This is a genomic window from Micromonospora sp. NPDC003197 (genome assembly GCF_053590565.1).
This window is the reverse complement of record NZ_JBSFTE010000006.1, coordinates 229,589-321,827: the sequence shown is the minus strand read 5'-3', so window position 1 is coordinate 321,827 and position 92,239 is coordinate 229,589. Positions and strand designations below refer to the sequence as shown.

At 67.4% G+C, this 92,239-nt stretch carries 86 protein-coding genes, 1 tRNA gene and 2 pseudogenes (1 of these 89 only partly in view); 27 read left to right on the top strand and 62 right to left on the bottom strand.

Going from position 1 to position 92,239, the window contains the following annotated elements:
- From ACWDV4_RS09815 to ACWDV4_RS09805, 3 genes are all read left to right on the top strand, one after another.
- Positions 1-323 (top strand): transposase (locus tag ACWDV4_RS09815; RefSeq protein ID WP_449976264.1); only part of this gene is annotated, 323 nt, incomplete at its 5' end.
- Positions 324-355: 32 nt separating this feature from the next.
- Positions 356-517 (top strand): hypothetical protein, encoded by a 162-nt coding sequence (locus ACWDV4_RS09810; protein ID WP_449976262.1) that lies wholly within the window; start codon positions 356-358, stop codon positions 515-517.
- Between the two features lie 393 nt (positions 518-910).
- A complete protein-coding gene (locus ACWDV4_RS09805) occupies positions 911-1,240 on the top strand; it encodes a nucleoside triphosphate pyrophosphohydrolase family protein (protein ID WP_449976260.1) in 330 nt (109 codons plus the stop codon).
- A gap of 29 nt (positions 1,241-1,269) precedes the next feature.
- On the opposite strand, the pseudogene ACWDV4_RS09800 reads toward ACWDV4_RS09805, so the two are convergent.
- Together ACWDV4_RS09800 and ACWDV4_RS09795 are read right to left on the bottom strand one after the other, a co-directional pair.
- Positions 1,270-1,452 (bottom strand): annotated as a pseudogene (locus ACWDV4_RS09800) (hypothetical protein); the annotation flags it as partial.
- Positions 1,434-3,530, bottom strand: a complete 2,097-nt coding sequence (locus ACWDV4_RS09795; RefSeq protein WP_449976259.1) for a hypothetical protein — start codon at positions 3,528-3,530, stop codon at positions 1,434-1,436. The pseudogene ACWDV4_RS09800 and the gene ACWDV4_RS09795, both read right to left, overlap by 19 nt.
- A gap of 294 nt (positions 3,531-3,824) precedes the next feature.
- Here ACWDV4_RS09795 and ACWDV4_RS09790 point away from each other — a divergent pair, with 294 nt between their 5' ends.
- Positions 3,825-5,027 (top strand): erythromycin esterase family protein, encoded by a 1,203-nt coding sequence (locus tag ACWDV4_RS09790; protein WP_449976258.1) that lies wholly within the window; start codon positions 3,825-3,827, stop codon positions 5,025-5,027.
- A 50-nt stretch (positions 5,028-5,077) separates the two neighbouring features.
- Here the strand turns inward: ACWDV4_RS09790 and ACWDV4_RS09785 are convergent, their stop codons facing one another.
- On the bottom strand, positions 5,078-5,950 hold the full coding sequence (locus tag ACWDV4_RS09785; protein WP_449976256.1) for a hypothetical protein: 873 nt from the start codon (positions 5,948-5,950) through the stop codon (positions 5,078-5,080).
- A gap of 142 nt (positions 5,951-6,092) precedes the next feature.
- On the opposite strand from ACWDV4_RS09785, the gene ACWDV4_RS09780 reads away from it, so the two are divergent.
- Positions 6,093-6,680 (top strand): helix-turn-helix domain-containing protein, encoded by a 588-nt coding sequence (locus tag ACWDV4_RS09780; RefSeq protein WP_449976255.1) that lies wholly within the window; start codon positions 6,093-6,095, stop codon positions 6,678-6,680.
- Between the two features lie 55 nt (positions 6,681-6,735).
- Here the strand turns inward: ACWDV4_RS09780 and ACWDV4_RS09775 are convergent, their stop codons facing one another.
- From ACWDV4_RS09775 to ACWDV4_RS09755, 5 genes are all read right to left on the bottom strand, one after another.
- Positions 6,736-7,950 (bottom strand): hypothetical protein, encoded by a 1,215-nt coding sequence (locus tag ACWDV4_RS09775; RefSeq protein ID WP_449976253.1) that lies wholly within the window; start codon positions 7,948-7,950, stop codon positions 6,736-6,738.
- A gap of 176 nt (positions 7,951-8,126) precedes the next feature.
- On the bottom strand, positions 8,127-9,035 hold the full coding sequence (locus ACWDV4_RS09770) for a hypothetical protein (protein ID WP_449976251.1): 909 nt from the start codon (positions 9,033-9,035) through the stop codon (positions 8,127-8,129).
- 155 nt (positions 9,036-9,190) lie between these two features.
- Entirely contained in the window at positions 9,191-10,117 is a 927-nt protein-coding gene (locus ACWDV4_RS09765) for a pentapeptide repeat-containing protein (RefSeq protein ID WP_449976249.1), read from the bottom strand.
- Between the two features lie 87 nt (positions 10,118-10,204).
- Complete coding sequence (locus ACWDV4_RS09760; RefSeq protein WP_449976247.1) at positions 10,205-10,972, bottom strand: SDR family oxidoreductase; 768 nt, start codon at positions 10,970-10,972, stop codon at positions 10,205-10,207.
- Positions 10,973-10,977: 5 nt separating this feature from the next.
- Positions 10,978-11,817 (bottom strand): alpha/beta fold hydrolase, encoded by an 840-nt coding sequence (locus tag ACWDV4_RS09755; RefSeq protein WP_449976245.1) that lies wholly within the window; start codon positions 11,815-11,817, stop codon positions 10,978-10,980.
- 138 nt (positions 11,818-11,955) lie between these two features.
- Between ACWDV4_RS09755 and ACWDV4_RS09750 the strand changes: the two genes are divergently transcribed.
- Positions 11,956-13,287, top strand: coding sequence for an aminotransferase-like domain-containing protein (locus tag ACWDV4_RS09750; protein ID WP_449976244.1), 1,332 nt, complete (start codon positions 11,956-11,958; stop codon positions 13,285-13,287).
- A 61-nt stretch (positions 13,288-13,348) separates the two neighbouring features.
- Positions 13,349-13,834: an HIT family protein gene (locus ACWDV4_RS09745; protein WP_449976243.1), complete on the top strand. Its 486-nt coding sequence runs from the start codon at positions 13,349-13,351 to the stop codon at positions 13,832-13,834.
- A gap of 43 nt (positions 13,835-13,877) precedes the next feature.
- On the opposite strand, the gene ACWDV4_RS09740 is transcribed toward ACWDV4_RS09745, so the two are convergent.
- Positions 13,878-14,771, bottom strand: a complete 894-nt coding sequence (locus ACWDV4_RS09740) for a Vgb family protein (protein WP_449976241.1) — start codon at positions 14,769-14,771, stop codon at positions 13,878-13,880.
- Between the two features lie 113 nt (positions 14,772-14,884).
- The gene (locus tag ACWDV4_RS09735; protein ID WP_449976240.1) at positions 14,885-15,832 is read right to left on the bottom strand and encodes a helix-turn-helix domain-containing protein; all 948 of its coding nucleotides are present in this window, start codon (positions 15,830-15,832) and stop codon (positions 14,885-14,887) included.
- Between the two features lie 101 nt (positions 15,833-15,933).
- Here ACWDV4_RS09735 and ACWDV4_RS09730 point away from each other — a divergent pair, with 101 nt between their 5' ends.
- Positions 15,934-16,974, top strand: coding sequence for a saccharopine dehydrogenase family protein (locus tag ACWDV4_RS09730; protein ID WP_449976238.1), 1,041 nt, complete (start codon positions 15,934-15,936; stop codon positions 16,972-16,974).
- Between the two features lie 66 nt (positions 16,975-17,040).
- Here the strand turns inward: ACWDV4_RS09730 and ACWDV4_RS09725 are convergent, their stop codons facing one another.
- On the bottom strand, positions 17,041-17,982 hold the full coding sequence (locus ACWDV4_RS09725) for an AraC family transcriptional regulator (RefSeq protein WP_449976237.1): 942 nt from the start codon (positions 17,980-17,982) through the stop codon (positions 17,041-17,043).
- Positions 17,983-18,064: 82 nt separating this feature from the next.
- On the opposite strand from ACWDV4_RS09725, the gene ACWDV4_RS09720 reads away from it, so the two are divergent.
- The gene (locus ACWDV4_RS09720; RefSeq protein WP_449976236.1) at positions 18,065-18,895 is read left to right on the top strand and encodes an NmrA family transcriptional regulator; all 831 of its coding nucleotides are present in this window, start codon (positions 18,065-18,067) and stop codon (positions 18,893-18,895) included.
- Between the two features lie 18 nt (positions 18,896-18,913).
- The gene (locus ACWDV4_RS09715; protein WP_449976234.1) at positions 18,914-19,411 is read left to right on the top strand and encodes an anthrone oxygenase family protein; all 498 of its coding nucleotides are present in this window, start codon (positions 18,914-18,916) and stop codon (positions 19,409-19,411) included.
- Positions 19,412-19,439: 28 nt separating this feature from the next.
- Here the strand turns inward: ACWDV4_RS09715 and ACWDV4_RS09710 are convergent, their stop codons facing one another.
- From ACWDV4_RS09710 to ACWDV4_RS09665, 10 genes are all read right to left on the bottom strand, one after another.
- Positions 19,440-20,039, bottom strand: coding sequence for a MerR family transcriptional regulator (locus tag ACWDV4_RS09710; protein ID WP_449976233.1), 600 nt, complete (start codon positions 20,037-20,039; stop codon positions 19,440-19,442).
- A gap of 236 nt (positions 20,040-20,275) precedes the next feature.
- Positions 20,276-20,740, bottom strand: coding sequence for a bifunctional nuclease family protein (locus tag ACWDV4_RS09705; RefSeq protein ID WP_449976232.1), 465 nt, complete (start codon positions 20,738-20,740; stop codon positions 20,276-20,278).
- 179 nt (positions 20,741-20,919) lie between these two features.
- Positions 20,920-21,627, bottom strand: coding sequence for a transcriptional regulator FtsR (ftsR, locus tag ACWDV4_RS09700; RefSeq protein WP_449976287.1), 708 nt, complete (start codon positions 21,625-21,627; stop codon positions 20,920-20,922).
- A gap of 50 nt (positions 21,628-21,677) precedes the next feature.
- Positions 21,678-22,130, bottom strand: a complete 453-nt coding sequence (gene odhI, locus ACWDV4_RS09695; RefSeq protein ID WP_449976230.1) for an oxoglutarate dehydrogenase inhibitor Odhl — start codon at positions 22,128-22,130, stop codon at positions 21,678-21,680.
- Positions 22,131-22,347: 217 nt separating this feature from the next.
- Entirely contained in the window at positions 22,348-22,728 is a 381-nt protein-coding gene (gcvH, locus tag ACWDV4_RS09690) for a glycine cleavage system protein GcvH (protein WP_449976229.1), read from the bottom strand.
- 63 nt (positions 22,729-22,791) lie between these two features.
- Positions 22,792-23,649: a DUF881 domain-containing protein gene (locus tag ACWDV4_RS09685; RefSeq protein WP_449976228.1), complete on the bottom strand. Its 858-nt coding sequence runs from the start codon at positions 23,647-23,649 to the stop codon at positions 22,792-22,794.
- Between the two features lie 10 nt (positions 23,650-23,659).
- A complete protein-coding gene (locus ACWDV4_RS09680; RefSeq protein WP_449976226.1) occupies positions 23,660-23,992 on the bottom strand; it encodes a small basic family protein in 333 nt (110 codons plus the stop codon).
- Positions 23,989-24,885 carry a DUF881 domain-containing protein gene (locus tag ACWDV4_RS09675; protein ID WP_449976225.1) on the bottom strand — a complete coding sequence of 299 codons (897 nt, stop codon included), beginning with the start codon at positions 24,883-24,885 and terminating at the stop codon, positions 23,989-23,991. The genes ACWDV4_RS09680 and ACWDV4_RS09675 overlap by 4 nt, the downstream gene beginning before the upstream one ends.
- Positions 24,885-25,535 carry a CDP-alcohol phosphatidyltransferase family protein gene (locus ACWDV4_RS09670; protein ID WP_449976224.1) on the bottom strand — a complete coding sequence of 217 codons (651 nt, stop codon included), beginning with the start codon at positions 25,533-25,535 and terminating at the stop codon, positions 24,885-24,887. Before ACWDV4_RS09670 ends, ACWDV4_RS09675 begins: the two co-directional genes overlap by 1 nt.
- Positions 25,536-25,831: 296 nt before the next feature.
- Positions 25,832-26,221 (bottom strand): DUF2267 domain-containing protein, encoded by a 390-nt coding sequence (locus tag ACWDV4_RS09665; RefSeq protein ID WP_449976223.1) that lies wholly within the window; start codon positions 26,219-26,221, stop codon positions 25,832-25,834.
- A gap of 147 nt (positions 26,222-26,368) precedes the next feature.
- On the opposite strand from ACWDV4_RS09665, the gene ACWDV4_RS09660 reads away from it, so the two are divergent.
- From ACWDV4_RS09660 to ACWDV4_RS09650, 3 genes are all read left to right on the top strand, one after another.
- A complete protein-coding gene (locus tag ACWDV4_RS09660; RefSeq protein ID WP_449976222.1) occupies positions 26,369-27,250 on the top strand; it encodes a universal stress protein in 882 nt (293 codons plus the stop codon).
- A gap of 144 nt (positions 27,251-27,394) precedes the next feature.
- On the top strand, positions 27,395-27,604 hold the full coding sequence (locus tag ACWDV4_RS09655; RefSeq protein ID WP_449976220.1) for a phosphatidylethanolamine-binding protein: 210 nt from the start codon (positions 27,395-27,397) through the stop codon (positions 27,602-27,604).
- Between the two features lie 4 nt (positions 27,605-27,608).
- Complete coding sequence (locus ACWDV4_RS09650; protein WP_449976218.1) at positions 27,609-28,100, top strand: hypothetical protein; 492 nt, start codon at positions 27,609-27,611, stop codon at positions 28,098-28,100.
- Here ACWDV4_RS09650 and ACWDV4_RS09645 read toward each other — a convergent pair.
- Positions 28,097-28,303 (bottom strand): hypothetical protein, encoded by a 207-nt coding sequence (locus ACWDV4_RS09645; protein ID WP_449976217.1) that lies wholly within the window; start codon positions 28,301-28,303, stop codon positions 28,097-28,099. The two genes, ACWDV4_RS09650 and ACWDV4_RS09645, sit on opposite strands and share 4 nt — an antisense overlap.
- A gap of 242 nt (positions 28,304-28,545) precedes the next feature.
- Between ACWDV4_RS09645 and ACWDV4_RS09640 the strand changes: the two genes are divergently transcribed.
- Entirely contained in the window at positions 28,546-29,199 is a 654-nt protein-coding gene (locus tag ACWDV4_RS09640; protein WP_449976215.1) for a hypothetical protein, read from the top strand.
- Positions 29,200-29,207: 8 nt separating this feature from the next.
- Here the strand turns inward: ACWDV4_RS09640 and ACWDV4_RS09635 are convergent, their stop codons facing one another.
- On the bottom strand, positions 29,208-29,360 hold the full coding sequence (locus tag ACWDV4_RS09635; RefSeq protein ID WP_449976286.1) for an amidophosphoribosyltransferase: 153 nt from the start codon (positions 29,358-29,360) through the stop codon (positions 29,208-29,210).
- Positions 29,361-29,562: 202 nt separating this feature from the next.
- On the opposite strand from ACWDV4_RS09635, the gene ACWDV4_RS09630 reads away from it, so the two are divergent.
- Positions 29,563-30,144 carry a type 1 glutamine amidotransferase domain-containing protein gene (locus ACWDV4_RS09630; protein WP_449976213.1) on the top strand — a complete coding sequence of 194 codons (582 nt, stop codon included), beginning with the start codon at positions 29,563-29,565 and terminating at the stop codon, positions 30,142-30,144.
- Positions 30,145-30,221: 77 nt separating this feature from the next.
- Here ACWDV4_RS09630 and ACWDV4_RS09625 read toward each other — a convergent pair whose 3' ends face one another.
- From ACWDV4_RS09625 to fdh, 9 genes are all read right to left on the bottom strand, one after another.
- Positions 30,222-31,517 (bottom strand): exo-beta-N-acetylmuramidase NamZ family protein, encoded by a 1,296-nt coding sequence (locus ACWDV4_RS09625; RefSeq protein ID WP_449976212.1) that lies wholly within the window; start codon positions 31,515-31,517, stop codon positions 30,222-30,224.
- A 182-nt stretch (positions 31,518-31,699) separates the two neighbouring features.
- Positions 31,700-32,842: a hypothetical protein gene (locus ACWDV4_RS09620; protein ID WP_449976211.1), complete on the bottom strand. Its 1,143-nt coding sequence runs from the start codon at positions 32,840-32,842 to the stop codon at positions 31,700-31,702.
- Positions 32,835-33,065 (bottom strand): RNA polymerase sigma factor, encoded by a 231-nt coding sequence (locus ACWDV4_RS09615; RefSeq protein ID WP_449976209.1) that lies wholly within the window; start codon positions 33,063-33,065, stop codon positions 32,835-32,837. Before ACWDV4_RS09615 ends, ACWDV4_RS09620 begins: the two co-directional genes overlap by 8 nt.
- A gap of 77 nt (positions 33,066-33,142) precedes the next feature.
- Positions 33,143-34,912, bottom strand: a complete 1,770-nt coding sequence (gene selB, locus ACWDV4_RS09610; protein ID WP_449976208.1) for a selenocysteine-specific translation elongation factor — start codon at positions 34,910-34,912, stop codon at positions 33,143-33,145.
- Positions 34,913-34,918: 6 nt separating this feature from the next.
- Complete coding sequence (gene selA / locus ACWDV4_RS09605) at positions 34,919-36,250, bottom strand: L-seryl-tRNA(Sec) selenium transferase (RefSeq protein WP_449976206.1); 1,332 nt, start codon at positions 36,248-36,250, stop codon at positions 34,919-34,921.
- Positions 36,251-36,337: 87 nt separating this feature from the next.
- Positions 36,338-36,433: transfer RNA gene (locus ACWDV4_RS09600), tRNA-Sec, on the bottom strand.
- Positions 36,434-36,531: 98 nt separating this feature from the next.
- On the bottom strand, positions 36,532-37,491 hold the full coding sequence (gene nrfD, locus ACWDV4_RS09595; RefSeq protein ID WP_449976204.1) for an NrfD/PsrC family molybdoenzyme membrane anchor subunit: 960 nt from the start codon (positions 37,489-37,491) through the stop codon (positions 36,532-36,534).
- A complete protein-coding gene (locus ACWDV4_RS09590) occupies positions 37,488-38,300 on the bottom strand; it encodes a 4Fe-4S dicluster domain-containing protein (protein WP_449976203.1) in 813 nt (270 codons plus the stop codon). The genes nrfD and ACWDV4_RS09590 overlap by 4 nt, the downstream gene beginning before the upstream one ends.
- On the bottom strand, positions 38,293-41,559 hold the full coding sequence (gene fdh / locus ACWDV4_RS09585) for a formate dehydrogenase (RefSeq protein WP_449976202.1): 3,267 nt from the start codon (positions 41,557-41,559) through the stop codon (positions 38,293-38,295). The genes ACWDV4_RS09590 and fdh overlap by 8 nt, the downstream gene beginning before the upstream one ends.
- A 191-nt stretch (positions 41,560-41,750) precedes the next feature.
- On the opposite strand from fdh, the gene ACWDV4_RS09580 reads away from it, so the two are divergent.
- Positions 41,751-41,921, top strand: coding sequence for a hypothetical protein (locus tag ACWDV4_RS09580; RefSeq protein ID WP_449976201.1), 171 nt, complete (start codon positions 41,751-41,753; stop codon positions 41,919-41,921).
- Here ACWDV4_RS09580 and ACWDV4_RS09575 read toward each other — a convergent pair.
- A complete protein-coding gene (locus ACWDV4_RS09575) occupies positions 41,890-42,672 on the bottom strand; it encodes an SIR2 family NAD-dependent protein deacylase (RefSeq protein WP_449976200.1) in 783 nt (260 codons plus the stop codon). The genes ACWDV4_RS09580 and ACWDV4_RS09575 overlap by 32 nt on opposite strands.
- Before the next feature lie 154 nt (positions 42,673-42,826).
- The gene (locus tag ACWDV4_RS09570) at positions 42,827-43,480 is read right to left on the bottom strand and encodes an NADPH-dependent F420 reductase (RefSeq protein ID WP_449976199.1); all 654 of its coding nucleotides are present in this window, start codon (positions 43,478-43,480) and stop codon (positions 42,827-42,829) included.
- Between the two features lie 122 nt (positions 43,481-43,602).
- Between ACWDV4_RS09570 and ACWDV4_RS09565 the strand changes: the two genes are divergently transcribed.
- The gene (locus ACWDV4_RS09565; protein WP_449976198.1) at positions 43,603-44,016 is read left to right on the top strand and encodes a winged helix-turn-helix transcriptional regulator; all 414 of its coding nucleotides are present in this window, start codon (positions 43,603-43,605) and stop codon (positions 44,014-44,016) included.
- Here the strand turns inward: ACWDV4_RS09565 and ACWDV4_RS09560 are convergent.
- The 4 genes from ACWDV4_RS09560 to ACWDV4_RS09545 form a co-directional block, all read right to left on the bottom strand.
- Positions 44,013-44,657 (bottom strand): phosphatase PAP2 family protein, encoded by a 645-nt coding sequence (locus ACWDV4_RS09560; protein WP_449976197.1) that lies wholly within the window; start codon positions 44,655-44,657, stop codon positions 44,013-44,015. The genes ACWDV4_RS09565 and ACWDV4_RS09560 overlap by 4 nt on opposite strands.
- A 201-nt stretch (positions 44,658-44,858) precedes the next feature.
- The gene (locus tag ACWDV4_RS09555; protein ID WP_449976285.1) at positions 44,859-45,449 is read right to left on the bottom strand and encodes a hypothetical protein; all 591 of its coding nucleotides are present in this window, start codon (positions 45,447-45,449) and stop codon (positions 44,859-44,861) included.
- A 479-nt stretch (positions 45,450-45,928) separates the two neighbouring features.
- Positions 45,929-46,600: a response regulator gene (locus ACWDV4_RS09550; RefSeq protein WP_449976196.1), complete on the bottom strand. Its 672-nt coding sequence runs from the start codon at positions 46,598-46,600 to the stop codon at positions 45,929-45,931.
- Positions 46,593-47,744 carry a sensor histidine kinase gene (locus ACWDV4_RS09545; protein ID WP_449976195.1) on the bottom strand — a complete coding sequence of 384 codons (1,152 nt, stop codon included), beginning with the start codon at positions 47,742-47,744 and terminating at the stop codon, positions 46,593-46,595. The genes ACWDV4_RS09550 and ACWDV4_RS09545 overlap by 8 nt, the downstream gene beginning before the upstream one ends.
- Positions 47,745-47,852: 108 nt before the next feature.
- Here ACWDV4_RS09545 and ACWDV4_RS09540 point away from each other — a divergent pair, with 108 nt between their 5' ends.
- The 3 genes from ACWDV4_RS09540 to ACWDV4_RS09530 are packed head-to-tail and all read left to right on the top strand — an operon-like array spanning position 47,853 to position 50,431.
- On the top strand, positions 47,853-49,382 hold the full coding sequence (locus tag ACWDV4_RS09540; protein WP_449976194.1) for a serine hydrolase domain-containing protein: 1,530 nt from the start codon (positions 47,853-47,855) through the stop codon (positions 49,380-49,382).
- A gap of 48 nt (positions 49,383-49,430) precedes the next feature.
- Positions 49,431-49,775: a hypothetical protein gene (locus tag ACWDV4_RS09535; RefSeq protein ID WP_449976193.1), complete on the top strand. Its 345-nt coding sequence runs from the start codon at positions 49,431-49,433 to the stop codon at positions 49,773-49,775.
- Positions 49,772-50,431 (top strand): nucleotidyl transferase AbiEii/AbiGii toxin family protein, encoded by a 660-nt coding sequence (locus ACWDV4_RS09530; RefSeq protein ID WP_449976192.1) that lies wholly within the window; start codon positions 49,772-49,774, stop codon positions 50,429-50,431. The genes ACWDV4_RS09535 and ACWDV4_RS09530 overlap by 4 nt, the downstream gene beginning before the upstream one ends.
- A gap of 13 nt (positions 50,432-50,444) precedes the next feature.
- Here ACWDV4_RS09530 and ACWDV4_RS09525 read toward each other — a convergent pair whose 3' ends face one another.
- The 8 genes from ACWDV4_RS09525 to rsgA all read right to left on the bottom strand — a co-directional run bounded on the left by ACWDV4_RS09525 (position 50,445) and on the right by rsgA (position 61,317).
- Positions 50,445-50,990: a hypothetical protein gene (locus ACWDV4_RS09525; RefSeq protein ID WP_449976284.1), complete on the bottom strand. Its 546-nt coding sequence runs from the start codon at positions 50,988-50,990 to the stop codon at positions 50,445-50,447.
- Between the two features lie 310 nt (positions 50,991-51,300).
- Positions 51,301-51,930 (bottom strand): hypothetical protein, encoded by a 630-nt coding sequence (locus ACWDV4_RS09520; RefSeq protein ID WP_449976191.1) that lies wholly within the window; start codon positions 51,928-51,930, stop codon positions 51,301-51,303.
- A gap of 333 nt (positions 51,931-52,263) precedes the next feature.
- Positions 52,264-53,565, bottom strand: coding sequence for an FAD-dependent oxidoreductase (locus ACWDV4_RS09515; protein WP_449976283.1), 1,302 nt, complete (start codon positions 53,563-53,565; stop codon positions 52,264-52,266).
- A gap of 53 nt (positions 53,566-53,618) precedes the next feature.
- Positions 53,619-53,960, bottom strand: coding sequence for a TcmI family type II polyketide cyclase (locus ACWDV4_RS09510; protein WP_449976190.1), 342 nt, complete (start codon positions 53,958-53,960; stop codon positions 53,619-53,621).
- Positions 53,961-54,129: 169 nt separating this feature from the next.
- A complete protein-coding gene (gene uvrC, locus ACWDV4_RS09505; protein WP_449976189.1) occupies positions 54,130-56,235 on the bottom strand; it encodes an excinuclease ABC subunit UvrC in 2,106 nt (701 codons plus the stop codon).
- A 144-nt stretch (positions 56,236-56,379) separates the two neighbouring features.
- The gene (locus ACWDV4_RS09500; RefSeq protein WP_449976188.1) at positions 56,380-56,880 is read right to left on the bottom strand and encodes a Rieske (2Fe-2S) protein; all 501 of its coding nucleotides are present in this window, start codon (positions 56,878-56,880) and stop codon (positions 56,380-56,382) included.
- A gap of 227 nt (positions 56,881-57,107) precedes the next feature.
- Complete coding sequence (uvrA, locus tag ACWDV4_RS09495) at positions 57,108-60,071, bottom strand: excinuclease ABC subunit UvrA (protein ID WP_449976187.1); 2,964 nt, start codon at positions 60,069-60,071, stop codon at positions 57,108-57,110.
- A 181-nt stretch (positions 60,072-60,252) separates the two neighbouring features.
- Positions 60,253-61,317, bottom strand: coding sequence for a ribosome small subunit-dependent GTPase A (gene rsgA / locus ACWDV4_RS09490; RefSeq protein ID WP_449976186.1), 1,065 nt, complete (start codon positions 61,315-61,317; stop codon positions 60,253-60,255).
- Positions 61,318-61,492: 175 nt separating this feature from the next.
- Between rsgA and ACWDV4_RS09485 the strand changes: the two genes are divergently transcribed.
- The 3 genes from ACWDV4_RS09485 (at position 61,493) to ACWDV4_RS09475 (ending at position 63,419) form a co-directional block, all read left to right on the top strand.
- The gene (locus ACWDV4_RS09485) at positions 61,493-62,209 is read left to right on the top strand and encodes a maleylpyruvate isomerase family mycothiol-dependent enzyme (protein WP_449976185.1); all 717 of its coding nucleotides are present in this window, start codon (positions 61,493-61,495) and stop codon (positions 62,207-62,209) included.
- Between the two features lie 9 nt (positions 62,210-62,218).
- Positions 62,219-62,872, top strand: a complete 654-nt coding sequence (locus ACWDV4_RS09480) for an MBL fold metallo-hydrolase (RefSeq protein ID WP_449976184.1) — start codon at positions 62,219-62,221, stop codon at positions 62,870-62,872.
- A 97-nt stretch (positions 62,873-62,969) separates the two neighbouring features.
- Complete coding sequence (locus tag ACWDV4_RS09475) at positions 62,970-63,419, top strand: hypothetical protein (protein WP_449976183.1); 450 nt, start codon at positions 62,970-62,972, stop codon at positions 63,417-63,419.
- Positions 63,420-63,604: 185 nt separating this feature from the next.
- On the opposite strand, the gene ACWDV4_RS09470 is transcribed toward ACWDV4_RS09475, so the two are convergent.
- Positions 63,605-66,589: a S8 family serine peptidase gene (locus tag ACWDV4_RS09470; RefSeq protein ID WP_449976182.1), complete on the bottom strand. Its 2,985-nt coding sequence runs from the start codon at positions 66,587-66,589 to the stop codon at positions 63,605-63,607.
- A gap of 178 nt (positions 66,590-66,767) precedes the next feature.
- On the opposite strand from ACWDV4_RS09470, the gene ACWDV4_RS09465 reads away from it, so the two are divergent.
- Both ACWDV4_RS09465 and ACWDV4_RS09460 read left to right on the top strand, forming a co-directional pair.
- Positions 66,768-67,763, top strand: a complete 996-nt coding sequence (locus ACWDV4_RS09465) for a LuxR C-terminal-related transcriptional regulator (RefSeq protein ID WP_449976181.1) — start codon at positions 66,768-66,770, stop codon at positions 67,761-67,763.
- 154 nt (positions 67,764-67,917) lie between these two features.
- The gene (locus tag ACWDV4_RS09460; protein ID WP_449976179.1) at positions 67,918-69,204 is read left to right on the top strand and encodes a hypothetical protein; all 1,287 of its coding nucleotides are present in this window, start codon (positions 67,918-67,920) and stop codon (positions 69,202-69,204) included.
- Between the two features lie 81 nt (positions 69,205-69,285).
- Here the strand turns inward: ACWDV4_RS09460 and ACWDV4_RS09455 are convergent, their stop codons facing one another.
- A complete protein-coding gene (locus ACWDV4_RS09455; RefSeq protein WP_449976177.1) occupies positions 69,286-69,543 on the bottom strand; it encodes an SCO4848 family membrane protein in 258 nt (85 codons plus the stop codon).
- A 241-nt stretch (positions 69,544-69,784) separates the two neighbouring features.
- On the opposite strand from ACWDV4_RS09455, the gene ACWDV4_RS09450 reads away from it, so the two are divergent.
- Positions 69,785-70,474 carry an FKBP-type peptidyl-prolyl cis-trans isomerase gene (locus ACWDV4_RS09450; RefSeq protein WP_449976176.1) on the top strand — a complete coding sequence of 230 codons (690 nt, stop codon included), beginning with the start codon at positions 69,785-69,787 and terminating at the stop codon, positions 70,472-70,474.
- Positions 70,475-70,516: 42 nt separating this feature from the next.
- On the opposite strand, the gene ACWDV4_RS09445 is transcribed toward ACWDV4_RS09450, so the two are convergent.
- A complete protein-coding gene (locus tag ACWDV4_RS09445) occupies positions 70,517-71,221 on the bottom strand; it encodes a class I SAM-dependent methyltransferase (protein ID WP_449976174.1) in 705 nt (234 codons plus the stop codon).
- 173 nt (positions 71,222-71,394) lie between these two features.
- Here ACWDV4_RS09445 and ACWDV4_RS09440 point away from each other — a divergent pair, with 173 nt between their 5' ends.
- Positions 71,395-71,598 (top strand): cold-shock protein, encoded by a 204-nt coding sequence (locus ACWDV4_RS09440; RefSeq protein WP_449976172.1) that lies wholly within the window; start codon positions 71,395-71,397, stop codon positions 71,596-71,598.
- Between the two features lie 7 nt (positions 71,599-71,605).
- On the opposite strand, the gene ACWDV4_RS09435 is transcribed toward ACWDV4_RS09440, so the two are convergent.
- The 13 genes and pseudogenes from ACWDV4_RS09435 to ACWDV4_RS09375 all read right to left on the bottom strand — a co-directional run.
- On the bottom strand, positions 71,606-72,904 hold the full coding sequence (locus ACWDV4_RS09435) for an MFS transporter (protein WP_449976171.1): 1,299 nt from the start codon (positions 72,902-72,904) through the stop codon (positions 71,606-71,608).
- The gene (locus tag ACWDV4_RS09430; protein WP_449976169.1) at positions 72,901-73,476 is read right to left on the bottom strand and encodes an ArsR/SmtB family transcription factor; all 576 of its coding nucleotides are present in this window, start codon (positions 73,474-73,476) and stop codon (positions 72,901-72,903) included. The genes ACWDV4_RS09435 and ACWDV4_RS09430 overlap by 4 nt, the downstream gene beginning before the upstream one ends.
- Positions 73,477-73,592: 116 nt before the next feature.
- Positions 73,593-74,495 (bottom strand): IS982 family transposase, encoded by a 903-nt coding sequence (locus tag ACWDV4_RS09425; protein WP_449976168.1) that lies wholly within the window; start codon positions 74,493-74,495, stop codon positions 73,593-73,595.
- 132 nt (positions 74,496-74,627) lie between these two features.
- Positions 74,628-75,124, bottom strand: a pseudogene (locus tag ACWDV4_RS09420) (nucleotidyl transferase AbiEii/AbiGii toxin family protein); the annotation flags it as partial.
- A 3-nt stretch (positions 75,125-75,127) separates the two neighbouring features.
- A complete protein-coding gene (locus ACWDV4_RS09415) occupies positions 75,128-75,694 on the bottom strand; it encodes a hypothetical protein (protein ID WP_449976167.1) in 567 nt (188 codons plus the stop codon).
- A gap of 182 nt (positions 75,695-75,876) precedes the next feature.
- Positions 75,877-77,277, bottom strand: coding sequence for an IS1380 family transposase (locus ACWDV4_RS09410; RefSeq protein WP_449976165.1), 1,401 nt, complete (start codon positions 77,275-77,277; stop codon positions 75,877-75,879).
- A gap of 730 nt (positions 77,278-78,007) precedes the next feature.
- Positions 78,008-84,640: a polymorphic toxin-type HINT domain-containing protein gene (locus ACWDV4_RS09405; RefSeq protein WP_449976164.1), complete on the bottom strand. Its 6,633-nt coding sequence runs from the start codon at positions 84,638-84,640 to the stop codon at positions 78,008-78,010.
- 231 nt (positions 84,641-84,871) lie between these two features.
- Positions 84,872-86,257, bottom strand: a complete 1,386-nt coding sequence (locus ACWDV4_RS09400) for a LamG-like jellyroll fold domain-containing protein (RefSeq protein WP_449976163.1) — start codon at positions 86,255-86,257, stop codon at positions 84,872-84,874.
- Positions 86,187-87,710, bottom strand: coding sequence for a DNRLRE domain-containing protein (locus tag ACWDV4_RS09395; protein ID WP_449976161.1), 1,524 nt, complete (start codon positions 87,708-87,710; stop codon positions 86,187-86,189). Before ACWDV4_RS09395 ends, ACWDV4_RS09400 begins: the two co-directional genes overlap by 71 nt.
- 623 nt (positions 87,711-88,333) lie before the next feature.
- Entirely contained in the window at positions 88,334-89,542 is a 1,209-nt protein-coding gene (locus tag ACWDV4_RS09390; RefSeq protein WP_449976160.1) for an ABC transporter ATP-binding protein, read from the bottom strand.
- Between the two features lie 9 nt (positions 89,543-89,551).
- Entirely contained in the window at positions 89,552-90,391 is an 840-nt protein-coding gene (locus ACWDV4_RS09385) for a carbohydrate ABC transporter permease (RefSeq protein WP_449976159.1), read from the bottom strand.
- Positions 90,391-91,374: a carbohydrate ABC transporter permease gene (locus tag ACWDV4_RS09380; RefSeq protein WP_449976158.1), complete on the bottom strand. Its 984-nt coding sequence runs from the start codon at positions 91,372-91,374 to the stop codon at positions 90,391-90,393. The genes ACWDV4_RS09385 and ACWDV4_RS09380 overlap by 1 nt, the downstream gene beginning before the upstream one ends.
- Positions 91,371-92,239 carry the 3' portion of an ABC transporter substrate-binding protein gene (locus ACWDV4_RS09375; protein WP_449976157.1) on the bottom strand. 406 nt of this gene lie beyond the right edge of the window, so 869 of the gene's 1,275 nt are visible here — the last part of the coding sequence; its start codon lies off the right edge, out of view — the gene reads right to left on this strand; its stop codon occupies positions 91,371-91,373. The genes ACWDV4_RS09380 and ACWDV4_RS09375 overlap by 4 nt, the downstream gene beginning before the upstream one ends.

The window sequence follows — 92,239 nt, the reverse complement described above, 5'->3', positions numbered from 1 at the left end:
CCGAACACGTGACAGTGCACCTTGACCGCGGCTATGACAACAAACCCAGCCGCCAGGTACTGGCCGACCTCGGCTTCAACGCCAAGATCGCGAAAAGAGGCATACCGGCCCCGGTACAGGCCAGCCACCGCTGGCCAGTCGAACGCACCCACGCATGGATGAACGGCTACGGCAAACTACGCCGCTGCACCGACCGGCAAGCCACCATCATCGACTTCTACCTGTACCTCGCCGCCACGCTCGTCACCGTGCGTGCCCTCATCCGGCAAGCCCGTACCCACTACCGCTGGAACACCCGCCCCACCACCCGCCGCCTCAAATAACACCTACTGACGGTCCCTCTTAGTACGACCAGATGTCCAAAGTACGCGGGGTGTTGCAACTCGGCACCGCCGAGGCCGAACAGATCCTGTGCCGGTTCACCACCGGTGGACCGAAGCACCCTACCTTCGCGACCATCGACGAACTCGACTGCGCCGTACACCGTCCTTATCGCCGACTACCTAGCAACTACTGAAGCCCCTGACAGTCTGGTCGATCGCGCCGGCGTCGCCCAGAACCACTGGGTATTACTTTCGGCAGCATGGCTGGTGGCCGCATTCGGTGCGCTGAGCCAGGACGGGCGACGAAGCTCTCGATCTACACCATCCTAAATCCTTGCGCACAATAACTGTCATTATGGTGCAGTACCAATATGCCCTGTTTGTACACGTGGATTATTGGATTTCCATTACCGACAATCCAATAATCGGTCAACGAGGGGCAACGACACCGAACGCGGGCCGGGCCGGGCCGTCGCCTCTCAGGCGACGCCGAGTCTTGCGCCTGGGTGGCGAGTGCGATGAGCCCCGGCGCGGAGGGCTCGTGGCGGGGGTGTCGTGGTCGAGAGGGTGCGACATACTGGTCCGCCATGGACCTGCACGAGTATCAGCGCGGCGCCCTCCGTACTGCCGCTCCGCGTGACAAGAAGAACGAGCTACTCCACCTGGTGCTCGGGCTAGCCGGCGAGTCGGGAGAGATCGCCGAGAAGTTCAAGAAGTGGATCCGAGACCTCGACAGCGACGAGACGCGGATCGACCGGGCAGACATCGCCAAGGAACTCGGTGACGTGCTCTGGTATTTGGCGGTGCTCGCCGATTACCTCGATCTGTCGCTGGACGACATCGCGACGGCGAACCTGGCCAAGCTGGCCAGCCGTCAGGGCCGTGGCATGCTGGGTGGCAGCGGCGACAACCGCTGAGCTGGGGCTCTCATCGAAGTGGTGAGAAGTGATGCTTGTTCGACGAGGAAGGTGGCGAGTCGACCGCGAGCTGCGGTATCGGCGGTGACCTGCTGCCAGTACGCGGTGATCGCCTCGCCCGCCGCCGCAGGCTCCAAGCCACACACAGTGCGGTTTGTCGCGAGTGGCATGCCGATGCGACGTAGCGGAGTGATCAGCCGGGCCATCGGCAGCTGGTCCGGGTCGTAGAGCCGTCCTCAAGCATGGCGCGATGCTCCTCGATGGCCTCTTCCCGCATCAGCCCCCATGCCGCAGCGGCTTGAACCTCTATCTCGGGACAGCGTGTCGCCCGGACGAGCGCGTCCACGGAGTTGGTCCGCGGAGCCTCGTGCAGCAGTTCCAGTGCCCTGACGCGGTCATTCAACGGCACGTTCTCGTCGCAGGCGACATTCCCAAGCGCTACGACGAGCAGCAAGTCAGCCTCCTCCGTGTCCTTGAACACCGCTTCCACCGCATCGAAAGCCCGCGAGCGAACGTGATCGCTCGCGGCGGCCTCCACTACCTCGGCCAGCAGGGACGGCTCGTCTGCTGCCACGACGTCCAAGGCTGACAGTGCGGTGAGGTGCTTGGCCTCGGGCCCGTACCTGCGGCTGAGCTCGGCCGGCGCGGGAGGCTGCCGCAGCATCTGCCGGATGCGGTCCAGAACGAGTGCCCTCTCCGGTTCACGTGCTTCTTCGCCGCCCCTCTGCACGGCACCGTCGGGACTCCACCAATGGTCGAGGGCGATGCCCACGGCCGCCTGGTCGTCGCTTTCGAGCAGCGTACGAAGCGCCTGGTGATACGACTCGTCCACCGTGGGAGCCCTCAGCCTCTTGTGGGCGCGATGCAGGTTCGGGTCCGCCAGCCGGTGTCCTTCCCAGTGGACGCTGTGCGGCGTACCGAAGATCATTTCAATGGGGTTTTGGCCCCAGGGCCGCTGGGGAGGCCGCTCGCCCCAGCTCTCGGCGACTTCCTCCATAATGGCGCGGTGCCGCTCCAGGGCTCCCGTCCTGACCAGGTAATAGGACGCGTGGGCCTGCACCCTCGGCGCAGCCTCGCGGAGCGCCCGCAGGAGGATGTCGTCCGCGTCCGCGCCGAGGCTGTCGGCCAGGATGCGGATCGCCGTCTCCTTCGTGCTGACGGACGACGGGTCGAAGATCAGGTCGCCCAGGGCGGCGACGAGCCTCTCGTCCTTCACCTCGGCCTTGTCGAGCACGCCTCTGGCCATCCAGATGGCCTCGTGACGCACCGTGTCCGAGTCCGTGCGGGTGAGGACATCTAGCAGCAGGTCGGCGTCGCCGGGCTCGATGTGTCGCTTCCTGATCATGTTCAGGGCGCTCACCTCGGCGGGAGACATCGGCCGCCGGAGCACCTCACGAGCGCGGGCCAGCACCTCGGGCAGGTAGACCTCGGCACGTTTCTCGTCCTCCAGGACATGACACAGCCCCTCCGAGGATTCGTAATGGTCGAGCGCGATGCCCACGGCAACCGGGTCCTCGCTGCGGAGCAGGGTGACGAATGCCTGCAGGCATTCGTCGTCGCTGAGTGGGAACCTCAGCTCGTCGTGGGCCTTCCGGAGTACCGGATCTTCCAGCTCGATGTCCTTCCAGTAGGTGCTGTGGAAACCCTCGACCTCTTCGCGAACGCGGTCAGCCTGCCAACCCGCGTCCTCCGGCCAGGACTGTACGAGCCGCCTGACACGTTCGCGATGGACACGGAGCCGCAGGGGCGTCGCGAGCCAACCCGCCGCGTGTATCTGGAGTTCCCGTTCGGACGACTCACTGACATGAACGATGAGGTCCTCGACCTCCGGCAGATCGAGATCGTTCAAGGCGCGAATGGCGTTCTTGCGATCCCACACGTCGAGGCCCTCGTCCAGCACCATGGCGGTAACCAGATCCAGCAGCCGCCGGCTCGGCTCCTCGCCCGCCGCGAGGGCGGTGCCGGCCGCGAGAAGCGCATCCTCCCACCCCTCGGCGTCCGGGTCGCCTTCGATGACGTCGGCGATCAGGTCCGCGTCCTCCTCCTCGGCGAGATGCCACATCACGGTGAGAGCACCCGCGTGGCTGCGGCCGGACGGAGGTTGCCTGAGGAGGTCCCGGGCAGCGAAGCGAACCTCGTTGTCCAACAGCCAGTAGGGGTTGTCCACACCCCACCTGGTGTCCGCCTGTGCCTGCAGGTAGTCATCCAGAGCCCCGCGAACAACGTCGATGTCGTCGCTCTCCAGCCGGGTACTGAACTCGCCGAGTCGGGACTTCACGTCATCGCTCACGAGACCTCCTTCGTGATCATCTCTTCAGACTGGCAGAGCCGTCCGGGCCGTGTCTCCGCATTTTCCGAGGTCGATGTAGCGGGTGTTTCGCCACACGATCGGTTTGAGCACCAAGCCCAACGCGCCGAGCGGGTCTTTCTGCCCAGCACGGCTTCCTCGATGCGCCGGGCCAGCTGCCAGCCTGGGCCGACCCTTGCGTTGAAGGTTCGACCCTTGTGTTGAAGGTTTTACCTCACGGTCCTGGCATCACCGTGGAAAAGTCTCCACCGTCGATTCAAAGATAGCGTTGATGGCATGAACGCCGATATCACTGACACCATCCGTGCCGTCGATGCTGCCGCCGTTACGGGGTTACTCCCGACCCGGCCAAGACTGCTCGCCCTCGGAGAGCCCACCCACGGCGAGGACACCCTGCTCGACCTGCGCAACGATCTTTTCCGGCAGCTCGTGGAGAAGGAGGGCTACCGGACGATCGCCATCGAGAGCGACTGCATGATGGGCCTGGTCGTGGACGACTACGTCACCTCGGGCACGGGCATCCTCGACGAGGTCATGGAACGCGGCTTCAGCCACGAGTGGGGTGCCATCCCGGCCAACCGCGAACTCGTAGGCTGGATGCGCGCGTACAACGACGGTCGGTCCGTGTCCGAGCAGCTGCACTTCGCCGGTTTCGACGGCCCGCTGGAAATCACCGGTGCCGCGAGCCCTCGTCAGGCCATCACCGCGCTCCACGCCTACCTCGCGACCTGGGTGGACACGGCCCTACTCCCCTGCTCCGCGGAAACGCTCGACCGCCTGCTCGGTGCCGACGACCAGTGGACCAATCCCGCCGCGATGATGGACCCGGCGCAGTCCGTGGGACGGACACCCGAGGCCACGCAGCTGCGGCTACTCGCCGACGACCTGGTGGCGCTGCTCGACGCGCAGACGCCGCACCTGATCGCGGTATCCGCACCGGACGACTGGGAACGGGCGCTGCTGTACGGGCGCACCGCCACCGGGCTGCTGAGCTACCACTTCTGGATGGCCGACACGTCACCGGGCCGCATGGCGCGGCTGCTCGGCGTACGGGACTCGATGATGGCCGCCAACCTGCTCGCTCTCGCCGAACGGGGCCCGACGCTGGTGAACGCCCACAACAGCCACCTGCAGCGGGACAAGAGCACGATGCGAATGTGGGAAGGGTCGATGGAATGGTGGAGCGCCGGCGCGATCGTCAGCGCCCACTTGGGCGACGGATACGCCTTCCTGGCCACCGCCCTCGGCACGATCCGGCACCACGGTGTCGACACCCCACCCCCGGACACCATCGAAGGGCTCCTGTACGCGCTCCCGGAGAACCAGTACATCGTCGACGCCCGCCGACTGGCCACGGCCCTCGGCGACGTGACGTCCCCTGGCCGCGTATCCCCCTGGTATGGCTACTCCCCATTGGACCCGGCCCACGTGGCTAACATCGACGGGCTCGTGTTCGTCAAGGACACCTCGCGCCGCTGAGGTTTCTCACCTTCCCCAACCCGCCCCGGACGTAAGCCGCCCCAGCCGGCTTACGTCCGGGTGATGGTGAGCAGCAGCGGTGTACGGACGCCGAGCAGCGCCGCGGAGTCAGCAATCACCTCGGCCAGCCACCCGATCGCGTCACACGACCATTCGACAAGCTCGCCGCGCAGCACCACCCCGTGCAGCGGCGGACCGTTCCAGAAACTGTCGTCAAAAGGCGGAGTGGGAATGGCGTCCTGCCCGGCAACATCGTGGGAGCGGCACCTGAACACGTCCTGGTCCAGGTCAGCGAGGTGCTCGCTGAGCTGCTGCACGGCAGCGAGGATCGACGAGTCCCGGCCACTGTTGATGTTGACCTTCACCGGTGTCCTCGACTCGGGGTTGCGCTCGGCGAACCAACCGACTGTGCCGATCGCTGGCACCGGCGCGTACGGTGGCCGCGACGCCGGGTCGAGCCCCTGTACCGGCAGCAGGACCTGCACTGCCGACAGGTCCAGTGCGCCGGCCTGTGTTGTCGCGTCCACTGCACACCGCAGGAACGGCTGCACGGGCAGCGGCCGGTCACCGGGCACCGCGCTGACACCAACCTGGAACCAGGAGACCAGCCCGGGGACCGCGAGGGGATGCTCCCAGCCGGCGTCGTTCATGCCCCACAGCCCAGGCGCACGCCGCATGCGATCCGCAACACCGCCTCCGGCCCCTCTGTCGTCGAGCCACCCCATGGCGATCGACCGGTCGTAGAACAGCGAATAGGCATCGTGCCCCGACTCGGGATCGCGCCAGGCGTGCGGGACCAACTCGCCGTACAGGGCAGCGAACATGCTGCCCGCGCTCCGAGCCGAACCGGGTGCCAGGCCAGGACGGGCCTCGTCGCGGTACAACATGGGGTGCCTGTCGACATGGTCACGCCGCGATCCCATGAAGGTAGTTTCGCAATCTCAGGCTGCGACCAGCCCCGATTTTTATCCAGATCGGGCTGAATCTGTCATCCGAGAACCGGCCTCGTATCCGCCGTACGCTGAAGGCGCGCAAAAGCTGTTGCCGTTCTGGCAAGATCGTGGCATGGACGGTGACCTTGACCAGACGCTTGACGCGGTCGGGCCCCGGCTGCGCGCATTGCGGCGGCAGCGTGACACCACCCTGGCCGACCTGTCCGCGGCGACCGGCATCTCGGTGAGCACCCTGTCCCGGCTGGAATCCGGTGCCCGGCGGCCAACCCTCGAGCTACTGCTGCCCCTGGCCAGAGCCCACGGTGTCACGCTCGACGAACTCGTCGGCGCCCCACCCACCGGTGACCCACGCATCCATCTACGCCCGATCACCCGGCACGGCATGACCATGCTGCCGTTGACCCGCCGAGCCGGCGGCATCCAGGCGTACAAGCTGATAATCCCGGCCGGCAGCCACCGACGGAAGCCCGAGCCACAGACCCACGAGGGCTACGAATGGTTGTACATCCTCAACGGGCGGCTGCGGGTCATCCTCGGTGAACAGGACTTGGTGCTCGTCCCCGGTGAAGCGGCCGAGTTCGACACCCGGGTACCGCACTGGTTCGGTGCCGCCGATGCCGAACCAGTGGAGTTCCTCAGCCTGTTCGGCAGGCAGGGTGAGCGCGCGCACCTACGGGCCCGCCCGCAGCCGACCGCGTAGCCCGCAGTCGACAAGCTGCCCCTACCAACAACCGAAACCAGGTCGCCCGACTGGCTCAGCCGGCTGACACCAGGTCTGCCGGAAGAAGCTGTTCGGTGAGGAGCCGGCGCACTCGTTCGGTGCGGTCCGGGGTGGAAAGCCAGGAATCCAGGATCCGCCAGCCATAAAAGTATCCGAAGACATACAGGGCCATGCCCGGGGTGCGCAGTGAGCTGACCACCGCGTCGGCCTCGGCGCCGGACAGCAGCGCCCAGCGGGAAAGATAGTCCGTCAGTTCCGCGTCCGGACGGCCGTCGGCGGCCATGAATACGGCGTTGGCCCACACTCCGAAGAAGACGTTCTGGGCCCGGTGGATCGCGGCGAAGTCACTACCGTCCGGAGGCACGCCCTCCTCAGTGAGGACGTTGTCGGTCAACCAAGCCTGGGCCTCGTCACCGGGAAAGACGATGTCCTGCGCATGCAGGCCAAGCCCTTCACTGATCACGAAACTGGGACCGAGCATGAACCGCGTCTGCTGGTCGACCCGGCCCTGCTCGTCGACCAGCAGACGCTCCTTGAGTAAGGATTCGGCAATGTGCCCGGGGTGGCCTTCGTGCGCGACGACGTACAGCAGGTCGGCCAGGTTGAAGGGCAGATCGGTGTTGACGTGGATGGTCGAGCACAGCCCGCCCTCGTACGCCCCCGCCGCGCGAAAGTGCGTGCCGGACACCAGCCGGCAGTGGACCACCTCGTCGGCGGGCAGTGGCACGATGGCGCTGGTCCGCCGCCGTGTCTCCGCTACGGCCCGGTCGACCAGAACGGGGATGCGATCCGCCCGACCCGGCGGCAGCGTGTGGACCGCCTGCCAGGTGTGCAGGCGGTCCACCAGGGAACCGGCGGCCCGGGGTAGCGCGACGTCCAGTTGGTCGTGTGCCTCCTGGAACACGTCCTCCGGCAACCGCTGCACCGATATCCCCAAACATTCGCCGACGTACGCCGGCAGCGGCAACTCCTGACCGGCGAGCCGGCGGGCAACCGCCCGGAGTGCGCGTACCTGGGCGGCCAGGTATCTGGCCCGCTCGGGTGGGAAGGGCAACTGCTCCAGCAGCGCCTCAGCGTCGTCGGCCAACCGGCCGGCCGGGACGGGCGGTTCGCTTTCCACCCGGGTACGCCACTGGGATAGCCCCCGGTAGATCAGTACGGTGCTCGCGCCGCCCTGCGTCACCTGCCGGTTGACCCGCAACGCCAGCAGCGCGTAGTCGCGCAGCCACTCCTGTTCAGTGCGGGGCATTGTTTCCCCTCCCGTACCGAAGCCATCTCCCCGGACATCACCATGTCTACCCGCGTCTGTGTATCGCGGACAACAGCAACACGGGCCGGTGCCGCCATCCGGCCGGCGCGACGCGGCCAACGTGCTGAGCCGGGTGCGGGTGGCGTCGTCAGTGACGCCACCCGCACCCGGACACGTCAACTACCGCAGATCACGGTCACGCTGGCGTACCAGTTCTCCGCCCAACCGTCGGAGTCCTCGTACGCCCAGGCGTTGGCCTGGCTGCCGTTGGACCGCAGTCCGGTGAGCATCACCTGCGTGCGGTCGTCCTCGTGGATGCTGGAGACGTTGATTCCGCCGCCGACGCTGTAGGGCGACTTGCCAGTAGGGCAGGACACGGAAACGTTGTGCATCGCAGGGCTGGTCATCGGCGATGTGGCGCGTACCCGTTCGTAGCCGGCCGGCTGGTTGGCGCAGATCGCGTACGTCCGCAGCGACTCCTGGCCGTGCGCCACCGTACCCTGCTCCACGGTGCGGGCGGTGCCGATGGTGTACGTGGGTAGTTCCGTCACGGAGTTGAAGCCAGGCTCCACGTAGGTGAGGACGAACGCCCCGTCGGTGTTTTCCACCTGGGCACCCGAGCCGAGCAGTTTCTTCGTCCCCGGGCAGGTCGCCGTCTTGGACATCTGGTGGTAGTCGTTCCAGCCGGCCTTGACCTCCGAAACGACCTGGTAGCCGGAGGGTGCGGTGGCACAGATGGCGACAACGGTGAAGGCCCAGTCTCCGGTGTACTTCACCGCGCCGACCTCACGCATCCCGACAGTCCACGACCGGCCGTCGGCCGACGGCGCGAACTGGTCCATCGCCACCCGCCCGACAGCTCCCGGTGACGCGGTGAGATACCCACCGCCGCCGGTGACGACCTTGCCGACGGGGCACGTCAGAGTACGGCTCTTGTCCGAACTGTTCGAGGCGGTCAACGCGGTGATCACCTCCATCCCGGCTGGTGCCGCCGAGGCTGGTGCCGCCCAGCCGATCCCTCCTGCCGTCAGCACTGCCAGTGCGACGGCCGCCCGGCCGAGCCCGAATCTCGTAGGAACTCGCATGTCTGCTCTCCTTGTCCCGAAGCGGTGACCGGAGCGATTGCGTACCGGTCGACCTCCGTCAGGTGGTCACTGACGGCTGGGAACAAGCCTGGAGAGCTGCGCTTGCCGTCCACTATTCATCCGCTTGGCGGGGCGCGATCCGCCCGCTTGCGGGGCTACCAGTGCCGGGGACGGCGCAGCGTGGCGGGCAGTTTCGTGGCGGCGCTGCCCCGGGCCGCGTTGAGCTGCTGCTGGGTGAGGAAGAGACTTCCGGTGAGGTCAGCGCCGCTCAGGTCGGCGTCCCGGAAGTCCGCGCCGACGACATCGGCTTCCCGCAGGTCGGCATCCCTGAGGTTGGCGGCGATCAGGTAGGCACCGCGAAGATTGGCGCCCCGAAGGTTGGCTCCGTGCAGTCGGGCACCGATCAGGTCGGCTCCGCGATGGTTCTTCTTACGCCCGGGAACCTTCGCCCGCGCCAGCTCACTGGCGCGCAGCAGCAGGTCACTGACGTCCTGGCGGACTGCGGCCACATCCACCGTCGCCAGAATCTGCGCGTCGGCGTGGGTAAGCCGCTCGACGTCGTCGAGCGCCCGGCGTACCTCGCGGTGCACCGGGCGGGCCGACGGTAGTTGGAGTGCCTCGGTCAGGTACCAGAGCAGTTCGTGGAGTTGCCGCATGGTGGCGAACACGTCGAACATCTGCCGAGCGTTGTCCGGGTCCTGTCGCCAACTCCGGCCCTGGAACGTCACCTGGGACACCTTCTGCCCCGCCCCGAGGCAGTCGAAGACGGTGCATCCGGTGAAGCCCCGCTCGCGAAGCTGAGAATGGATACCGCACCGAAAGTCGTCCCGCAGGTTCGTACACGGTTTTCCGGCCGCCTTGTCGACGGCGAAGTCGGCCGACGCGGCGAAGGGCAACGCGACGCAGCAGAGCCCGAAGCAGTTCGCGCAGTCCGCCCGCAGACCGAGACGGTCCCGGTCAGCGGGCGGGGGGTGGTGTTCTCCAGCCAACGTACGAATCTCCTGCCACGCGGCGAGCACCGCGCTTTCTGCTGTGCTCTGGACGGAAATGTAGTCTTCCCGAACCGGCGTTGGCGCAGCCATCCGGGGGCTCGAGAGTTGACGCTCCACTGACCGGGGCGCGAACGCGAACAGCCGCCACGGCCGTTCGACCCCGATGCAAGTCGCGGATCAGGTGGCTTCGCGATGCACCGCAAGCGGGGCGAAACTCTGGGCGACCGGCATCAACTCGATGGTGTTGATGTTGACATGGTCCGGTTGGGCGGCTGCCCAGTACACCGACTCGGCGATGTCGTCGGCCAGCAGCGGCCGGGTGCCCGCGTAGACCGCGCCCGCCCGGACACTGTCGCCGCCGAAGCGCACCGTGGAGAACTCCGTGCCTCCGCTGAGGCCGGGCTCCACGCAGGTCACCCGTACGCCGGTGCCGTGCAGGTCGGATCGCAGGTTGAGGCTGAACTGGCGGGTGAACGCCTTGCTGGCGCCGTAGACGTTGCCGCCCGGATAGGGGTAGGTGCCGGCGATCGAGCCCAGATTGATGACGTGGCCACGGCCCCGGGTGACCATTCCCGGCAGGATCGCCCGGGTGCAGTGCAGGAGTCCCTTGCAGTTGGTGTCGACCATTTCCGCCCAGTCGTCCGGGTCGGCCTCGTGAGCCGGCTCCAGTCCTCGTGCCAGGCCGGCGTTGTTGACCAGGATGTCGATGTCGGCGAATTCGGCGGGCAGCGCTGACACCAGCTGCCGCACCGCCGGCAGGTCACGCACGTCGACCTGCCGGGCAAGTACGTTCGGGCCCAGTTCGGCGGCGAGCGTGGTGAGTCGGTCGGCCCTGCGGGCGCAGGCCACGACCCGGGCACCGCCGGCGGCGAACCGTCGGGTGATCGCCGCGCCGAAGCCGGCGCTGGCACCGGTGACGAGCACGGTGTACGGCCGCCCAGACATGATTCTCACTGGATCTCCGTAGCAGTCGAGGCGGCCTGCGCGTCGGCGGCCGGTAGGCGGTCGAGGAAGCTGCGCAGGGCGGCGTCGAACTCTGCCTGCCGTTCCAGGTTGGGCATGTGCCCGGCACCGGAGATGATCGCGATGGTCGCGTCGGGGATGTGCTCGTGCATCACCTGGGCGTCGGCGACCGGGGTGAACTCGTCCTCGCTGCCGACCACGACCAGCGTGGGCACCTCGATGTACGGCAGCATGCTCAGGTAGTCGGGGCGCTCGGCTCGACCGCGCAGCGCGGCGGCGGCACCCTCGGGGGCGGTGGTCCGCATCATGTCCAGCACGTGCGCGGCCACCGCTGGCAGCGCCGCGATGTTGGCCGGTGCCACCATCTTGGCCAACACCTCGTCCGCGTACGGGCCCATCCCCTCCCGCAGCAGCCGATCTGCCTGCGCGTTACGTCCTATCTTGCCCTGCTCGGTCTCTGCGGCGGCGAAGGTGTCGGCGAGCACGAGGCCGCGGACGCGTGCCGGGAACAGGCGGTGGAGCTCCATGACTATCTGTCCGCCCATGGAGAGCCCGCCGAGCACGAACCGGTCGACTCCCAGGTGGTCCAGGAGTGCGGCGATGTCGCGGGCGAAGGTGTCGAGTGTCGTCTTACCGGGCACGACCGTGCTCTCACCATAGCCGCGCAGGTCCGGGGTGATCACCCGCCAGCCGAGCCGAGCGAAGGTCTCGACCTGCGGGGCCCACATCGACCGGTTGAAGGGGTGGCCGTGTACGAGGACCAGCGGTTCGCCGCTGCCCTCGTCGTCGTATCCGAGCGTGACGTCGCCAATGGTCACCGCACTCATCGGGGTCCTTTCCAGGTTTCCGCCTTGACACCTCGATGCTATTTGGTGCAATATCTCGGTGCAATAAAAGAATTGATCTCAGTGCAATATTCTTTCGGCCGCTCGAACCCCCACCCGAGCCGGAACAGGATGAGGCTGATGGAGGACTACCGGCGCATCGCCGACCAACTGGCGGCCGACATCGCCGCCGGACGCCTACGCCCAGGCGAGCGACTCCTGCCGCAACGTCGGTTCGCCCGGCAGCACGGCATCGCCGACTCCACGGCAGCCCGCGCGTACGGCGAACTCGTCCGCCGCGGGCTGGCCGTGGGAGAAGTGGGCCGGGGCACCTTCGTACGCGCCGCCCCCGCCGGTCCCGAACCGGCGCTCGCCGAACCGGGCGAATCCCGAATCGACCTGGAACTGAACTTCCCGGTGCTGCCGCAGCAGGCGGAACTACTCGCCCCCGGCCTGACCCGGATGACCCGGCCGGATATGCTCGCCACCAGCATGGGGGCGCTAGGACCGGCCGGTACGCCAACGGCCCGGGAGGCAGCCGCATCGTTTCTCGCCCGTGCCGACTGGACCCCCGACCCTCGGCGCATCCTCTTCGCCGGCAACGGCCGGCAGGCGATAGCCGCAGCCCTCTCCGCCTGCGTCCCGGCGGGCGAACGACTCGGCGTGGAACGGCTCACCTATCCCGTCGTGAAGGGCATCGCCGCCCGACTCGGCATCACACTCGTGCCGCTCGCCATGGACGAGCATGGCCTCCTGCCGGAGGCGGTGACCGAAGCGTTGCCGCTGCGCGCCGTCTATCTACAGCCAGCAGTGCACAATCCGCTCGGCGTGACGATGCCGCAGGAGCGCCGAATCCGGCTGGTGGAAGCCCTACGCCGGGCCGACCTGCACGTGATCGAGGACGGCATCTACGGCTTCCTCCGCGACGACCTGCCGCCGCTGGCCGCACTCGCCCCCGAACGCACGATCCTGGTGGACAGCCTCTCCAAACGGCTGGCACCCGGACTGACACTGGGATTCGCGGTGCCGCCCGCAGGCGGCGGGGAACAGCGCATGACGTCGGCGTTGCGCTCGGGAGCATGGACAGCCTCCCGATTCGCCCTGGACGCGGCAACCCAGTGGCTGACCGACGGCACCGCCGCCACCATCGGCGAGGCGAAACGCCTGGATGCGCGACAACGGCAGCAGATCAGGGCGCAACGGCTGGCCGGATTCACCGTGCACGCCGACCCGAACGGCTACCACTGCTGGTGGGAACTGCCGGACCCGTGGCGGGCCGAAACCTTCGTCGCTGCCGCCGCCCGGCACGGCATCGCCGTCGCACCAGGAGCCGCCTTCGCCGTCGGCGCGGGCCACGCCCCGAACGCCGTACGACTCGCCCTGGGTGCCCCCACCCACGACACGCTCGCCGAAGCCCTGGATCTGCTCGCCGGCCTGGCTCGCGGCGCACCGGAGGACGCCATACCGGAGTGATCCGACACGGCAGTGGCATCAGCGCATCAGGGGCGAAGCGCCACCCCATAGCGTTCCTGGCATGGATGTGTCATCAGGATGCTTCGCCTGCGACAACAACAGTCGGATCGATTCGCTCCCCGCCCGGGAGCTCGTGGCGGCAGACGAACACTGGCGAGTCGCGCACGCGTTCGACACGGCACTACCAGGCTGGCTGATCCTCCTCCCCCGCCGGCACGTGACAACGATCGCCGACCTGAACGACGGTGAAGCGGCGGGCCTGGGCGGGTGGCAGGTCCGGCTATCCCGAGCGCTGAAGGCGGTCACGGGTTGCGTGAAGACCTACGTGGTCCAGTTCGCCGAAGCCGACGGCTTCGCCCACGTCCACTTCCACATCGTCCCTCGGATGGGCGACCTGGCCCCGGATCGGCTCGGGCCGAACGTTTTCGGACTGTTGGGTGCGACCGGGGACGCGCGAGTCGACAACGAGCTAATGGACAACCTGGCTCAGGCGCTGCGGACGTACCTCGCGCCGGACCGTCTCACGTCCACCAGGTCACCGAGCTAACTGCTTGGCCGGCAGCCATTGACCACACCCCGGGAGACGGCGGTCACGGGTCGAGACGGGCAACCTTGCCGATCTCCAACGCCGTCCACACCGCGCCGTCGGGGCCAACCGTGATGCCGTGTGGCTCACTGGACGAGGTCGGCAGGTCGTACTCCTCGAGGGTGCCGTCCGGGGTGACGTGGCCGATCCGGTTAGCGCCCCATTCGGTGAACCAGCAACCCCCCTCGGGGTGGGCAACGATGGCGTGCGGACGACAGGCACGATCGGGCAGCGCAATGTTGCGGATCTGACCGTCCGGGGTGATGCTGCCGATCTGGCCGGCGCCGATCTCGACGAACCACAGGGCACCGTCGACGCCGGTGGTGATGCCCACCGGGGCGGCGTCTGCGGTAGGCAACGGGTGCACGGTGACGCTGCCGTCGCAGGTGATCCGGCCGATGGCGTGGGCCTGGTTGAGGGTGAACCACAGCGCGCCGTCCGGCCCGGCGGTAATGGCCGAGGGCATCCCACCCGAGATGGGCAGCGCGAACTCGGTGAGCGCACCGTCGCAGGCGATCCGGCCGATCCGGTCGGTGTGCATCTGGGTGAACCAGAGCGCACCGTCCGGCCCGGCGGTGATGCCGAACGGACCTCCCGCGCTCGGCAGCGGAACCGACGTGGCCTGCCCCTCGACGCTGATCCGCCCGATCCGGTGGTCACGGAACCGGGTGAACCAGAGCGCACCGTCGGGACCGGGCGTGATCGTCGAAGGCCCGCACGTCGAGGAGTCCAGCACGTACTTGTCGCACTTCTCGTCGCCGCTGAGGCGAACGATCTGGCCGACGTGGACCAGGGTGACCCAGAGCGCGTCGTCCGGCCCGGCGGTGATGCCGTACGGCCCCGCCTCCGGGCCACTCACGCTGATCTCCCGAATCGACCTGCCGACGGACTCAGACACAAGGACCTCCAAACGCAACTCTTGTAGCGATAGGAAGTGTGCCATTGCTCAGGCCGGTCAGCAACCGATCAACACGACACGGGGACCCCACCATCGAGGCGCGGACCGCGGCTTCACGCCCGGAACGTACGGCGGTAGGTGTCCGGCGGTACGCCAATGGTGCGGTGAAAGTGGCGGCGCAGCGTCGTCGCCGTACCCATGCCCGCGGCCGAGGCAATGGTGTCGACGCTGTCGTCCGTGGCCTCCAGCAACTCCTGCGCGTGGCGGATCCGTTGCGTCAGCAGCCACTGCAGTGGGGTGGTGCCGGTAACCGAACGGAAGTGGCGGGTCAAGTGCCGCGAACTCATGTTCGCCTGACGGGCCAGATCCTCCACAGTGAGCGGCTGATCCAGCCGCCGCATCACCCAGGGAAGCAGCTCTGCCAGGGGATGGCCGTCCTGGGCGGGCACCGGTGTGGTGACAAACTGGGCCTGGCCACCGGCCCGGTGGGGCGGCACGACCAGACGACGGGCGACCACGTTGGCGACCGCCGAGCCGTGGTCACAGCGGACCAAATGCAGGCACAGGTCCATCGCCGCGGCCTTCCCCGCAGAGGTGAGCACGCTGCCGTTGTCGACATAGAGCACGTCCGGGTCAACCGTCACCCGGGGATAGCGCGCCGCCAGTTCCTCGGTGTGGGCCCAGTGCGTGGTCGCGCGCAGCCCGTCCAGCAGGCCGGCAGCGGCGAGCACGAAAACGCCCGTACACAGGGAGACCACCCGCGCTCCCAACTCGTGGGCCGCGCGCACCGCCGCGACCAGGTCCGCCGGCGGGTCCTCGTCGACGTCCGCCAAGGCAGGAACGATCACAGTGTCGGCATGCGTTAGCCGGTCAAGCCCACAGTCCGGCTCCACCAGGAACCGGCCGACCCGCACGGCGTGCGTGCCGCACACCGTGACGTCGTACCAGGGGCCGGGCAGGGCGGCCGGGGCGGAACCGAAGACCTCGTAGGCCAGGGCCAACTCGAAGTGCAGCATCCCGTCGGTGGCGGCGATCGCCACCGAACGCGAACCAAAAGTCATGTCGGAAACTGTACGGGTCATGTCGTTCCAGACACTGTCCCGGATGGGCCAACCGCGACAAGATCTTCCTAGTCGATCACCTCGAACACACGGGAGCAGACATGGAATCGAATCGGAACGTGGCAGTGTTCGGCGCCTACGGGCACACCGGACGGTTCGTCGTAGCCGAGCTGCGCGAGCGCGGATACCTACCGCTGCTCCTCGGTCGCAACCAGGACAAGCTGCAGACGCTGGCACAGGCCCCGGGGCTCGAAGCACGGCAGGCGTCAGTCGACGACCCGGCCTCGCTCGACCGCGCACTGCACGGCGCGACGGCCGTCATCAACTGCGCCGGGCCCTTCGCCACAACCGCCGCCCCACTGGTCGAGGCGGCGCTACGCGCCGGCATCCCGTACGTCGACGTGGCGGCCGAAATCGAGGCGAACCTCGACACGTTCGCGCACTTCGCGGAACGCGCCCGCGACGCCGGCACCATCGTGCTCCCAGCGATGGCCTTCTACGGTGGCCTCGGCGACCTGCTCGTCACCACCGCGATGGGTGACTGGACGACGGCAGACGAGGCGCACATCGCCTACGGCCTGAGCAGCTGGCACCCCACCAACGGAACAATCGTCTCCGGCGTGGTCTCCGGGCAGCGACGCGGCGGCCGCCGCGTCCGCTACACCGGCGGACAGGTGCAATACCACGACGACCCGATGCCGACCGTGCAGTGGCCCTTCCCGGCCCCGCTCGGCCCCCAGAACGTCATCGCAGAATTCACCATGGCCGACATCGTCACCATTCCCAGCCACCTGACCATCCCAGAGGTACGCACCTACATGGCCGCCAAGGCAGCCGCGGACCTGTCCGCCCCCGACGCCTCGGCACCCACCGCCGTCGACGAGCGCGGCCGCTCCGCGCAGACCTTCGTCGTCGACGTCCTCGTCCGCTCCAACGGCATGGAACGCCGCATGGCCGCCACCGGTCAGGACATCTACGCCATCAGCGCACCGCTCGCGGTGGAGGCCGTCGACCGCATCCTCACCGGCCACACCAGAACCACCGGCGTCGCCTCCGCCGGCGCGGTATTCGACGCCCCGGACTTCCTCCGTGCCCTGTCCACACACCTCTCACTGGACATCCCACTCGACACCCGCAGCTGACCGGCGACCCGCACGGCATGTGCCTCCATGCTCTTCGCCGCAATCGCCCAAAACTCGCCCCAGCGGTCAGTCCCGAGCGGCTCCGACACGATACTGCTGGGGACTGACCCCCTGCTTCCGTTTGAAGGCGGCACTGAGGGCAAACGAACTGCCGTACCCCACCCGCCGGGCCACCGCCCCGATGGTGACATCGGTTTGCCGCAGCAGATCCGCCGCCAAGGCCAGCCGCCAACCAGCGAGATAGGTCATGGGCGGCTCGCCAACCAGTTCGGTGAACCGGCGGGCCAGCGCCGCCCGGGACACCCCGGCATCGGCGGCGAGTGCGGCAACCGTCCACGGTTGGGCCGGATCGTCATGCAACGTCCGCAGCGCCCGCCCCACCACCGGATCGCCAAAGGCCCGATACCAGGCCGGAGCATTCCCCTCCGGACGGGACAACCAGGCCCGCAGCCCCGCAATGAGCAACAGGTCCAGCAACCGGTCCAGGACAACCTCCTGCCCCGGCTCGTCCTTCACGATCTCGTCGCTGAGCAACCCCACGAGCGGGCTGTCCCACGCCTCCCCCGGCAACACCAACAATGTGGGCAACGCCGCCAGCAGCCGCTGACTGACCATACTGGCCAGCTGATAGGTGCCCGTGACCAGGACCGTCGCACCATCCACACCAGAACCCCAGGTGCGCACCCCCCGGTCCGTCAACCCGGACAGTGGCTCCCCGTCGGGGGTACTACACCCCTGCCCCGGATAAATCACGGCCTGCGGTGGCGTCGCCGGATCGTCAGCCACCCGGTACGGATCCGGACCGCGCGCGATCGCGACATCCCCCGGTCGTAGCCGCACCGGCTCTCCCCCGTCCGGCACCACCCAGGCATCCCCACGCACCAACGCCATCAACGTCAGCGGCGCACGATCCTCGATCCGCAGGCACCACGGCGGATCCAACACCGACCGAAGCAGAAACGCCCCTCGAGCGCGTGGCCCGTCCAACAACCCCGCCAACGCATCCACCCGACAGAGCCTAGACGATAAAACATGGGAACGAGCCTCACAACCATGGAGCGTCTCACCATCGCGCGCTTGACTTAGTGGCATGACAGCCAACACCAAAACCACCCTGGTCCTCGGCGGCACCGGCAAAACCGGCCGACGGGTAGCCGACCGGCTCACCACACACCACCTACCCGTACGCATCGGCTCCCGCACCGGCCAACCCCCGTTCGACTGGGCAGCCCCCGACACCTGGGCCCCCGTACTACGCGATGTCGAATCGGTGTACCTGGTGTTCTACCCAGACCTGGCCTTCCCCGGCGCCGCCGACACCATCCGCGCCTTCACCACCCTCGCCGTCGACAACGGCACCCGACGCCTGGTACTGCTCTCCGGCCGAGGCGAAGAAGAAGCCCAAGCCAGCGAACAAGCCATACAGGACTCCGGCACCGAATGGACCATCCTGCGCGCCAGCTGGTTCAACCAGAACTTCAGCGAACACTTCCTACTCGGACCAGTACTCGACGGCGAAATCGCGCTCCCCGCCGGTGACGTGGCCGAACCATTCATCGACGCCGACGACATCGCCGACGTGGCAGTCGCCGCCCTGACCAGCGACACCCACACCGGCCGGACCTACGACCTCACCGGCCCCCGGCTGCTCACCTTCGCCGACGCCGCCGCCGAAATCGCCAACACCACCGGACGGGAAATCCGCTACACCCCCGTCACCCCCGCCCAGTACGCTGCCGCCGCAACCGACCACGGCGTACCCGAAGAACAAATCGCCGGCCTCACCGACCTGTTCACCCGAGTCCTCGACGGCCGCAACGCCCACCTGACCGACGGGGTGCGCCAAGCCCTCGGCCGCGAACCGCGCGACTTCACCGACTACGCCCGCGACACCGCCGCCACCGGCATCTGGAACCGCTGAACACCCGGAGACAAAACCATGGCACTACTCCAAGTCGCCGTGCTCATCGCGGCAACCATCACCACCGGCCTCATCGCCGGCCTCTTCTACGCGTACGCCTGCTCCGTCATGCCCGGACTACGCCGCACCGACGATCGGACATTCGTCACCGCGATGCGGCAGATCAACGAAGCCATCCTCAACGGCTGGTTCGCCGGCATCTTCGTCGGCGCACCAGTACTGACCACCGCAGCCGTCGTACTCCACCTGCCCACCGCCGGACGGCCCGTGCTGCCCTGGCTCATAGCCGCGCTCCTCCTGAACACAACCACGATCGCCATCACCTTCGGCATCAACGTGCCACTCAACAACGACCTCGCCGCCGGCAACCCGAACAGCGCCACGCTCGCAACGATCCGGGAAAAATTCGAGGCGAAATGGGTCCGCTGGAACATCGTCCGAGCCGCCACACCCACCGCCGCGCTCGCCTGCCTCACCTGGGCACTCGTCCTATATGGACGCCTCGGAAGCCCGTGACCTCACAAGAAAAATCGGCGTACGCAGGTCAACCCGCCCGACGGCGGGCCCGCCGCGCCGCCAACTCATCACCGACCGACTCCGCCACCTCAGACTCCCGCTCGCCCGATGAAGGCGGCACCGCACGCTCCGCCGGCAGATGCGACAACGACCCCTGGATCTCCTTGAACGCGCCACCGATCGCAATACCGAAAACCCCCTGGCCGCCCTGCAACAGGTCGACCACCTCCTCCGGCGAACGACACTCGTACACGCTCGTCCCATCGGAGATCAACGTAATACCGGCCAGATCAGCCACCCCGTGCGAACGCAGCGTCTCGATCGCCTTACGGATGTTCTGCAACGACACCCCCGCATCCAGCAACCGCTTGACCACCTTCAGCACCACCAGGTCACGGAACGAGTAGAGCCGCGATGTGCCCGATCCCGACGCATCGCGTATGCTCGGCACCACCAAACCGGTACGCGCCCAATAGTCCAACTGGCGATAGCTGATGCTGACCGCATGACAGGCGGTGACTCCGCGATACCCCACGGAGCCGTCGTCCAGATCAGCGGTCCCCGTCGGATCCACCACGACTGGACGATGATCGGACGAACCTGGGTCAGGGTCCTGTGGCTCGTGCATCCGGAAAACCTCCCCCGCCAGTGCGGTAACACATCGTTTCCGGGACGTGTCACCCCTCGACAAGGCAACACTAACGCCCACCGTTGGGGTTACCCCGCAAGATCTGCCGCGACACGCCGCAGCGCCGACACCCCGGAACCCCATCCGCGCACCTCAGCGACGGACCCGCCCAACCGACCACAAACGCAAACAACGGGGCCGAAGAGTAATCCCCAGCCCCGCCCGGCACCACCAACTCAGCCCGCGAAGTCCTCCGGCCGCACCTGCTCCAGGAACTCCCGGAACTTCTCGACCTCGTCCTCCTGCTCGTCCGGAATGACGATCCCCGCCTCGGTCAACACCTGCTCGGCACAGCGAATCGGCGCACCCACCCGCAACGCCAACGCAATCGAATCACTCGGCCGAGCCGACACCCGAATCCCATCACCGATCAACAGATCCGCGTAGAAGACGCTGTCCTTCAACTCCGTGATCTCCACCGCCTGCAACGGCGCCTGCAACGCCGACAGCACATCCCGCAACAGATCATGCGTCAACGGCCGGGCCGGCTTGACCCCCTGCTGCTCATAGGCGATCGCAGTGGCCTCCACCGCACCGATCCAAATCGGCAGATAGCGGTCGCCCTCCACCTCCCTGAGCAGGACGATCGGCTGGTTGCTGGGCAGCTCCACCCGAACCCCGACCACGCTCAGCTCGCGCACCGCCGCCTCCGTGTCGTTGTCTACTTCCCCAGCACCGCACCCTTCCCTGCACGGTACACGGGCCGGCATGTCATCGTCCGACACGCGTCACCCGCGCTGCTCCCGCACCACGAAGGGTTACCCCACGAAGCCTACGGCACGCCCGGACCGGCAGATCTTTCCGCCAGCCGGGCGTCCCATCAACGGCCCAACGTCGCCCGCAGGCCCACCCGCACCAAAGCCGAGTGCAGCCGCTGCGACAAACCCACCAACTCCCGGGCCGTCTCCGCCGCCCGCGCCCGCGCCGCCGGATCATTCTGCCGAGCCAACGGCGCGACCAACTGGGCGAACAACCCCACCTCGCGATCAGCCGCCGTCCGATACCCCCGCAGATGCCGCGGCTCCAGCCCGTACGCCGCCAACCCCGCCACCGCCTGCGCAATGATCAGCGCATCCGCGTCGTACCAACCCGGCGGACTCGACACGAGCACCCCCAGCCGCTCCAGCTCGGCCAAAGTGCTCTCTTCGATGCCACTACGCGCCACCAGATCGGTCCGGCCCAGCCGCACCTCGCCCGACTCGGCCGACGACACATCCCCGGCCTCACGACCCGGCACCTCACCAGCCGGACCTACCGCCACCAACGCCGGCCGCTGCCGACCAGTGACCTCCGGCTCCCGGTCCATCGCCGCCAGTTGATCACGGATCACCCGCAACGGCAGATACTGATCCCGCTGCGCCGTCAGGACGAACCGCAGCCGCGCCACATCATCCCAGCTGTACTTGCGGTAGCCGGCCGGGCTGCGCTGCGGCTCGATCAGGCCCTCAGCCTCCAGAAACCGCAGCTTGGAAATCGTCGTATCGGGAAACTCCACCCGCAGATGCGCCAGCACCTCGCCGATGCTCATCAGCGGGTGGGGTCGCCCGGCCGCAGGCGCCGCTGCCGCCGCGCGCTCGTTCACCCCCGGCTGGCCTCCTCCTCCGGACGCGGACCAGCAATGAACACCAGCCGGAACTTACCGACCTGCACCTCATCACCGTTACTCAACGTCGCCGCCTCGACCCGCTCCCGATTCACATAGGTGCCGTTGAGGCTGCCCACATCACGAACCGTAAAGGTGCCACCATCGCGGTGGAACTCGGCGTGCCGCCGTGACACCGTCACGTCGTCGAGGAAGATGTCACTGTCGGGATGCCGCCCACTGGTGGTCACATCATGGTCCAACAGGAACCGTGCACCAGCGTTAGGACCGCGCCGGACGACCAGCAACGCCATCCCGGGCGGCAACGAGCCCGACATACGGCTCGGCACCACATCGGGATCCGGTCCCTCCAACACTTCCTCAAGGGCACCGAGATTAAGCGTCGAAGTGACGTCGAGTGGGGGGAACTCGTCGTCTGGGCGCGTCATGGGGACCACCTCACGGATCAGATCGGTCGGCGTCGGGTAATGGCGGGTCTGGCCGCCGGGCGGTTGAACTCCCGGCGGCTGGCTCCCCGTTGCCTGGGTAGGCACTTCCGCAACGCGCAACTATCGGGTTCTCGGTCGACTGGGCGAGCCTAGCCAGCGCCGAAAAACAGGGCAACCAGACGCGCGGACACAACCCACGGCTGGGATGTATCCACGGTCAGCCTTCAGTCAACTCACGATAGGCCGCAGCAGTCAGCAACCCATCGATCGACGTCGGGTCATTCGGGGCAATCTCGACCAGCCAGCCAGCTCCGTACGGATCAGTGTTGATCGCCTCCGGCGCATCGCCAAGCTTGTCGTTACGGGCCACCACCGTACCCGTGAGCGGGGCGTACAACTCAGAGACACTCTTGGTCGACTCGACCTCGCCGAACGATTCTCCTGCCGTCACGACCGCGCCCTCGTCCGGCAACTCGACGTAGACGATGTCACCCAGAGCGTCCTGCGCGAAATGCGTGATGCCCACGCGCACCGGCCCGCTCCCGTCGCCCGACACCCACTCGTGTTCGGCCGTGTAACGCAGTTCCTCAGGAATCACCAGACCGTCCTTCTCGTTGCACTGACCGGTGACGCACCGGCGAACCGGCGCGGCCGCGCCCGGTCAGGAGACCGGACGCGCGTGTTTCAAATCGTTCGGCACGCTCAGCGCCGAAACATCAGCCACCTCGCGTTCCTGGACGATCACGTTACCGCCGTCCCCGTTGACCGACGCCACCACCCCGCCCGGAATGTTGAGCGCGGTCCGCATCGTCGTCGGATCCCCGATCACCGTGATCGTGTACGGCCCGCTCATCGGCCGTCCACGCACCGAAATACCGTTATCCGCATCCAAGAAGAAGGTGTCCGCGACGATCCGCACCGGCGTACCGTCACTGCCAGCAATCTGCATCGCCTCGGCACCCGCACCCCGCAACTCCTGAACCGCGTCCAGGATCGCCGAAGCCCGAATCGGCTTCGCACCCGCCACAAACCTGATCTCCAACCCCGGGCCACGCGCCGGTAGCGTCCCCGCCAGGATCCCCAGCTCGTTCGCCCGCCGAGTCGCCTCCTCCAACGCAGCCTGCCGCCCCTGCGCGCCCGAAGCCAGCTGCCGCTGGCTTTCCTCCAGCGCCGCAATGTCCTGCCGGAGCCGCTCCTCCTGCGACTCCAGGTCGGACAGAATCCGGACCAGGTCCTCCTGCCGGGCCGCTGCCAACGTCGGATCCGTCGACGTGCTACGCAACTGCGCCACCAGGGCGAACCCAAGCAGTGCAAGCAACACGACGATCATCGCCCCGGCACCAGTTAGTTTCGTTCGAGCCCGCCCCCACCAGTCGACCGGATCCGAACGCTTCTCCGGACCATCCTCGGCCACCTCCGCAGACGCCTGTGGCGGCTTCGGTGACGACTCTGGCTCCGGCGGGGTCACCGAAGCCGCCGGCTCTGCCGCCGTCTCGCGTTCTTCCTCATCCGCGCTCATCGCATCGAACCTACGCCCGGAACAGGTGCCGACGAATAGCCGCCACGTTACCGAAGATCCGTACGCCCAAGACGACCACGACACCCGTAGACAGCTGTCCCCCCACCCCCAACTGGTCACCGAGATAGACGATGATCCCCGCAACCAGAACGTTGGAGATGAACGAAATCACAAACTGCTTGTCGTCGAAGATGCCATCGAGCTTCGCCCGCACCCCACCGAACACCGCATCCAGCGCAGCCACCACCGCGATCGGCAGATACGGCTGCAACGCGGCAGGCACACTCGGATCCAGCCAGACACCGAGCACCACGCCGGCAATCAAGGCGAGTACAGCGATCATCGGCCCCCTCCGGAGGGATTCGGAGTCACCCCGGAGCCGGACGGCGTCGGGGTGGCTTTCGGCGACGGCTGCGCGTATCGCAACTGCGCTTCACTTGCCGAAGGCAAGGTAAGATCATCGGCTTTGCGAACACCGAAGGACATGCCGTGGCTGGCGGAGACACTGCGCAACAGGCGGGCAGCGGCACTGTCCCGGAACCGTCGCTCCATCTCATCCGGACCGATAGCCGACACCTCGTACGGCCCCGACACTGGCCGGAAGTCGACCAGGATCGCACTCCCGGCAGCCCGGATCGTCGAGGTGGCGGTCAGGCGCTGGCCGTTGATCGCAATAGCCTCCGCACCAGCGCTCCACAACGCGTTGGCGATGCTCTGCAGATCGGAGTCGAGCACCCGGCCAAGGTTCGTTTCGCCGGCACCGGTGACCGCGTCCGCCTTCGACGAGGCGTCGGCAACCCGGACCACCACCCCGTCACCGCGTACCCGCCCCAGCCCGGTGATGGCTTCAAGATCCCGCAGTCGGGCCGCGTCGCTGCCGGTCAGTGCGGCGTCGCGTTGCCGGGCCACCTCAACGCGGAGTACCTCGGCTCGCCGAGCCAGCGCGTCGGCCTCGACCTCCCGCTGCTTGATCTGCTCTACCAGGCCGGCGCGCGCCTGACGCCGACTCGGTTCCTCCGCCAGCGTCTGCCGGTAGGCGACCGCCAGCAGGAATCCCAGGGCCACCAAGGTCACCAGACTCACTGCCCGGATCGTGCCTCGGCGCCAGCCGCGTACCGGCCCCTGCGAACGGCGATGCTCCGCCGCGTCGTGATATCCCGGCTCGAGCGGGTTGCGGAACAGCTCGGTCAGGAAGTCCGGGGCGTAGGAGCGTGCCGGCTCGGGCTCGGTGCCCATCAGGCCGCTCCCGTCCGATACTCGCGGGCCGCCCGGACGAGGCCGACGGCCTGGATCACGTAGAGGACGCCGGCCACCCAGTAGAGGACCAGTCCCCACCACGCCAGGCCCCAGCCGATGGCACCGGCAGCGGTCGCCGCCCCGGATACGGTGCTGGCGAGCAGCAGGACGGGGAATGCCGCGAGCAGAATGAACGTGGCGGTCTTACCGACGTAGTGCACCGGTGGCGGGCCGTAGCCGTAGCGACGTAGCACCAGCAGGGAGAGTCCGAGAAGCAGCTCCCTTGCCAGGAGAGCGGCGGTGAACTGCCAGGGCACCACTTCCCGGGCGGTGAACGCGACGAGGGTGGCGAGGATGTAGAGCCGGTCAGCTAGTGGGTCGAGCAACTCCCCCAGCCGGCTCACCTGGCGCAGCCGCCGGGCGATGTAGCCGTCGATCCAGTCGCTTGTACCGCCGATGGCCAACACCACGATGGCCGCGATGTCGGCGTGGGCGACCAGGAACAGGTAGAGAAAAATCGGCACGCCAAGCAGCCGACCGAAGCTGATCAGGTTTGGAATGGTGAAGACCTGGCTGCCTTTGTCCGAAGACTGGGCAGAGGTGTCACCGGTTGGCTGGGCATGCACTGCCCGCGCCGGCCGACGCGACACCGAACCTCCCTCCGCGACACGGTCCGGTGCTCTCACCTCAAGACGGCGAGCGGTTGGGAACCGGTGCGCGCTCCGGCCGGGTTGTCGTGGGACTCCTGCCGGACCCCGGGCGACGCCGGCACATCGACACATCCCAGACCTCTCGGGTTGCCGATCTGGTCTGGGCTGCTGCGTTGCCGTGCCACTATATCCGGCCCGAGTCGATCTTGGCGGATGTGAGTCGGCGGGTTGGTTTTCGCGGTGAGCGAGTAGTCACTACCCCTAGTGCGTCCTAGGATGCTAGGTGTTTGTCTAGATCAGCCGCTCAGGCTGGCCCGACCGAACAAAACGGCGTAACCGGATGGCAGCTGGGTCAACACGTCGTTCAGTTCACCCCCGCTGACCGCCTCGGCGACCGTGCACAGCACGGCGCTGGCATCCCACTGGGCCGTCTGTGCGGAAGCACCCGTGGCGCTGGCCACCCGGTCGAGAAAGTCCCGCACCCCGAACGCCACGGCTGGGCCCCGTTGTTCGGTCAGCCAGGCCCCCACCGGCAACGGCAACTGGGCCGCGAGGTCCTCGGCTTCCGCCGGATCCAACCGCTGGGACAGCACGCCGAGGACCAGGCGGATCACCTCTTCCGCCGCTACGTGGTCGGGATACTCACCGCGCTCCCGTACCCGCGCCACGAACTCGTCGTACTTCATCACTCCCCCTCCGCGGTCGCCGCGCCGACATCCGCTACGGCGGCCGCGGGTGGTTACCCCGACAGGGGGTGATGATGCGCCGACACCACGCAGTGGCGAACGGGTGCCGACTGCGCTACCCGCCGCGGGGTCCGGGATAGTGGAGCAATGAGTACAACAGCTGGCAAGACCGTGGTCGTCGGGGTCGACGGCTCGGACAGCTCCCTGAACGCGGTACGGACGGCTGCAGCCGAGGCCGCTCGCCGGGGACGCGCCCTACACGTCGTACACGCGTTCGTTTGGCCGATGCTGCGAGTTCCGGTTGGCCCGCCACCGGGCGGTCCCGCCGAGGGTGGCCTGCGTAACCAGGCCGAACGTGTGCTGGCGGATGCGGTGGCCGAGGCCGAAGCGGCCGCACCCGGGATCACCGTCACCGGAAGCATCGTCGAGGGACAGCCCGCAGCGGTATTGCTCGGCCAGTCCCGGGACGCGGATCTGCTCGTACTCGGTGATCGTGGGCTCGGCGGCTTCGCCGGCCTGCTGGTCGGCTCGGTCGCGATCCAGGTCGCCGAATACGCCCAGTGCCCCGTACTGATCACTCGCGGCACTCCGCCCACCACCGGACCGGTGGTCGTCGGAGTCGACGGCTCGGCCCGTTCAGCCGCAGCGGTCGCCTTCGCCGCCGAGGAGGCCGCCCAACGGGGCGTGGAACTCGTCGCGGTGCACACCTATCGAGAGCCGGTGTCGCTGGGCCCGGGTGACATGTTGCCGCTGGTCTACGACGTTGACGCGTTGCGGGTCGAGGAGGGACAGGTCCTCGCCGAAGCGGTCGCCGGACTTGCCGACAGCTATCCGGACCTGCGGGTCGTTCAGCGGTTGGTGCAGGGACGCGCCGCTCCGGCACTGATCAAGGAGGCGGCCACCGCCCAGCTCGTGGTGGTGGGAGCCCGAGGCCGGGGAGGATTCACCGGTCTACTACTCGGCTCGGTCAGCCAGTCGGTGCTGCACCACGCCGAATGCCCCGTGGTGATCGTCCGCCACCAGGACTGACCCCCGCACTCGCTCGGTACGAACCGGCCCGGTCCGCCACGGACCGGGCCGGTGTCCGTCGGACGACCTGCTGATGCGCGAATGGTCCGCCCGAAGGCGGGTAGACGGCCGGCGTACGTCACCGGACACGACGGGAGGCACCCCATGCCAGGACCACGGCCGGGCAGTAAAGCGTACGACGTTGAACGCGCACGGTTGCGCAAACTCATCGAGGACTCGGGGCGGGCCGCCGACCAGGAGGCGAACACCGTCGCCAACCGGATCCTGCAGGAGGACCGCGAACAGCGGGGTATCCTGCGCGGCGAGCGTGGACGCGGCCCCAAGGGGGAACGCGGCCGCGGTGAGCGGCGGTGACGCGATGGCACGCGGCACAGAAGTAGACCGGGGACGTGCGCTGCTGGACGGCGCGATCGCTGGGGCAGTGGGCAGTACCGCGCTCAACGGGGTGACCTACCTGGACATGGCGTTGCGCGGTAGACCGGCCAGTAGTACACCGGAACGTACCGCCGGGAAGCTGGCGGCGTTGGCGCACCTGGGGCTGGGGCCCGAGGACCGGGCAGCGAACCGCCGCTCGGGCCTCGGGCCCCTGTTCGGATATGTGATCGGGGTGGGAGTCGCGGCCGCTGGTGCCGCGGTACTCGGACGACCACGGCTCCCTACGCCGATCGGCGCCACGCTGCTCGGCGCCGGCCTCATGCTGCTCTCGGACGGGTCGATGACCGTGCTCCGGGTGACCAATCCCCGGCAGTGGAGCCGAACGGACTGGATCTCGGACATCATCCCGCACCTGATCTACGGTGCGGTCGCCGTGGCAACCTGGCACCGGTTGGTGCAGCGGTCGAAGCACTAGCCGCCGGCCGACTCGCTCTGCTCGACGGGTTCGGCAACTGGCCTACGCGACGGCCCGTACGGTGAGACCTGGTCACGTGGCACCGGACGGGCCTGGCCACCGCGCGCCTTTGGTCGGCGATCGGCCGGACCGGGTGCCTTGCTGTCCTGCACCGTGGGGTTGCGTCCGTTACGACGCAATTCCGGCTGCTGCACGTTCGTCATGCCTGTCTCCTTCCGCCCTGGACGCCAAGGTGCTCGCGTCACTGGGTACGGCCCGGGATTACCCGGCGGGTCGGGGCGGCATACCGTCGGCCGCACGGAGATCCGGTCGCGCCACAGCGGCCGGCGATCTCTCGGCTGCCGGCGGGCCACTGGCCACGCCTCGATGCTCCCAGGGGCCGCTACGCCAGGGCCTATTCACCCAGCCAGGGCCTATTCGCCGGCTCGCGGGGTAAGCGAGCGTTATGGGCAATAGTCGCGCCGTCGTCCGAACCCTGCTTGACCGACATGGCCGCACCTACGCTGAGGATTGCGGCATCCAGCTTGCCGACCGCCCAGCGCCGCTGTACCAGTTGTTGGTGCTGGCCACGCTGCTGAGCACCCGGATCCGGGCCGGGGTCGCGGTCGCCGCCGCCCGAGAGCTCTTCGCGGCCGGATATCGCACCCCTCAGGCGATGGAGGCGGCCAGCTGGCAGGACCGGGTCGACGCGTTGGGCCGGGGGCACTACCGGCGTTATGACGAACGGACCTCGACGATGCTGGGTACCGGGGCCCGGCTGTGCCTGGAGCGCTGGCGCGGCGATCTACGCCGACTGCACCGGGAGGCGAATGGTGATCGGGGTGCGTTGCGGCGGTTGTTGACCGAGTTCCCCGGGATCGGTCCCACCGGCGCGGACATCTTTCTGCGTGAGGTGCAGGCGGTGTGGTCCGATGTACGGCCGTACACGGATCGGCGGATGAGTAGCGGAGCCCGCCGGCTGGGCCTGCCGACGACACCCGACGCGTTGGCTGGGCTCGTTACCGGGCGTGATTTCTCCCGCCTGGCCTCCGCACTGGTCCGGGTCTCGCTCGGAGAGGCACCGGCGGAAAGCCTGACCAAGGCGGCGGGCGCGCGCTGATCGACAGGTCAACTGACCGGTTTGTCGGGCTTAGGTTTGGTAAGGAACCACACGAGCACCGCAGCGAGTATGCCCAATACGACCAAGGCATTGGTGACCCCGGCACCCTCCGGGGGTCGACTGCCGAAATAGATCACCGCAAGACCGGCAGCAAAAGCCAGAAATGTCCGTAAACCCTTATTTTTCACGGAATTCACGTTAGGGCGGGCTTGCCCCCGGCACGATCGTTCATCACCTCCTTCCCACCACTGGGCGATGGTGGCGGCGTCGACCCGCAACGGTTTGTGCTCGATGGCCACGGGAAGGCCACCAGCAGCGGCGCGGCCACCGTAGTCGACCCGCGCCGCGGGAGGAGACGGCATCATGACCGCACAGCACACTCCCTTGATGGGCAAGACAGTGGCGTTCCTCGCCACCGACGGGGTCGAGGAAGTGGAGTACACCCAGTCGCGGGCGGCAGCCGAACAGGCCGGCGCACAGGTGGATCTGATCTCCACCCATCCCGAACCGGTCCAGTCGGTGCGCCAGGACATCAACCCGTCCGCCGAGTATGAGGTGGACCTGACGGTGTCCGAGGCGGACGCCTCCGACTACGACGCCCTGGTGCTGCCGGGCGGGGTCGCGAACGCGGACCGGCTACGCCTGGACCCGACGGCGGTGGTCTTCGTCCGTACCTTCTTCGAGCAGGAGAAGCCGGTGGCCGCGATCTGCCATGGCCCGTGGCTGTTGGTCGAGGCGGACGTGGTCAATGGACGCACCCTGACGTCGTATCCGAGCCTGCGCAGTGACATCACCAACGCCGGCGGCATCTGGGTGGACGAGCCGGTGCACACCGATGCGGGCCTGGTCACCAGCCGCGGCCCAGCGGACCTACCCGCATTCGGCGCGAAGTTGGTCGAGGAGTTCTCCGAGGGACTGCACGTCGGCCAGTTGACGTCCATCTGAGCCCAACTGTCGGTGGCCCGTTCCGGAATTTCCGGAACGGGCCACCGCCGCTGGCACCGACCGTGCTTCCCTGCCGGTCAGTAGAGCAGGTACGGGGCGCGCTGCCGGTTGAACGCCGTCAGCTCGTCCGACCAGGCATCCACCACGTCCGCGACGTCCGCGCCGGCGTCGATCATCGTCCGGAGCCGGGTGGACCCGGTCAGCTTGTCGATCCAGTACGGGCGGACCGCGTCCCAACTGTCGGCCCGCCAGGCGAAGGCCGGGTATTTTCGGGCCTCCACGAGCATCGCCACGGCGGTGCGGATCGGGTCGTAGCGGGCCGGATCGATCACCTTGACCTCCACCCCCGCACAAAGCTTGTTCAGCAGCTGCGGTTTCTGCCCGGCTGAGGTGGGTGAGAAGTACGCCTCGCGGAACCGTACGCCCGGCAGGTTCCGGGCGTTGAGCCGGTCGGACCAGTGGTAGTCGAAGTCGGTGGCCAGCCCACCGATCAGCTCGAACGGGCGAGCCGTTCCCCGCCCCTCGGTAATTGACGCGACCCCCTCGAAGAGGCCGGTGCCCGGATAGACCAGGGCGGTGTCGACCGTCGGCATGTTGGGGCTGGGCATCACCCACGGCACACCGGTCTCGGCGGCGAGCCGGTCCCGCTTCCAATGTCGGCAGGCGACCACGTGCAGGTCGACCGAGCGGCCCGCCTCGGCAGGCAGGAACTCGCCGTTGAAGAAGCGGGCCAGTTCACCGACGGTCATCCCGTGTTGCTGGACGATCTCCTTCTTGCCGACGCCCGAGGTGTAGGGCGCGGTCATCATCGGCCCGTATGCCCGACCGCCGATCGGATTGGGCCGGTCGAGAACAACGTACCGGCGGCCGAGCCGGGCGGCGGCGACCATCGAGTCGTACATCGTCCAGATGTAGGTGTAGAACCGGGCGCCGACGTCCTGGATGTCGAAGACGACCGTGTCGACGCCGGCCCGGGTGATCAGCTCGGCCCACTTGGCCTGGGACGCGCCGTAGGCGTCGTAGACGGTGACGCCGGTACGGGCGTCGATCCCGGTCCCCTCACTGCCGCCGGCCTGGGCGGACCCCCGAAAACCGTGCTCCGGACCGAACGCGGCGGTCAGTTGGACCCGACCGGATTCGTGCATGAGGTCGACCAGGTGTCGGTAGTCGGAATCGACCCCAGTGGGGTTGGAGATCACGCCGACCCGTTGGCCAGCGAGTACGGCGAACCGGGAGTCGACGAGTACGTCCAGACCGGTCTGGACGGCTCGGCCCCGACCTCCGGCCAATGCGGGGGTGCCAGCGACCGTCGTAGCGGTGACGCCGAGGGCACCCGCGGCAGCGGTGGCGGCTAGGAAGTTCCTGCGTTCCAAGGCGTACCTCCGTCAATCGAACCGGCAGGGAGACGCCACGAAAGTTACCTACGGGATACACAACGGTCAAGAAGGAAAGCTACGCGATCAGCCGCTCTCCAGGTCATCCAGACTGATGCTCTGGATGGTCAGCCAGCGAGCCAGCGCCGGCATACCAAACAACCACAACGGTGCCGACTCAGTCAGTCCGTTCGTGGCATAGATGGCGAACCGCAGGTCCGGTGCCCGGTACGCCTCGATCCGCCACCGGTGGTTCTTGTCCCGCCACGTCGCCGCAGGATCCATGGTTTCCACGTTAGGAGAGCTGGTCCGATCCGGCAGACGGATCGCCGGTAGCCCTCACTGAGCGGACGATCCGGGTTGGTACGGATCCAGCTGCGACCAGCGTCGGCACTGCGATAGATCCGGGCTGTCGCGTCCCCCTCGGTGAAGACGGCATAGGCCGTCCTACCATCGACGCTTGCCACGCTCGGCTGACCGGCCACCGGATCGTCGTCGGACGGCACCGGGGCCTCGCCCGCGAACACCGACAGGGTCCAGGTGGCGCCACGGTCCCGGCTCACCGCGACCGCCGGCCGGCGACTCACCGGATCGATCCCCATCACCCAGACACCGATGCTGGCCGGCACATCGGTCAGCCAGAACCGGACCAACGGCGGCTGGCTGGCCAGCGGGGCGATCGAGCCGGTACTCCGGTCCAAGACGTACAGGGCGGCATCCCCGTCCTTTTCGTCGTACGCCGAACGGAGAACACTGTCATCCGCCGCTGCTGCGGCTACCGGCACATCCGTTCTCAGCGGCTTACGCCAGGTCGTACCACCGTCGAGACTGACCCGCCAGTCCGCGACATGCTGGTATCGACGGAACTTCTCAGAAAACGATATCGGCGACGACTGCCCGGTCGAATTCAGATCGACGAACAGAGCCTGCGGGCCGACAACGTGGATCCGATAAGGCCCTCGGCTCCCGTCGAAGTCACTGCGCTGCTGCCAACTTCGACCGCTGTCTGCCGACGCCAGCAATCTCGTCGGGCAGCTTCCACAATCGGAAACCAGGGCGTAGAGGTGGGTGGCGTCACCGGCTCCGGCCCATAGCAGATACTGCCAGTGGGTCTCGACCGGATTGCCTGACGGTAGGCTCTCTCCCGGTGCTGGCCCCCGTACCGTCGGGGTCAGGGCGGTGAAGCCGCCGAGGCCAAGCAGCACGGCCAAGGCCAGGGCCACACCACTGGTCCGCACCCGCCGCCCGGTACGCAACCTGCTGGCCCGCTGCTGGACGCTCCGACCGACCACGTCACGCAGGCCGTGATAGTCCGGTTCACGCATGGCTGACCGCTTCCTTCCTGACTGGTTGGGGATCCTCGGACAGGTGCCGGGCGAGCGCGGCCCGGCCCCGGGACAGCCTGGCCTTGACCGTGCCGGCCGGGACGCCGAGCGCGGTGGCGACCTCCGCCACGGACAGGTCACCGGTCAGGCCGTAGAGCTGGCCCACTAATCGTTGGTAGTACGCCTGATATGCCTGGCGCACCGCGTCCACTCCGTCATCCATTCCCACTCCCTTTGGCGACGCTGTCAAAGGAAGGACGGGCAACGACCCGCAGTGGTTGCACGCAAAAGTCCAGGCGTTCAGTCCACCGGCGTGGTTACCACGATCCGGGCGTCGTCGGGCAGCCGGCGGGTTGCGCCCCGCTGGTCCAACAGTTCGAGCAACGGCACCGCTACCCGTCGGGTGGTGCCCAGCGCCTGACGGGCGGTGCTGAGCGTGAACGGCTGCGGCAGGCCGGCCAATACCCGTACTGCCTCGTCCGGGGCCCCGGGCAGCAGCACCACGTTCTCCGCCAGCCGCAGCAACGCCCCTGTGCGGACCGCGGCACCGATCTCCCGGCGGCCCAGTCCCAGCTCCACCAGTCGGGCCGCCTCCGGGGCGAGGAACGGCCGGGCAGTCAGGTCGGCCCGAAGGCGCTCGACTGCCCGAACCAGCCTGGCGGGCAGCCCGGCTTCCGGCCCGACCAGACTTACCCGACCGGCACTGGCGGCCAGGGGCGGCGCCACCAACGCCGAAACGAGGGCTCGGTCGGGTAGGCCGAGCGTTCGACGTAGAGTCTCCACCGGCATGCCCGGCTCGAGCGGATGGGTAGCGGCATACCGACGCACCTGATCGATCGCGCGCCGACGCAGTTCCCGCCAGTGCGCGTCGTCGACGTGCCAGTCCCCCGCCACCGGTGTGGTGCCGACCCGTACCCCCATCCGCTCCAGGTCGCCCCGACGCGACAAGCCCCGTCGGGCCAACTCGCCGGCTTCGTCCGGTACACCATCCATCGTGGCCAGTACGACTGCCCGCCGCGCCGCCGCGCCCCGTCGGGTCAATGGTGGCGGTACGACGTCGAGGACGGTCACGCCCCCCACCACCCGATGTCGGCCGGGGTCCCGCAGCAACGCCCGGTCACCCACGTGCAGCGGCACCGGCCGGGCCAGCCGCAACCGGATGGTGTCCGCCCCCAGCGGCCGTATCCGTACCGGCACCGCGGCCGAACCGATATGCAGGGTCAGCGTGGCCGGCACGGCGCTCACCGGGTCACCGGCCAGCCGCACGTCGACCAGGTCGGTCGGCTGGAACCGTCCCGGGGTGAGCAATGCCTCGCCCCGGGCCACCTGGTCCCGGGCGACGCCGCGTAGGTTGACCGCCACCCGGGCCACCCCGTTGACCCGGTCGACCGGTGCGCCCAACGACTGAAGCGCCCGGACCCGGACGCGACGACCGGTGGTGCCAAGTTCCAGTTCGTCGTCGATCTGCAACCGGCCTCCGCCCAGGGTGCCGGTGACCACCGTGCCGCTGCCGGCGACCGTGAACACCCGGTCCACCCACAGCCGTACCGGGGTGGACGACGGCGGGGGCGGCATCCGTCCAGCGAGCCGGTCCAGCGCGTTCCGCAACTCGATCAGACCGGCCCCGGTGGCGCTGCTGACAGCGACCGCCTCGATATCGCGTAGCGAGGTGCCGGCCAGTTCGGTGCGGGCTTGCCGGGTGGCGGTTCGCGGGTCGGCCAGGTCGGCTCGGGTCACCACAAGCAGGCCGTACTGGACACCGAGCGCGTCCAGCGCTGCCAGGTGTTCGGTGGACTGTGGCATCCAGCCCTCGTCGGCGGCGACGACCAGCAACGCGGCGGGGACCGGTCCGACCCCGGCGAGCATGTTCGGCACGAACCGCTCGTGCCCGGGCACGTCGACGAACGCCACGACCTGACCGGACGGCAGCGTGGTCCAGGCGAAGCCCAGGTCGATCGTCATGCCCCGGCGGCGTTCCTCGGCCCAGCGGTCCGGTTCCATCCCGGTCAACGCCCGGACGAGGGTGGACTTGCCGTGGTCGACGTGTCCGGCGGTGGCAACGACCCGCACGTCGACTCAGCGGTTCCGGGCCGGGCTGTCGGGGGCGGCACGCTGCAGCGCCCGCAGGACCGCTCGACGTAGGGTGTCGTCCTGTTCGGGGGGTACGCCCCGCAGGTCCAGCAGCAGTCGATCGCGTTCGACCCGGCCCAGCACCGGTGGATCGCCGTGACGCAGCGCTTCGGCGTACTGGGCTGGCAGGGCGAGCGCCCACGACTCCAGCTCGACCCCGGGGGCACCGCCGCCGCCCACCACCGCCACCGAGCCGACGACCTCGGTTTTGTGACCGGCTTCGCCGATCGCCTGGCGTAGCCGCTCGGCGCGGTCGTGCAGTTGCCCCGGACCGGCCCGCAGCGCCTGCCAGGTGGGGGTGGCCTGATCGCGCAGGGTCGCCTCCAGGGCGGCCAGGGTCAGTTTGTCCACCCGCAGCGCGCGGGCCAGTGGATGCTGACGCAGCCGCTCGACCAGGTCGGCGTCGCCCAGTAGCAAGCCGGCCTGTGGCCCGCCGAGCAGTTTGTCGCCGCTGGCCGTGACCAGGGCAGCCCCGGCCCGCAGCATCGAGGCGGCGTCCGGCTCGTCGGGCAACAGCGGGTCCGGGGCGAGCAGTCCGGAGCCGATGTCGGCCACCACCGGCACACCGAGGGTGGCCAGCTCCCGGACCGGTACGGCGGTGGTGAAGCCGCGGACCACAAAGTTGGACGGATGGACCTTCAGGATGAATCCGGTGGCCGAACCGACTGCCCAGGAGTAGTCGGCGAGGGTGGTGCGGTTGGTGGTGCCGACCTCGCGGAGCTGGGCACCGGTGCTTTCCAACAGGTCCGGTAGGCGGAACCCGTCGCCGATCTCGACCAGTTCTCCTCGGCTGACCACGATGTCCCGCCCGGCGGCGAGCACCGTAGCGGCCAGGACCAGTGCCGCCGCGCCGTTGTTGACCACGTGCACCGCTGCCGCCTCCGGTACGGCGGCGGCGAGCGCGGCCATCGCCTCGCGTCCCCGCTGGGCCCGCTGTCCGGTCGTCAGGTCGAATTCGACGGCGGTGTAGCCGGCGGCGGCGACCACCGCCTCGATGGCCGACGTGGACAGTGCCGCCCGGCCGAGGTTGGTGTGCAGCAGCACGCCGGTGGCGTTGACGACCGACCGGGGGCGGTTGCTGGGTAGTGCCGCCACTGCCGCGTCGGGCACCTCCTCGGGCCGGATCTCCCCTCGGCGGGCCCGGTGCTGTGCCCCGACGACGACCGCCTTGACCCGGGCCCGACCAAACGCGGCCACGGCGGCGGCCAGACGTGGATCGGTCAGCACCAAATCGGTACGGGGTATACGTCGCCGCGCATCGGTCGCCCCTTCGCGCATGGCTCACCTCGCCGGCTCGACGAACACGGACGGATCCCGTCAGGGCAGCCACCCGTGCCGGGTTGGCGGAGACGGACGGTCCTGGATTGGCGGAGGCGGACGGGAATCGAACCCGCCCGGCCCGGATCCCGGACCACACCGGTTTTGAAGACCGGGAGGGGCACCAGCCGCCTGAACGCCTCCACTGAGCACTCTAGCTAGCGAAATCCGGCGTCTGGGCCGAAAACCGCAGCGGTGGCGCGTACCGACCCGATCGGGGTAATCCGGGTGGGGTGGGACGGTCAACTGTCGATCGTCGGGGTGGTCTCCGTCAGCCGCTGCCGCTGCGGCAGGACGGTGTACCTCGGGTCTCGGGCGGAGGTGAGTCCCGCCTGGAACACGGCGAACCGGGTCGCCACCGAGGAGGCGAGCAGGGCCGCCCCGGACAGCGCCGAGACCACCCGGTTGCGCCGGCCGAGCAGCGCTCCGACGGTTCCGGCCACCAGTAGCGCCCGGCCCGCGCGCAGCAGGATTCCGGCCGGTCCGGTCTGGTAGGGGTCGCTGACCAGCCCCATCCGTTCGACCCGACGACCGGCGGCGAGTTCCAGCCCGGCGGCGGCCACGACCAGGCGACGCAGCGGTCCGGTCTCGGCGGGAGGAACGGCCACCAGGCCCATGCCGGCCGCGCTGGCCAGTGCGCTACCCGAGAAGACGAACGGAAGCCAGGGGTAGGCCTCGTGCCAGGAGGGTACGGCGGTATCAGCGAGCAGCACCCCGGTGTACGTGGCCAGGGCCGGTGCCGCCACAGCGGAAATGACACCGGCGGCCCGGCCGACCGGCGGCGCTGCCCGACGCGCCAGGCCGAGTAGGCCGCGGCTGGGCAACAACGGGCCTATCTCGCTGACCGCCGCCGCTCCGGCCGCCGGTCCGAACACGGCCAGGATCCAGGTCCCCACCGACATCGGCGAGGTGGGTTTGGCCACCCGCAGCATGTGGTGGAAGCGGGCCGGGCGGCCGAGATCGTGAACCAGGAAGTAGGTGCTGGCACCGACCGCAGCCAACGATGCGAGCCGGCTGGCCCGGCGCAACGTCGGGCGGCCGGTCAGGTCCGCGCCTGCCGCGACCAGCGCGGTGCCGGCGGCAAGCCCGCCCGTGAAGAGGTAGGCGGGAATGTCCCACCGCCACACCGGGGCCTTGATGATGGGACGTCCGTAGTAGGAGTCGAAGGTCAACGGCGGGACGGTGATGCCGTCGCGGCTCACGCCGGCCCACCCAGGAACGCGGCGACCGTAACGGCCGCCATGACCAGGGCAGCAGCACCGGCCCGACGCCACATGTGGGGCAGGTCCCGGGTGGTCACCACCGGATCGGGGGGCAGGCCGTACACCTCTGGCTCGTCGAGCAGCAGGAAGAAGGCACCGTCGCCACCGACCCCGTCGGTCGGATCGTGGCCGTACAGCTGGGCCTCGGGGACGCCGGCATCGTGCAACCGCTCCACCCGGGCCTGGGCCCGGTCGCGCAGTTCGTCGAGTGGACCGTACTGGATCGACTCGGTGGGGCAGGCCTGCGCACAGGCCGGGGTCATCCCCGCCCCGATCCGGTCGTAGCAGAGCGTGCACTTCCAGGCTCGGCCGTCGTCACGCCGCTGATCGATCACTCCGTATGGGCAGGCGGGGATGCAGTATCCGCAGCCGTTGCAGATGTCCTCCTGCACCACGACCGTGCCGAACTCGGTACGGAACAGCGAGCCGGTCGGGCAGACATCCAGGCAGGCCGCGCGGGTGCAGTGCTTGCACACGTCGGACATCATCAGCCAGTGCGTGTCGGTTTCGACGAAGGCGACGTGCCGCCACGAGTTGGCGGTCAACGCACCGGTGTTGTCGTACGACATGCCAAGCAGGTCCAGCCCGGTGGCGGGCACCTGGTTCCACTCCTTGCAGGCCACCTCGCACGCCTTGCAGCCGATGCAGACGCTGGTGTCGGTGAAGAACCCCATCCGGGGTGGCGCGTCGACGTGTCCGGCGGCTGCGGCCGGCTCCCCCGGCTCGTATCTGGTGAGTATCTCAGTCATGGCCGGTATCTCCGTCGGTGGTGGTCAGCATTGGCGGGTACTGCCCGTCGGCGGTGCCGGAGCGTCGTCGGTAGTCGTCGACCAGTTCCCGCAGTGCCGCTCCCCTGGGTCGGCGGCCGGTTCGCAGGTCGCAGGTGCCGACCTTGCTCTCCTGGATCAGTACGTTAGGGTCGAGGACGATCCCGAACAGGTCGTTGGCCGAATCTCCCCGGCTCAAGCCCTGGTCCCCCCAGTGGTACGGCAGCCAGATCTGGTGGACGGTCCTCCCGTCGATTCGCAGTGGGGCGACCCGGCCGGTGACCAGGACCCGGGCCTCGACAACTGCCCGGGTGGTGATCACGTGGGCCCAGCCGAGGTGGGTCAGCCCGCGCTCGGCGGCCAACTCCGGGGAGACCTCCAGGAACATCTCCGGTTGCAACTCGGCCAGGTACTTGACGTTGCGGCTCATGCCCCCGGCGGTGTGGTGCTCGGTGAGTCGGCTGACAGTGAAGACGTACGGGAAGACGTCGCAGTGTGGTTGGGGCGGGCTCGGGTTGGTCGGGTTCTCCGGCCGGTCGTACACCTTTCGGGTCGGGTTGGCCTGCTGGCCGTAGAGCGGGTTACGGATCGGCGACTCGGCCGGCTCGTAGTGGGTGGGCAACGGACCGTCGAGGGTGCCGGCCGGCGCGTACAGCCAGCCCTTCCCGTCGCCCTGCATGATGAACGAATCGGCCCCACTGATCCCGGCGACTCCGGTGGCCCCGGGCGGCGGGCGGTACGACGGCGGTTTGGTCTTCTCGAAGTCCGGCACGTCGTGGCCGACCCACTCGCCAGCCTCTGGATCCCACCAGACGTACGCCTTGCGTTCGCTCCACGGCCGCCCCTCCGGGTCGGCCGAGGCACGGTTGTAGAGGGTGCGGCGGTTGGCCGGCCAGGCCCAGCCCCACTCGGGAGCCACCCAGCTCTGTTCCTGGCCGGGTTTGCGGCGGGCGGCCTGGTTGACCCCGTCGGCGTACACCCCGGAGTAGATCCAGCAGCCGCCGGCGGTGGACCCGTCGGCCTTCATCTCCGTGTACGAGGCCAGCGGCCGGCCGGTGGTCACGTCGTACCCGTTGATCTCGTAGAGCACCGCCTCGGCGCTCGGCTCCGCGTACGGACCGTGCGTGGGGTAGTTCCAGTTGAGGTCGAGCAACGGCCGGTCGCGGTCCCGGTTGGCGTGGGCGAGTTTCTCCCGGATGATCCGCCCGAGGTGGTAGAAGAACCACAGTTCGGAGCGGCAGTCGCCGGGCGGCTCGACGGCCTTTTCCCGCCACTGCAGCAGCCGCTGGGTCTGGGTGAAGGTGCCCTCCTTCTCGACGTGTGAGGCGGCGGGCAGGAAGAACACCTCGGTACGACACTGTTCCGGCACGATCTCGCCGGTTTCGACCTCCGGCCCCTCCTGCCAGAAGGTGGCGCTTTCGATCATGAAGAGGTCCCGGACGACGAGCCAGTCCAGGTTGGCCATGCCCAACCGCTGGGCGCGGCCGTTCGCGGAGCCGACGGCCGGGTTCTGCCCGAGCAGGAAGTAGCCCTTGATCTTGCCGTCGATCATGTCGAGGACCTGCTGGTAGGTGCCGTGGTCACCGCTGATCCTGGGCAGGTAGTCGAAGCAGAAGTCGTTGTCCGGGGTGGCCGCCTCACCCCAGTACGCCTTGAGCAGGCTCGCCGCGAACCGGTCCGCGTCGCCCCAGAAGCCCTGCTGCTGCGGATGCCGCATGGTGTCGACCCATTTCGCGAAGGTCGAATGGGTGGTGTGCTGTGGCATCGGCAGGTAGCCGGGCAGCAGGTTGAACAGGGTCGGGATGTCGGTGGAGCCCTGGATGCTGGCGTGTCCCCGCAGCGCGAGCACACCACCGCCCGGGCGACCGATGTTGCCCAACAGCAGCTGAATGATCGCCCCGGTACGGATGTACTGCACTCCGACGGTGTGCTGCGTCCAGCCCACCGAGTAGACCAGCGCGGTGGTGCGCTCCCGGCCGGAGTTGGCCGTCCAGGCCCGAGCCACCTCCTCGAACAGGTCCCGGGGCACGCCGCAGACCCGCTCGACCATCTCGGGGGTATAGCGGGCGTAGTGCCGTTTGAGAATCTGGTAGACGCAGCGCGGGTGCCGCAACGTCTCGTCCCGCTCGGTGTCGCCTCCGACCGGGACGCCATGCGACTCGTGTTCCAGGCCGGCACCGGTCTCCCGCTGCGTGGCGGTGTCACCGCCCCCGCCGTCCCGTTCCTGGCCGTGGTACTGCCAGGTCGTCTGGTCGTAGCTGGCCGTCTCCGGCTGGTAGCCGGAGAAGAGTCCGTCCAGGTCGTCGGCGTCCCGGTAGGCCTCGCTGACAATGGTCGCCGCGTTGGTGTACGCCAGCACGTACTCCCGGAAGTCCAGTTCGTTGTCGAGGATGTACCGGACGATGCCGCCCAGGAAGGCGATGTCGGTGCCGGCCCGGATCGGCACGTGGGTGTCGGCCATCGCGCTGGTCCGGGTGAACCTCGGATCGACGTGGATGACCCTGGCCCCACGCTCCTTGGCAGCCATCACCCACTGGAACCCCACCGGGTGGCACTCGGCCATGTTGGAGCCCTGGATGATGATGCAGTCAGCGTTGACCAGGTCCTGCTGGAACCCGGTGGCGCCGCCACGACCGAAACTGGTCCCCAGACCGGGGACGGTGGCGGAGTGTCAAATGCGGGCCTGATTCTCGATCTGGATCGCGCCCAACGCGGTGAACAACTTCTTGATGAGGTAGTTCTCCTCGTTGTCCAGCGTCGCGCCGCCAAGACTGGCGATGCCCCGGGTACGGCGCAACGGGCAGCCCGTCTCGTCAGTCTCCTCCCAGGTCTCGTCACGAGCGGCGATGATCCGGTCGGCGATCATGTCCATGGCGGTGGCGAGATCAAGATCCTCCCACTGCGTGCCGTATGGCCGGCGGTAACGCACCTTCTGCTGACGCAGTTCGCTGGTGACCAGGTTCTTGCTGGCCGAGCCCTTCGGGCAGAGCCGACCCCGGGAGATCGGGCTGTCCGGGTCGCCCTCGATCTGGGTGACCTTGCCGTCGGTGACGTAGACCCGCTGCCCGCAGCCGACGGCGCAGTACGGGCAGACCGAGCGGGCCATCGAATCGGCGGTCTCGGTACGGGGGGTCAGCGCCGCCGAACGCGCGGACTTGGCCGCCGCGCCGAGCCCGAGCGGGTCGGTGCCGGTCAGCTGACGGTAGACCGGCCAGCCCTCGATCCAGGTACGGACGCCCACGCGGCACCTCCTCCCGGCAGCGACCAGCCCCGACCCACCTGACGATAGTGAAAAAGGCTTCGACTGTCGGGCTCATCGACGATCCCACTGCCGGACGAGAAGGCATTTTCTCGGGTCGATCTATGCCTCTACCGGGGAGTAGGGTCGGGCCACACGGCACGACATTCGTCTTCGGGGAGAGAGGAAGTCTGATGCTGGTCAAGTCCGCCCGCACCGACAACGGGGGGCAGGTCACCATCGAATCCGAGCGCGGTTATACCGGCTCGGTGTACAAGGTCTATCTCAATGGGGCGTACCAGGGCGAGTATTCGTCCATACAGGACGCTCTGGCTAAGGTCCGGGAGCTTGGAGGGAAGTCGTGACGCCGGCCAGAGCGGCGACGATCCGGGGCAGGGCGGTCCCGATCGGCTCGCGAATCACTTCGACGGCCAGATAGTCGTACGGCGTCGGGTCACGGTTGACGATCACCAACCGGGCACCCGCGTCGACCGCGACCGCGCACAGCGACGCCGCCGGCTCCACTTGGAGGGAACTACCCACCACGAGCAGGAGCTGGCTCGCCACGGCGATTCGCTGCGCATGATCCAGGATCCCGGTATCGAGACGTTCGCCGAACATCACGACCCCGAGCTTGAGGATGCCACCGCAGGACGTACAGGCCGGGTCGTCCGTACCCTCGGCGACCCGGGCCAACGTCTCCGCCGCCGGCGTCCGCGCCTGGCAGCTGGTGCAGACCACGGTACGCATGCTGCCGTGCAGTTCGAGCACCTTACGCGCGGCGCTGCCCGCCTTCTGATGCAACCCGTCGATGTTCTGGGTCACGATCCGTACCGCTAGGTCGGAGCGCTCCAACTCCGCCAGCACCCGATGCGCGACGTTTGGCTCGGCCTGCCAGGCGGCGTGGTGCAGATAGCGCCGCCAGAACCGGACCCGGACCGCCCGATCGGCCATGAAGTGGGGATAGGTGAAGACCTCGACGGCGGATGGATCACGGGTCCACACCCCGTCCGGGCCACGGTAGTCGGGGATTCCCGAGTCGGTGGAGATCCCGGCCCCGGTCATCACCGCGACCCGGCTGACCCCGTACGCCCAGTCGCCGATCGTCTCCCCCATGCCTGCCGATGGTAGGTGTCCGGAGCACGGATCGGCGAGCCGATTAGCTCTCGGTCGGCACCGTTTGCTCTGGCAGACCACGCAGCAGGCGCGGACGGAGTTGGAGCGCTCCGACCTGCTGCGTGCCCTCACCAGGTTGGCTGCGCCCCCTCATTCATCGCGCGATGGTAAGGCCGAACGGAACCGGCCCGAGAGCGGCGACCAGGGGACGGACCAGCAGGATGAAACTCTCCGGCCACCTCGCCGTTGTCACGTCACCGAGATCGATGATCCACCCTCGTGGCCAGCCCAGGTCGACGAGCAGATCCGCGACCACGCCCTTGGCGTCGACGTCATTGCCGGACAGGAACGCCGACAGCGGTGTCGGCAGGCTCGTGGGGTCGACCATCAGGGACGCCGGCCCCACGGTGTTCAGGGTCTTGACCACCTTCACGCCGGGCAACGCGTGTTGGATCTGCTCGGCCAAGCTGCTGACGGGATAGCACAGTGATTCGGCAAATCCGTCCGGACCCGAGGTGACGGCGTTGGCGATGTCGACGAGTACCTTGCCGGTGAGCACCGGGCCCAACTCTCGGAGCACCTCGACTGACACGGCACCGGGTAGGCCATTGACCACGATGTCGCCCGCTCGGGCCGCCTCAGACAGGGCGGTGACGGAAATCCGCGCACCGGACGCGCCCACCCAGTCCTTCCGGGTCGCGGCCACCGGTTCTCGCGATCCCACGACGACGCGGTATCCCGCATCGGACAGCTTGCCGGACAACGCCTCAGCGACGTTCCCGGTTCCGAGTACTGCAACGGTGGTCATGAGGGAGCTCCCTGGGTTGACGCGCTCGAACGGCTGGTGGGGCCGCCTCGGGCAACGCTAGGGTCGCTACCGATGATCAGGCAGTACGCACTTGAAGGTGCCCAACGCACGCGGGGGATGCCATGGTGACTCATACCGCTGCTCACCGACGTAAGCAGGCCGGGGTTGCGTACCTTGCCCGCCTCGCCCACTGCCCGACGCACCGGCTACTCGACCGTATCGGCAGCAAGTGGGTCAGCCTCGTGCTGAAGGAACTCGCCGACGGGCCACGCCGCTACGGCGATCTCGCACGCACCATCGCCGGGGTCACCCCAAAGATGCTGACCGAGACCCTCCGAGGGCTCGAACGTGACGGACTGGTGTCGAGGTCCGTAGTCGCCGCGGTGCCCGCCCGCGTCGACTACCGGCTCACGCCGCTCGGGGAGAGTCTGCTGCCCGTGCTGCACGTCGTGACGCTCTGGGCCGAGCAACACATCGACGCGATCGACGCTGCCCGACGCTCGTACGACGCAGGGGATCGTGACGTCGAAGCCTAGGCCGGGGGGAGCGATCCGGTCAGGCTGGCGGCAACGGGGGCGGCGGTCAGCGCCACCAACCAACCGGCGAGCACATCACTGGGCCAGTGTGCGGCCAGCACCACCCGGCTGGCACCGACGGTCAACGGCCAGCCGGCGAGCGCGGTGAGCAGGACGGCCCGACCCGCCGGGGACAGCTCCGGCCAGCGCAGGAACGCCACAACGAGAGCTGCCGTCGCCGCCCGGCTGGCGTGCCCGGAGGGAAAGGCGTACCCGGCGACAGGTGGTCCCGGCCGGACCGGACGTACCCGGGCGGTCCAGGCTCGCACGGCACCTCGCAGCAACCCGCCGGCGGCGAAGGCCGTGGTGGCGAAGGCCAGGGCTCGCCTTCGTCGGTGTCGCGGAAGGGTCCCGGCCGCGCCGCTGACCAAGGCCAGCACGACGGCGCCATGCCCCAGGTGGGTCAGTCGCGCGGCGGCGGCACGAACGGTCGGGTGTCGTTCCCCGAAATCGTATGCAGCGGCGCTGAGCGCCGCGTCGGCCGCGATCAACTCGGTGTGACCGGTGGCAACCAGCCCGGCGAGAACGCAGAACGCCATGCCCGAGGCGGCGGCCCAACCCGGTGGCCGCCACAACGCCGGGCGCAACGGTTGCCGGCGCATCCCCCTCCCCAAGGTTGCTCTCGGGGTCGTCACCGACCCGGACTTCGCTGGTACCCGGTTCAACGAGGCACCGCCCCGGCCGGCCACCCCGGCCTACCGTCGACCGGTACGCGCACGACTTGCACGAAAAAGGCCGGTGGCCGGCCCCCATGGGTTTCGGGGGCCGGCCACCGGCCTTTCACACGATATGTAAGCCGTACGTCAGCTGTTGTTCCAGTGCTCGGCGACCAGGTCAGCAGCCTGGCTCTCCCACTGCGCATAGTGGAACGGGTACGCCGACACCTGAACCTTCTGCGCGGCCTGCGTCAACGGCATCTTCTCCCAACCGTCGACCTGCTTCAGACCCTTCAGGAACGCCATCGTCGAGTACTCAGGATCAGTGATCTGCTCCACCGAACCCCAACCCGAAGACGGACGCTGCTGGAACAGACCCTGCGAATCATGATCATTCCGGTCACCCAGATGACCCAGATTCTCCAACTTCGACTCCTGCAGGCTCGTCGCGATGGCCACCACAGCAGCCCGCTCGTCCATACCAGCCTTCTTCGTAGCCGCGATGATCGCCTTCACATTGCTGGTCTGCTCGGCGTTCAGCGGAATCCGCGACTGCTCACCCTGCACACCGTGCGGGATCAGCTTGTCCATGGCAGGCTTGTCAGCCTGCACGGCCACACCAGCCAGCTTCGGCGACGCCGCAACCGTCTGATCGGCCAACGCCGGACCAGCGAACACACCACCAGTAAAAGCAAGACCAGCAGCAGCAAGCACACTCTTACGCAGAATCGTATTCATGACCAAAGCTCCAATACCGGGGGAAAGGAACGCCTCCCGGGGGTACAGGAGACGCCAGGCAGCAGGCACACACACAAAAGCGCGCCACGCTCACCTGAAAGACAAGGGGGAAAGAATCAGAACGCCACACCCAACCCCAAGATCCCAGGGCGGGGGCGTAGACAAGATACAACGACCAACCCGCCGCCAACATTCCAGCGACCCCGGGCCCATCTCGAAGACGAACCCGCACGCCACCCGAACAGATGGCCGCGCTCGCACCGCCAAGAAGACAGCGCTACTCGGTCGTACGCGAGATATAACCACCCGCCGGCCGCCGGCATTCCACGCCAGCCCACCCACCACCAGTTGATCATGGGCGAATAAGCGCACAAAACACTCACAAACCCCCATAAGCTCCGAGCCCTTGTACCGGCGCCGGTCGACCAGCCGGACGTTCGGCGTGATCCGCCCATTCAGGGCGATCTCCCCACCGTCTGTCAGACGCCGCGGTCGCCCCAGTCGGCAAGCCCCGACTCATAGCCCGCGATCACCAGTTGCGCCCGGTCACGGGCGGCCAGCTTCGTCATGAGTCGACCGATATGCGTCTTGACGGTGCCCCGACTCAAGTGCAGGTACCGCTCGATCTCGGTGTTCGACAACCCACGCGTGATCAAGGTGAGCACTTCCCGTTCCCGGTGGGTCACCCCGTCGAGCCGACCCGGCACCCGGCGCGCCTGCGGCATCCGAGTGAACTCGTCGATGAGCCAACGGGTCACGCTCGGGGCGAGCAACGCTTCGCCTGCGGCCACCACCCTGATCGCGTCAAGCAGTCGTACGGGTGGGGTGTCCTTGAGCAGGAAACCGCTGGCCCCGGCATGCAGCGCCCGATAGACGTACTCGTCAAGGTCGAATGTGGTGAGGACGAGCACCCGGGGTGCGTTCTCAAGCGCGGTGACCTGCTCGGTGGCGGCGATGCCGTCCATCCCCGGCATCCTGATGTCCATCAGGACGACGTCGGGCTTCTGCGCTCTGGCGAGTTCAACGGTGTCGTCGCCGGTCCCCGCCTCGGCCACCACGGTCATCCCGGGGGTGGCCTCGATCAACAGGCGAAGAGTGCCGCGCAGCAGTACCTCGTCGTCGGCTAGGAGCACGCGTATCGGCTCACTCATCGTCCGGCGCCATCGGGCTGAACGGCAGCTGGGCGCGGACCGCGTACCCGCCGCCAGACTCGAAGCCAGCCTTGAGGGTGCCGCCATGCATCGCCGCCCGTTCCCGCATCCCTCGTACCCCGTGCCCGCGCGGGCCGTCGGAACGCCCGACCGTTCCGTCATCGACGACGGCAATGCTCAGCACCCCGGGCTCGACAGTGACGGTGAGCTGGCAGTGGGTCGGGCCGGCGTGGCGCAGCACGTTGGTGAGCGCCTCCTGCACGATGCGGTACGCCGAAGCCTGCACAACTGCCGGCACCGGTGACAGATCCGCCGCTCGCTCGACGTCGACGGTGATACCGGTAGTGCGGATGTCCTCGACCAGCCGGTCGAGTTCGGTGAAGCTCGGTGCGGTGTCGGCCGGATCGCGTAGTGCACCGAGCACGACTCGGACGTCGTCAAGAGCACTACGGCTGACCCGCTCGATCGTACGGAGTGCAGCGCGTCCCTGGTCGGGGTGGCTGTCCGCGAGGTGGTTGGCGACCGCCGCCTTCATCGCGATCAGGCTGAGGTTGTGCCCGACCACGTCGTGAATGTCCCGGGCGATGCGTAGCCGTTCCTCGGCCACCGCTTGGTCGGCACGCAGCTCGGCGAGTTGGGCAACCTGCTGGCGGCGTGCCCGTACCGCGCGGGCGAGCGCCCACGAGCCGGCGATGATGGTCGCGGAGTAGAGCAGGACCGGCACCGGAGTCGTCGTGAACGACTCCTCCCCCGGCTGGGGTGCGATGATCGGAAGCCCGGGGACCGTGATGCTCACCAGGCCTCCGGCCGTGACCGCGGCCAGCACCCCCACGAGCGTAAACCGGCTCTGCCGTTGGACGACGGAGAGCGCGACCACATAGATCGCGTACGCAATAGCCAGCACCACGGCATCACCGGCGATCCCAACGGCGATCGCCATCGTCCCGGCCATCGTCACCACGGTGAGCACCTGCACCGGCCAGTGCCTGCGTACCGTGAGCGGCAGGCAGAACAGAGCGGCGAGGCCCCACACCAGCGCGGGGGCACCAGGCGTCCGGACGGCCGTGAAGAGGACAAGAGCAGCTCCCACCAGCGCGTCGAGCGCCATCAGCTGCCGCAGCCCGAGCCGTCCCGAGTTGACCACGCGGACACCGTATCCATCAGACGCTGGTCAGGCATCGGACCACGGTCCGATCTCGGATTCGGACCGCGATCCGATGTGCGAACCCTCCGACCAGCCGAGACTTCCGCCATGATCACGCGAATACTCGTCCTGGCTGGCGCGGTGACGCTCGCCGCATCACCTACTCCGACGCCTCCGCCCGGTCCGCCGGCCAGCGTCGACGCCTCGGCCATCGATACCGTCGTACGGGAGTACCGCGACGCCACCGGGCTGCCGGGGGCCGCAGTAGCGGTCACTCGGGGAAACGAGGTGGTGCACACCGCCGGGTACGGCCACAGCCCGAATGGTGATCCGATCACGGCGCACAGCCCGATGGCGGTGGCATCGGTGAGCAAGTCGTTCACCGCGCTGGCTGTGATGCAGTTGGTGGAGGCCGGTCGGGTGGAACTCGACAAGCCGGTCCACAGCTATCTGCCGGAATTCACGATGGCTGACCCCCGGGCAACCAAGATCACCGTACGACAGCTGCTGAATCAGACCTCCGGCATGTCGGACACGACGTACCACTCCTTCAGTCGACGGCCGGTACCGAGATCGTTGCAGGAGGCCGTGGCGACGATGCGTACCGCCCGGTTGGCCGCCGACCCCGGCACGAGGTGGGAGTACCACAACCCAAACTTCCAGGTGGCAGCCCGGTTGGTCGAGGTGGTCAGCGGTCGCCCCTTCGACGACTACCTACGACAGCATGTGTTCGGCCCACTCGGCATGGCCGACAGTCGCACCGCCAACGTGGCGAGTGACCTGCCGCCAAGTGCGCGGGGTCACCTGATGATCCTCGGTATGGCCGTTGCCGTACCCGAGCCGCCGGCCTTCGGCAACGGCTCAGGCGGGGTGCTCAGTTCCGCGTACGACATGGCGGCGTGGCTGATCGCGCACGGCAACCAGGGACGCGGCCGGAACGGAACGGCGATCATTTCCCCCGCCGGTCTCACCACGCTGCACACTCCCTCCGTGGTCTCGGGGTCCTACGCCCTGGGCTGGTCGATCGAAACGAGCGCGTCCGGAGCACCGATGATCGAACACAGCGGCGACCTGTTCACCGCGACGGCGTACCAGGCGCTGCTGCCGGCATCCGGCTATGGCATCGCGGTCATGGCAAACACCGGACTGACCCACGGCGACGCCTCGGCACTCATCGAGCGCATCATCGCGCTGCTGGAGGGCACGCCGGTTCCCTCGACCGGTACGCCGCTCTTGGTCATCGACGGAGTGGTCATCGACGGAGTGCTGCTGGCACTCGCCATCGTCACCGCGCTACTCGCTGGCTGGGGGGTGCTTCGCGCACGCCGCTGGGCCGCTGGCCGAAGGGCATGGCTCTGGACGGTGGCACGGTTGGTGCCGTTCCTCTTGCCGCTTCTGCTCTTCAGCTCGATCCACCGAGTGGTCAGCGTGCTCTACCGGGGGCGGGACGTCGCCTGGATCCAGGTGACGTACCTCTACCCGACGTTCATGGTGTTGCTCGGCACCGCGATGGTGGGCTGCATCGCCGTACTCGTGGCACGGCTTCTCGGGCTGGCACGCGTCGGCCGACAGGTAGGCTCGGCAAAGCGCCCAATGGGCACGACCAGGGAAAGAACTACCGCAAATCACACGGCGTAGCCGGCTAGGGACGTACCCGAAGGCCGCTGTTCGGGCTACCCTGAGGCCATGCGGGGCAACACCACCACCCTGGCCAGCGTCACCTACCTGGCCCGCCCGGGACGCCCGGCCGTCGTGACCCCGACGGTTGGCGAGCTAGCCGGGCCGACTCAGGGCGTGGTGGAACTGCCGTTACGGCTGATGTGGAGCCCGGACCGCACCTTTGACCTGGCCGACCCGGACCAGTTGCTGTGGATGTACGAGAACGTACTGCGAGAGACCACCCGCTGCGCAGACCTGCGGCAACTCATCAACGGTGCCATCCTGCGGCGGGTATGGCCGGACCTCAACCTGCCGCACGGTGTCCGGCGGGCCTGGGAAAGCCGGCACCCCACGCTGCGTCAGGCGGCATGACCACCACCCACGTCAACGGCTTCTATCGAGAGATCGCCCGCATCGCGCTCTCCGTCGCCGACAAGTACCGGTTCGTACTCGGCGGCGGGGTGGCGTGGGTGGCACACGGCCTGGTGTCCCGCCCGACCGAGGACGTCGACCTGTTCGCCGACGTGGATGGAGCAGCGGCAGCGGCGACCGCAGAGGTACGACTCGCGCTCGAGTCGGCCGGGTTCGAGGTGTTCGACGAGGAACCCGACACGGACCTGGCCGGGCTCTTCGCCGGTTTCGAACTCGACATGAAGGACTTCATCGTTGCCCGGGACGGTCGGCAGCTTCGACTCACCCTGGGCCGCCTCGACCGACACCGCAGCCCGGTCGTCATGGACCTCGGTCCGGTCATGCACGTCGAGGATCTGGTGGCCAGTAAGACCGCCGCGCTGATCAGCCGTCGCGAGGCACGCGACTACATCGACGTCGCGGCCGTGTTGGACCGGTACTCGGTCGAGCGCCTCATCGAACTCGCTCACCGAATCGATCCGGCTCTCGAACTGGACGACATCCGCGACGTCGGCCGCTATCTCGATCGGCTTCCTGATCAACGGTTCGCCCGCTACGGGCTGACCGTCCCGCAGGTACGCCTCCTTCGTCAGCAACTAGCCGACTGGCCACGCTGACCAAGAAAATCGCCTAGATCGACAGGGCGTACCGTCCTTTCTTGCGGCGGACGTGCCCACGCCACCCGGCCAGCAATGCGATGAGGCTCCAGCCGATGCCGCCCATGACAAGCATCCCCAGCTTGCCCGCAGAATCGACATCGTCGGCGTCCTCAAGCTCGACCACCCCGTCCGGGTCAACAACCACGGTCAGCTTGTCCCCGACCCGGTAGCCGGGAGAACTGCCCTGATAGATCAGCTGTTCATCGAGTGGCCCGGCGCTGCCCTGAAGGTTGAACGCATGCCGCTTCCCATTGACTTCCACATCGACGATGGCCACCTCTTGGCGGATGCCACGCCTCTCCAACACCGCCTCGGGAGCAAGCTGCACCGACCCCACCAGGACAATCAGGGCCCACACCATCGACAGGATGGCCAACCAGTTGGCCCGATGCAGCAGGTAGACAGCCATCGAGAAGCCAAGACAGAGAACAATCCCGGTGGCGATCGGGACCGCAGGCCAGGCGATCGCGGCATAGGCGATGACGGTGTTGAGCCCGATGACGGCCAACCCGAGCACCGCAACCAGCAGCGTCATCCCGAGCGAGCGAGTAGCCGACCAACTCCCCGCTACTCGAACCGTTGACTCGGTCGGCTGCCAGACGGGTGCCGATGCAGGCCCTGACGGCATTGATCCACTAGACACGACAAGATCGTAACGACTACCGGCAAGAAGGAAGGGCCCCTTCTTATCGCTTTTTGCATAGGAAGGGGCCCTTCCTAACACCCAGACCGCGCGCGTCACCCAGGCTGCGGGCGCAGAGCAAAACGGGCTCCCGACCGGATTCCGTCCGGCCGGGAGCCCGCTGCGAGTTCAGTTGTTCCTGCTGTCAGCTGTTGTTCCAGTGCTCGGCGACCAGGTCAGCAGCCTGGGTCTCCCACTGCGCATAGTGGAACGGGTACGCCGACACCTGAACCTTCTGCGCGGCCTGCGTCAACGGCATCTCCTGCCAACCGTCGACCTGCTTCAGACCCTTCAGGAACGCAGTCGTCGAGTACTCCGGATCAGTGATCTGCTCCACCGAACCCCAACCCGAAGACGGACGCTGCTGGAACAGACCCTGCGAGTCATGATCGTTGCGAGCACCCAGATGACCCAGATTCTCCAACTTCGACTCCTGCAGGCTCGTCGCGATGGCCACCACAGCAGCCCGCTCGTCCATACCAGCCTTCTTCGTAGCCTTGATGATCTCCTTGACGTTGCTGGTCTGCTCGGCGTTCAGCGGGATCCGCGACTGCTCACCCTGCACACCGTGCGGGATCAGCTTGTCCATGGCAGGCTTGTCAGCCTGCACCACACCGACGGCGGGCTTGGACTCGGTCGAAACGGTCTGGGCGGCCACAGCGGTACCGGCGATCGTGCCACCGGCAACAGCCAGTCCGGCGATACCCAGGGCGGTCCTACGAACAACGGAAGTCTCTGTGATGGCCGGGAGCCATCGGCTGAACTTGGTGTTCACGATGGTTACCTTCCATTCCGGGGGTGAACGCTCCAGGGGGTGTTGGAGCGCTTCGGGGGGAAAAGAGAAACGCCCGGACCGTTGGTGCTCGGGCGTACGCGATGTGTAACGACCTACGGGGGCCAGGCATTCCGGGGGCCACCGGGTGTGGCGCGTGATCGCGCTAGCTACTCGGTCGTACGTGGGTATAACCGCTGGGGGCCGCACCGCATTCCGCCCGACGCGGCCCCGTCACACCACCTACGCAAAGCGATCCGGACAACACGCCACGAAGTTCACCTAACGCCGCAAAAACGATCTGGCTCGCCTGGATGCCCAGCGGTCACATCGGCGTTAGATCTCGGCACCTCGCCGGGCGTATATCTCGTTGAGGAACTTACGTCGCAGTGGTGGAACCCGGCTGGTGAGGCCGAAGTAGCTGCGCGCGGCTAGCAGCACGAACCGTCCGATGATCGGCCGATAGAGCGGATCGTCCCCGCTGGTGCCATTGTTGGCCAGTGAGTCGCTTACCCGGGCGAAGCCGTACGGGATCATCTCCGCCTCGTAGCCGGCGATGGCCTGGTGAAGCGTTTTGTCCCCGCAGCTCACGGCAGTGAGTTGCCGGCAGAGCAGCGCGGCGTCGCGGAGGGCGGTGTTGGCACCAACCCCCCGGCCGGGGGTCATGGTGTGGATGGCGTCGCCGATCAGGGTGACGTTCGTCGACTTCCACGGCTCGACCGGCTCGGAGGTGGCGACCTTGACCGGTATGCAGCTGCCCGGATCACACTGGGCCAACAGTTCCCGCAGATTGGGGTGCCAGTTCCTGGTCAGGTCCTGAGCGACCTGGACCAGGTCCATGCCACGCCGGGACATGATGTCCGCCGGGAAACGACGGTGGGCACTCCAGATGATGAGGTTGATGTAGTCACGCGTGTTGTCGTACAGGAGACCGGGGCTCTCCGCGACCAGCGCCGGATCGGTGCCCCCGATCCCAACCTGGGGTACGGTGCCGAGCCGGGCCCAGTCGAAGCGCATGACGTGCAGGACGCCCATCAGCCCACCGGCACCGAAAATCAGTGAGATGCCTTCCCGCACCTGTTCGGTCAGCAGCGCCTCGGTCTGGGGAGTCAATGGGATCTTGATGGCGATGTTGATGCTCCCGGCGTCGTTGATCCGGGCGTGCGGCAGGTACTGCCGGCGAATCACCGAGTGCGTCCCGTCCGCCGCCACCAGCAGTCTCCCGGTGGCCGAGGTGCCGTCGGCGAAATAGGCGGTGACCGTGTCGTTGTCGTGCTGTTCGTAGTGGGTGCAGGTCTTGTCGAAATGCACCACATCGTCGAGTCCGGTGAGTAGAACCTGTCGGAGGGTCATCCGGGAGACCGCGTGGTCGCTGTTCATCGGGTCGGTGTCCGGCAACAACTCGAAGGACGCCGTCTGCCCCAGTTTCTCGGTCAGGACGTTGAAGTATTTCGGTGACCGGGCACAGGTGGCCAGGAAGGTCGAGAAAAGCTCCGGCGGCAGGCACTCCTTCAGGGCCCGAGTCCCGGTGGGACCGATGCCGAGGCGGTAACCGTGCAATCCGTCGCGCCGGGTCCGGTACCGCTCGTAGACCGCGACCCCGATGCCGGCCCGTTTGAGACCGTGCGCCAGGCACATGCCACCGGTGCCGGCACCGATGACGATGACGTCGACCGGTTCGGTGGATGTGGTCACTCTGGGCTCCCCGACGCGGGTATCGGCGCGTCCCAACGGTAGAAGCACGTCATCATGGCGTCCCGGGGCGAGCGCCAGGTGGCCAGGTACGGCGACGTGCAGGTCGACAGCTCCTTCTGCATCTGGATGAACAGCGGGTGCCGGGTGCCCGCCTCCAGTCCCGGACCGGCCCCGTCCAGTTCGAGCAGGTGCACGAACAGGTCGCCCAGGCGATACAGCGACCGATGTCGGGTGCCGGTGATGTCGGGCAGCTCCGACCTGTCCGACTCGGTGAAGATCTCCGCAATCCGCTCTTCCGCGCCGGGAACGATCTTGCCAGCGATCAGCAGACGACTCATCAAATCCCCCAGCCCTGGTGCTTGGCCACTCTCGCAGGGCACCGACCTGTGCACCTGCTGTGAGCACCATGCGGGGTACGACGTCAACCAACCGTCACCGCTGCTCCGCTGCGTGGTGACGGGCGTCGCCGTACCGGCAGCGAGCAGGACGGGACCGGCTGCTCGACCGTCAGGATGCGGCGGGTGACTCGTCCTTGTGCAGCGCGGCGACGATCGTCTCGGCGGTACGTCGACCGATCCCGGGCACCTCGACGATCTCGTCGACGGTCGCCGCTGCGAGGCGCTTGGCCGAGCCGAAGTGCCGCAGCAGCGCCTTACGACGTACCTCGCCGAGACCGGGGACGTTGTCGAGTCCGGAGGTGGTCATCCGCTTGGACCGCCGTTGACGATGGAAGGTGATGGCGAACCGGTGTGCCTCGTCCCGGATGCGTTGCAGCAGGTAGAGGCCCTCGGAGGTACGGGGCAGAATCACCGGGAACTCGTCGCCGGGCAGCCACACCTCCTCCAGCCGTTTGGCCAGCCCGCACAGGGCGATGTCGGTGATGCCCAACTCGGCCAGGACAGCCGCGGCGGCGGCTACCTGCGGTTGGCCGCCGTCGACCACCACCAGCTGCGGCGGGTACGCGAACTTGCGTGGCCGCCCGGTGGTGGGGTCGATGCCCGGCCGTTCCGGTTCGGCCACCGCGTCGTCATCAGCCGCTTCGTCGCCGAGCAGGGCGTCATCGGTCACGCCGTCTCCAAGCGCAGCGTCATCGGTCACGCCGTCGCCGAGCGCGGACGCGTCCGTCTCACTCGGTCCGTCGACCCCGAGGTCACCGGCCTCGGTGGTGAAGTAGTTGCCCGCCACCGCCGCCGCGTCGGGTTCGCCCTGCGTACTCGCCGCCACGTCGAGGTAGCGAGCGAACCGGCGACGCAGCACCTCGGACATCGCCGACAGGTCGTCGGTAGCGCCGCGGACCGCGAACCGCCGGTATTCGCTCTTGCGGGGCAGCCCGTCCTCGAAGACGACCATGCTGGCCACCACGTCGGTGCCCTGGATCTGCGATACGTCGTAGCATTCGATGCGCAGCGGTGAGGTGTCCATCCCCAGCGCCTCGGCGATCTCGTCGAGCGCCTTGCCCCGGGTGGTCAGATCACCGGCCCGGCGCAGCTTGTGCCGGGTCAGCGCCTCGCCGGCGTTGCGGGCGACCGTCTCCAGCAACGTCTTCTTGTCGCCCCGCTGCGGCACCCGGAGGGTGACCCGACTGCCCCGATGCTCCGACAGCCAGGCCGTCAACGCGTCCGCGTCGGTGGGTAGTTCCGGCACCAGCAGTTCCCGGGGTACGTCGGCCTCACCGTGCTCACCGCCGTAGACCTGGGTGCAGAAGTGCCGCACCAGGTCGCCGGGGCTGAGATCCTCCACCTTCTCCACCACCCACCCGCGCTGGCCGCGTACCCGGCCGTCGCGGACGTGGAAGACCTGGACGGCGGCCTCCAGCGGGTCGTCGGCGAAGGCGACGACGTCGGCGTCGGTGCCGTCGCCGAGCACCACGGTCTGCTTCTCCATCGCCCGGCGCAGCGCGACGATGTCGTCGCGCAGTCGGGCGGCCCGCTCGAACTCCAACTGCTCGCTGGCCTCGGTCATCTCGCGTTCCAACCGCCGGACCATGCTGTCGGTACGCCCGGCCATGAAGTCGCAGAAGCCGTCGACGATGTCCCGGTGCTCGGCTGGGGAAACCCGCCCCACGCAGGGTGCGGAGCACTTGCCGATGTCGCCCAGCAGGCAGGGACGCCCGACCTGACCGGCCCGTTTGAAGACCCCGGCCGAACAGGTCCGCGCGGGAAAGACCCGCAGCAGCAGGTCCAGGGTCTCCCGGATCGCCCAGGCATGCGAGTACGGCCCGAAGTAGCGCACCCCCTTGCGCTTGGCTCCCCGCATCACCTGTAGCCGGGGGAACTCCTCGTCGAGCGTCACCGCCAGATAGGGGTACGACTTGTCGTCGCGATAGCGCACGTTGAACCGGGGGTCGTACTGCTTGATCCAGTTGTATTCGAGCTGAAGCGCCTCGACCTCGGTGCCGACGGTGACCCAGTCGACGGAGGACGCCGTGGTGACCATCTGTTGGGTGCGCTGGTGCAGGTTCCAGATGTCGCCGAAGTAGGAGTTGAGTCGGCTGCGCAGGCTCTTGGCCTTACCGACGTAGATCACCCGACCGGTGGGGTCACGGAAGCGATAGACCCCGGGCGCCTCGGGGATCGTGCCGGGCGCCGGACGGTAGGTCGAGGGATCAGCCACAGCGGCAAGCCTAATCCGTACCTCTGTCAAGATCCGCTAGCGCAACGGCGGGCACGCCACGGGCCTTACCAGTGCGACGGCTGGCGCGATCTGTGCCGCGCCAGCCGTCGATGGTAGTGGTGCCGGTAGTGCCGGTAACCGCCGTCAGAGCAGGTGGATCTGGTCGCCCTCGACCTTGATTTGCTTCTCCGGCAGTGGCTCGGTGGCCGGCTTCACCTTGGCCGAGCCGTCGACCACGGAGAACTTGCTGCCGTGGCAGGTGCAGTTGATCATGCCGCTGTCGACGCTGGTAAGCGGGCACGCCTTGTGGGTGCAGAGCGCGCTGAAGCCCTTGAACTCACCGGCGGTCGGCTGGGTGATCACCACCCCCTGCTCGGCGAAGATCTTTCCGCCGCCGACCGGGATGTCGCTCGTCCGGGCCAGCGCTCCGGAGCTGCCCGAGTCGGTGCCGGAATTGCCCGAGTCGGTACCGGTGGTCGGCGCTCCGGTCCCGTTGCCGGTCGTACCCTCACGTCCCGCGTCCCCGTCGGAATCGTCGCTGCTGCAGCCGGCCAGGACCGCCGCGACACCGACCGCACCCGCGCCCGCCAACAGCGCACGACGCGTACGGGAACCCGACTCGGGCACCGCCTGCTCCTCACTCATGCCTTGCCTTCCTCTCGGTTGCCACGCTTCCGACCGCCCGCGACCAGGGCGGAGTGGACGGCCATGCCAGTAGACACGCAACTGCCCGTCGATCGGTTCATCGCCCCGTCAACGGCTTTATCGTCTGTTGACCGGTTAGCCGCCCGTCAGCTGATTTGTTGCCCATCACCCAGTTCAGCCCCATCGGCTGGTTGGCGTGGAATCGGCTGACCGCGTACCTCGGAGAGCTATCCGTTGTCGCTCGCCTTGGCGGCGGTTTTGCGGCTCGCTCGGGACTTTCCTCCGGTGGCGGTGCCGTTGGCCTTCGCCGCCCGGGCGGTCGCCTCGGTCGCCCCCTGCGGCTCACCGTCGAGGCCGAGCACCGGTCGCAGGAACCGACCCGTGTGGCTCTCCGGCACCTCGGCCAACTCCTCCGGCGTGCCGGTGGCCAACACCGTACCGCCCCGGTGACCACCCTCCGGTCCCATGTCGATCAACCAGTCGGCGGTCTTGATCACGTCCAGGTTGTGCTCGATGACGATGATCGTGTTGCCCTTGTCGACCAGGCTCTCCAGCACCCCGAGCAGCTTACGGATGTCCTCGAAGTGCAGGCCGGTGGTCGGCTCGTCGAGCACGTACACCGTCCGACCACTCGAGCGTTTCTGCAGCTCGGAGGCGAGCTTGACGCGTTGCGCCTCGCCGCCGGAGAGGGTGGGTGCCGGCTGGCCCAGGCGGACGTAGCCGAGCCCGACGTCGACCAGGGTCTTGAGGTGCCGGTGGATGGCCGGGATGGCGGAGAAGAAGTCGGCCGCCTCCTCGATCGGCATCTCCAGGATGTCGGAGACCGTCTTGCCCTTGTAGTGGACCTCCAGGGTCTCCCGGTTGTAGCGGGCTCCCTTGCAGACCTCACACGGTACGTAGACGTCGGGCAGGAAGTTCATCTCGATCTTGATCGTGCCGTCGCCGCTGCACGCCTCGCAGCGCCCACCCTTGACGTTGAACGAGAACCGGCCGGGGCCGTACCCCCGGACCTTCGCCTCGGCGGTCTCCGCGAAGAGCTTGCGGACGTGGTCCCAGACCCCGGTATAGGTGGCCGGGTTGGAACGGGGGGTCCGGCCGATCGGCGACTGGTCCACGCCGACCACCTTGTCCACCTGATCGAGGCCGGTGATCCGGGTGTGCCGGCCAGGCACCAGCCGGGCCCGGTTGAGCTGATTCGCCAGTACGGTGTAGAGAATGTCATTGACCAGGGTCGACTTGCCCGAACCACTGACCCCGGTAACCGCGATGAACTGTCCCAGCGGGAACGGCACGGTCAGGTTCCGCAGGTTGTGCTCCCGGGCACCGTGCACCACCAGCTCCCGGCCCGGGGTCTGCGGCCGGCGCTGCTTCGGTGTCGGGATCGACCTACGACCGGAGAGGTACCCGCCGGTCACCGACTCGTCGCTGGCCAGCAGCTCGGCCACCGGACCGCTGTGCACGATCCGACCGCCGTGCTCGCCGGCCCCCGGTCCGATGTCGACGATCCAGTCGGCGACCCGGATGGTGTCCTCGTCGTGCTCGACGACGATCAGGGTGTTGCCCAGGTTCCGGAGCCGAACCAGTGTCTCGATCAACCGCTGGTTGTCCCGCTGGTGCAGGCCGATCGACGGCTCGTCCAGGACGTAGAGCACGCCGACGAGTCCGGAACCGATCTGGGTGGCCAGCCGGATGCGCTGCGCCTCGCCGCCGGAGAGGGTGCCGGCCGGTCGGTCCAACGACAGGTAGTCCAACCCCACGTCGACCAGGAACTGCAACCGCGCGTTGATCTCCTTGAGCACCCGCTCGGCGATCATCTTCTGCCGGTCGGTCAGGGTCATTCCGCCGAGCAGCTCCGCGCACTCACCCACGGAGAGGGCGCAGACCTCGGCGATGCTCCGGCCGGCGAGGGTGACCGCCAGCACCTCCGGCTTGAGTCGGGCCCCACCACAGGCGGCACACGGTACGTCCCGCATGTAGCCCTCGTACTTCTCCCGGGACCAGTCCGACTCGGTGTCGTTGTGCCGGCGTTCGATCCACTGCACCACGCCCTCGAAGCCGGTGTAGTAGGAGCGCTCGCGGCCGTACTTGTTGCGGTAGCGGACGTGCACCTGGTCGCCGGAGCCGTGCAGGATCGTCTTCTGCGCCCGGGCCGGCAGCTTGCGCCACGGGGTGTCCAGGTCGAAGTGCTCCGCCTCGCCCAACGCCTCCAGCAGATGCAGGAAGTATTCGAGGGTCTGCCCGCCGGCCCACGGCTGGATCGCCCCTTCCCGGAGGGTGCGCTCCGGGTCCGGCACGATCAGCTCCGGGTCGACCTCCTTCTTCATTCCCAGGCCGGTGCACTCCGGGCAGGCGCCATAGGGAGCGTTGAAGGAGAACACTCGGGGTTCGAGGTCCTCGATCGCCAGCGGGTGGTCGTTGGGGCAGGCCAGGTGCTCGGAGTAGCGGCGTTCCCGGTCAGGGTCGTCCTCGGCCAGGTCGACGAAGTCGAGCAGGACAAGCCCACCGGAGAGGCCGAGCGCGGACTCGATCGAGTCGGTGAGTCGCTGCTTGGCGCTGGCCTTCACGGCGAGCCGGTCGACCACCACCTCGATGGTGTGCTTCTCCTGCTTCTTGAGCTTCGGCGGCTCGGTCAGCGGATGGACCACCCCGTCGACCCGGGCCCGGGCGTAGCCCTTGGCCTGCAACTCGGCGAAAAGGTCGACGTATTCGCCCTTGCGTCCCCGGACCACCGGGGCGAGCACCATGAACCGGGTGCCCTCAGCCATGGACAGCACCCGGTCGACGATCTGCTGCGGGCTCTGCCGGGAGATCCGCTCGCCACAGACCGGGCAGTGCGGCTCGCCGACCCGGGCGAAGAGAAGACGCAGGTAGTCGTAGACCTCGGTGATGGTGCCGACGGTCGAGCGCGGGTTGCGGGAGGTGGACTTCTGGTCGATCGAGACGGCCGGGCTCAGCCCTTCGATGAAGTCGACGTCCGGCTTGTCCATCTGACCGAGGAACTGCCGGGCGTACGAGGAGAGCGACTCGACGTACCGCCGCTGCCCCTCAGCAAAAATCGTGTCGAAGGCGAGGCTGGACTTGCCCGACCCGGAGAGGCCGGTGAAGACGATCAGGGCGTCCCGCGGCAGGTCGAGGCTGACGTCACGCAGGTTGTGTTCGCGTGCGCCACGGATGATCAATCGATCGGTCACTGTCCGCGTACTCCAGGGAGGATAAAGAGAGTTTTTGTCCGGTTTTGTCAGTGCGCTAGGCACGCATCGGCAACTCTAGCCCGGGGGTACGACAGTATTCCGACTCGACGAATCGCGCCCAGTTGGCAGGTGTTAGGAAGGGCCCCTTCCTATACAGAAAGCGATAAGAAGGGGCCCTTCCTTACGGGCGGGCGGTGCGGCGCTCCCGGCGGAGCCGGCGCCAGTCGGTCCGCCGCACGGCAGCCAGCCGGGCGTCCCGTCGCCGGGTCTCGAACGCCACCTCCCGCTGAAGCTTCTGCCAGCTCTCCCACCGCCGGTAGGTCAGGTCACCGGATTCCAGCGCGGCCCGTACCGCGCACCCCGGCTCCCCCTCATGGGCGCAGTCGGTGAACCGGCAGGCCGCGATCAACTCGGTGACGTCGGCGAAGGTGTGCTCCAGCCCGTCGGCCGTGTCGAGCAGGCCGACCGCTCGGACGCCCGGGGTGTCCAGCACCGCCCCGCCGCCCGGGATCGGGATGAGTGCCCGGTAGGTGGTGGTGTGCCGCCCCTTGCCGTCCACCCGGCGGATGCCCTGGGTGGTCATCACCGTGGCCCCGGCCAACGCGTTGACCAGCGTCGACTTGCCCGCCCCGGACGGCCCGAACAGCGCCAGGGTACGACCGGAGGCCACCCACGGCTGCAATGCCGTCAAGCCGTCCCCCTGCTCGGCGCTGACCGGGAACACCTCGACGCCGGGTGCCACCTCCGCCACCTGAGCGGCCACCGTCGCCGGATCCGCAGCCAGGTCGCTCTTGGTCAGCACTACCAGCGGCTGCGCGCCGGACTCCCAGGCGAGGGCAAGCAGCCGCTCCACCCGGGCCATGTCCGGAGCCGGGTGCATCGGCTCGATTACGGCCACGGCGTCCGGGTTGGCCGCCAGCACCTGCCCGACCGAATCCTTGTCGGCGGTACGCCGGATCAGGGCGGTCCGCCGGGGCAGCACCGCCTCCACCGTGCACCGGTCGTCGGGCCAGGTACGGACCAGCACCCAGTCCCCGGCACAGGGCAGGTTGACCCGGTCGACGGAGGCGGCGGCCAGCACCGTACCGCCGAGGCTGGCCCGAACGGTGCCATCGGCGCACAGCACGGTGCAGATGCCCCGGTCTACCCGGACCACCCGGCCCGGTCGATGGCCGGCCATGATGCGACGGCGGCAGGTGGCGGCGAGGGAAGCGTCCCAGCCCAGGGACGCGAGATCGAACAGCATGTCAACCCCTGTGGATGTCGACGGAGATGGGGAACACGCGCACGATGACCGGCATGATCTCCACCTCCATTCCAGGACCCGGGTGACGCGTCGACCTCGACGGTAGGGGTGGTCCGGATTTACCGAAAGCCATTTCCGGCGCGACCGGGGCCGACCTGGCCGCTAGGGTCAGGGCGTGACGGCAGACCCACTCCTTCTGATGGGCGAGGTGGACCTCGCCACCGAACGGTTGATCCAGACTGCGGCGTCACTCGACGAGGCCGGGGTCGCCGGCCCGTCGCTGCTGGATGGCTGGAGCCGTGGGCACGTACTGGCTCACCTCGCCCGGCAGGCCGACGCGATGATCAACCTGCTGACCGCCGCGCGTACCGGCGAGGACATTCCCGCGTACGCCAGCCCCGCTGATCGCGAGGCCGACATCGAGGCGGGCTCGGGGCGTACCCTGGCGATCCACCTGGACGACCTGCGGGAGTCGGCCGCCCGGTTCGCGGCGGTGGCCGCCGCCATGCCGGTGGAGGCGTGGGCCGCGACGGTCATTGCCCGGGGTGGGCCGAGGGTGGCCGCCACCCTGGTCTGGAGTCGACTCCGCGAGGTGGAGGTGCACCACGTCGACCTGGCCGCCGGGTACGCCCCGACGGACTGGCCCGAGGCGTGCGGTCACCGCCTGCTGCACGAGGTGGTCACCGACCTCGCCGGGCGTTCCGACGTACCGCCGCTGGTGCTCACCCTCGACGGCGCGGCCCACCAGTTGACCATCGGCGAGCCGGACGGCGCGCCGACCGTGACCGGCCCGGTCAACGAACTGGCCGGCTGGCTGATCGGCCGTTCGAGTGGCGATGGTCTCACCGTCACGCCCACCGGTCCGTTGCCGAGCCCGCCGAAGTGGCTGTAGAGGTATGGCATGTCATATACCGGAGAGATTCCCCCGGGCAGCGGCCCCGCCGTACGTGAACTGAGCGGCCTGACCATCACCAAGGTGTCGGTCGGCCCGATGGACAACAATGCCTACCTGCTGCGTTGCCGGTCGACCGGCGACCAGTTGCTGATCGACGCGGCCAACGAGGCACCCCGCCTGCTGGAACTGATCGGGGACGCTGGCCTGTCCACCGTGGTCACCACCCATCAGCATCCGGACCATTGGCTGGCGTTGGCCGATGTCGTCTCGGCCACTGGTGCCCGTTCGCTGGTGCACGCCGACGACGCCGACGGTCTGCCGATCCCATCCGAGACACTCGCCGACGGCGACGTGGTCCGGTTCGGCGACTGCGAACTGGAGGTCACCCACATCGTGGGGCACACTCCCGGTTCCGTCGTCCTGGTCTACCGCGACCCGGAGGGTACGCCGCACGTCTTTACTGGGGATGTCCTTTTCCCGGGTGGAGTCGGCAACACCGATCGGGACCCGGAGCGGTTCGCGCCGCTGATCGACGGCGTCGAGCACAAGATCTTCGGCCGACTGCCGGACGAGACCTGGTTCTATCCGGGCCACGGCAAGGACAGCACCCTCGGCAACGAACGGCCGGCGCTGCCCGAATGGCGAGCCCGGGGCTGGTGATCGAAAGCTGAAAGGCGGCCCGGGTCTCACCCAACCCGGGCCGTTTGGTCTCCGCCCGCAGACGCCCAGTTTGCTGGCCGCTCCTACTATCCCGACCATGTACCGCCGTCGACGGCCAGGGCGTACCTTCCTTCGGGTCTTCTCGACCTTCGCCCTGGTCTTTTCGATCACATATACGTCGATGAGCATCTGGTCGCTGGCGGACGACCGTCAAGGCTCCCTGACCTCTGCCGAGGTGGTCCATGTCGAACACATGGGGACCAAGACCTTCCTGACGGTCCAGTTCTCCACGAAAAGTGGTGAGGTGTGTGAAGCCAGCCTGCACGTCGCAAACGCCGCGAACCGAGCGGTGAGCATTGGCGAGCACATCAGCATCCATTACGCCAAAACCAACCCTTGCCTGAGGGTGCGGGAGGCCAACGACAATTCCGAGTGGTTGACCCCTGGGGGAGGGATGCTGTTTGTAATCGTGTTCGGCGTCATGGCCTACCTCGCATGGCGCCGTCCCCGGCCCGCGCTCCCGCCCCGATACGCCGACATGCCATAAGAAACATGGGAAAGCCAGCTCACCCTATTGATCTAGTGCGGTCAGGCAACATCCCAGCCACCACATCGCGCCACCGGTTTTTCGGCCCTCCCACCGCTCGCGTCAGCGACGGTGCTGACATCTCGACACGAAACAGCGGGGTCGGACGACGTTGTCCGGCCCCGCTGTTTCGTACGCCGATCAGATCAGTTGACGCTGATGACCGTGCCAGCCCCGTTCGGGTACTCGACGTAGCCCGTGTGCCGCCCAGCGGGCACACCCGACCAGTTGGCCGTGACCGTCAACGGAGTCCCCGGGGTGACCTTGGGGTTCTTCGGGGACACCGCCAGATTGCCGACACCACCCTTGCCGGTGACCATGTTCACCTGGGCGGTGAACGCCGTCTTCGTGGTGCCCGGCAGAACGTCAAGGGCGAGGACGACCATGACGTACGCACCGGGTTGCAGGTTCGGGAAGGCGAACCTCTCGTCTGCGCTCAGACCGTCCGACAGGTCAACCAGTTCCTGGGCCCCGTTCGTCTCCCGGAAGATGATCACGCCAAGCTCTGCCTGCGGGTCATCGGCCCGGGCGGAGAACTCCACCGCCTTGGTGCCGGCGGGCACGGTGACCGGGAACTGACTGCCCCAGACGTCTTCGACGCCCACCGCGCCCGGCATCAGCGGCCCGGAGGCCATCCCGTGGGCGTTGATCGGGAACTTCTTGAGTGCCGGGGTCACCTCGAAGGACACCGAGCCGGCCGCACCGGTACCCAGTACCTGGGTCGGTGCGATCACGCTCTGCGGGGTCACCACGATCGGGCTGCGTACGGCGGTCCCGCCGCCCGTCCAGGTCAGCGACCCGGTGGCCGTCACGTCGACCGAAGCCGTATTGAGCGCGATAGAGACGGTGAACTCCTTGGTCTCCCCCGCCTTGTTGAACTTGAGGGTCGACGGGCTGACCTTGACCTTGAACCCGGGCAGGTCGACCTTGGCGCGGTACACGCCGGGGGTGACGGCGGTGACCTTACGGGTGACGGTCCGGGCACCGAAGAGCTTGCCGACGGCGATCGACGGATAGTTCAGGTCACTGCCTTGGATCGGGGCAACCCCAGAGCCGGTCTTGAAACCCAGCCCCTCCAGGTAACCCAGCCAGTCCTGCTCGGAGGAGTCGTAGACCAGGCCGGGGTTGAGCATCCGGGTCGGGTCGACATGCCCCGCGCCCTGCGCGAAGACGTCGGTGTTCGGCTCCCCAGTCGCGGTCTTGGTGGCGAACGTGGTGGTCATCATCGCCGACTTGACCTCTGCCGGTGACCAGTCGGGGTACTTGGCGAGGTAGAGCGCCGCCAGACCGGCGATGTGCGGGGCGGCCATCGAGGTGCCGGAGTAGAAGTCGAAGTTCTTCCCCTGCGCACCTGGCGGGGCCACCGCTGCGAGGATCGCCACGCCGGGAGCCGCGATGTCCGGCTTCAGAAGATCCGCGTTGCGCAGCGAGGGACCCCGCGAGGAGAACGTCGCCACCTGGGGGTACGGCATGCTCGCGCCAGTCGGCAGCAGGGTGACCTGTGCCCCGGCGGTCGCGGCATAGTCCAGGACAACCTGCGTGTCGGGGGAGTTGATGTGCACGGTCGGCACGCTGTGCAGGTCTCCGCTGAGGTCCTGGTCGATCGGGTTGGCCAGCACCATCCCGACACCGCCGGCTCGCGCCACCTCGGCGGACTTCTCCGGCCGCGCGATGATGCCACGGAGGCAGACGACGACCTTCCCGGCGACCTGGGCCGGGTCGAGGGTCCCGGCCATGCAGTTGTCGGCGTCGGCGTCGCTGGCGATGGCGGCCTTCGCCGCCCGGGAGGTGATCAGCGGCTTGGGCCCGAACGCCGCCGCGACGGTCGTACTGGTGCCGTTGAAGCGGACACCGTTGCCCAACTCCACGCTGGCCGGGTACGGAGCAACCGTGCTCGCGGCCACCGTCGTCTGCCACGGTGTGGTGTTGTCCATGCTCGACGCGTACGGCCCGGAGTTCCCGGCGGACGCGGCGACGAAGATGCCCGCCGCAGCCGCGTTCAGGAAGGCGCGCTCGGTCGGATCGTTGGGTGACGATTCGAACGCCCCGCCCACCGAGTAGTTGATGACGTCCACGCCGTCGGCGACGGCCTGGTCGATAGCGGCGACGATGTCCGACCCGTGCCCGCCGGTCGTGCTGTCCGTGGTTCCCTGCCAGAGTGCCTTGTAGACGGCGACCTTCGCACCTGGTGCGACGCCGGAGATCTCCCCGAAGTCGACACCCTGCTCGGTGACCGGGACAGCGGTGTTCCCGGCTGCCGTGCCGGCGGTGTGCGTGCCGTGTCCCTGCGCGTCCCGGGGCGAGACGTAGTCATTCCGCTGGGCCGGTGGAACCATGCTCAGCCAGTTGTCCCCGAAGTACCGGGCGCTGATGACCTTCTCGTTACAGGCGGTCGCGGCGAACTCCTCGCCGGCCTGGCACGTGCCGGTGAACGTGGTCCCGTCGGCCTTCTGCATGACGGTGGTCCCGCCCTGCAGGTACGGCCGGTACGGGTCGGCCGCCGTTGGCGGTGCCGTACCGAGCGCCGGCGCGGTGAACGACGCGCTCTCCGGCCAGATTCCGGTGTCGATGACGCCGACGACAACGCCCTTGCCGGCGTTGGCCGTACCACCGAGCGTGGACCACACGCCCTTCTTGCCGGAGAGCCCGAGGAAGTCGACCGAGTTACGGTCGTTGGTGGTCTTGTACAGCTTGTCCGGCACCACGGAGACCACACCGCCGGTCACCATCAGCTTCACGACCTGGGCGTGGGTCAGTTCCGCGACAAAGCCGTTCGAGGCGACGGAGTAGCTTCCGAGCGGTTTGGCGCCGACGCTGCGGGCCACCTTGCTCTGCTTGTCCTTGAGGTGGCTGCGGTATCGCTGGGCGTTGGTGGTGTTTACGTCCACCTTCTTGCCCTTGCCGGGCTTGGTGCCGGCGATTCCGGCGACGCCGCCTTCGTACGTGGCCAGCGGCTTGTCGGCCAGGGTGACGATATACCTGCCGGTGCCGCCGACAGTCGAGGACAGGGCGGTCGGCAGGGAGACGGGCACGGGCGTGGCCGATGCCGGGACCGGGCTGGCCGTGACCGCCAGGGCTGCGGCGACCAGCGCCGCGCCGTACGCGTGGCTTTTTCGGATCTTGCGGGCCATTGCTCCTCTTTGGGGGTTCGGGGGCGAAGGGAGCTGCCCACCCGGCAAGATCGCCTGGTGGGATCGGTAGCAGTCAACGGCCAACCAGACGGGGTTGTCGAGATATCTTCATGACGTCTTCGGTCACGTGGCGAACCACGCCACCTGCCAAGCAACACGTTCATGGATCGGGTGAGGCGTGCAGAACGAGCCGGTGCTGGGCGCGGTGGGCATCAACGATTTCGACGAACGGGTCTACCGTCTCCTCCTCGGACAGCCCGACGAACCACTGGCGGCGACCGCTGCCGCCCTGGGCGTCGGCCCGCCCCGGGTCCGCGCCGCCGTCGCCCGACTGACCAGGCTCGGTCTGCTTCGGCGGACCGCTCCCGGCAGATACGAACCCATCGGTCCGGAGACGGCGCTGGCGTCGCTGGTCACCCGGCGACGACTGGAGACGGAAGCCGCACTGGACGGCGTACGGGCCGCAACGACGGATCTCGCCCGACTGTTCCAGACCGCCCGACTCCGCGATCCCGGACGTTGGATCGAGGTGCTGTCGGGGCAGGAGACGGTCAACCGCCGGGTGGACGAACTCACCGCGTCGGTACGCACGCATCTGTGGGTACTCGACCGGCCGCCGTACATGAAACAGGTGGCTGGCATCCCGGACACCAACGAGGCGGAGATCGCCGAGACCGAGGAAATGATCGCCAAGGGGGTGGACATCCGGAGTGTCTACTGCCCGGAGTCCATGGGCCGGCCGGGCCGGTTCGAGGTGCTGGTGCAACTGGCCAAGGTGGGCGAGCAGGCCCGGATGCTGCCCGAACTGCCGTTCAAGCTGCGAATCATGGACATGCGGATGGCCCTGGTCTCGCTCACCGGCGGGGTCTACGACAATCTCGCGCTGATCCATCCCTCCGGCCTGCTCGACGCACTCATCGAGTTGTTCAAGGCGTACTGGGAACGTGCCACGCCACTGCTCGGCGCACAACAGCCGACGGACGACCAGCCGAGCGACGAGGATCTGCTTCTGCTCCGGATGCTCAAGGCGGGTCTGAAGGACGAGACCATCGCCCGCCAGCTCGGCGTCAGCGCCCGTACGGCCACCCGCCGGATCGCCGCAGTCATGGAGCGACTGGGGGCCACCACCCGATTTCAGGCCGGGGTGGAGGCGGCCGCCCGGGGCTGGCTCTGACCGTACTGGCGCTGACCGTACGCGGACGCGGCCGGACGGGGCCGACGCCAAACTACGGCCGGACGGGGCCGACGCCCACCACCGTCGGACGGGGCCGCGCAGATCGCATCGACGGTGCACCATGTACCGACGCAACGTATCGAAGTAGGCGGGGGTGGTCATGATGTGGGACCGGGGTTCAGTCAGTCGGCGGGCGTTCGTTGCGGGCTCGGCGGTCGGGGTCGGCGGTCTGGCTGGTGCCGGTGGGCTGGCCGGCGTGGCCCGAGGTGCGGTGGCGGAGACCCCGCTCGCCGACGGTACGGCGGACGCCGGGCTGGTCTACTTCGACACGTTCTTCGCCGGCGCAACAGTTGACGAGAAGATCACCGCGATGAACGCCTGGCACCTGGCCCAGGCTGGTAACGCACCGACCCCGGCGGTGCTCTTCGACGCGAAGCTGTACTCGTTCTCCACCCCGATCAAACTCTTCTCCGGGATGGCGCTGATCGGCGGCAAGTCCGCCCCGGCCCGGGAATACTCCCGGGCCACCGTGCTGAGCTGGACCGGCGGGGCGGACAGCTCGATGTTCGTGTTCCCCGGCGAGCAGCCGAGTCAGGGTTACCCGTCGGACAACTCGCCCCGGGACGTCACGATCGCCTGGATCCAGATGCAGGGTGGCGGTTCGACGCACTGCATCGCCAAGAACGACCCGAGCAGTTCCACGCACACCGGCAAGGTGCTGTGGATGTCGAACTTCCACGGCTGCGGGTTCAAGAACTTCGCCACCGTCTGGTGGGGCTGGGGCGACGGTACGAGCATCAGCGGCCCCACCCACGTGCAGGGCTGTACGGACACCCCGTTCTTCCTGGCCGGCTCCGAGAACTCGATCTTCGGTACGGACGCATTCTCGTTCATGGACTCGTCCGTCGCCGCCTGGGCCACCGCGGGCAAGCCGTTCATCCGCAGCCGGATGGAGAAGTCGAGCATCGGCCACGTCATGATCACTGCCCGGCAGACCGCCAGTCACCTCTCCGTCGAGGGTGGCGGCAACCTGCTGGTGAGCGGCACCTGCTTCGACGCACAGAACGCCGACCCGGTACACGGGTCCGCGCTACGGATCAGCGGCGGAGACGGCACCGTGGTGCAGAACGTCAGCTTCAAGGGCGCGATGAACGCCCCGGCCTCCGCCCCTGGCGGCACCGCCGCCAACCGGGGCTGGACGCACGTCACCGGCGGTTCGCAGATCACCTTCGTGGGCAACCTCTTCTCCCGCAAGGGCACGGCGGCCACAGCGGCGACACCGCTGGTGTACGTGGGCAGCGGCGTCACCGTCGGACAGGTGAAGTGGGGCTTCAACACGTACGGCAACTATGCCGGTGCGAACGCCGTACTCCAGCAGGCGGCGGCGAACCGCCTGGTCGTCACCACCGACCCGCTGCTGACCGTGACCACCGCAGCCTGACCCTGTCGGCCTCAGCCTGACGGGGATCCCGAAGTCCCGGGGCCCGCCCACCCCTGGGGCGTCCTCGTACGCTGCGCCCGCCTACCCCTGGGGCGTCCTCGTACGCTGCGCCCGCCAGCCGCGCACACCGAGGACGCCCACGGTGGTGCCGATCGCCAACGACGCGACGATCAGCAACGCGTGGATCCAGAGGAAGCTGGTGGGGCTGCCCTGTGCCACCTCACCGGCCGACCAGGATCGGGGATCCTTCCAGATCGCGACGGCGAACCTCGGCCAGATGACCCAGGTCCACACGCCCACAGCGGTGAGAAACCAAGCCCAGCCACGCGACAGCACCATGAGCTGCGAGTATGCCAGCCGCCCCGACGACGCGGTACGCGCCTTCCTGGCGCTGACACCGGCCACTGGCCCAGTGCCGGCGCTGGCGCCGGTCGACATGGGCCGGGGGCGGACGCTTCAGTCGCACAGAACTGAGGGGTTCGCGGCGTGCCTGGGACCGAGTACGGTGTGCCCGGGTGATCCATCCGGCCATGCCCCTCCCGGCATCGCCGTTGCCCTGCCCGCGAGGAGTCGACATCAGATGAGCGATCGGGTCCAGAGCCGTACGCGCACCGCACCGACCGACGCGAAGGCGTCGACCGGAGGTAAGGCATCGACCGGCGTGCAGCCGCTGACCAAGGCCGAGAAGCGTGCGGCGGCGAAGGCCGCCAAGGCTCGGGCCGCGGCGGCCAAACGTCGCCGGAAGCTGCTTACCAACGTTCTGGCTGGCGTCGCGGTCGTCGGGGTACTGGTCGCCGCCGTCATCCTGATCGGGCGAGCGGTCAGCTCGGACGGCAACTCGGCGGGCGCTGCCGGAGCCAACGCCTCGACGGGTGCCAAGGCGTTCCCGCCGCTGCCCGAGGGCGCGGATCCGGCGCTGGGCATCCGACCGACGCCCAAGGCCGGCGAAGGGGAGCTGACCAAGCTGACGGTCACGCCGATGATCGAGGGTACGGGCCCGGCGGCGGCCACCGGACAGACCGTCACGGTCAACTACGTTGGTGTGACGTACAAGGACGGCAAGGAGTTCGACGCCTCCTGGAACGACTCCGAGACGTTGGACTTCCGGATCGGTACCGGTGAGGTGCTCAAGGGCTGGGACCAGGGGCTGGTCGGGGTCAAGGTCGGCAGCCGGGTGCAGTTGGACATCCCGTCCGAGCTGGCCTACGGCGACACCGGCCGGGTACCCGGCCCGCTGCGCTTCGTGGTGGACGTACTGGCCGTGGAGTAAGCGGACCCGCCAACGGTGGCGTAGGGCACCGGCAGCCGGCGGTCACCGTACGGGTTCCAGCACGTCCATCCGCTCGATGTCAAAGTCACCGAAAGCGCCGGCAGTCGAGCCCTGGTAGCTCGCCAGCACGCGGAGCCGTTCGCGGGGCAGGTGGGCCCGGCCCGGGTCGCCGATGAGCATCCGGGCCCCCCGCCTGGTGACCCGCTCGATGAAGGGCAGCATCCGTTGCGCCATGGGCTCGCTGTAGAAGACGTCACCGGCGAGCACCACCTCGGCGTCGCCGCCGTCCCCGTCGAGCAGGTCACCGTAGCTGGTGGCCACGGAGACGTCGTTGGCTCGCGCGTTCATGATGACTGCGGCGAGCGCGTACGGGTCGACGTCGTTGGCGGTCACCGCCGCCGCTCCGGCCCGGGCGGCGGCGATGGCGGCCAGCCCGGAGCCGGTGGCCAAATCCAGCACCCGCCGGCCGGTGACCGTCTCGGGATTATCCAGCAGGTAGCGGGCGATGGCCTGGCCGCCGGACCACGCGGTGGCCCAGAACGGCGGGGTCAGGCCCTCGCCGGCCTCCGCCTCCATCCGGGCCCACCACACCATGGCATCCTCGGCCAGGTGCAGCCGGATCTCGGGTACGGCAGGCGCCGAGCCGAGCCGGAGTTGGTCGAGACCGGGATGGTCGTCGCCGGCAGGGTCTGCTGGCCGTACCTTGCGCTGAAGGTCGGCCAGGGCCGACGCGGTACGGCTCGTCACCCGTCCAGCATGCCGGAAAAGTACGACAGCCGGGATATATCCCATACTGGAATGCGGCCTGACTTGCACCCGATATGGCCTCCGGCCGGCTACTGTCGTTGTCGTGTGGGCAATCACCGGTCGCGAGACCGGTGAGATCAGGACTTCTGTGCCCACCCGTAGAGGAGATTTGCATGGCAACCGGCACCGTGAAGTGGTTCAACTCGGAAAAGGGCTTCGGCTTCATCGAGCAGGACGGCGGAGGTCCTGACGTCTTCGTGCACTACTCGGCCATCACCGGCTCGGGCTACCGTGAACTCAACGAGGGCCAGAAGGTGGAGTTCGAGGTGACCCAGGGACAGAAGGGTCCGCAGGCGGACAACGTACGGGCGATGTGAGTTCCGCTCACGCCTGATCGATGGAGGCGGGCCGGGACGGTAGGTCCCGGTCCCGCCGGATCGGTCCGACCAGCAGGATCAGGCCGGTCAACGCAAGACCGCCCATCATGATCCACATCGTCGTATGCACCCCCAGGGCGGTGCCGAGCGCTCCGGCGAGCAACGCACCGACCGGGATGGTCCCGTAGTTCAGCAGGTTCATGCTGACCGTGACCCGACCCAGCATGTGGTGCGGAGTGTACGTCTGCCGGAAACTGCCCTTGATCACGTTGCCGGCCACCACCCCGGCAACCAGCACCACTCCCCCGGCGACGGCCAGGAGCAACCGTGGCCCCGGAGCGGCGAGCGGAATGAGCAGCCCGAACGGTGCCCCCACCAGTTCGCTGAGGATCAGCCCACGGGCGGTGCCGAACCGGCGGGCGATCGGAGTGGCCAACACCGCACCGAGCAAGCCACCGAGGCTCATCCCGGCAACCAGTCCGCCGACCAGACCGGGACTCAGCCCCACCTCGTCAACCAGGAACACGACCAGAATCGCCTGGTAGCCGATCAGGCCGAGATTGCTCACCGAGCCAAAGATCGCGAGCAGCCGCAGGTAGGGGTCGCGGACCAGAAACCTGAGCCCTTCGCCGATTTCCCGACGCAACGAGGTCGACTGACGATTCTCGGCGGCACGCGGCTCGCGGTCCCGGATCGACAACAGGCAGACCGCCGAGACCAGGAAACCGATCGCGTCCGCCAGCAACGCCAGCGCCGCGCCGAACGCCTGCGCGATCAGTCCGGCCGCACCCGGCCCGGCCACCTGCATGACCGACTCGGTGCCCTGCAACTTGGCGTTGCCCTCCGGCACCTCCTGCGGGGTCAGCAGCGCCGGTAGGTAGACCTGGTAGGCGGTCTGAAAGAAGACACTGGCCGTACCGGCGCCGACCGCCACCAGCAGCAACTGCGCGATGGTCAGCATGCCCAGCCAGGCGGCCACCGGAATGCTGAGAAACAGCAGCGCCGACACGATGTCGCACACCACCATCACCGGCCGGCGCGGCAGCCGGTCGACCCAGGCACCGGCCGGCAGCCCGATGATCAGCCACGGCACCCAGGTGGCCGCAGCCAGCAGCGCGACCTGGAACGTCGTCGCGTCGAGCATGGCGATCGCCACCAGCGGCAGCGCCACGCTGGTCACGCTGCTGCCGAACTTGCTGGTGGCCTGCCCGATCCACAACAGCCGGAAATCGCGGTGCCAGAACGACCCGCCCCGGCGGCGGGGGTGCGGGGCGCCCGTCGGGGGCGCGGCCTCGATGACGCTCACGGCTGCGCCGGTACGCCGTAGGCGAACAGGAAGACCGGCTCCCGCCGCTGCCCGTCATCGGGCACCTCGCGGTTTGCCCATCGGGCCAGCACCTCGTTGATCTCCTGCTCGACCTGCGCCAACTCGGCCGGGGTCAGTCGCATCCACCTGTCCGAGGAGAAGGCGCTCTCACCCCAGGCCTGGTGCTCGCCCTCGCTGGCGGCGTACCAGGCGCGGGCCAGGCTCACGTGCCGGTCGAGGTTGAGCGAGACGGCGGCGTTGGCCACCGCCTGCGCGGCAGGATCGCTGGCGAAGTCGGCGGTGGCCCAGCGCAGGCCGGGCGAGACCAGCCGCCACCACCGCTCACGGCGGTCCCGGGCCAACTCGGGGGCCTCGGCCACCAGGTCACACCCGCCGAGCACCTTCATGTGGTGGCTGACGTTGGCCACCGCCTGACCGGTGCGCTCGGCGAGCATGCTCACCGTCGACGGCCCGTCCACCTTGAGTACGTCCATCAGCCGTCGCCGCAGCGGGTGCGACACGGCAGCCAGCACCTTGGAATCGGTGACCTGGCGAACCTCAGCATCATTCATGATCGCCAGGATGCCATGCACGATGCTCGTTTAGCAAGAGTTATTGCACAACTCATCTTGCTCACGCGGAAGCGGGCCTCCCACCCCTAGATGATTGAGTCCTAAATCTTTGCTGGTCAATGGTCGTATGCGATGAGTGATCTTGGGTTGGGTGCGCCGATGTTGGTGTTGTGCCAGATCACAGCGGCCAGGGCGAGTAGGCGTTGACCGACGCGGGCGAACAGGCCGTCGTGTCGGCGGGCTCCGTGTCGTTCCAGGGAGAGCTGGCCTTTCAGGCTCTGGAAGATCGACTCGATCCATTGGCGGGCGCGGAGCAGGGCTTTCTCGGCCGGGGTGCGTGGGGCGTCGGCTGTGGCGTTGGCGCGTTTCGGGCGGACCAGGTGGATGCTGCGCAGGTCGCAGAAGTGGTCGAACTCCGGGCTGGCGAAGCCACGGTCGGCCAGGATGACCTGCCCGTCGGCGATCAGGTGGTGGTCGGCCTCGATGAGGGCGGCCATCACCTCCCGTTCGTCGAGTTTCGGGTTGGCCAGGCACCACAGCACGGGCATGCCCTCGGCTGTGGCCAGTAGATACAGGCGCATGCCCCAGAAGTAGCGGGAGTGTGAGGCGCTGTAGCCGTAGCTGGCGTCCCCGGCCAGGTCCGAACGTTTCGTGGTCTCCCGTGAGGTGCCGCACGGTACCGGGGTGGAGTCGATCAACCTGAGGATCGGGGCACTGGTCGGGGTGACCTGGGCCAGGGCCCGGAGCACGGTGGCGATGAGCTGACCGCTGCCGCGGACCCGTTTGCCGTAGCCGGACGCGGTCGGCAGGTACGGGAACATGTCGCGCAGGTGGGTGCCGGCCCAGCGGATCCAGTGCCGTTCACGAGGGAAGTCGAACAGGACCTGGGTGATCACCAGGCAGACCAGTTCGGCGTCGGACAACTGCTGGGGCCGGCCGGGACGGCGGCGACGCGGTACCAGGTGATCGTCTACGAACACGTACAGTGCGGTCAGAAGGGTGTTGATGTCAGCTGTCACGAGCAGACAACGACACCCTTCCCTGTACCAGTACGCCGGCACCTCCCACCAGCAAAGATTTAGGACTCAATCATCTAGCGCGCGCTACCGTTACGCCGCCTACCCTTTCTCCACCGCGAGGGCACATGCCCGTCAGCTATCGCGAGACCCTCCCCCGTCGAGTAGTTCGCGGCGCCACGCCGCGAACCGGTCACGGAGGTTGTCCAGCGCCTGGCCAGTCACGCCGTACTGAGCAAAGTCATCAGGATCGAGCACGTTGGCCTGCCCGAGAGCATCGGCGAAGACGCGCCGGTCGAACCCGCGATCAGCGCGTTGCACGAGGTTAAGGACCGTTTCCGGCGTGTAGCGGCCAGATCGGAGCGCGGCGTCGATATCGATGAAGTCACGAGCGAACGCTCGCCCGTAGAGCGCGCTCATCTTGTTCGCGACCGCGTCGTCAGGATGTAGTACGGGTCCGACGGCCATGAGAATGGGTTCGTTGGCACGCCAGTCCACGCCGAGCGCCACCTTGGAAAGACGGCCGCCGTCGTGACCATCAACCGGGCGAATGTGTCGTACTGCCGCTCGATGTCGACAGTCAGACCGTCGTCGCGGTAGGAGCCGACGACAACGGTGACCAAAGCGCTGAACCGTTACGCGGCGCTCGTACCGGTCGCGGCGAGTTTGGGGAAGGCTTCCTCCCAGTTTTGTCGCAGCTGAGGCGGCAGCCAGAGGTTAGGCCACAGCCGCAGAAGCAGGCCGGCGTTGAGCCACGTATTCAGGTCGTCAACCGTGCTCGCCTCGGTGAGGACGACCTTGTACATGGTGGCCAGACGTCCGGTCCGACTCAGGTCGTACTCGGCATGGCCCGACCAGTCCAGATGACGCGGAAGCGTGACCACACCTTCCGTCGGGCCGTTCAGCGCCGCAAGGGTGTCGGCCACAACGTAGGGTTTCCGATCCCCGTAAGGACGGTAGTCCACCGGCGGCTGGGGCACCGTCTTACGCCGGCTGATGTTGGTCGCCCGACGGACTTCCGGTCGTAGAGCCTGACGAATCGTCTCCCGACTGTACCCAGTGACCCGCTGCAGATCCACCGATCGCCAACCGGCCGCATGGAACGCCCGCAGTTGCTCGTCCCGCTCGGTCAACGCGGCTGCCTTGGTTGCCTCATACCTTGCAACGACCGTGCGCAGATCATTCTCGGAGAACTGACCCACGACCGCAAGCCTACCAGGCTAGGCCAAGCACGTTAGCCTCGGTCTTTCACTTGAGTGCCGGTTAATAGTTGTCACTCGTTGAACTCCGATTTGGGTGTTTAGATACGTTTATTGGTATGCCGAGGGCCCGGCGCTGGGCCGGGTTCCTCCATTGAGCGTTGGTCGGGCGTGGGGATGTGGGGTCAGCTGGTGGGCCGGGGCAGGCCGGCGAGCTTGCTGAATGCTCTGGTTAGGGCGTCGGTCCAGGGCCAGTTGGCGGCGATGGCCAGGCGGGTCCGTCGGGCGGTGCGGGTGATCCGGGCGGCGACGTGTAGTAGCCGGTAGCGCAGTTTCTTGGGTTCGGCGCGGGCGAGGTCGCCGTCGAGGAGCAGGGTTTGGGTCCAGGCGAGTAGATCGATGCCGGTCAGGGCGAGTTGGAGCCAGGCCTGGTTGATGGCGAAGTTCCGGGACGGGAACCGGCCGAAGCCGGTGGTTTTGCCGGTGCGGATGCGGTCTTCGACGCGGGCGTGGGCGCGGTGCCGGGCTTCGAGGTGTTGGATGCTGCCGTTGCCGGCCGGGGTGTCGGTGGCCACGACCTGGTGTCGCCAGCCTTCGATGGTGTCGAACAAGGTCAGTTGGGCGCCAGGGTGTGGGCGTTCCCGGCGGACCACAAAGCGGGTGCCCTCGGGCCAGCCGGTGGTGTCGAACAGGCCGGTGATCTCGCAAACCTCGGCGTGTTCCCGCAGGCCTCCGTCGGTGTCGATGGCGGGGATCCAGCCGGTCGCGGCCCCGATCGCGGCCCGGACCGGTTCGGTGATCGCGGCACCGACGGAGAACCGGATATCGAGGTGCTGCTGCTCTCGTAGTGAGCGGATGTGGGCGAGGAACCCGTGGCTGGAACCCGCCGAATCGGCGCGCAGCAGGATCGGGGTGCCGTGCCGGTGGACGTCGGGGATCTGCGCGAGGGCCTGGTCGAGCACGGTGATGTGATCGGCGGTGGTGTTGGACCCGGCCCGGCCCTCCCGCAGCAGGCCGGCGAGGGCTTCGCCGGTGTTGTCCAGGAAACACAGCAACGGGTGGTATCCGAAGGTCTTCTTCCAGGTACGGGTCGCCGACTCTTTCTCCGAATGGCAGATCACGATGGTCGCGTCGATGTCCAGGACCAGACCATCAACCTGCTGGCCAGCCACCATCGGCTGCGGCCGGTCACCGCGAACCTCGGCGTGCTGGGCCCAGGCGACCTCACGGGCGCGTGCCCGGGCGGCACGCAGGCCGGCCAGCATCGGCTCGTCCAATCGGGACAACATTCGCCACGCGGTCGGGTCAGACGCGACCGGCCCGAACAGGCCGGCCTGGTCACGCAGCACCGCCAGATCGGCGATGGCCTCACCACCGTCGGCGAGCATCACCGCCAGATCCACGGCGATCCGTCCCGGGTCGTGCCCGCCCTGCCACTGCCGCAGTCCGGCGAGTGCGTGGCTGAACGCGCTGGTCAAGCCGGTCGCGTCGGCCAGGTCAGTGAGCAGCCGGGCACCGGCGTGACCGACGACGCCCCGCCCGTCGCCGGTCACCATGATCTTCGGACGTGTTGCGGTAGCCTTCACTCAGCAAGTGCCTTCCGTGGCGGGTGAACAGGACTCTCGACAAGCCCTATTTTCCCTGATCAGAAGGCACTTCTTCGTTTCCGGTCCACTCCTTGGACAGCCCTTAACGAAGGGCCGAGGCTAGGCGATTTGCAGCACGACCGTGACCATCCGTCAGGTAGCCGCGTACGTATGCTCAAACATTTCTTTGACGTCCAGTTCGAGCTGCAGTGGCACCACCCCCGCCACCGAAACAACCTCGCACAATTACGCGATGCCGCCATTTATCCCATGCCCGTATTGGACTCCGAATTCTGCTCGGATGGGTCCACATGTCGGCACCCTTCTCCACCACCAACCGCGACTAGGATCTTGCCGTCCATCAGCTCGCTCGACGCAACCATCATCATCGCGTTCCGTAAAGTCAATGAAGAGCTGGTCAACCTCTGCGACGATCGAATTGATTCGGTCTTTCCGTATCGGATCGACACGTGAAATAGCCACCGCAAGCCGGTCCCGAAGAATAAGCCCTGCGATGTAGTCGTGCGCCCCCCAGGTCGAGCGGTCGCCAGGAGGCGCCGAAAGGTCCGCCGCAAACTTTGACAGGTGCTCCCACCACGCCCTAAGCAGATCCATCACACCGAGACTGACCCGGGGTGAGATTGGAACAACGACTGCGTTGAACAAGAACGCGTCTGCGCCACTGACGCGTTGCGACAGCCACTCGTTGAAGGTAGTCACGGATATCACCTCAGCCACCCCTGTAGTAGGCGGTGCTCTTCCACGGCTGATCATAGTTAATGATCACCCGAACGCCATTATGTTCGAACTTGGCAGAATTCTGCAAAGAGCCGTCCCGATTCTTTAACCTGACAGGTCCCGCGTTTCTCAAGGTTTCTTCAATCTCGAACTCACTCGGCCGCCCCATTGCTGGATTACCTGCTCCCGTATGCCCATGCACGAACTGCACCATCTCATCGAGTGAGTAATCAGTCCCATGGAACGAAGCCTTACCCGACTTTTTACCGCCGAACGGCTTCCCGCAGTACGGTCCGGTGTTGTGCACAAGTACGGGTGTGTTGCCGGCGAGCACATAGTACGTGTGGATGTCGTGGACAGTGAGATTGTAGGCCGTCGCGGTACGGGTCGTGGCGTCAACGAGCCCCCCAACCGAGACCTGCCCGCCGGCGGCAGTTAGCAGTAGGTCGCCCTGGTCGAGTTCGTCAACTCGCTGCCACTGCTGGTCGGTAGCGTTCCAGTAGGGGTGATCCTCAGTGGTGGCAAGACGGCTTCCGCCGACTTCGAGATCGACGATTTCGTCCTCGTGGATCCACAGCTGGGTTACTGGACGAGGTCCCTGCTTCCCAGTTTCCGGATCAGTGGCGAGGACAAGGTCGCCTATCTCAATTTCACTAATAGCTTTGGTGGTGCCGTCAGCCATGAAGACAAGAGTGTCCCCGCCGAAGCTGCAGGCAGCTTTGGCAATTCGATATCCCGTAGTGCCAACCTCAGTTCCGGCGCGCCCGATCTTGCCGATGCCAAAGGGTATAAATCCGATCGCAACCCAGGCACATCCTGCTGCGCTACCGTTAGCACAATCGGTATAGTCCGAGATTCCGGTCACGCCTAACAAGAAGTCGCTGACCGCTTTGTTCTGCGCATCGGTCATCGACTTGCAGTACTCGTGGTAGTTGTAGCAGAAGACGGCCCATCGGAGCCGATGGCGCTGCACCGAATCCAAGTTGGATAGATGAGTACCATATACAACTTGAGCGTAAACTTCTTCTGTCATGCGCCCGCGCGATGGGGCTTTCCCACCTTTAGGCCCGTCCCCAGCCCACGAACCCTTTTTCCAGGGATCCTCCCCCTTGTCATCCTCGCACTTGGCTGGCCAGCATGGGTTGTTATTTTTCTCGTTTGGATCGCCCCCACCCCAGCCAGAGCAGTCGTCTTCTGGGCCGCATGGGGCTAGACCACTGGGGTCCGAAAGGGTGGCTGGGTTATTGTTTGCGTATGAGTAGCCGTTCCATTGCTGGGAGTCGCCGACGACCATAAGTGGGTCGACGGAGATAAAGCGACCGAGGGCTGGATCGTATTCGCGAGCTCCGAGGTGAGTCAGGCCAGTGTTGTCCTTGGTGCCACCGACGAAGCCCTTGTCCATGGCTGCTGGCCAGGTGCCGACCGGGGTGCCTCGTTCTTCGCCGAAGGGGTAGGAGCGGCGGCGGGAGACGGTGAGGTCAGTGTTGCTGATCGTGACTTCGGCAGTGTTGTGGTGGTCGCTTCCGAGCCAGTCAAGTGCGCCAGCGGAGGTGCGCATCGCGATGACGGTGCCGCCGTGGCTGTAGTAGCGCGTAGATGTGGCGGCAGAATTTTCCGGTTTCCGGACCTCCATGCCCCCAGGCAGGTAGAGCGTCGAACCTGCCGGGTCCCGGCGGATGAGCCGGTTACCGTCAGCGTCGTACACGTAGCTGCTGGCCCCGGTGGTGTCGGTGGCGGTCGCCAGTTGTCCTTCGTTGCTCCAGGTTAGGGTCTGGTCACCATTGTCGCCGGGGCGGGTGAGCGTGTTGCCTGCTTGATCGTAGGTGTAGGTCTCCGCCTTGGTGGTGGCACCGGTGGTTACTACCGATGTAACGGCGTGCGGCTTGGAGCCGGCAGCACCGCCCTGGGCAGGGTAGGTGTAGGTGCGGGTGGTGTTACTACTGGCGTGCCGGGTTTCGGTAAGGCGGTTACCGGTGGCGTCATAGGTATAGGAGTGCCAGTAGGGTGCGGGCCCACCCAACCCTGAGACTGCCGGATCGGGGGCGCAGTCACCGCTCGTCAGGGTCCAGGCGTTGGTAAGCCGGCTTAGGTAGTCATAGCGGTAGCACTGTGTGTCCGCGGCTCCGCCTTCGGGCCTGTCCGCGATGCTGGTTAGGTTGCCCGCCTCGTCGTAGCTGTAGGTGAAGTCGAAGATCTCGGGTTTCTGCTCGGGAATGGCGTAGGCGTTGGTCAGTCGGTTGGTTGATTCCTCGTAGGTGTAGTTGAAGGTCGTCCGCTTGCCATAGTCGCCGAGGACGCGCTGGGTTAGTTGACCGAGCTTGTTGTATGCCGTCGAGTAGACGTAACCCTGCTCGAAGTTACCGGTCGAATAGAAGTAGTCGGGTGCGCCGACGTCGTTGTAGGCGAAGGAAAGCTGTTCACTCGCCATACCGGCGGCACTGGGCAGGGTCGTGGTGGCAACCTGTCCATTCGCCCGGTAGGTCGTGGCGTAGTCATAGACGCATGGGGTGGTGGTGCCGGCTGCACACAGCCCACCTTCACTGCTGGGGATCGTCACCCTGATACCGGTGGGACGACCTGCCGCGTCGTACGCCGCGATCTCGTTGGTGTAGGCGTTGGTGGAGCCGGCGGGTTCGTATCGGATGGACTTGGTTATCTTCCCGACCCCTCCGGGGAGGGTGTCGTAGACCCATTCGGCTCGCTTCGCCCCAGTGGCGGATCCGTCTCGGAGGCTGGTCTTCCGGCCAAGCGCATCGTAGGTGTAGGCCAGGGTGATGCCGCGCGCGTCGGTGCTGGTGAGCAACTGCCCCACGGCATCGTAGGTCGAGGTGGTAATTCCCTTGTCGGGATCCTCGTCCTTGATCTTCCGACCGCGCTGGTCGTAGACGTAGCGCCAGGTATTGCCAGCGGCGTCGGTGACGCTGGCGAGCTCACCCCGGCGGGTGTAGCCGTACTCGGTCTTGTCGAAGGTAGAAGGGGTGTCGTCACCTACATCGGTGGGGTTTCTGTAGTGGCGTAGTTCGACTGTCCGGCCGCGGGCGTCGGTGATGCTGGTGGTGGCGGTCCCGCCTGTGGGAGGTGTGACGCTGGTGCGGTCTCCGCCGTACGACGTAACCGTGCGCCACTTCTCGGTGACGCCCGATTTGAGAATTGCGTTGGTCAGCCGGCCGGCTTCGTCGTAGGTGGTGGAGATAAGTGAGGGAATCGCTGCTGTACCTGGGCCGGCAACGAGGGCGGTGTTCGGGGGTGTGTTGGTGCTGTCGTAGTAGGGGTTTGAGGCCCATTCGACCAGGCCACGCGAGTCGTAGACGGTGTCGGTGAGCACACGCCCGCCTCCGGGTGCCTGGGTCTGGGTTTGTCGCTGCCGCAATAGACCGTCGTACAGCGTCACCGCTGTGTGGTACGCCTGGGTGCCGTTCGGTAGCAGGGTTTTGATGGTGACGGCGGTTGGCGCGGTGTTCCGCACCAGGTAGGCGAACTGACTGTTGGGCGCATTGGGGTAGGTGGCTTTGGCCCGGCCGGGGAGCCAGACCTTGAGAACGCGCCCCAATCCGTCGTAGGCCAGGTCGGTCCGAGCAGCGTTGGCATCGTCCACGGTCGTGACGGGCAGGCTCCATGCGGGTTCCATGGTCGCGGTGGCGGTGTGCCCGAGGTTGTTGGCGACTCGTACGGAGACGACCGGTCCGGCAACGAGTGGTGTGAAGGTGGTGGCGGTTTTGCGCCCCAGGACGTCGTAGGCCTCGGTCGCCCGCCCGTTGGCGTCGTACACCGAACGCGAGGTGGTGATCCAGTTCGGCGTCGCACCGCTCCACGAATCGACTTCCTCGACCTTGGCGACGTTGCCCTTGACCGGCAGATACGTGTCCCAGTCGTTTGTCTCTGCGTCATAGGTGGTGCGGGTCCACGTCAGGACGTCCCCTGGCAAAGCTGGCTCGGCCGCGCAGTTGACGCCGACTGTCTTGCTTTCCTTGACCCGGTTGAGCATCCAGTTTGCCGAGTTGCGGGCGTATACGGTGCGGACGCAGATGTCGTCTTCAGTCTTCGCCGAGTTCTCGTCACCGAGATCGTCGACCTGAACCGGAAGGTTGTCACTGTTGTAGGCGGTGATGGTCTTGGTCCAACGCACGGCATCGCCGGAGAGCTTGGTGCGGTTACGGACCGTGCCGACGTTGGTCATCCACGCCCGTAAGGGACCGGATGAAGCGGTCGGTCCCTGTCTGACGGGGGTGTTGATCGTTCCATAGATCCAACTGCCATCGGAGCCGAGAAGGGTCGTCTCTTCTCGGAGCATTCCGTTGTAGGCTTCGTGATCCTCGAAGGCTTCGCCCTGCGAGTCGGTGACCACGACATTACGGGTACCGGTAGGTTGCTTGTCACCGTGCATGCCGCGCAGGTAGAGATACTCGGTAGCAGTTTGTATACCGGATTCGAGTCCCTTACGGACGCGGACCTTGCCGTATCCGCGGAACTGCCCCCAGGTGCGCTTCTTCTCCTCCACGAGCTCGGAATCGTCGTAGTGCCAGGCCGGGGTGTCGAGGTAGTCGTAGTTGGTCTGCTCGTGCGCAAACCCGCCGGTGTTGTCGTACACGTCCACGCGAGTCACCACATACTTGTGGAACCAGTCCAGCTTCGGTTCTTCACCCTCCGGGGCGTAGTACTGCGGGAAGCAGCGTTTGTTGTTGTCATGCACGGTGGGCAGGCTGGACCGGACGCATTCGGGGTCGGAGTAGGACACCGCGATCTGGGCACCGGACTCGGTGGTAATGGTGTTGATCCGGTAGCGGAACAGGTTGGAGCGACCGTCGGCCATCGCGTCGACCCGGTTCGCCAACGCCTCCGTGCCCGGGTCGAACACCACCTCAGGGTCGGTTACCTCCGGCCCGCCTGCGGTGGTCACCTTGCCGGTACGGGTAATGCCGGCCAGCCACATCGGCTTACCTTCGTTGTCACCCGACTGTAGATAGGTGTGACGGAGAGTCCACCACTCCACCTCGTCGTACACGTCACCGGTGCCCGAGTACACCTGGGAACGCACCTGCGACAGCCGCTTAGCAGTCCAGAACGTCGGCGCCAACTGGTCAGTGCAGGGAGCCGCCTTGCAGTACTGGTCCCACGGGGTGTCCAGCCAGGATGCCTTTACCGGGTCTGAGCCCGTCCAGCAGTTGGTGTCACAGCGATCAGCGACGTCAAAGATGACTCGGGCCGCTGCCTGGGTGGTCGTGGCAGCGTCGGCGCGGTTACCGTATTCGATGCGGGACAGCCAGCCGCCCCGGTCGTAGGTGGTGCGCTTGTCGACATCGCCTTCCCGGCCGTACGCGCCGGACTCCCGCTCATAGAAGTAGGTCATGGTGTTGCCGTGCGGGTCGATGACGTAGTCGAGGTTCCACCGCCACCCCTGGGTGGTGCGGGAGCCGGCGAAGTCGCCAGCCTTGTAGCCGGGCTCATCCGGGTGGTTGCCGTAGATCGGAGCGGTCCAGACCGACTTCGTGGCCGCCGTACCGGACGCGCCGCCCGGTCCGCTGTTCCGACCGAAGAAATACTGGGTGCCGTCGATTGCGGTGACCTTCCAGTACTCCCCATCGTTGTCGCCGTTGCCGAACGAGGTGTCCTTCAACAACTCGATCTTCGCGCCGTCGTCGGAAACACCCTTCCAGGTGTTGCCGGTGGACTTCACCAGCTCGGTTGCCCGCCCGTTCAGTGAGATGGTGGCGTTGCCCTCCGGCTTGAACCAGCACAGGTCCCCGCCGTACACGGTCTTGTTGTTCGGCTGCTGGTCTCGCTCAGCATCCTTGTCGTCGGCACACGCTTTGAACTTGCGCTCGACGTATCCGGGCCACATGTCCCAACCGTCACCGATCCACGACCCCTGGGTGTTCGTGCCACCCGTGCGGCCATCGACAGACCCGGACGAATATGCCAAAGCCAGAGAGGGTTCCGGCCCGCCAACCGCCGGCACCATACGCAACGGGTACGACCAGGCAAAATCGCCCGTCTGCTGTGACACCTGCCAGGTGCTCGATGGGGAGAGACTCGTCGCGGTGTAGTCACCATTGTCGCCGGAAGGACCAGCGGTCGCCGCCAGGAGGGTGGCACCGCCGTCAGCAGCCAAGGGCACCTCGGCTGTCACCATGTTGGAGCGCGCGTCATTCCGCGACGCTAGGGGTCTTCCATCGGGCAACGTCACCAGTCGCAACCGCGACGCCCAGTCCCCGCCGTACGCACCCGCGAACGCCGAGTAGTCCACGCGCACTGAGACATGGCCGGCTCGAACCACCCCGTCAGCTCGGCTCACCTTCAGCACCAGACCGGAGACACCAGCACGGTCAGCGGTGGCGCGATCAGCAACCTCCACTGCCACCCGGTCGACAACGCCCGATGCCCCGACCATGCCGCGCTGCACGTCCTGGCCAGCGGATAGCGGTGCGGACGCTACCCAGACCGGCAAACTGCCGGCTTGTTTACCGGCTACCGCCCCTGCCTCGCCAGCCGCTGTAGCAGATGATTGCGATAGATCGGCGTATGCCTTGCCGGGTACTGGCCAGGAGACCTTGCGAGTTCCTTTGACCTCGTTGCCTGCCGCTGTCCAAGACGGGCGCACCTTGGGTTTCACTGGTGCGACCGCCACCCCGGTCACATCCTTCGGGGTCGGCGCCTTCCACGTATCAATAGGAGCGGCCGCCGCAGGTATCTCGCTAGCCAGAGTGATGGCCATGACGGTCGCCACCGCACCGGCTAGCCGACGACTGGCACGTCCCATGGTCGACATAGCTGTCCCCCGAAGCGGACGCCTTCCCACCGCACCCACTTTGCACTCCCTCCACCGCGCGACGACCCAACGACTCAAACTCATGTACTGCTACCGGTTGGCAAAACGATCGATGTCGGAGCTGCCCCAGACTCGCTGTGCGGCGTAAACGTGGTCGAGGTCGCCAACCCACTGTCCTGCGGTTGCGCCGCTCCAGGCCCTGCCCATGACGAACACGCCAGTGGCTGACCATCCGCTGCTGAAGTCAGCCTCGGCAACCACACCACCGAGGTTGTCAGTCCCGTTCACGTACAACCTGATCTTGCTTGCGGCTCTGTCGTAGATGCCGACCAGGCTCACCCAGTCGCCTTCGATGACGTACTCGGTGGTGCAGGCGCTGATCTCCGCCGCGCCTGCGGTGTCGGCTGCGGTCATGGTGAAGCACCATTCCGCGTCGAGTACCTCGTCGCCGTCCAGGTCACGGTCCTTACGCAGGCCGATCCGGAACATCGCCGTGTTCACGCCGTCCTGGGAGACAGCCGTGTGGGCGGTGGTGGTGTCGGTCGCCCGGACCCAGGCCGCGACGGTGAACCCTGCCGGTGCGGTCGTGTCCAGCACCGGGGACCGGGTAGCCAACTGCCCGTTGCCGTCCAGGGTGACCGCGCCGGTGCCGACCTTGCCGGCCTGTTGCCACGACACCCCAGTCCCGCTCACGTCCGCCGGGAACGTGCCCGGTACGGAGTTGGCGACGGTAGCTCCCGCTGGTTCGTCCAGGGTCCAGTTCCACGAGCCCGTGCTCGGGGTGACCAGGAAGTCGTACACCCTCGGGTCGCTGGTCGTACCGGCGGTGTTACGCGCCCATACCTCAAGCCTGTTCACTCCATCCCGCGTCGGAGTGATCGACTCGAACCCGGTATCGCCGACTACCTCACGGACGGACATGTCGTCCCAGAACACCGACTTGTTCGAGCCGACCGGGAAACCGTTATACAACCGGATGAACGCATCGGTCGCAGTAGTAGGAATTGTCATCACCGTGGTCAGCTTTTGCCAGGTATCGACTGCCGTTGGCTTCGACGACGGCAGTCCGGTGTAGGCGGCACTGTCTTTGTAGTGCGCCACAATGCTCAACCCGCGAGAATCAAGCGGACTAAGACCCGTCGCGGCCGGTACATAGATCCAGGCGCTGATCGCGTACCGCTTTCCCGCCTGCATACCCAACCGCATGCCGCCGTAGTCTCCCTCGATGGAAGCGAAGGTGTCACCGGTCGTCGCGCCCGCTCCGCTGCCCGTCGCCGTCGGTGTCAACTTCAACGATGACGGACTGTTGTGGCCGCGTTCAGTGCTGCGAACCATCGTCAGGAATGGCATCACCGTGAACCCGGTCAGATCGGTGGAGACCTGCTGCTGGTTCTCGGTCAACTGCTCAGCCTGCGCCTGCCCGGCCGGCACTGTCACATAGTTGCCGCCGTTGAGGCTGTACATGTACTCCGCCATGTTGGTAACACCGGGAGCCAGGGCCACCGTTCCACGTCCCCGTCGACTTCTCCGCGTACGGCGTCGCCGTCACCATCGGCAACGACACGTCCTGCGTATCGACGGTGAAGGTGAACCAGCCCGAGTAGCCGCCGCACACGTACGAGTCACACGCCCGAGCCCGCCAGTGATAGGTGCCATCCGGCAGGGCAGCACCGGCCAACGGCACAACCGTCCACCACGGCTGCGTAGAAGATCCCGACGGGACCCCCGTCACCGCCGTACCCGACTTCGCCACCTGCCTGGCCTTGGCGTTGTCGAACACCTCGTACTCGGTCCGCAGCACCCCGGCATCCGGGTCCGACACCTTCGCCCTCAACTTCGGCGTACCCGACCGCACCACCGCTGGCGAGGCACACGCCGAATAGCAAGAGTCCACCTGCAGATCAGTCGGTACGTTCGGCGTCCGGTTGTAAACCAACGTCACGTACGGCCGATTCGATGCTGCCTCAAACGAGTTGAACTTCTTCCACCCGTTGTGGTTCGACTCGCTGGTCGCCTGCAGTCCAACATTCGCCGTGGAGTCAGTAGAGGAGAAGGCCCCCTGGAAGGTCTTCTTCACCGATACCGACACCCAACCGTCACCACAGGAGCCGTACCCCTTGGTTCCCGTCGAGATGCCGTCCAATGCCCGCCACGTCGGCTGGCTCCCCCACCGCGCGGTGTGGTTCACATACGACGTCGTCCACGCCTGCCACTCCGTAGCGGTACACGACCAGGAGTGGAAGTTCCACAGGAACAGCTCGGCTGACACCACCGATGCACCACGGTATGCCTCCATGCCGTGGAAGCTCAGGAACGACCGGGCCTTACACCCCGAGCCACAGCCCTCAGATGCGTCGTCACTGAACCCCAGCCGCAGATCCTTCTCACCCGACTTGTCGTCTACCGTGATTGTGTTCTGCACATACCCATCAAACGCGGGATTCAGATTCACCTTCGGGTCGATCGTCACCGGATACGTCAACTCCGGATCCGTGTAGAACGCCGGATCCGGCGTCAACACCAGATCGGTGCCACCGCTCTGGTTCGTCTCAGTCGCCACTTGAACGTCGGCCGCGTGTACCGGTTCACCCGTCGTCGGCGACACCCGGGCATCCCACATCCGCGCCTCGGACACCACGACGGGCGGTAAGCCCGCCGTCGAACGCAAGGCCGCAGCCGGGCTACCCGCGACCACTACCGGCTCCAACGACCCCGTATCCCACGGCATCGACACCGACGCAAGACCCGCCGCCGCCTCCGGCGTCTTCACCACAAAGAAATACTCAAATCCGGTACGACCAGCCTCGATCACCAGATCGACACCCGGCCTCACCTCGACGTATGTCGCCTTCGGCCCATCCAGGACCGGCTGAGGCAGCTCACCCCGCCATCCCAGGCTGACCTGCTCAACCCCACGCCCCAAGGACACAAGCGCATCCGACCCTGCTCCACGGGCATCCGACAAGGACAGACCACGAGGATGGGCCCTCGGCGCGACCCTGCCGTCCGCCTTGCGCTCCAACGTCAGATCCACATCCACCCACGAGCCCGCCTCATTCTGAGTGCGCTCCGGCCCGACATGCAGCTCCGACTTGAACGTCCCATCCGGCAACGCCCACGTACGCCCCGTCTCCGACGTCATCCCCGACACCTCAACCGGCTTACGGGTCCGATACGCCAGGGCCATCGCCGACGCCTCATCCACAGCCGACAACTGGCCGGCCGTGGGCGACGCCGCAGCGCTCCTCTCTGCCGATGCCTGCGACGCCACCCCAACTGGCGCAACCGCCCCTACCAGCACCGCAGCCATGGCTATCCCAAACCGCCGTCGCAGCCGACCACGACTACGGACAGCCGCATGCCCAGATGGCCAACCTCGCCCCACCATGACTCCCGATGATCTATGAAGACAGCGCGGGAACCATAGACGATCTACATGGACATCTGTAAAGAGGCGATCACAAACTGCAACCACAAACCGGGCAACACTGGACGCATCAACGGCCGGATTGACTCAAGGTCATTAACCGACAGGCGACCATTCCTCAATGATCAGTCGGCCAGGGCACCGGCCGAACGGCCCTCGTGCAGGGTCAGGTTACGGCCGTTGGCCGGGTCGAACAGGTGCAGCTTCTCCAGGTTCACCCAGACCCGACGGGTCTCCCCCTCCCGTACGGTGGATTCGGCCGACAGCCGGGTGACCAGCGCACTCCCCGCCCCGGCGAAGTCGGCGGCCCCGGCATCGGCAGCCAACTCCTCCAGCTCGGCGGCGCGGGCCCGCTCCCCCTCGACGCTGAAGTAGACGTACTTGTCCGAGCCCATCGACTCGACGATGTCGACCGGCGCCTCGAACTCGATTCCCTTGGGCCGGGTCTGCTCATCGACCAGGTCGGCATCCTCGAAGTGCTCCGGACGGATGCCGAGGATCAACTCCCGGGGTGCGTCGGCGGCGGTCAACTCCCGGCGCAGCCGCTGCCCCAACGGCAGGTCGCCCAGGGCGGTCCGCAGCCGCCCCTCCTCCACTGCCGCGTGCAGGAAGTTCATCGACGGCGAGCCGATGAACCCGGCGACGAACAGGTTGGCCGGGTGGTCGTACAGCTCCTGGGGTGGGCCGACCTGCTGCACCGCACCGGCCCGCATGATCACCACGCGGTCGCCCAGGGTCATCGCCTCGGTCTGGTCGTGGGTGACGTAGACGGTGGTGGTGCCGAGCTGCTTCTGTAACCGGGACACCACGGTACGCATCTGCACCCGCAGTTTGGCGTCCAGATTGGACAGCGGCTCGTCCATCAGGAACGCCTTCGGCCGCCGGACGATCGCCCGGCCCATCGCCACCCGCTGCCGCTGGCCGCCGGAGAGGTTGGCCGGTTTGCGGTCCAGCAGCGGCGTCAACTCCAGCACCTTGGCCGCCTCCTCGACCTTCTCGTCTATGGTGGCCTTGTCCAGCTTCGCCAGCCGCAGCGGGAACGCCATGTTCTCCCGTACGGTCATGTTCGGATACAGGGCGTAGGACTGGAACACCATGGCGATGTCCCGGTCCCGGGGTGCCTTGTCGTTGACCCGCTCACCATCGATCCGCAGCTCACCGGAGCTGATGTCCTCCAGCCCGGCGATCATGTTCAGGGTGGTGGACTTGCCGCATCCCGAGGGGCCGACCAGGATGACGAACTCCCCGTCGGCGATCTCCAGGTCGATGTCGCGCACCGCGACGGTGCCGTCCGGGAACCGCTTGCCCACCTTGTCGAGCACGATGTCAGCCACGAATATCACCTATCCCTTGACAGCGCCGGAGGTCAGCCCCGACACGATGCGGCGCTGGAAGAAGAGCACGAAGAGGATGATCGGAACGGTGATCACCACGGCGGCGGCGGAGATCGCCCCGGTGGGATCCTCGAACTGCGACTCGCCGGTGAAGAACGACAGCGCCACCGGCACCGTACGGGACCGCTCGGTCGAGGTCAGCGAGATCGCGAAGAGGAAGTCGTTCCAGCAGAAGATGAAGACCAGGATCGCGGTGGTGAACACTCCCGGCGCGGCCAGCGGGGCGATCACCCGCCGGAACGCCTGCCCCTGCGTCGCGCCGTCCATCTTGGCCGCCTTCTCCAGGTCCCACGGGATCTGCTTGAAGAACGCCGACAGCGTGTAGATCGCCAGCGGCAACGCGAAGGTGATGTACGGCAGGATCAGCCCCGGCCAGGTGTCGAAGAGGCCGAGCTGCCGTTCGATCTCGAACAGCGGCGACACCAGTGACACCTGCGGAAACATCGCGATCAGCAGGGAGACGCCGACCAGTAGCCCCTTGCCGGGGAAGTCCAGCCGGGCAATGGCGTACGCGGCCATCATGCCGAGCACGACGGCGATGACGGTGGCGATGAGCGCGATGCCGATCGAGTTGACCAGCGCCCGGACGAACTGGTCGGTGGTGAAGATGGCCCGATAGTTCTCCAGCGTCCACTCACGCGGGATGAACCGGCCGTCGGTCAGCGTGGCCGGGGTCTTGAACGACAGCGACGCGATCCACAGCACCGGGACCAGGGCGAAGACGATGACGACGACGTCCAGCAGCCCCCAGCGCCACTTCGTACCGGTCGTGGTGTCCAGGGTTGCCATCAGCGCCTCTCCTCATCCGAGCTGCCCGGGGCAGCCGTACCGAACAGCTTCACGAAGATGAATGCGATGATCGCCACGGCGAGGAAGATCAGCACCGACATCGTGGACCCGATGCCCAGGTTCAGTCCCCGCATCAGGTTGTTGTAGGCGAGCATCGACACCGACGAGGTCTGGTTACTGCCGGCGGTCAACACGAAGATGTTGTCGAAGACCCGGAACGCGTCCAGGGTCCGGAACAGCAGCGCCACCAGGATCGCCGGCTTCATCACCGGCAGCATCACCTTGGTGAACCGCTGCCAGGCGGTCGCCCCGTCGGTCGAGGCCGCCTTGAGCAGGTCGTCGGGGACCAACGCCAGCCCGGCCATCAGCAGCAGGGCCATGAACGGGGTGGTCTTCCAGATCTCGGCCAGCATGATGATCGCCAGGGAGGCGGCCCGGTCGGTCAGTGGCGCGCCGTCGCCGAAGACGTTCGCCAGGTATCCGGTGCCGGGTGTCCAGGCGTACCGCCAGGAGAAGGCGGCGACCACCGTGACGATCCCGTACGGAATCAGGGCCGCGGTCCGGACCAGCCCGCGCCCGACCAGGGTCCGGTGCATGACGATGGCCAGCCCCATGCCGAGCACCAGTTCCACGGCGACGGTCACCACCGTGATCAGCAGGGTCACCCCGAACGCGGTCCACCAGTACTCGTTGGTCAGCACCGTGGCGTAGTTCTCCAGCCCGACGAACTTCCGCTGGTCGGGGAACTTCAGGTCGAAGCGCTGCAGCGACAGCCAGACCGAGTAGAGGATCGGGTACGCCGTCACCGCGACCATCACGATGGCGGCCGGGGCGCAGAGCAGCCAGCCGAGCCGCCGTTCGGCCCGCCGACCTTCACTCAACGGCGCACGGCGACGCCGTCGCCGGCCTTCGGCCCGTTCTGCCCGTTCGGTCTCCTCGATGGCCAGTTCCGCGCCCAGGGGCGTCCCGCTCTGCCCGCTCATGGCAGCACCCCCTTCGACTCCAGGGCGTCGGCGATAGACCGACGCAGGTCCTTCGCGGTCCGGTCGGGCTCGATCGCCGAGGGCGGCGAGAGCTCCGCCGAGATCACCGTGGAGATGTTCTGGTACGCCGGGCTCAGCGGCCGGGTGGCGGCGTCCTTCAGCTCCGCCAGGATGGTCTCCTTCATCGGGTACGCCTCGTCCATCTCCGGGTCGGCGTAGACCGACTCCAGGGTCGGCGGTACGCCCCCCTTGACCGCGCTGATTTTCTGGTTCTCGGCGTTGCGCAGGCACTTCGCCGCCTCGAACGACTCCGTGGGGTGCCGGGAGAAGGCGCTGACCGCCAGGTTGGAGCCGCCGATGGTGGCCCGGCTCGGGGTGTTCTCGTCCACTCCCGGGTAGCGGGCCCACTTGACCTTGGCGGCCAGCTCCGGGTCGGCCTCCTGTAGGGCGGGATAGACGAACGGCCAGTTGAGCTGGAACGCACCCCCGCCGGACTGGAATTCCAGCCGGGCCGGGTCCTCGGTGGCGTTGGCGAACGACGGGCTGGTCACGCCGGCGGTGGCCAGCCGTTTGAGCTGTTCCAGCGCCTTGACCGCACCGTCGTCCAGCACGACTTTGGTGCCCTCGCTGTTGAGGATCTGCCCGCCGGCACTGGCGACCATGGTGTTGTAGAGGACCACGAGGCCCTCGTACTGGGCCCCCATGGTGATTACCCGGTACGGCTTGCCCTGGCCCTTCAGCTGCTGGGCCTGCGCGATCATCTCGTCCCAGGTCTTCGGCGGCTGTGGCACCAGGTCGGTGCGATACCAGAGCAGCTGCACGTTGGTGTGCTTCGGTGCGGCGTACAACTTGCCCTGGTAGCGGG

Coding starts and splice junctions, on each gene's coding strand:
- ACWDV4_RS09810 (WP_449976262.1), top strand. CDS start 356: ATGTCCAAAGTACGCGGGGTGTTGCAACTCGGCACCGCCGAGGCCGAA.
- ACWDV4_RS09805 (WP_449976260.1), top strand. CDS start 911: ATGGACCTGCACGAGTATCAGCGCGGCGCCCTCCGTACTGCCGCTCCG.
- ACWDV4_RS09790 (WP_449976258.1), top strand. CDS start 3,825: ATGAACGCCGATATCACTGACACCATCCGTGCCGTCGATGCTGCCGCC.
- ACWDV4_RS09785 (WP_449976256.1), bottom strand. CDS start 5,950: ATGGGATCGCGGCGTGACCATGTCGACAGGCACCCCATGTTGTACCGC.
- ACWDV4_RS09780 (WP_449976255.1), top strand. CDS start 6,093: ATGGACGGTGACCTTGACCAGACGCTTGACGCGGTCGGGCCCCGGCTG.
- ACWDV4_RS09775 (WP_449976253.1), bottom strand. CDS start 7,950: ATGCCCCGCACTGAACAGGAGTGGCTGCGCGACTACGCGCTGCTGGCG.
- ACWDV4_RS09770 (WP_449976251.1), bottom strand. CDS start 9,035: ATGCGAGTTCCTACGAGATTCGGGCTCGGCCGGGCGGCCGTCGCACTG.
- ACWDV4_RS09765 (WP_449976249.1), bottom strand. CDS start 10,117: ATGGCTGCGCCAACGCCGGTTCGGGAAGACTACATTTCCGTCCAGAGC.
- ACWDV4_RS09760 (WP_449976247.1), bottom strand. CDS start 10,972: ATGTCTGGGCGGCCGTACACCGTGCTCGTCACCGGTGCCAGCGCCGGC.
- ACWDV4_RS09755 (WP_449976245.1), bottom strand. CDS start 11,817: ATGAGTGCGGTGACCATTGGCGACGTCACGCTCGGATACGACGACGAG.
- ACWDV4_RS09750 (WP_449976244.1), top strand. CDS start 11,956: ATGGAGGACTACCGGCGCATCGCCGACCAACTGGCGGCCGACATCGCC.
- ACWDV4_RS09745 (WP_449976243.1), top strand. CDS start 13,349: ATGGATGTGTCATCAGGATGCTTCGCCTGCGACAACAACAGTCGGATC.
- ACWDV4_RS09735 (WP_449976240.1), bottom strand. CDS start 15,832: ATGACTTTTGGTTCGCGTTCGGTGGCGATCGCCGCCACCGACGGGATG.
- ACWDV4_RS09730 (WP_449976238.1), top strand. CDS start 15,934: ATGGAATCGAATCGGAACGTGGCAGTGTTCGGCGCCTACGGGCACACC.
- ACWDV4_RS09720 (WP_449976236.1), top strand. CDS start 18,065: ATGACAGCCAACACCAAAACCACCCTGGTCCTCGGCGGCACCGGCAAA.
- ACWDV4_RS09715 (WP_449976234.1), top strand. CDS start 18,914: ATGGCACTACTCCAAGTCGCCGTGCTCATCGCGGCAACCATCACCACC.
- ACWDV4_RS09710 (WP_449976233.1), bottom strand. CDS start 20,039: ATGCACGAGCCACAGGACCCTGACCCAGGTTCGTCCGATCATCGTCCA.
- ftsR (WP_449976287.1), bottom strand. CDS start 21,627: ATGAGCATCGGCGAGGTGCTGGCGCATCTGCGGGTGGAGTTTCCCGAT.
- odhI (WP_449976230.1), bottom strand. CDS start 22,130: ATGACGCGCCCAGACGACGAGTTCCCCCCACTCGACGTCACTTCGACG.
- ACWDV4_RS09685 (WP_449976228.1), bottom strand. CDS start 23,649: ATGAGCGCGGATGAGGAAGAACGCGAGACGGCGGCAGAGCCGGCGGCT.
- ACWDV4_RS09680 (WP_449976226.1), bottom strand. CDS start 23,992: ATGATCGCTGTACTCGCCTTGATTGCCGGCGTGGTGCTCGGTGTCTGG.
- ACWDV4_RS09675 (WP_449976225.1), bottom strand. CDS start 24,885: ATGGGCACCGAGCCCGAGCCGGCACGCTCCTACGCCCCGGACTTCCTG.
- ACWDV4_RS09665 (WP_449976223.1), bottom strand. CDS start 26,221: ATGAAGTACGACGAGTTCGTGGCGCGGGTACGGGAGCGCGGTGAGTAT.
- ACWDV4_RS09660 (WP_449976222.1), top strand. CDS start 26,369: ATGAGTACAACAGCTGGCAAGACCGTGGTCGTCGGGGTCGACGGCTCG.
- ACWDV4_RS09655 (WP_449976220.1), top strand. CDS start 27,395: ATGCCAGGACCACGGCCGGGCAGTAAAGCGTACGACGTTGAACGCGCA.
- ACWDV4_RS09650 (WP_449976218.1), top strand. CDS start 27,609: ATGGCACGCGGCACAGAAGTAGACCGGGGACGTGCGCTGCTGGACGGC.
- ACWDV4_RS09645 (WP_449976217.1), bottom strand. CDS start 28,303: ATGACGAACGTGCAGCAGCCGGAATTGCGTCGTAACGGACGCAACCCC.
- ACWDV4_RS09640 (WP_449976215.1), top strand. CDS start 28,546: ATGGGCAATAGTCGCGCCGTCGTCCGAACCCTGCTTGACCGACATGGC.
- ACWDV4_RS09630 (WP_449976213.1), top strand. CDS start 29,563: ATGACCGCACAGCACACTCCCTTGATGGGCAAGACAGTGGCGTTCCTC.
- ACWDV4_RS09620 (WP_449976211.1), bottom strand. CDS start 32,842: ATGCGTGAACCGGACTATCACGGCCTGCGTGACGTGGTCGGTCGGAGC.
- ACWDV4_RS09615 (WP_449976209.1), bottom strand. CDS start 33,065: ATGGATGACGGAGTGGACGCGGTGCGCCAGGCATATCAGGCGTACTAC.
- selA (WP_449976206.1), bottom strand. CDS start 36,250: ATGCGCGAAGGGGCGACCGATGCGCGGCGACGTATACCCCGTACCGAT.
- ACWDV4_RS09590 (WP_449976203.1), bottom strand. CDS start 38,300: ATGACTGAGATACTCACCAGATACGAGCCGGGGGAGCCGGCCGCAGCC.
- ACWDV4_RS09580 (WP_449976201.1), top strand. CDS start 41,751: ATGCTGGTCAAGTCCGCCCGCACCGACAACGGGGGGCAGGTCACCATC.
- ACWDV4_RS09575 (WP_449976200.1), bottom strand. CDS start 42,672: ATGGGGGAGACGATCGGCGACTGGGCGTACGGGGTCAGCCGGGTCGCG.
- ACWDV4_RS09570 (WP_449976199.1), bottom strand. CDS start 43,480: ATGACCACCGTTGCAGTACTCGGAACCGGGAACGTCGCTGAGGCGTTG.
- ACWDV4_RS09565 (WP_449976198.1), top strand. CDS start 43,603: ATGGTGACTCATACCGCTGCTCACCGACGTAAGCAGGCCGGGGTTGCG.
- ACWDV4_RS09560 (WP_449976197.1), bottom strand. CDS start 44,657: ATGCGCCGGCAACCGTTGCGCCCGGCGTTGTGGCGGCCACCGGGTTGG.
- ACWDV4_RS09555 (WP_449976285.1), bottom strand. CDS start 45,449: ATGAATACGATTCTGCGTAAGAGTGTGCTTGCTGCTGCTGGTCTTGCT.
- ACWDV4_RS09550 (WP_449976196.1), bottom strand. CDS start 46,600: ATGAGTGAGCCGATACGCGTGCTCCTAGCCGACGACGAGGTACTGCTG.
- ACWDV4_RS09540 (WP_449976194.1), top strand. CDS start 47,853: ATGATCACGCGAATACTCGTCCTGGCTGGCGCGGTGACGCTCGCCGCA.
- ACWDV4_RS09535 (WP_449976193.1), top strand. CDS start 49,431: ATGCGGGGCAACACCACCACCCTGGCCAGCGTCACCTACCTGGCCCGC.
- ACWDV4_RS09530 (WP_449976192.1), top strand. CDS start 49,772: ATGACCACCACCCACGTCAACGGCTTCTATCGAGAGATCGCCCGCATC.
- ACWDV4_RS09515 (WP_449976283.1), bottom strand. CDS start 53,565: ATGTGCCTGGCGCACGGTCTCAAACGGGCCGGCATCGGGGTCGCGGTC.
- ACWDV4_RS09510 (WP_449976190.1), bottom strand. CDS start 53,960: ATGAGTCGTCTGCTGATCGCTGGCAAGATCGTTCCCGGCGCGGAAGAG.
- ACWDV4_RS09500 (WP_449976188.1), bottom strand. CDS start 56,880: ATGAGTGAGGAGCAGGCGGTGCCCGAGTCGGGTTCCCGTACGCGTCGT.
- rsgA (WP_449976186.1), bottom strand. CDS start 61,317: ATGCTGTTCGATCTCGCGTCCCTGGGCTGGGACGCTTCCCTCGCCGCC.
- ACWDV4_RS09480 (WP_449976184.1), top strand. CDS start 62,219: ATGTCATATACCGGAGAGATTCCCCCGGGCAGCGGCCCCGCCGTACGT.
- ACWDV4_RS09475 (WP_449976183.1), top strand. CDS start 62,970: ATGTACCGCCGTCGACGGCCAGGGCGTACCTTCCTTCGGGTCTTCTCG.
- ACWDV4_RS09470 (WP_449976182.1), bottom strand. CDS start 66,589: ATGGCCCGCAAGATCCGAAAAAGCCACGCGTACGGCGCGGCGCTGGTC.
- ACWDV4_RS09455 (WP_449976177.1), bottom strand. CDS start 69,543: ATGGTGCTGTCGCGTGGCTGGGCTTGGTTTCTCACCGCTGTGGGCGTG.
- ACWDV4_RS09450 (WP_449976176.1), top strand. CDS start 69,785: ATGAGCGATCGGGTCCAGAGCCGTACGCGCACCGCACCGACCGACGCG.
- ACWDV4_RS09440 (WP_449976172.1), top strand. CDS start 71,395: ATGGCAACCGGCACCGTGAAGTGGTTCAACTCGGAAAAGGGCTTCGGC.
- ACWDV4_RS09430 (WP_449976169.1), bottom strand. CDS start 73,476: ATGAATGATGCTGAGGTTCGCCAGGTCACCGATTCCAAGGTGCTGGCT.
- ACWDV4_RS09400 (WP_449976163.1), bottom strand. CDS start 86,257: ATGGCGGAGTACATGTACAGCCTCAACGGCGGCAACTATGTGACAGTG.
- ACWDV4_RS09385 (WP_449976159.1), bottom strand. CDS start 90,391: ATGGCAACCCTGGACACCACGACCGGTACGAAGTGGCGCTGGGGGCTG.
- ACWDV4_RS09380 (WP_449976158.1), bottom strand. CDS start 91,374: ATGAGCGGGCAGAGCGGGACGCCCCTGGGCGCGGAACTGGCCATCGAG.